102 protein-coding genes and 1 riboswitch (2 of these 103 cut by a window edge) are annotated in these 115,343 nt (G+C 58.3%); of the genes, 52 read left to right on the top strand and 50 right to left on the bottom strand.

Annotation, left to right across the window (positions count from 1 at the left end; genetic code table 11):
* Window positions 1-1,017, top strand: partial view of a gluconate transporter gene (gene gntT / locus GVK32_RS01520; protein WP_123709722.1) — the 3' portion only. It extends 300 nt beyond the left edge of the window; only the last 1,017 of its 1,317 coding nucleotides appear in the window; its start codon lies beyond the left edge, outside the window; it ends in the stop codon at window positions 1,015-1,017.
* Between the two features lie 110 nt (window positions 1,018-1,127).
* Here gntT and malQ read toward each other — a convergent pair whose 3' ends face one another.
* Both malQ and malP read right to left on the bottom strand, forming a co-directional pair.
* Entirely contained in the window at window positions 1,128-3,221 is a 2,094-nt protein-coding gene (gene malQ / locus GVK32_RS01515) for a 4-alpha-glucanotransferase (RefSeq protein ID WP_159864483.1), read from the bottom strand.
* Window positions 3,222-3,231: 10 nt separating this feature from the next.
* The gene (gene malP / locus GVK32_RS01510) at window positions 3,232-5,622 is read right to left on the bottom strand and encodes a maltodextrin phosphorylase (protein ID WP_159864480.1); all 2,391 of its coding nucleotides are present in this window, start codon (window positions 5,620-5,622) and stop codon (window positions 3,232-3,234) included.
* A 621-nt stretch (window positions 5,623-6,243) separates the two neighbouring features.
* Between malP and malT the strand changes: the two genes are divergently transcribed.
* Window positions 6,244-8,949 carry an HTH-type transcriptional regulator MalT gene (malT, locus tag GVK32_RS01505; RefSeq protein WP_159864477.1) on the top strand — a complete coding sequence of 902 codons (2,706 nt, stop codon included), beginning with the start codon at window positions 6,244-6,246 and terminating at the stop codon, window positions 8,947-8,949.
* A 6-nt stretch (window positions 8,950-8,955) separates the two neighbouring features.
* On the opposite strand, the gene GVK32_RS01500 is transcribed toward malT, so the two are convergent.
* The 3 genes from GVK32_RS01500 to glpE all read right to left on the bottom strand — a co-directional run bounded on the left by GVK32_RS01500 (window position 8,956) and on the right by glpE (window position 11,065).
* Window positions 8,956-9,714 (bottom strand): DeoR/GlpR family transcriptional regulator, encoded by a 759-nt coding sequence (locus GVK32_RS01500; protein ID WP_041143027.1) that lies wholly within the window; start codon window positions 9,712-9,714, stop codon window positions 8,956-8,958.
* Window positions 9,715-9,765: 51 nt separating this feature from the next.
* Window positions 9,766-10,596, bottom strand: coding sequence for a rhomboid family intramembrane serine protease GlpG (glpG, locus tag GVK32_RS01495; protein WP_128876996.1), 831 nt, complete (start codon window positions 10,594-10,596; stop codon window positions 9,766-9,768).
* A gap of 139 nt (window positions 10,597-10,735) precedes the next feature.
* Window positions 10,736-11,065: a thiosulfate sulfurtransferase GlpE gene (gene glpE / locus GVK32_RS01490; RefSeq protein WP_159864474.1), complete on the bottom strand. Its 330-nt coding sequence runs from the start codon at window positions 11,063-11,065 to the stop codon at window positions 10,736-10,738.
* Between the two features lie 214 nt (window positions 11,066-11,279).
* On the opposite strand from glpE, the gene glpD reads away from it, so the two are divergent.
* On the top strand, window positions 11,280-12,788 hold the full coding sequence (gene glpD, locus GVK32_RS01485) for a glycerol-3-phosphate dehydrogenase (RefSeq protein ID WP_159864471.1): 1,509 nt from the start codon (window positions 11,280-11,282) through the stop codon (window positions 12,786-12,788).
* A gap of 118 nt (window positions 12,789-12,906) precedes the next feature.
* On the opposite strand, the gene glgP is transcribed toward glpD, so the two are convergent.
* The 11 genes from glgP to GVK32_RS01430 all read right to left on the bottom strand — a co-directional run bounded on the left by glgP (window position 12,907) and on the right by GVK32_RS01430 (window position 29,262).
* Window positions 12,907-15,354, bottom strand: a complete 2,448-nt coding sequence (gene glgP, locus GVK32_RS01480) for a glycogen phosphorylase (RefSeq protein ID WP_159864468.1) — start codon at window positions 15,352-15,354, stop codon at window positions 12,907-12,909.
* Window positions 15,355-15,371: 17 nt separating this feature from the next.
* A complete protein-coding gene (gene glgA, locus GVK32_RS01475) occupies window positions 15,372-16,805 on the bottom strand; it encodes a glycogen synthase GlgA (protein ID WP_159864465.1) in 1,434 nt (477 codons plus the stop codon).
* Window positions 16,805-18,100, bottom strand: coding sequence for a glucose-1-phosphate adenylyltransferase (gene glgC, locus GVK32_RS01470; protein ID WP_159864462.1), 1,296 nt, complete (start codon window positions 18,098-18,100; stop codon window positions 16,805-16,807). Before glgC ends, glgA begins: the two co-directional genes overlap by 1 nt.
* A gap of 80 nt (window positions 18,101-18,180) precedes the next feature.
* Window positions 18,181-20,157: a glycogen debranching protein GlgX gene (gene glgX, locus GVK32_RS01465; protein WP_159864459.1), complete on the bottom strand. Its 1,977-nt coding sequence runs from the start codon at window positions 20,155-20,157 to the stop codon at window positions 18,181-18,183.
* Window positions 20,154-22,340: a 1,4-alpha-glucan branching enzyme gene (glgB, locus tag GVK32_RS01460; protein ID WP_159864456.1), complete on the bottom strand. Its 2,187-nt coding sequence runs from the start codon at window positions 22,338-22,340 to the stop codon at window positions 20,154-20,156. Before glgB ends, glgX begins: the two co-directional genes overlap by 4 nt.
* 242 nt (window positions 22,341-22,582) lie before the next feature.
* Window positions 22,583-23,689 carry an aspartate-semialdehyde dehydrogenase gene (gene asd / locus GVK32_RS01455; RefSeq protein ID WP_041143036.1) on the bottom strand — a complete coding sequence of 369 codons (1,107 nt, stop codon included), beginning with the start codon at window positions 23,687-23,689 and terminating at the stop codon, window positions 22,583-22,585.
* 471 nt (window positions 23,690-24,160) lie between these two features.
* The gene (gene gntU, locus GVK32_RS01450) at window positions 24,161-25,501 is read right to left on the bottom strand and encodes a gluconate transporter (RefSeq protein ID WP_041143037.1); all 1,341 of its coding nucleotides are present in this window, start codon (window positions 25,499-25,501) and stop codon (window positions 24,161-24,163) included.
* Window positions 25,501-26,031, bottom strand: a complete 531-nt coding sequence (gene gntK, locus GVK32_RS01445) for a gluconokinase (RefSeq protein ID WP_004868532.1) — start codon at window positions 26,029-26,031, stop codon at window positions 25,501-25,503. Before gntK ends, gntU begins: the two co-directional genes overlap by 1 nt.
* A 185-nt stretch (window positions 26,032-26,216) precedes the next feature.
* Window positions 26,217-27,212, bottom strand: coding sequence for a gluconate operon transcriptional repressor GntR (gene gntR, locus GVK32_RS01440; protein ID WP_159864453.1), 996 nt, complete (start codon window positions 27,210-27,212; stop codon window positions 26,217-26,219).
* Window positions 27,213-27,407: 195 nt separating this feature from the next.
* Entirely contained in the window at window positions 27,408-28,103 is a 696-nt protein-coding gene (yhhW, locus tag GVK32_RS01435; RefSeq protein WP_041143039.1) for a quercetin 2,3-dioxygenase, read from the bottom strand.
* Between the two features lie 121 nt (window positions 28,104-28,224).
* Window positions 28,225-29,262, bottom strand: coding sequence for an oxidoreductase (locus GVK32_RS01430; RefSeq protein WP_159864450.1), 1,038 nt, complete (start codon window positions 29,260-29,262; stop codon window positions 28,225-28,227).
* Window positions 29,263-29,622: 360 nt separating this feature from the next.
* Here GVK32_RS01430 and yhhY point away from each other — a divergent pair, with 360 nt between their 5' ends.
* Window positions 29,623-30,102, top strand: coding sequence for an N-acetyltransferase (yhhY, locus tag GVK32_RS01425; RefSeq protein ID WP_161795664.1), 480 nt, complete (start codon window positions 29,623-29,625; stop codon window positions 30,100-30,102).
* Window positions 30,103-30,147: 45 nt separating this feature from the next.
* On the opposite strand, the gene ggt is transcribed toward yhhY, so the two are convergent.
* Entirely contained in the window at window positions 30,148-31,890 is a 1,743-nt protein-coding gene (gene ggt, locus GVK32_RS01420; protein WP_159864448.1) for a gamma-glutamyltransferase, read from the bottom strand.
* Between the two features lie 120 nt (window positions 31,891-32,010).
* Between ggt and GVK32_RS01415 the strand changes: the two genes are divergently transcribed.
* Window positions 32,011-32,334: a DUF2756 family protein gene (locus tag GVK32_RS01415; RefSeq protein WP_159864445.1), complete on the top strand. Its 324-nt coding sequence runs from the start codon at window positions 32,011-32,013 to the stop codon at window positions 32,332-32,334.
* Between the two features lie 18 nt (window positions 32,335-32,352).
* On the opposite strand, the gene ugpQ is transcribed toward GVK32_RS01415, so the two are convergent.
* The 5 genes from ugpQ to ugpB all read right to left on the bottom strand — a co-directional run bounded on the left by ugpQ (window position 32,353) and on the right by ugpB (window position 37,612).
* Window positions 32,353-33,090, bottom strand: a complete 738-nt coding sequence (gene ugpQ, locus GVK32_RS01410; RefSeq protein WP_159864442.1) for a glycerophosphodiester phosphodiesterase — start codon at window positions 33,088-33,090, stop codon at window positions 32,353-32,355.
* Window positions 33,087-34,157, bottom strand: coding sequence for a sn-glycerol-3-phosphate import ATP-binding protein UgpC (locus GVK32_RS01405; protein WP_159864439.1), 1,071 nt, complete (start codon window positions 34,155-34,157; stop codon window positions 33,087-33,089). The genes ugpQ and GVK32_RS01405 overlap by 4 nt, the downstream gene beginning before the upstream one ends.
* A 269-nt stretch (window positions 34,158-34,426) precedes the next feature.
* Window positions 34,427-35,272 (bottom strand): sn-glycerol-3-phosphate ABC transporter permease UgpE, encoded by an 846-nt coding sequence (ugpE, locus tag GVK32_RS01400; protein WP_159864436.1) that lies wholly within the window; start codon window positions 35,270-35,272, stop codon window positions 34,427-34,429.
* On the bottom strand, window positions 35,269-36,156 hold the full coding sequence (gene ugpA, locus GVK32_RS01395) for a sn-glycerol-3-phosphate ABC transporter permease UgpA (protein ID WP_159864433.1): 888 nt from the start codon (window positions 36,154-36,156) through the stop codon (window positions 35,269-35,271). Before ugpA ends, ugpE begins: the two co-directional genes overlap by 4 nt.
* A gap of 139 nt (window positions 36,157-36,295) precedes the next feature.
* Window positions 36,296-37,612 carry a sn-glycerol-3-phosphate ABC transporter substrate-binding protein UgpB gene (ugpB, locus tag GVK32_RS01390; RefSeq protein WP_041143047.1) on the bottom strand — a complete coding sequence of 439 codons (1,317 nt, stop codon included), beginning with the start codon at window positions 37,610-37,612 and terminating at the stop codon, window positions 36,296-36,298.
* A gap of 281 nt (window positions 37,613-37,893) precedes the next feature.
* On the opposite strand from ugpB, the gene GVK32_RS01385 reads away from it, so the two are divergent.
* The 4 genes from GVK32_RS01385 to GVK32_RS01370 all read left to right on the top strand — a co-directional run bounded on the left by GVK32_RS01385 (window position 37,894) and on the right by GVK32_RS01370 (window position 42,742).
* Window positions 37,894-38,661 carry an IclR family transcriptional regulator gene (locus tag GVK32_RS01385; protein WP_159864430.1) on the top strand — a complete coding sequence of 256 codons (768 nt, stop codon included), beginning with the start codon at window positions 37,894-37,896 and terminating at the stop codon, window positions 38,659-38,661.
* 222 nt (window positions 38,662-38,883) lie between these two features.
* Window positions 38,884-39,783, top strand: a complete 900-nt coding sequence (locus GVK32_RS01380; protein WP_159864427.1) for a dihydrodipicolinate synthase family protein — start codon at window positions 38,884-38,886, stop codon at window positions 39,781-39,783.
* A gap of 18 nt (window positions 39,784-39,801) precedes the next feature.
* Window positions 39,802-41,112 carry an MFS transporter gene (locus GVK32_RS01375; protein WP_159864424.1) on the top strand — a complete coding sequence of 437 codons (1,311 nt, stop codon included), beginning with the start codon at window positions 39,802-39,804 and terminating at the stop codon, window positions 41,110-41,112.
* Between the two features lie 34 nt (window positions 41,113-41,146).
* Window positions 41,147-42,742: a UxaA family hydrolase gene (locus tag GVK32_RS01370; protein ID WP_159864421.1), complete on the top strand. Its 1,596-nt coding sequence runs from the start codon at window positions 41,147-41,149 to the stop codon at window positions 42,740-42,742.
* A gap of 46 nt (window positions 42,743-42,788) precedes the next feature.
* Here GVK32_RS01370 and livF read toward each other — a convergent pair whose 3' ends face one another.
* The 5 genes from livF to livK form a co-directional block, all read right to left on the bottom strand.
* Window positions 42,789-43,502, bottom strand: a complete 714-nt coding sequence (gene livF / locus GVK32_RS01365; protein WP_004868545.1) for a high-affinity branched-chain amino acid ABC transporter ATP-binding protein LivF — start codon at window positions 43,500-43,502, stop codon at window positions 42,789-42,791.
* Window positions 43,503-43,504: 2 nt separating this feature from the next.
* Window positions 43,505-44,272 carry a high-affinity branched-chain amino acid ABC transporter ATP-binding protein LivG gene (livG, locus tag GVK32_RS01360; RefSeq protein WP_159864418.1) on the bottom strand — a complete coding sequence of 256 codons (768 nt, stop codon included), beginning with the start codon at window positions 44,270-44,272 and terminating at the stop codon, window positions 43,505-43,507.
* Window positions 44,269-45,546 (bottom strand): branched chain amino acid ABC transporter permease LivM, encoded by a 1,278-nt coding sequence (livM, locus tag GVK32_RS01355; RefSeq protein WP_159864415.1) that lies wholly within the window; start codon window positions 45,544-45,546, stop codon window positions 44,269-44,271. Before livM ends, livG begins: the two co-directional genes overlap by 4 nt.
* Complete coding sequence (gene livH, locus GVK32_RS01350; protein WP_159864412.1) at window positions 45,543-46,469, bottom strand: high-affinity branched-chain amino acid ABC transporter permease LivH; 927 nt, start codon at window positions 46,467-46,469, stop codon at window positions 45,543-45,545. Before livH ends, livM begins: the two co-directional genes overlap by 4 nt.
* 153 nt (window positions 46,470-46,622) lie before the next feature.
* Window positions 46,623-47,732, bottom strand: coding sequence for a high-affinity branched-chain amino acid ABC transporter substrate-binding protein LivK (gene livK / locus GVK32_RS01345; protein ID WP_159864409.1), 1,110 nt, complete (start codon window positions 47,730-47,732; stop codon window positions 46,623-46,625).
* A 421-nt stretch (window positions 47,733-48,153) separates the two neighbouring features.
* Here livK and panM point away from each other — a divergent pair, with 421 nt between their 5' ends.
* A complete protein-coding gene (gene panM / locus GVK32_RS01335) occupies window positions 48,154-48,537 on the top strand; it encodes an aspartate 1-decarboxylase autocleavage activator PanM (RefSeq protein WP_159864406.1) in 384 nt (127 codons plus the stop codon).
* 752 nt (window positions 48,538-49,289) lie between these two features.
* Here panM and livJ read toward each other — a convergent pair.
* From livJ to GVK32_RS01320, 3 genes are all read right to left on the bottom strand, one after another.
* Window positions 49,290-50,393, bottom strand: coding sequence for a branched chain amino acid ABC transporter substrate-binding protein LivJ (gene livJ, locus GVK32_RS01330; RefSeq protein ID WP_159864403.1), 1,104 nt, complete (start codon window positions 50,391-50,393; stop codon window positions 49,290-49,292).
* Between the two features lie 257 nt (window positions 50,394-50,650).
* Entirely contained in the window at window positions 50,651-51,895 is a 1,245-nt protein-coding gene (locus GVK32_RS01325; RefSeq protein ID WP_159864400.1) for an aromatic amino acid transport family protein, read from the bottom strand.
* A gap of 269 nt (window positions 51,896-52,164) precedes the next feature.
* Entirely contained in the window at window positions 52,165-53,430 is a 1,266-nt protein-coding gene (locus GVK32_RS01320; protein WP_123757282.1) for a 4-aminobutyrate--2-oxoglutarate transaminase, read from the bottom strand.
* 118 nt (window positions 53,431-53,548) lie between these two features.
* Between GVK32_RS01320 and GVK32_RS01315 the strand changes: the two genes are divergently transcribed.
* Window positions 53,549-55,072 carry a PLP-dependent aminotransferase family protein gene (locus tag GVK32_RS01315; protein WP_159864397.1) on the top strand — a complete coding sequence of 508 codons (1,524 nt, stop codon included), beginning with the start codon at window positions 53,549-53,551 and terminating at the stop codon, window positions 55,070-55,072.
* A gap of 51 nt (window positions 55,073-55,123) precedes the next feature.
* Here the strand turns inward: GVK32_RS01315 and rpoH are convergent, their stop codons facing one another.
* The 4 genes from rpoH to ftsY all read right to left on the bottom strand — a co-directional run bounded on the left by rpoH (window position 55,124) and on the right by ftsY (window position 59,545).
* Entirely contained in the window at window positions 55,124-55,978 is an 855-nt protein-coding gene (rpoH, locus tag GVK32_RS01310) for an RNA polymerase sigma factor RpoH (protein WP_123757280.1), read from the bottom strand.
* 264 nt (window positions 55,979-56,242) lie between these two features.
* On the bottom strand, window positions 56,243-57,295 hold the full coding sequence (gene ftsX, locus GVK32_RS01305; protein WP_045853997.1) for a permease-like cell division protein FtsX: 1,053 nt from the start codon (window positions 57,293-57,295) through the stop codon (window positions 56,243-56,245).
* Window positions 57,288-57,956, bottom strand: a complete 669-nt coding sequence (ftsE, locus tag GVK32_RS01300) for a cell division ATP-binding protein FtsE (RefSeq protein ID WP_004868565.1) — start codon at window positions 57,954-57,956, stop codon at window positions 57,288-57,290. The genes ftsX and ftsE overlap by 8 nt, the downstream gene beginning before the upstream one ends.
* Before the next feature lie 2 nt (window positions 57,957-57,958).
* Window positions 57,959-59,545 (bottom strand): signal recognition particle-docking protein FtsY, encoded by a 1,587-nt coding sequence (gene ftsY / locus GVK32_RS01295; protein ID WP_159864394.1) that lies wholly within the window; start codon window positions 59,543-59,545, stop codon window positions 57,959-57,961.
* A 192-nt stretch (window positions 59,546-59,737) separates the two neighbouring features.
* Between ftsY and rsmD the strand changes: the two genes are divergently transcribed.
* Window positions 59,738-60,334, top strand: a complete 597-nt coding sequence (rsmD, locus tag GVK32_RS01290; RefSeq protein WP_159864391.1) for a 16S rRNA (guanine(966)-N(2))-methyltransferase — start codon at window positions 59,738-59,740, stop codon at window positions 60,332-60,334.
* Window positions 60,324-60,602: a DUF1145 family protein gene (locus tag GVK32_RS01285; RefSeq protein WP_041143060.1), complete on the top strand. Its 279-nt coding sequence runs from the start codon at window positions 60,324-60,326 to the stop codon at window positions 60,600-60,602. The genes rsmD and GVK32_RS01285 overlap by 11 nt, the downstream gene beginning before the upstream one ends.
* Window positions 60,603-60,659: 57 nt before the next feature.
* Here the strand turns inward: GVK32_RS01285 and GVK32_RS01280 are convergent, their stop codons facing one another.
* A complete protein-coding gene (locus GVK32_RS01280) occupies window positions 60,660-61,010 on the bottom strand; it encodes a DUF2500 domain-containing protein (RefSeq protein WP_200842818.1) in 351 nt (116 codons plus the stop codon).
* Window positions 61,011-61,201: 191 nt separating this feature from the next.
* Here GVK32_RS01280 and GVK32_RS01275 point away from each other — a divergent pair, with 191 nt between their 5' ends.
* Window positions 61,202-61,828, top strand: coding sequence for a lysoplasmalogenase (locus GVK32_RS01275; protein ID WP_159864386.1), 627 nt, complete (start codon window positions 61,202-61,204; stop codon window positions 61,826-61,828).
* Window positions 61,829-61,906: 78 nt separating this feature from the next.
* On the top strand, window positions 61,907-64,099 hold the full coding sequence (gene zntA / locus GVK32_RS01270) for a Zn(II)/Cd(II)/Pb(II) translocating P-type ATPase ZntA (RefSeq protein WP_159864383.1): 2,193 nt from the start codon (window positions 61,907-61,909) through the stop codon (window positions 64,097-64,099).
* 39 nt (window positions 64,100-64,138) lie between these two features.
* Here zntA and tusA read toward each other — a convergent pair whose 3' ends face one another.
* Window positions 64,139-64,384 (bottom strand): sulfurtransferase TusA, encoded by a 246-nt coding sequence (gene tusA / locus GVK32_RS01265; RefSeq protein WP_041147480.1) that lies wholly within the window; start codon window positions 64,382-64,384, stop codon window positions 64,139-64,141.
* A gap of 233 nt (window positions 64,385-64,617) precedes the next feature.
* Here tusA and GVK32_RS01260 point away from each other — a divergent pair, with 233 nt between their 5' ends.
* From GVK32_RS01260 to acpT, 20 genes are all read left to right on the top strand, one after another.
* The gene (locus tag GVK32_RS01260) at window positions 64,618-65,283 is read left to right on the top strand and encodes a 7-cyano-7-deazaguanine/7-aminomethyl-7-deazaguanine transporter (protein ID WP_041143064.1); all 666 of its coding nucleotides are present in this window, start codon (window positions 64,618-64,620) and stop codon (window positions 65,281-65,283) included.
* 73 nt (window positions 65,284-65,356) lie between these two features.
* Complete coding sequence (locus tag GVK32_RS01255) at window positions 65,357-65,914, top strand: DcrB family lipoprotein (protein WP_045853989.1); 558 nt, start codon at window positions 65,357-65,359, stop codon at window positions 65,912-65,914.
* Window positions 65,915-66,582: 668 nt separating this feature from the next.
* Window positions 66,583-66,972: a lipoprotein gene (locus tag GVK32_RS01250; protein ID WP_159864380.1), complete on the top strand. Its 390-nt coding sequence runs from the start codon at window positions 66,583-66,585 to the stop codon at window positions 66,970-66,972.
* A gap of 464 nt (window positions 66,973-67,436) precedes the next feature.
* Window positions 67,437-68,159: a beta-ketoacyl synthase chain length factor gene (locus GVK32_RS01245; protein WP_159864377.1), complete on the top strand. Its 723-nt coding sequence runs from the start codon at window positions 67,437-67,439 to the stop codon at window positions 68,157-68,159.
* Window positions 68,156-68,971 (top strand): 1-acyl-sn-glycerol-3-phosphate acyltransferase, encoded by an 816-nt coding sequence (locus GVK32_RS01240; protein WP_123709695.1) that lies wholly within the window; start codon window positions 68,156-68,158, stop codon window positions 68,969-68,971. The genes GVK32_RS01245 and GVK32_RS01240 overlap by 4 nt, the downstream gene beginning before the upstream one ends.
* Window positions 68,952-69,209 (top strand): phosphopantetheine-binding protein, encoded by a 258-nt coding sequence (locus GVK32_RS01235; protein WP_159864374.1) that lies wholly within the window; start codon window positions 68,952-68,954, stop codon window positions 69,207-69,209. Before GVK32_RS01240 ends, GVK32_RS01235 begins: the two co-directional genes overlap by 20 nt.
* Before the next feature lie 10 nt (window positions 69,210-69,219).
* Complete coding sequence (locus GVK32_RS01230; protein ID WP_045853985.1) at window positions 69,220-69,471, top strand: acyl carrier protein; 252 nt, start codon at window positions 69,220-69,222, stop codon at window positions 69,469-69,471.
* Between the two features lie 5 nt (window positions 69,472-69,476).
* A complete protein-coding gene (locus tag GVK32_RS01225) occupies window positions 69,477-70,058 on the top strand; it encodes a hypothetical protein (RefSeq protein WP_159864371.1) in 582 nt (193 codons plus the stop codon).
* Entirely contained in the window at window positions 70,055-71,404 is a 1,350-nt protein-coding gene (locus GVK32_RS01220; RefSeq protein ID WP_159864368.1) for an AMP-binding protein, read from the top strand. Before GVK32_RS01225 ends, GVK32_RS01220 begins: the two co-directional genes overlap by 4 nt.
* Window positions 71,401-71,754 (top strand): 3-hydroxyacyl-ACP dehydratase FabZ family protein, encoded by a 354-nt coding sequence (locus GVK32_RS01215; RefSeq protein WP_159864365.1) that lies wholly within the window; start codon window positions 71,401-71,403, stop codon window positions 71,752-71,754. Before GVK32_RS01220 ends, GVK32_RS01215 begins: the two co-directional genes overlap by 4 nt.
* Window positions 71,745-73,433 (top strand): glycosyltransferase, encoded by a 1,689-nt coding sequence (locus GVK32_RS01210; protein WP_159864362.1) that lies wholly within the window; start codon window positions 71,745-71,747, stop codon window positions 73,431-73,433. The genes GVK32_RS01215 and GVK32_RS01210 overlap by 10 nt, the downstream gene beginning before the upstream one ends.
* A 3-nt stretch (window positions 73,434-73,436) precedes the next feature.
* Window positions 73,437-73,859 carry a thioesterase family protein gene (locus GVK32_RS01205; RefSeq protein ID WP_041143075.1) on the top strand — a complete coding sequence of 141 codons (423 nt, stop codon included), beginning with the start codon at window positions 73,437-73,439 and terminating at the stop codon, window positions 73,857-73,859.
* Window positions 73,856-74,461 (top strand): outer membrane lipoprotein carrier protein LolA, encoded by a 606-nt coding sequence (locus GVK32_RS01200; RefSeq protein ID WP_159864359.1) that lies wholly within the window; start codon window positions 73,856-73,858, stop codon window positions 74,459-74,461. The genes GVK32_RS01205 and GVK32_RS01200 overlap by 4 nt, the downstream gene beginning before the upstream one ends.
* Window positions 74,430-76,754: an MMPL family transporter gene (locus GVK32_RS01195; protein ID WP_159864356.1), complete on the top strand. Its 2,325-nt coding sequence runs from the start codon at window positions 74,430-74,432 to the stop codon at window positions 76,752-76,754. Before GVK32_RS01200 ends, GVK32_RS01195 begins: the two co-directional genes overlap by 32 nt.
* Window positions 76,751-77,335, top strand: a complete 585-nt coding sequence (locus GVK32_RS01190; protein WP_159864353.1) for a DUF3261 domain-containing protein — start codon at window positions 76,751-76,753, stop codon at window positions 77,333-77,335. Before GVK32_RS01195 ends, GVK32_RS01190 begins: the two co-directional genes overlap by 4 nt.
* A gap of 1 nt (window position 77,336) precedes the next feature.
* On the top strand, window positions 77,337-78,506 hold the full coding sequence (locus tag GVK32_RS01185; RefSeq protein ID WP_159864350.1) for a beta-ketoacyl-[acyl-carrier-protein] synthase family protein: 1,170 nt from the start codon (window positions 77,337-77,339) through the stop codon (window positions 78,504-78,506).
* Window positions 78,503-78,979, top strand: a complete 477-nt coding sequence (locus GVK32_RS01180) for a 3-hydroxy-fatty acyl-ACP dehydratase (protein ID WP_159864347.1) — start codon at window positions 78,503-78,505, stop codon at window positions 78,977-78,979. The genes GVK32_RS01185 and GVK32_RS01180 overlap by 4 nt, the downstream gene beginning before the upstream one ends.
* Window positions 78,976-79,707: a 3-ketoacyl-ACP reductase FabG2 gene (locus GVK32_RS01175; protein ID WP_159864344.1), complete on the top strand. Its 732-nt coding sequence runs from the start codon at window positions 78,976-78,978 to the stop codon at window positions 79,705-79,707. The genes GVK32_RS01180 and GVK32_RS01175 overlap by 4 nt, the downstream gene beginning before the upstream one ends.
* Window positions 79,704-80,933 carry a beta-ketoacyl-ACP synthase gene (locus tag GVK32_RS01170; RefSeq protein WP_159864341.1) on the top strand — a complete coding sequence of 410 codons (1,230 nt, stop codon included), beginning with the start codon at window positions 79,704-79,706 and terminating at the stop codon, window positions 80,931-80,933. The genes GVK32_RS01175 and GVK32_RS01170 overlap by 4 nt, the downstream gene beginning before the upstream one ends.
* 1 nt (window position 80,934) lies before the next feature.
* On the top strand, window positions 80,935-81,504 hold the full coding sequence (gene acpT / locus GVK32_RS01165) for a 4'-phosphopantetheinyl transferase AcpT (RefSeq protein WP_159864338.1): 570 nt from the start codon (window positions 80,935-80,937) through the stop codon (window positions 81,502-81,504).
* A gap of 1 nt (window position 81,505) precedes the next feature.
* On the opposite strand, the gene arnF is transcribed toward acpT, so the two are convergent.
* The 8 genes from arnF to GVK32_RS01125 all read right to left on the bottom strand — a co-directional run bounded on the left by arnF (window position 81,506) and on the right by GVK32_RS01125 (window position 89,779).
* Window positions 81,506-81,889, bottom strand: coding sequence for a 4-amino-4-deoxy-L-arabinose-phosphoundecaprenol flippase subunit ArnF (arnF, locus tag GVK32_RS01160; RefSeq protein WP_159864335.1), 384 nt, complete (start codon window positions 81,887-81,889; stop codon window positions 81,506-81,508).
* Window positions 81,889-82,227 (bottom strand): 4-amino-4-deoxy-L-arabinose-phosphoundecaprenol flippase subunit ArnE, encoded by a 339-nt coding sequence (gene arnE / locus GVK32_RS01155; RefSeq protein ID WP_045853970.1) that lies wholly within the window; start codon window positions 82,225-82,227, stop codon window positions 81,889-81,891. The genes arnF and arnE overlap by 1 nt, the downstream gene beginning before the upstream one ends.
* Window positions 82,224-83,879, bottom strand: coding sequence for a lipid IV(A) 4-amino-4-deoxy-L-arabinosyltransferase (gene arnT, locus GVK32_RS01150; protein ID WP_159864332.1), 1,656 nt, complete (start codon window positions 83,877-83,879; stop codon window positions 82,224-82,226). Before arnT ends, arnE begins: the two co-directional genes overlap by 4 nt.
* Complete coding sequence (gene arnD / locus GVK32_RS01145) at window positions 83,876-84,778, bottom strand: 4-deoxy-4-formamido-L-arabinose-phosphoundecaprenol deformylase (RefSeq protein ID WP_159864329.1); 903 nt, start codon at window positions 84,776-84,778, stop codon at window positions 83,876-83,878. Before arnD ends, arnT begins: the two co-directional genes overlap by 4 nt.
* Window positions 84,775-86,760 carry a bifunctional UDP-4-amino-4-deoxy-L-arabinose formyltransferase/UDP-glucuronic acid oxidase ArnA gene (gene arnA / locus GVK32_RS01140; protein ID WP_159864326.1) on the bottom strand — a complete coding sequence of 662 codons (1,986 nt, stop codon included), beginning with the start codon at window positions 86,758-86,760 and terminating at the stop codon, window positions 84,775-84,777. Before arnA ends, arnD begins: the two co-directional genes overlap by 4 nt.
* Window positions 86,757-87,740, bottom strand: coding sequence for an undecaprenyl-phosphate 4-deoxy-4-formamido-L-arabinose transferase (arnC, locus tag GVK32_RS01135; protein WP_076946192.1), 984 nt, complete (start codon window positions 87,738-87,740; stop codon window positions 86,757-86,759). The genes arnA and arnC overlap by 4 nt, the downstream gene beginning before the upstream one ends.
* Window position 87,741: 1 nt before the next feature.
* Window positions 87,742-88,881, bottom strand: a complete 1,140-nt coding sequence (arnB, locus tag GVK32_RS01130) for a UDP-4-amino-4-deoxy-L-arabinose aminotransferase (protein ID WP_159864323.1) — start codon at window positions 88,879-88,881, stop codon at window positions 87,742-87,744.
* A gap of 394 nt (window positions 88,882-89,275) precedes the next feature.
* On the bottom strand, window positions 89,276-89,779 hold the full coding sequence (locus GVK32_RS01125) for a phenolic acid decarboxylase (RefSeq protein ID WP_123709675.1): 504 nt from the start codon (window positions 89,777-89,779) through the stop codon (window positions 89,276-89,278).
* A gap of 99 nt (window positions 89,780-89,878) precedes the next feature.
* Here GVK32_RS01125 and GVK32_RS01120 point away from each other — a divergent pair, with 99 nt between their 5' ends.
* The 8 genes from GVK32_RS01120 to GVK32_RS01085 all read left to right on the top strand — a co-directional run bounded on the left by GVK32_RS01120 (window position 89,879) and on the right by GVK32_RS01085 (window position 97,562).
* Window positions 89,879-90,739 carry a LysR family transcriptional regulator gene (locus GVK32_RS01120; RefSeq protein ID WP_159864320.1) on the top strand — a complete coding sequence of 287 codons (861 nt, stop codon included), beginning with the start codon at window positions 89,879-89,881 and terminating at the stop codon, window positions 90,737-90,739.
* A gap of 124 nt (window positions 90,740-90,863) precedes the next feature.
* Window positions 90,864-92,438: a nickel ABC transporter substrate-binding protein gene (nikA, locus tag GVK32_RS01115; protein ID WP_159864522.1), complete on the top strand. Its 1,575-nt coding sequence runs from the start codon at window positions 90,864-90,866 to the stop codon at window positions 92,436-92,438.
* The gene (nikB, locus tag GVK32_RS01110) at window positions 92,438-93,382 is read left to right on the top strand and encodes a nickel ABC transporter permease subunit NikB (RefSeq protein ID WP_159864317.1); all 945 of its coding nucleotides are present in this window, start codon (window positions 92,438-92,440) and stop codon (window positions 93,380-93,382) included. The genes nikA and nikB overlap by 1 nt, the downstream gene beginning before the upstream one ends.
* Entirely contained in the window at window positions 93,379-94,212 is an 834-nt protein-coding gene (gene nikC / locus GVK32_RS01105) for a nickel ABC transporter permease subunit NikC (RefSeq protein ID WP_159864314.1), read from the top strand. Before nikB ends, nikC begins: the two co-directional genes overlap by 4 nt.
* Window positions 94,212-94,976, top strand: coding sequence for a nickel import ATP-binding protein NikD (nikD, locus tag GVK32_RS01100; RefSeq protein ID WP_159864311.1), 765 nt, complete (start codon window positions 94,212-94,214; stop codon window positions 94,974-94,976). Before nikC ends, nikD begins: the two co-directional genes overlap by 1 nt.
* Window positions 94,973-95,764: a nickel import ATP-binding protein NikE gene (gene nikE, locus GVK32_RS01095; protein WP_159864308.1), complete on the top strand. Its 792-nt coding sequence runs from the start codon at window positions 94,973-94,975 to the stop codon at window positions 95,762-95,764. The genes nikD and nikE overlap by 4 nt, the downstream gene beginning before the upstream one ends.
* A complete protein-coding gene (nikR, locus tag GVK32_RS01090; protein ID WP_128876965.1) occupies window positions 95,752-96,168 on the top strand; it encodes a nickel-responsive transcriptional regulator NikR in 417 nt (138 codons plus the stop codon). Before nikE ends, nikR begins: the two co-directional genes overlap by 13 nt.
* 129 nt (window positions 96,169-96,297) lie before the next feature.
* A riboswitch (M-box (ykoK) riboswitch) is annotated at window positions 96,298-96,481 on the top strand.
* A 67-nt stretch (window positions 96,482-96,548) separates the two neighbouring features.
* Complete coding sequence (locus GVK32_RS01085; RefSeq protein ID WP_159864305.1) at window positions 96,549-97,562, top strand: magnesium transporter; 1,014 nt, start codon at window positions 96,549-96,551, stop codon at window positions 97,560-97,562.
* Here GVK32_RS01085 and GVK32_RS01080 read toward each other — a convergent pair.
* Window positions 97,528-97,860 carry a LysR family transcriptional regulator gene (locus tag GVK32_RS01080; RefSeq protein WP_159864302.1) on the bottom strand — a complete coding sequence of 111 codons (333 nt, stop codon included), beginning with the start codon at window positions 97,858-97,860 and terminating at the stop codon, window positions 97,528-97,530. The two genes, GVK32_RS01085 and GVK32_RS01080, sit on opposite strands and share 35 nt — an antisense overlap.
* 333 nt (window positions 97,861-98,193) lie before the next feature.
* Between GVK32_RS01080 and GVK32_RS01075 the strand changes: the two genes are divergently transcribed.
* The 5 genes from GVK32_RS01075 to GVK32_RS01055 all read left to right on the top strand — a co-directional run bounded on the left by GVK32_RS01075 (window position 98,194) and on the right by GVK32_RS01055 (window position 104,517).
* On the top strand, window positions 98,194-99,147 hold the full coding sequence (locus tag GVK32_RS01075) for a hydroxyacid dehydrogenase (RefSeq protein WP_004106636.1): 954 nt from the start codon (window positions 98,194-98,196) through the stop codon (window positions 99,145-99,147).
* A 10-nt stretch (window positions 99,148-99,157) separates the two neighbouring features.
* Window positions 99,158-99,856 carry an RraA family protein gene (locus tag GVK32_RS01070; RefSeq protein ID WP_159864299.1) on the top strand — a complete coding sequence of 233 codons (699 nt, stop codon included), beginning with the start codon at window positions 99,158-99,160 and terminating at the stop codon, window positions 99,854-99,856.
* A 66-nt stretch (window positions 99,857-99,922) separates the two neighbouring features.
* Entirely contained in the window at window positions 99,923-101,317 is a 1,395-nt protein-coding gene (locus tag GVK32_RS01065) for a DASS family sodium-coupled anion symporter (protein ID WP_159864296.1), read from the top strand.
* 12 nt (window positions 101,318-101,329) lie between these two features.
* Window positions 101,330-102,493 carry a metallo-dependent hydrolase gene (locus tag GVK32_RS01060; protein WP_159864293.1) on the top strand — a complete coding sequence of 388 codons (1,164 nt, stop codon included), beginning with the start codon at window positions 101,330-101,332 and terminating at the stop codon, window positions 102,491-102,493.
* Window positions 102,494-102,633: 140 nt separating this feature from the next.
* Complete coding sequence (locus GVK32_RS01055) at window positions 102,634-104,517, top strand: sigma 54-interacting transcriptional regulator (RefSeq protein WP_159864290.1); 1,884 nt, start codon at window positions 102,634-102,636, stop codon at window positions 104,515-104,517.
* A 34-nt stretch (window positions 104,518-104,551) separates the two neighbouring features.
* Here GVK32_RS01055 and GVK32_RS01050 read toward each other — a convergent pair whose 3' ends face one another.
* Window positions 104,552-105,748, bottom strand: a complete 1,197-nt coding sequence (locus tag GVK32_RS01050; protein ID WP_159864287.1) for an NAD(P)/FAD-dependent oxidoreductase — start codon at window positions 105,746-105,748, stop codon at window positions 104,552-104,554.
* Between the two features lie 230 nt (window positions 105,749-105,978).
* On the opposite strand from GVK32_RS01050, the gene pitA reads away from it, so the two are divergent.
* Entirely contained in the window at window positions 105,979-107,475 is a 1,497-nt protein-coding gene (gene pitA, locus GVK32_RS01045) for an inorganic phosphate transporter PitA (protein WP_076946205.1), read from the top strand.
* A 54-nt stretch (window positions 107,476-107,529) separates the two neighbouring features.
* Here pitA and uspB read toward each other — a convergent pair whose 3' ends face one another.
* Window positions 107,530-107,865 (bottom strand): universal stress protein UspB, encoded by a 336-nt coding sequence (gene uspB, locus GVK32_RS01040; protein ID WP_159864284.1) that lies wholly within the window; start codon window positions 107,863-107,865, stop codon window positions 107,530-107,532.
* A gap of 377 nt (window positions 107,866-108,242) precedes the next feature.
* On the opposite strand from uspB, the gene uspA reads away from it, so the two are divergent.
* Together uspA and dtpB are read left to right on the top strand one after the other, a co-directional pair.
* Window positions 108,243-108,680, top strand: a complete 438-nt coding sequence (uspA, locus tag GVK32_RS01035) for a universal stress protein UspA (RefSeq protein ID WP_041143102.1) — start codon at window positions 108,243-108,245, stop codon at window positions 108,678-108,680.
* Window positions 108,681-109,010: 330 nt separating this feature from the next.
* Complete coding sequence (gene dtpB / locus GVK32_RS01030) at window positions 109,011-110,483, top strand: dipeptide/tripeptide permease DtpB (RefSeq protein WP_159864281.1); 1,473 nt, start codon at window positions 109,011-109,013, stop codon at window positions 110,481-110,483.
* Between the two features lie 38 nt (window positions 110,484-110,521).
* Here dtpB and GVK32_RS01025 read toward each other — a convergent pair whose 3' ends face one another.
* Window positions 110,522-111,025, bottom strand: coding sequence for an Rrf2 family transcriptional regulator (locus tag GVK32_RS01025; protein ID WP_045853952.1), 504 nt, complete (start codon window positions 111,023-111,025; stop codon window positions 110,522-110,524).
* 231 nt (window positions 111,026-111,256) lie between these two features.
* Between GVK32_RS01025 and GVK32_RS01020 the strand changes: the two genes are divergently transcribed.
* Window positions 111,257-112,459: an NAD(P)/FAD-dependent oxidoreductase gene (locus tag GVK32_RS01020; protein WP_159864278.1), complete on the top strand. Its 1,203-nt coding sequence runs from the start codon at window positions 111,257-111,259 to the stop codon at window positions 112,457-112,459.
* Between the two features lie 95 nt (window positions 112,460-112,554).
* Here the strand turns inward: GVK32_RS01020 and rsmJ are convergent, their stop codons facing one another.
* Together rsmJ and prlC are read right to left on the bottom strand one after the other, a co-directional pair.
* Window positions 112,555-113,307 carry a 16S rRNA (guanine(1516)-N(2))-methyltransferase RsmJ gene (gene rsmJ, locus GVK32_RS01015; protein ID WP_159864275.1) on the bottom strand — a complete coding sequence of 251 codons (753 nt, stop codon included), beginning with the start codon at window positions 113,305-113,307 and terminating at the stop codon, window positions 112,555-112,557.
* A 134-nt stretch (window positions 113,308-113,441) separates the two neighbouring features.
* A protein-coding gene (gene prlC / locus GVK32_RS01010) for an oligopeptidase A (protein ID WP_159864272.1) crosses the window boundary here: on the bottom strand, window positions 113,442-115,343 show its 3' portion. It continues 141 nt past the right edge of the window; only the last 1,902 of its 2,043 coding nucleotides appear in the window; its start codon lies beyond the right edge, outside the window — the gene reads right to left on this strand; its stop codon occupies window positions 113,442-113,444.

Raw genomic sequence — 115,343 nt, 5'->3', positions numbered from 1 at the left:
GTCGTTCTGACCGGCTTCACCGTCGGTTTTGCGCTGTTCTATGAAGTGGGCTTCGTCCTTATGCTGCCGCTGGTGTTCACCATCGCCGCATCTGCCCGCATCCCGCTGCTGTACGTTGGCGTGCCGATGGCGGCCGCGCTCTCCGTGACCCACGGCTTCCTGCCACCGCACCCGGGCCCGACGGCGATCGCCACTATCTTCCACGCCGATATGGGTAAAACCCTGCTGTACGGTACGCTGCTGGCAATCCCGACCGTGATCCTTGCCGGCCCGGTCTTCGCCCGCTTCCTGAAAAACATCGATAAGCCGATTCCGGAAGGCCTGCACAACCCGAAGACCTTCACTGAAGAAGAGATGCCGGGCTTTGGCGTCAGCGTCTGGACCTCTCTGGTGCCGGTGGTGCTGATGGCGATGCGTGCTGTTGCCGAAATGCTGCTGCCGAAAGGCCACGCGTTCCTCAGATACGCCGAATTCTTTGGTGACCCGGTGATGGCAACGCTGATCGCCGTTCTGATTGCCCTGTTTACCTTTGGCCTCAACCGCGGCCGCTCGATGGAACAGATCAACGATACGCTGACCTCGTCGATTAAAATCATCGCCATGATGCTGCTGATTATCGGCGGCGGCGGCGCCTTTAAGCAGGTTCTGGTCGATAGCGGCATGGATAAGTACATCGCCTCGATGATGCATGGTTCCAGCATGTCTCCGCTGTTTATGGCGTGGTCAATTGCGGCGGTTCTGCGTATTGCGCTGGGTTCGGCGACCGTTGCGGCAATTACCGCGGGCGGTATTGCGGCTCCGCTGATCGCCACCACCGGCGTCAGCCCGGAGCTGATGGTTATCGCCGTGGGCTCCGGCAGCGTGATTTTCTCTCACGTCAACGACCCGGGATTCTGGCTGTTCAAGGAGTACTTCAATCTGACCATCGGCGAGACCATTAGATCGTGGTCGATGCTGGAAACGATTATCTCAGTCTGCGGCCTGGTAGGCTGTCTGCTGCTGGGAATGGTCGTGTAAGGGTCGATTAAGCATAAAAAAGGCCGGGTATGCGTGATGCTACCCGGCCTTTTTATTTATCGTTTAAGCCGCTTGCCGGCAACGAATGACCGCCGCCGGGAAACGCAGGCTTACGAGGATCTCTTCTTTGCTGCCGCCCTGCGGCGCTTGTCTAAATCCTTGAGCAGCTTGTTGACCTGCGCATCGGCAAACATCTGCTCGAGCGAAGTCGACAGCTTACGCCGCCAGTTCGGATACTCGGTGCTGGTGCCCGGAATGTTAACCGGCGCGGCCATCTCCAGCCAGTCCTCCGGCTGCAGGCCCAGCAGCGCGCTGTTGCTGTCGGCGATGTAGCGCTGCATCCCGCGGTTGAGGGTCGAGGTCATCGTCATCAGCGACGCGTTATGCCCGGCGCGCTTGGGCAGACAGCCGTACTTATGCAGCGCATCCAGCAGCCCCTGCTTCGCCAGTTCCCGGTCCTGATATAGCCCGCGCAGCACCCCTTCATCCGGATAGAGCCCGAGAGATTTGCCGAGCGTTAGGTCTCCGCTTTCCCAGTAACCGCGCAGCGTTGGCAGGTCATGCGTTGTTGCCACAGCCATTGATTGTTCCGGATACGTCTGCGGCGCACGGAACGTCTTCTCATTGTCATTTTCAAAATAGAGCACTTTGTAGGAGTAGACGCCGCTCTTACGCAGCTTGCTGACAATTTCCACCGGCACGGTGCCCAGATCTTCACCGATCACCATGCAGCTATGACGCTTACTCTCCAGCGCCAGAATAGACAGCAGATCGTCTACCGGATACTGGACGTAGGCCCCGTGATCGGCGGTTTCGCCGTACGGGATCCACCACAGGCGCAGCACCGACATCACGTGGTCGATACGCAGCGCGCCGCAGTTTTGCATATTGGCGCGCAGCAGCTCGATAAACGGCTCATAGGCGCGGGCGACGATGATGTGCGGATCCATCGGCGGCAGGCCCCAGTTTTGCCCGAGCGGGCCCAGAATATCCGGCGGAGCCCCTACGGAGGCTTTCAGGCAGTAAAGCTCGCGATCGCACCAGGTCTCGGACCCGCCTTCCGCTACGCCAACCGCCAGATCGCGATAGAGACCAATCGGCATCGCATCGCGCTGGCTGGTGTGCCAGCAGGTGGCAAACTGCGAACAGGCCAGCCACTGCAGCCAGAGGTAAAAATCCACCTCATCAGCGTGTTCAGAACAGAACGCTTTCACCTCCGGGCTGGAGATATCCTGGTACGCTTTTGGCCAGGCCGGCCAGCCCCAGCGCAGCGGATCCTGCTGGACCTGCCGCGCGTGCAGCGCATCAAACGCCGCCTGCCAGTAGAGGCTTTCCCCTTCGCGCTGAACGAACTGACGAAACTCCGTCATCGCCTCATCGCTGCGGGCAGAGAAACCTTTCCAGGCCATGCGCAGCGCGGTCATTTTCAACGCCGTGACGGCGGTGTAGTCAACATCATCCGTCTGCCGCGCCGCCTGCAAAGCCTGCTGGGTCGCCGGCAGCTGCCACCACGCCTGCGCCTCTTTGCTCAAGCGGAAATCTTCGACCGCATTAACGTCGATATAGATAACGTTCAGCCAGCGGCGCGAGGAGGGGCTGTACGGGCTGGCGCTTTCCGGGTTGGCCGGATAGAGCGCATGAATCGGGTTGAGGCCAATAAACGCCCCGCCTCGCTGAGCGATTTCCGGCAGCATCGCGCGCAGGTCGCCGAAGTCGCCAATCCCCCAGTTTTTTTCCGAACGCAGCGTATACAGCTGCACGCAGGCGCCCCACAGCTTCTGCCCCTCTTTCAGGGCCAGCGGCTCGTAGCAGCGCACCGGGGCGACAATCGCCCGACAGTGCCAGCGGTCACCGTCCCGGGTGAGCGTCAGGGTATGATAGCCTTCCGGCAGTTTGGTCGGCAGCGACAGCGTGTCGCCACCTTTTACCTGCCCCTGATACTGCTTCCCTTCTTCGGTGGTAAGGATCCAGTGAAACTCACCGTGCCCGGCCACCGGCAGCGACATTTTTTTGCCGTGGGTGAAAACCTGTACATTCGGCAGCGGATTAACCGCCGCCTTCGCGACGGTGGTCGTACGATGCATCGCATCAAGCAGACGCTGCTTGGTCACCGCGGCAATCGACTGCGGCTTGCCGTGCGCGTTGATGTAGCTCGGGCTGATCCCCGCCGCCAGCGCGGCGTTATCAAGGCGTTTGGTCTCCATAGGCCTGTCCTTAGCGTTTTGCCTGCCAGATACGTTGCTGATAATCGCGAATTGAGCGATCGGAGCTGAACATGCCACAGCGGGCGGTATTCAGGATCGTTGCCCGGGTCCAGGCTTCCTGGTCACGGTACAGCTCATCCACCTGCTTCTGCGCGGCCACATAGGTCGCGAAGTCAGCCAGCACCAGGTACGGGTCGCCGCCTTTGAGCAGGCTATGCAGCATCTGGTCAAACGCGTGCTTATCGCCGTCGCTGTACTTACCGCTTTCCAGCTCTTTCAGCACCGCGTCCAGCAGCTTGTCTTTCTTACGCCATTTCAGCGGATCGTAGCCCTTGGCCTTCAGCGCCTTAACTTCTTCCACGGTATTACCGAAGATAAAGATGTTCTCCTCGCCCACCTGCTCGGCGATTTCAACGTTCGCGCCGTCCAGCGTGCCGACGGTCAGCGCGCCGTTCAGCGCCAGCTTCATGTTGCCGGTACCGGAGGCTTCTTTACCCGCCGTTGAGATCTGTTCAGAGATATCCGCCGCCGGGATCAGCATTTCCGCGGCCGACACGCAGTAGTCCGGCAGGAAGACCACCTTCAGCTTATCGCCAACCAGCGGATCGCTGTTGACGGCCTGCGCCACCTTGTTGATAGCGAAAATGATATTCTTCGCCAGGTAGTAGCCCGGCGCCGCCTTCGCGCCGAACAGGAACACGCGCGGTACGCGGTCGGCCTGCGGGTTTTCGCGAATCTCTTTATACTGCGCCAGGATATTCAGCAGGTTGAGGTGCTGACGTTTGTACTCATGCAGGCGCTTAATCTGGATATCAAAAATCGCCTGCGGGTTAATTTCGATCCCGGTACGCGCCTTCACAAACTCGGCGAGGCGCACCTTGTTGGCCTGCTTAATCTCGCGATAGCTCTGGCGGAACGCCGCATCATCAGCGTACTTTTCGAGATTAATCAGCTGGTCGAGATCGTTCGCCCACTCTTTTTTCAGCGATTTATCGAGCAGCGCGGCCAGAGCCGGGTTGCACTGCTTGATCCAGCGGCGCGGCGTGATGCCGTTGGTCACGTTGTGGAACTTGTTCGGCCACAGCTGGTGATATTCCGGGAACAGATCCTTCACCACCAGCTCGGAGTGCAGCGCGGCTACCCCGTTTACCGCAAAACCGCTGACCACGCACATGTTCGCCATGCGAACCTGCTTGTCATGTACCACCGCCAGCCTGGACCATACCTGCTCGTCGCCGGGCCAGGTTTTCTCCACCAGCGTCTTAAAGCGGGCGTTAATCTCTTTGATAATCTGCATATGGCGCGGCAGCAGCGCTTTGACCAGCTTCTCGTCCCAGCACTCCAGCGCTTCAGGCATCAGCGTGTGGTTGGTGTAGGCGAAGGTTTTACTGGTTATCGCCCACGCGTCGTCCCAGCTCAACTGGTGCTCGTCGATCAGCACCCGCAGCAGTTCAGGGATCGCAATCGTCGGGTGGGTGTCGTTCAGCTGGATCACTTCATAATCCGCCAGCTCGGCCAGCTTACGGCCCGCCAGGTGATGACGACGCAGAATATCCGCAACCGAGCAGGCGCACTGGAAGTACTGCTGCATCAGGCGCAGCTTTTTCCCGGCCTGGTGGTTGTCGTTCGGATAAAGCACCTTGGTCAGCTTTTCCGCGTCGATGCCCTGCTGCTCGGCGCGCAGGAAATCGCCGTCGTTAAATTTGGTCAGGTTGAACGGATGCGCGTGCTTAGCCTGCCACAGGCGCAGCGGCTGCGCGACGTTGTTGCGATAGCCCAGCACCGGCAGATCCCAAGCTTCACCGGTAATCACGAACGCCGGCTCCCAAAGCCCGCTTTTCGAGACCTTGCCGCCTAGCCCAACCTGCACGTCAAGCTGCTCGTTGTGGCGGAACCACGGATAGCTGCTGCGTCCCCAGTCATCCGGCGCTTCCGCCTGCTGGCCGTCTTCGAAAGACTGACGGAACAGGCCGTACTGATAGTTCAGGCCATAGCCGGTTGCCGACTGGCCGACGGTGGCCATCGAATCAAGGAAGCACGCCGCCAGACGACCCAGACCGCCGTTACCCAGGCCCGGATCGATCTCCTCTTCCAGCAGGTCAGTCAGGTGAACGTCATGCGCCTTGAGCTCATCGCTCACCCCTTGATACCAGCCAAGGTTAAGCAGGTTGTTACCGGTCAGACGACCGATTAAAAACTCCATCGAAATGTAGTTAACGTGGCGCTGGCCTTCCGCAGGCCTGGCCGCCGGCTGAGCCGCCAGCAGCTCGGCTAACGCGCCGCTCACGGCACGCCACCACTGACGCTGGGTCATCTCAGAAGCGGACTGTAGGCCAAAATGCTGCCACTGACGCGTCAGTGCAGCCTGAAACCGATCTTTGTTAAAAGAAGTCTGTGACATAAGAAATCCGGGTCCTTTACTAAAACGTTAGCGTTAGTGTGCCGACCTCCCGGGGTAACGTCCTCATCCCGGCAGGGATTAGGCAGGGAGGAGTAGCAGGGATGAGCGAAAAGTGTGATCGCGGCCACTATAACGTTAGCCTCCCGCGAAAAAGATGCTGCAAAATTCACCGCTTCGAAACAATATACCGTTCAATTACCGTGCTAACAGATTTGTTACAGGCCAATACCGCACGGATGAATAAAAAAGGCCCTGGTAATTATCTGTAAATAACAATTAGGCCTACAGCAAAATAAACATGTTTGATGATGTAAATACGTCAAAGAGATTACTTATCAGAATTAACTGACATTAACTTAATAAAAACAAACAACTACAAAAAATGGGAATAAAAGTGATTTCCCGGCAGGCGGAAATGAGGAAAACCGAGACGTCATGCCCACTGGTACCGGTTTTAGGATGATGACGCTCTAATTGAGAATTTGTGACATAGAGCAAATTCAAGAGCATAAAATTCGGACATAACTTGCAATAACTTTCATTATCACCGACCTTATTAGGTATTAATTACGAAGCGCAAAAAAAATCGCACCCCTCTCTTGCACAGCGAAATGTTGAACTATGTTGATTCCGTCTAAATTAAGTCGCCCAGTCCGCCTTGAACACACCGTGGTTCGCGAACGATTGCTGGCGAAACTTTCCGGCGCGAACAATTATCGTCTCGCGCTGGTCACCAGCCCCGCCGGGTACGGCAAGACCACGCTCATTTCTCAGTGGGCCGCAGGAAAAAATGATCTCGGGTGGTTCTCGCTGGATGAAGGCGATAACCAGCAGGAGCGTTTTGCCAGCTATCTGATCGCCTCTATTCAACAGGCGACCGGGGGCCACTGCGTGGCCAGCGAAACGATGGTGCAAAAGCGCCAGTATGCCAGCCTGCCCTCGCTGTTTGCGCAGCTGTTCATCGAGCTTGCCGAGTGGCAGCGTCCGCTATTCCTGGTCATCGACGATTATCATCTGATCAATAACCCGGCGATCCACGACGCCATGCGCTTCTTCCTGCGCCATCAGCCGGAAAACCTGACGCTGGTCGTCCTGTCGCGTAACCTGCCGCAGCTGGGCATTGCCAACCTGCGCGTGCGCGATCAGCTGCTGGAGATTGGCAGCCAGCAGCTGGCCTTTACCCACCAGGAAGCAAAACAATTTTTCGACTGTCGCCTCGCCTCACCGATTGAGGCCGAAGATAGCAGCAGGCTGTGTGACGACGTCGCCGGCTGGGCAACGGCCCTCCAGCTCATCGCCCTCTCCGCGCGCCAGAATAACTCCTCCGCCCAGCACTCCGCCCGCCGCCTCGCCGGCATTAACGCCAGCCACCTTTCCGACTACCTCGTCGATGAGGTGCTGGACAACGTCGACGCGCGCACCCGTAACGTGCTGCTAAAAAGCTCGCTGCTGCGCTCGATGAACGATGCGCTCATCGTTCGCGTTACCGGCGAAGAGAACGGCCAGATGCAGCTGGAAGAGATCGAACGCCAGGGGCTGTTCATGCAGCGCATGGACGATTCCGGCGAGTGGTTCCGCTACCATCCGCTGTTCGGCAACTTCCTGCGCCAGCGCTGTCAGTGGGAGCTGGCGACCGAGCTGCCCGAAATTCACCGCTGTGCGGCAGAAGGTTGGATGGAGCAGGGCTTCCCCAGCGAAGCGATTCACCATGCGCTGGCGGCCGGCGATGCCAAAATGCTGCGCGACATTTTACTGAATCACGCCTGGGGCATGTTCAACCACAGCGAGCTGGGGCTGCTCGAGCAGTCGCTGGCGGCGCTGCCGTGGTCGAACCTGCTGGAAAACCCGCGGCTGATCCTGCTGCAGGCCTGGCTGATGCAGAGCCAGCACCGCTACAGCGAAGTGAACACCCTGCTGGCCCGCGCCGAGCAGGAGATGGACGCGGAGATGGATATCGCCATGCACGGCGACTTTAACGCCCTGCGCGCGCAGGTCGCCATTAACGCCGGCGATCAGGAAGAAGCCGAACGCCTGGCGATGGTGGCCTTAGAAGAGCTGCCGCTGGCAAGCTACTACAGCCGCATCGTCGCCACCTCGGTGCACGGCGAAGTGCTGCACTGCAAGGGCCAGCTGAGCAAATCGCTGGCGGTGATGCAGCAGACCGAGCAGATGGCGCGTCGCCACGATATCTGGCACTACGCCCTGTGGAGCATGATCCAGCAGAGCGAGATTCTCTTTGCCCAGGGCTTCCTGCAGGCGGCGTGGGAAATTCAGGAGAAAGCCTTCCAGCTCATCCGCGACCAGCATCTCGAACAGCTGCCGATGCACGAATTCCTGCTGCGCATTCGCGCGCAGCTGCTGTGGGCCTGGGCGCGGCTGGATGAAGCCGAGGCCTCTGCGCGCAGCGGGATGGACGTCCTTTCAACCTATCAACCGCAGCAGCAGCTGCAGTGCCTGGCGCTAATGGTGCAGTGCTCGCTGGCGCGCGGCGATCTGGACAACGCCCGCAGCCACCTGAACCGGCTGGAAAACCTGCTCGGCAACGGCCACTATCACAGCGACTGGGTGTCAAATGCCGACAAGGTGCGGGTGATCTACTGGCAGATGATCGGCGATAAAGCCGCGGCGGCCAACTGGCTGCGCCAGACGCCGAAGCCCGAGTTCGCTAATAACCACTTTCTGCAGAGCCAGTGGCGCAACATCGCCAGAGCGCAAATCCTGCTCGGTGATTTCGATTCCGCCGAAATGGTGCTGGAAGAGCTCAACGAAAACGCGCGTTCGCTGCGCCTGATGAGCGATATTAACCGCAACCTGCTGCTGCTTAACCAGCTCTACTGGCAGGCGGGACGTAAGAGCGAGGCGCAGAAGGTCCTGCTGGAAGCGCTCACGCTCGCCAACCGTACCGGATTTATCAATCACTTTGTTATTGAAGGCGAGGCCATGGCCCAGCAGCTGCGCCAGCTTATTCAGCTCAATACGCTGCCGGAGCTGGAGCAGCATCGCGCTCAGCGCATTCTGCGCGATATCAACCAGCACCATCGCCACAAGTTTGCCCACTTCGATGAGGGCTTTGTCGAACGGCTGCTCAACCACCCGGAAGTGCCGGAGCTTATCCGAACCAGCCCGCTGACCCAGCGCGAATGGCAGGTGCTCGGCCTGATCTATTCCGGCTACAGCAACGAGCAGATCGCCGGCGAGCTTGACGTGGCGGCAACGACCATTAAAACGCACATTCGCAATCTGTATCAGAAGCTCGGGGTCGCACACCGCCAGGATGCCGTTCAGCACGCCCAGCGGTTGCTTAAAATGATGGGATACGGCGTCTGACGCCGTTTAGCACAGCTCCAGCTGCAGGTTGTTGTCCTTAATGACCTTCAGCACGCCCGCCGGCGGCATCACGTCGGTGTAAACCGCATCAACCATGCTGATGCTGCCCATGTTCACCATCGCGTTACGGCCGAATTTCGAATGATCCACCACCAGCATCACGTGACGCGAGTTTTCAATAATCGCGCGCTTGGTGCGGACCTCATGATAGTCAAACTCCAGCAGAGAGCCGTCGCTATCGACGCCGCTGATGCCGAGAATGCCAAAATCAAGGCGGAACTGGGAGATAAAATCCAGCGTCGCTTCGCCGATAATACCGCCGTCGCGGCTGCGCAGCTCGCCGCCCGCCAGAATGATGCGGAAATCATCCTTCACCATTAGCGTGTTCGCAACGTTGAGATTGTTGGTAACGATGCGCAGATCGTTGTGCTCCAGCAGCGCGTGCGCCACCGCTTCTGGCGTCGTGCCGATATCAATGAATAGCGTCGCCCCATCGGGGATCTGGCTGGCAACCTTGCGGGCAATACGCTCTTTTTCCTGGGTCTGGGTCGCCTTCCTGTCGTGCCAGGAGGTGTTAACCGAGCTGGACGGCAGCGCGGCACCGCCGTGATGGCGCAGGATCATTTTTTGTTCGGCGAGATCGTTCAGGTCACGACGAATGGTCTGCGGGCTGACGGAAAATTGCTCCACCAGCTCCTCCGTACTGACATATCCCTGTTTTTTTACCAGCTCGATAATAGCGTCATGACGTTGTGTTTGTTTCATGCAATATCCCTGGGAAAATTTGACTCGCTTATCATGGATGACGGAGAGTCTCTATGTTCGTTTTCGCACATGCTGAGTATCTACAAACGCCATCGCCAGTCCGGTCACCAGGCCGGCTACGTGCGCGCCGTTCGCAATCGACATGCCAAAAACATCAAACCATCCAGCAATTAACCATACTAAGGAGAAGAGTATCAAGCCGCGCTGTAAATAAACGCCGCTCTGCGGATCGCGCTCTCCGCGCAGCCAGACGTAGCCCATCAGCGCATACACTACGCCGGATAAGCCACCAAACCAGGGGCCGCTAAACTGATGTTGAACAAACCCGCTCAGCAGCGCGCTGATAACGGTGATAACCACCAGCTTGCCGCTGCCAATCCGTTTCTCAACCGCACCGCCGAGGTACCACCACCATAGCAGGTTAAACAGGATGTGCATCAGCGAGAAGTGCATCAACACATGGCTAAAGTAGCGCCAGACCTCAAACTTCAGCGAGGGGTCGTACGGCCAGGCCAGCAGCAGCATAACCGGCTGGTCGCCAAGGACATTTTGCAGCACAAAGACCAGCACGCAGAGCGTCAGAACCGCCCACGTAACCGGCCCGGCGTTGTGGCGCAGGGTGGCGAAGAAGGGGAAGCGCTGGTAGTGCAGCCCGCTGTTAGTTTGCCCCGATTGCCAGCTTGCCGCGAGGTAGCGCGGGTCGGCGGGGTTTTCGAGAAAGCGAGTCAGTTCAGCCTGAACCCGCGCGGCCTGGCTCTCGTCCGCCAGCCAGACGTCGCTCTGGCTGTGCTGCTGAATAGTCAGGATAACGCCCTGGGTCGCCATATAGTCGACAAACGCCTGGGCCACGCGCGGGTTGGCAAAAGAGGTAATCATTAACATGCAGCGGATCGCTTATTCCACACAAAGGGGGACAGTATATACGCAAAATCATTCAAGGTGCGTGGCGACGGCAGCCGCGAACGAGCACAGGCGCCCGGTACGCGGGCCGTTTGAGCCATAGAGCGTATACGGTTACGGGTCAGAGCGTCCCGTGAGCCACTTCCGCCGGGAAGTGACGATGCCAGGCATCAAATCCGCCGTCCACGCTGTAGACCTTGTCATAGCCCTGCTGCAGCAGATACTGCGCGGCGCCCTTACTGCTATTGCCGTGGTAGCACATCACCATCACCGCCGTCTCAAAGTCGTTATCACGCATAAACGCGCCCAGCGTATCGTTGGTCAGATGAAACGCACCCGGAGCGTGGCCCATCGCATAGCTTTGCGGGTCGCGGATGTCCACCAGTACCGCCATGGCCTGCTGCAGCTTCTGATGCGCCTCTTCTACGTTGATACATTCAAAGTGATCCATGTGCTCTTGTCTCTTTATTGCGGGGTGATATAGCGGGCTGATTGCCGGCCATGATTCTACTGCCTAGTTTACCGTCAGACGGGAAATAAACGCCAATATGTTACATGCATCACTCTGAAATGTTTTTTTGATGTTACCAATAGCGCGTTTGTTTGCTATATTGAGCGATATCGAACATTTGTGAGCTTAAACGAAAGTGCAAGAGGTAGCGAACGTGGAAACCAAAGATCTGATTGTGATAGGCGGAGGCATCAACGGTGCCGGTATCGCGGCAGACGCCGCCGGGCGTGGTTTATCCGTACTGATGCTGGAAGCGCGCGATCTCGCCTGCGCCACCTCCAGCGCCAGCTCAAAGCTGATTCACGGCGGGCTGCGCTACCTTGAACACTACGAATTCCGCCTGGTCAGCGAAGCGCTGGCCGAGCGTGAAGTGCTGCTAAAAATGGCGCCGCATCTCGCGTTCCCGATGCGCTTCCGCCTGCCGCACCGCCCACATCTGCGCCCGGCGTGGATGATCCGTATTGGTCTGTTTATGTACGATCACCTGGGAAAACGCACCAGCTTACCCAGCTCAACCGGCTTGCGATTTGGCGCAGAATCGGTACTTAAACCTGAAATCGTGCGCGGTTTCGAATATTCTGACTGCTGGGTAGACGATGCGCGGCTGGTGCTGGCGAACGCGCAGATGGTGGTGCGCAAGGGCGGCGAGGTTCGTACCCGCACCCGGGCCGTCTCCGCCCGGCGTGAAAACGGGTTGTGGATTGTCGAGGCGGAAGATATCGACAGCGGCGAAAAGTATACCTGGCAGGCGCGGGGCCTGGTGAACGCCACCGGCCCGTGGGTCAAACACTTCTTTGATGAAGGGATGCACCTGCGGTCCCCTTACGGCATCCGCCTGATTAAGGGCAGCCACATCGTGGTGCCGCGCGTGCATACCCAGAAACAGGCCTACATTTTGCAAAACGAAGACAAGCGAATTGTGTTCGTGATCCCGTGGATGGACGAGTTCTCGATAATCGGCACCACCGACGTGGAGTACAACGGCGATCCGCAGAAGGTGGCTATCGATGAGAAAGAGATTAGCTACCTGCTCAACGCCTACAACGCGCACTTTAAAAAGACGCTGTCCCACGACGATATCGTCTGGACTTACTCCGGTGTCCGCCCGCTGTGCGACGATGAATCTGATTCACCGCAGGCGATTACCCGCGACTATACGCTCGATATTCATGACGAAAACGGCCAGGCGCCGCTGCTGTCGGTCTTTGGCGGCAAGCTCACGACCTACCGCAAGCTGGCAGAACACGCGCTGGAAAAGCTGACTCCGTACTATAAAGGCATCGGCCCGGCGTGGACCAAAACCGCCGTTCTGCCCGGGGGCGAGATCGACGGCGATCGCGACGATTACGCCGCCAAACTGCGCCGCCGCTTCGCATTTATCAGCGAATCGATGGCGCGCCACTACGCCCGCACTTACGGCAGCAATAGCGAGTGGCTGCTCGGCGAGGCGACATCGCTTGCCGATCTGGGCGAAGATTTTGGCCACGAGTTCTATGAAGCCGAGCTGAAATACCTTGTGGAGCATGAGTGGGTTCACAGCCTCGATGACGCCATCTGGCGTCGTACCAAACAGGGCATGTGGCTCAGCACCGGGCAGCAGGCCCGCATTAGCGAATGGCTGGCGCAGCACGTGGGAAAGTCTGAGCTCTCTCTGGCCTCGTAGGCGCCCCGGCGGGGTTTCTCGCCGGTCGCTAAGCGCATTGCAAGGCGCGGCCTGAGGGGATCAATCAAGACAAAAAAACGGGGCCTGATGGCTCCGTTTTTTTATGGCATCGCGGCGGTTACAGCCGCACCGGATCGATATGCCAGATATGGTCGGCATACTCTTTAATCGTACGGTCGGAAGAGAAGTAGCCCATATTGGCGATGTTGAGCATCGCTTTGTTGGCCCACTCTTCCGGATGACGGTAGAGCTCGTCCACCTTATCCTGACAATCGACGTAGCTGCGATAATCCGCCAGCACCTGATAGTGGTCGCCAAAGTTAATTAGCGAATCCAGCAGGTCGCGATAGCGGCCCGGCTCCGACGGGCTGAACAGGCCGGTACCGATCTGCGTCAGCGTCTGGTGCAGCTCCGAGTCCTGCTCGTAGTAGTCGCGCGGTTTGTAGCCGCTGGCCCGCAGCGCCTCAACCTCCTCCGCGGTATTGCCGAAGATGAAGATATTCTCCTCACCCACATGCTCGAGCATTTCAACGTTAGCCCCGTCGAGGGTACCAATGGTCAGCGCGCCGTTAAGCGCAAACTTCATGTTACTGGTCCCGGAGGCTTCCGTTCCCGCCAGCGAGATCTGCTCGGAGAGATCCGCCGCCGGAATAATCAGCTGGGCCAGGCTGACGCTGTAGTTAGGGATAAACACGATTTTCAGCTTATCGCCGATCTGCGGATCGTTGTTGACCACCGTCGCCACGTCGTTAATGAGATGAATAATGTGCTTGGCCATGTAGTAGGCCGAAGCGGCTTTCCCGGCGAAGATATTGACCCGCGGCACCCACTCGGCGTCAGGATCGGCCTTGATACGGTTATAGCGCGCAATCACGTGCAGCACGTTCATCAGCTGACGCTTGTACTCGTGGATGCGCTTGATCTGTACATCAAACAGCGCCTTCGGATTAACCACCACGTTAAGCTGCTGGCCGATATAGTTTGCCAGCCGCTGCTTGTTCTCCAGCTTCGCCTGGCGCACCGCCTGGTTCACCGTCGGATAATCAATATGCTGCTCCAGCTCCTTGAGCTGGCTGAGATCGGTGCGCCAGGTACGGCCAATATTTTCATCCAGCACCTTCGACAGCGGCGGGTTCGCCAGCGCCAGCCAGCGGCGCGGGGTCACGCCGTTGGTCACGTTGGTGAAGCGCATCGGGAAAATCCGCGCAAACTCGGCGAACAGCGACTCCACCATCAGCCTCGAGTGCAGCTCGGAAACGCCGTTAACCTTATGGCTAATGACCACCGCCAGCCAGGCCATCCGCACCCGGCGGCCGTTGGACTCATCGATAATCGAGGTCCGGCTCAGCAGCGCGGTATCGTTGGGATACTGCTCCTGCAGCGTCTTGAGGAAGTAGTCGTTAATCTCAAAGATAATCTGCAGATGGCGCGGCAGAATTTTACCCAGCATATCAACGGGCCAGGTCTCCAGCGCTTCGCTCATCAGGGTATGGTTGGTATAGGAGAAGACCTGGCAGGTCACCTCGAACGCCTCATCCCAGCTAAACTTATGCTCGTCAATCAGCAGACGCATCAGCTCCGGGATCGACAGCACCGGGTGAGTGTCGTTGAGGTGGATAGCGATTTTGTCGGCCAGGTTGGCGTAGGTTTTATGCAGCTGATAGTGGCGGCTAAGGATATCCTGCACCGTCGCGGAGACGAGGAAATACTCCTGGCGCAGGCGCAGCTCGCGCCCGGAATAGGTGGAGTCATCCGGATAGAGCACGCGGGATACGTTTTCGGAGTGGTTTTTATCTTCTACCGCCGCGAAGTAGTCGCCCTGGTTGAATTTACCGAGGTTGATTTCGCTGCTGGCCTGAGCGCTCCACAGCCGCAGGGTATTGGTGGCATCGGTATCGAAGCCCGGGATAATCTGATCGTAGGCTTCCGCAAGGATCTCTTCGGTTTCCACCCAGCGGGAGTTTTTCCCCTCCTGCTGAATTCGGCCGCCAAAGCGCACTTTGTAGCGCGTGTTATGGCGCTCAAACTCCCACGGGTTGCCGTATTCCAGCCAGTAGTCCGGCGACTCCTTCTGCCGACCGTCGACGATATTCTGCTTAAACATCCCGTAGTCATAGCGGATGCCGTAGCCGCGACCCGGCAGGCCGAGGGCCGCCAGAGAGTCGAGGAAGCAGGCCGCCAGGCGCCCGAGCCCGCCGTTGCCCAGCCCCGGATCATTCTCCTCGTCGATCAGCTCTTCAAGGTTGAGCCCCATCTCCTCCAGCGCGTTGTTCACATCTTCATAGATGCCCAGCGAAAGCAGCGCGTTAGAGAGAGTGCGGCCAATCAAAAACTCCATCGACAGATAGTAGACCTGACGAACTTCCTGCGAAAGCTGGGCGCGGTTAGAGCGCAGCCAGCGCTCCACCATTCGGTCACGCACGGCGAACAGCGTGGCGTTAAGCCATTCATGTTTGTTGGCGATCGCCGGATCTTTGCCGATGATGAACATCAGCTTATAGGCGATAGAGTGCTTCAGTGCCTCAACGCTCAGCGTGGGTGATGCGTAGCTAAAGGGTACATTCATCGCAATGACTCCTGGGGTTACATCAAGCGTTGATAAAGTTCGCGATAAGAGTTCGCCGCAACCTGCCAGCTAAAATCCATACTCATCGCCTGACGCTGCACGTAACGCCAGAGCGAAGGGCGCGACCACAGAACGAATGCGCGCCGAATTGCTCGCAGTAGCGACAAGGCATTGCTGTCTTCAAAGACAAATCCGCTGGCCAGGCCATCGGCCAGGTTTTCCAGGGAGCTGTCGGTGACGGTATCCGCCAGGCCGCCGGTACGCCGTACCAGCGGCAGCGTGCCGTACTTGAGGCCATACAGCTGCGTCAGGCCGCACGGTTCAAAGCGGCTGGGAACCAGGATGACGTCGGCGCCGCCCATAATGCGGTGTGAAAAGGCCTCATGATAGCCAATCTGCACGCCTACTTTGCCCGGATGCTCGGCCGCCGCGGCCAGGAAGCCCTCCTGCAGCACCGGATCGCCGGCGCCCAGCAGCGCCAGCTGCCCGCCCTGCTCCAGCAGGCCCGGCAGCGCTTCAAGGACCAGGTCCAGCCCCTTCTGGCTGGTCAGGCGGCTGACGACGGCAAACAGCGGCGCCTTGTCGTCCACCTTCAGCCCCATCGCAATTTGCAGCTGGCGCTTGTTCTCCGCTTTATCTTCAAGACTATCGCGGTCGTAGCGCGCGGCCAGCAGCAGATCGTTTTGCGGATTCCAGATGTTTGAATCCACGCCGTTAAGGATGCCCGACAGGCGCCCCTCGTGCTGCCGCTGGCGCAGCAGCCCCTCCATGCCGTAAGCAAACTGCGGTTCGGTTATCTCACGGGCGTAGGTTGGGCTGACCGCCGTAATATGGTCGGCATAATAGAGGCCCGCCTTGAGGAACGAAAGCTGGCCGTTGAACTCGAGGCCGTGCATGTTATAGAACGACCACGGCAGCTCGATCTCGTTCATATGCCAGGAGTAGAACATCCCCTGATAGGCCAGGTTGTGCACCGTGAAAACCGATTTCGCCGGGTGGCCGCGCGCCGCCAGATAGGCCGGCGTCAGGCCCGCATGCCAGTCGTGGGCGTGCACAACATCAGGGCGCCAGAAGGGATCCAGCCCACAGGCCATTTCGCTGCCTACCCAGCCAAGCAGCGCAAAGCGCAGCACGTTATCGGTGTAGGCATACTGGTTAGTATCGTGGTAAGGACTCCCCGGGCGATCGTAAAGATGTGGTGCATCAATCAGATAGATGCCCACGCCGTTAAAATGGCCAAACAGCAGCGTGATGCGGCCGGCAAAGGTGTCTCTGCGCGTCACCACCTGCGCATCGGTTATCCCGCGACGAATATCAGGAAACGCGGGCAGCAGCACGCGCGTATCAATACCTTCTGCAATTTGTGCCGCAGGCAGCGCGCCGATGACATCCGCCAGACCGCCGGTTTTTAACAGCGGGAACATCTCTGAACATACGTGTAAGACCTGCATTATCGCTCCTGTGAGTGCCCCAACTTCCGCAGCATATCCCGGGTGACCAGCACAATACCTTCCTCTGAGCGGTAGAACCGACGCGCATCTTCTTCCGCGTGTTCACCAATCACCATGCCTTCCGGAATCACGCATGCGCGGTCGATTACGCAGCGGCGCAGGCGGCACGAGCGTCCGACCCAAACTTCTGGCAATAAGACTGCCGAATCAATGTTACAGAATGAGTTCACCCGCACGCGCGGGAACAGCACCGACTGTACCACCACCGAACCGGAGATAATGCAGCCGCCGGAGACCAGCGAGTTCAGCGTCATGCCGTGGCTACCGGAGCGATCCTGAACGAATTTAGCCGGCGGCAGCGATTCCATGTGGGTGCGAATCGGCCAGTTCTGATCGTACATATCCAGCTCTGGCATCACCGATGCCAGGTCGAGGTTGGCTTTCCAGTAGGCCTCGAGCGTCCCCACGTCGCGCCAGTAGGGTTCGGCCTCGGGATCCGACTGAACGCAGGAGAGTGGGAAAGGATGTGCATAAGCCATGCCAGCTTCGGTTATCTTCGGAATGATATCTTTGCCGAAGTCGTGGCTGGAGTTTTCATCGTTATCATCTTCCGCCAGCAGCTCATAAAGATAATCAGCATCAAAGACATAGATACCCATGCTGGCCAGCGATTTGCTGGCATCGCTCGGCATGGCGGGTGGCACGGCAGGCTTTTCAACAAACTCGATGATCTTGTCGCTCTCATCAACCGCCATCACGCCGAAAGCGGATGCCTCTTCGATGGGCACCGGCATACAGGCCACGGTGCAGCGCGCCCCTTTTTCGACGTGATCGATAAGCATGCGCGAGTAGTCCTGCTTATAGATATGATCGCCGGCGAGGATCACCACGTACTCCGCCTTGTAGCGGCGAATAATATCGAGGTTCTGGGTCACCGCATCCGCGGTACCGCGATACCAGTTTTCACCATGCACGCGCTGCTGCGCCGGAAGCAAATCAACGAACTCGTTCATCTCTTCGCTAAAGAACGACCAGCCGCGCTGGATATGCTGTACCAGCGTGTGCGATTGATACTGGGTGATAACGCCAATGCGGCGAATACCTGAGTTAATGCAGTTAGATAATGCGAAATCGATAATGCGAAACTTACCGCCAAAATGGACGGCCGGTTTTGCGCGCTTAATCGTTAAATCTTTCAGTCGGGTACCGCGACCACCCGCAAGAATCAACGCAACGGTTTTGATGGGCAGCTGACGCGCCAGCATCAACGGATCGTTCTTTTCTAGCCTAACCATGATTAACTCCTTTTTACATCCCAGCCTTCCTGCCCTTCCCGCCGCGTTGCCGCCGCGAAACTTACCGGAAGCCTCAGGGCTTACGACCTTTGAAATACGCACACTCCGTGCGCGGGCCCATGCCAGACATCCATGATGACCGGATTGTTCTCTCCGGCGAACGGAAGAACGGCGTGCCATTCCCCCGCGGGTAATTCCATATTTGTGACTTCTGGGGTGGCGTTCAGCGTTATCAGCCAGCGTTCGGATAGCTGGATCTGCAAACGCATCACGCCGTGCTGCCACTCATCAGCGCTCAGCGGCTGAGCGTGTTGATTTAGCCAGCGAACGCTGCCGTCTCCCTCCTGCCACCAGCGGTTGCCGGTTAAGGCGGGGATACGGCGGCGTAGATGAATAAGCGCCGCGGTGAACGCGGTCAGCCCGCGGTTCGCCTTGTCCCAGTCGAGCCAGGTCAGCGCGTTATCCTGACAGTACGCATTATTGTTGCCATGCTGGCTATGGCCGTGTTCATCACCCGCCAGCAGCATCGGCGTTCCCTGCGACAGCAGGAGCGTCACCAGCAGGGCGTGAACGCTATCCCGTCGCCGTTCAATCACGTCGAGCGTAGCCTCTAAGCCCTCTATACCATGATTGCTGCTGTAGTTATTGTTAGTCCCATCGCGATTCTCTTCACCGTTCGCCTCATTATGTTTCTGATTGAAACAGACGCAGTCGCGCAGGGTGAAGCCATCATGGGCGGTAATCAAATTTACCGCCGCCGCAGGCTGCCGCCCGCTGCGCTGAAAGAGATCGCTGGAAGCGGCAAAGCGCTGGGCGAACTCTCCCAACGAGGCGTTTTGTTGCAGCCAGAAACGGCGCGAAACATCGCGGAAGTGGTCGTTCCACTCGGCAAACAACGGCGGAAAATTGCCCACCTGATAGCCGCCGGCGCCGATATCCCAGGGTTCAGCAATCAGCTTCACCTCCGCCAGCTGCGGATCGCGGCGGATCGCCTCAAACAGCGGCGCATCCTGACGAAACTCCGGCGTCCGCCCCATAACCGAGGCCAGATCGAAGCGGAAGCCATCAACGTGACACTCATCCACCCAGAAACGCAGGCACTGGCGGGCGTACTCCACGACCCCAGGATGGCTGAGATTGATGGTGTTCCCGCAGCCGGTCCAGTTGTGGTAGTCGCCGTCTTCTCTTATCCAATAATAGCTACGGTTATCGATTCCGCGCAGGGAGAAGGTCGGCCCTTCAAGATCGATTTCAGCGCTGTGGTTCAGCACCACGTCGAGGATCACCTCGATACCTGCGGCGTGAAGCGCCTTCACCGCGTCGCGAAATTCGTCGAGCGCGCGCTCGGGCTCGCTGGCATAGCGCGGGTCGAGGGCGAAAATCGCCAGCGGGTTGTAGCCCCAGTAGTTGCTCAAGCCCATCCGCTGCAGGCGCGGTTCGCTGGCAAACTGCGCCACCGGCATCAGCTCCAGCGCGGTAATACCCAGCGTGTTGAAATAGTCGATCATCACCGGATGACCCAGCGCCCGGTAGGTGCCGCGAATCTCCTCCGGCAGCCCGGGATGCAGGTACGTCAGCCCTTTGACGTGGGCTTCATAAATGACCGTCTGACCCCAGGGCGTGCGCGGCGGTTTGTCGCCCAGCCAGTCGTAATGCAGGTCAACGACCCGCGACTTCGGCGCGATTGCCGCGCTATCGCGGTTATCGGGCTGCCGGTCGCCGCCGTGAAGACGCTCATCGTCAGGCAGCGCGCCATCCACCCGGTGGCAGCAGGGATCGAGCAGCAGCTTCGCCGGATTAAAGCGATGCCCCTGCTCGGGCTCCCACGGGCCGTGGACGCGATAGCCGTAGCGCAAACCTGGGCCAACGCCGGCCAGCCAGCCGTGCCAGACGTCGCCGCTGCGCGCGGGAAGATCGAAACGTCGTTCGTTCCCCTGCTCATCGAACAGGCATAGCTCTACCCGCTCGGCATGGGCGGAAAAGAGGGTAAAGTTCACCCCCTTTCCGTCATAGCTGGCGCCCAGCGGATCGGGCTTTCCTGGCGAGAGCGTCGTCATTCCGCCTCCCGCACCAGCCAGACGGTTGCCAGCGGCGGCAGGGTAATCGACAGCGAGTGCTCGCGGCCGTGGCTGGCGATCGCCTCACTTTCCACTACCCCGCCGTTGCCGGTATTGCCGCCGTGGTAGTGCATCGAGTCGGTATTCAGCTCTTCGCGCCAGCGACCCGGCTGGTTAATCCCGAAGCGATAGCCGTGACGCGGCACCGGCGTGAAGTTGCTGGCAACGATGATCTCATTCCCCGCCTTATCGCGACGGACGAAGACAAACACCGAGCGCTCGTGATCGTCCACGACCAGCCATTCGAAGCCGTAGCGGTCGAAATCAAGCTCGTGCAGCGCCTTGTGACGACGATAGGTATGATTCAGGTCGCGAACCAGACGCTGGACGCCGTGGTGCCAGTTGTCGCCGCCTTCCAGCAGATGCCAGTCGAGGCTGGCGTCGTGGTTCCACTCCCGCCCCTGGGCAAACTCGTTGCCCATAAACAGCAGCTTTTTACCGGGGAAGGCAAACAGCCAGCCGTAGTAGGCGCGCAGGTTGGCAAACTTCTGCCACGCATCGCCGGGCATGCGGTCGAGAATCGACTTTTTGCCGTGGACCACTTCGTCGTGGGACAGCGGCAGAACGAAGTTCTCGGTGTAGTTGTAGAGCATGCCGAAGGTCATCTTGTCATGATGATGACGGCGGTGAACCGGATCGAGCTTCATGTAGTCGAGGGTGTCGTGCATCCAGCCGAGGTTCCATTTGAACCAGAAGCCGAGCCCGCCCGTCGAGGAGGGACGCGAAACACCGGCAAAGTCGGTGGACTCTTCGGCCATGGTGACCGCGCCAGGGGTCTGTTCGCCGAGCACGCGGTTGGTATTACGCAGGAACTCAATCGCTTCCAGGTTTTCCCGTCCGCCGAACTCATTCGGCACCCACTCACCCTCTTTACGGCTGTAGTCGCGGTAGATCATCGAGGCCACCGCATCGACGCGCAGGGCGTCAATGCCGAAACGCTCAATCCAGTACAGCGCGTTGCCCACGAGGAAGTTGCTGACCTCGCGGCGGCCATAGTTGTAGATCAGGGTATTCCAGTCCTGGTGATAGCCTTCGCGCGGGTCGCTGTGTTCGTACAGCGAGGTGCCGTCAAACGCCGCGAGGGCAAAATCATCGGAGGGGAAATGCCCCGGCACCCAGTCGAGGATCACGTTGAGGCCCGCGGCGTGGGCGGCGTGAATGAAGTAGCGGAAGTCTTCGCGGGTACCAAAGCGTCGGGTCGGCGCGTACAGCCCGGTGGGCTGATAGCCCCAGCTGCCGTCAAACGGGTGCTCGTTAACCGGCAGCAGCTCCAGATGGGTAAAGCCCATCCATTTGGCATAAGGCACCAGCTGGTCCGCCAGCTCGCGATAGCTTAGCCAGAAGTTGTTATCGGTATGGCGACGCCAGGAGCCCAGGTGAACCTCATAAATCGAAATCGGCGCATCGAACTGGTTCGCCTGCTTGCGCTCCGGCGGCTGGGCAATTTTTTCCGGCAGGCCGCAGATCAGCGAGGCGGTATCCGGGCGCATCTGCGCTTCAAAAGCGTAAGGGTCGGACTTCACCCGCAGGTGGCCGTGCGCGTCGATCATCTCAAATTTATACAGCTGGCCGTTCTGCGCGCCGGGGACAAACAGCTCCCAAATCCCCGACTCTTTACGCAGGCGCATCGGGTGGCGGCGGCCATCCCAGTAGTTGAACTGGCCGACCACGGAAACCCGGCGAGCGTTCGGCGCCCACACCGAGAAGCGCGTGCCGGTAATGCCGTCCATCGTATCGGCATGGGCGCCGAGCGTTTCATACGGCCGCAGATGGGTACCTTCGGAGAGCAGCCAGACGTCCAGGTCCTGCAGCAGCGGGCCAAAGCGGTAAGGGTCATCAATCAGATTGAGCTGACCATGCCAGGTGACGGCCAGCTGATAGCGAAAAGCATGTTTTCGACGCGGCAGAACGCCGCTAAAGAAACCGCGCGAGTCGAGGCACTCAAGCCTGCCGACTTTGCGTCCGGTTTTCGGTTCAATTACCCACACGTCGGTGGCATCGGGTAACAACGCGCGTACTTCCAGCCCGGCATCGGTGGCGTGCATGCCCAGCACGGAAAAAGGGTCCGCAAAATGACCGGCAATGAGTGCGTTAATCACGTCTCTATCAATATGATTGGACATGGTTTCATCCTGTTGTAAGTGCCGCCCTTTCCTGTATCTGGCGACTTTTTTTGACCTGAACGGTGCAGCACACTGTGCATCCTTCTGCTCCGTCCCACCTTCAGGTAAGGAAACGTCGTTCCTTACTAAAGCATAGCCAAGGCTTTCTTACCCCCGTTGAGAAAAATCAAACATCCGCGTTTACTCCTTGTATTACGCAAAAAAAGGGGGTGTCAAACACCCCCTTTTTATTCATCCTGTGATTACGCCAGTTGCCGCAGCATCCGGCGCAGCGGCTCGGCTGCGCCCCATAGCAGCTGGTCGCCGACGGTAAAGGCCGAGAGATACTCCGGCCCCATATTCAGCTTACGCAGGCGACCAACCGGCGTCGTCAGGGTGCCGGTGACGGCAGCCGGAGTCAGCTCGCGCATGGTAATATCACGATCGTTAGGTACCACTTTCGCCCACGGGTTGTGCGCCGCCAGCAGCTCCTCAACGGTCGGGATAGAAACGTCTTTTTTCAACTTGATGGTGAACGCCTGGCTGTGGCAGCGCAGCGCGCCAACGCGCACGCACAGGCCGTCAACCGGAATGGCCGCTGAGGTGGCGAGGATTTTGTTGGTCTCCGCCTGGCCCTTCCACTCTTCACGGCTCTGGCCGTTATCCAGCTGCTTGTCGATCCACGGGATCAGGCTACCGGCCAGCGGTACGCCAAAGTTATCTACCGCCAGATCGCCGCTGCGGGTGAGCGAAGTGACCTTGCGCTCAATCTCCAGAATAGCGGAAGCCGGATTGGCCAGCTCCGTCGCAACGTGGCCGTGCAGCTGGCCCATCTGGGTCAGCAGTTCACGCATGTGGCGCGCGCCGCCGCCGGAGGCCGCCTGGTAAGTCGCGACGCTGACCCACTCGACTAAATCCTGTGCAAACAGGCCGCCGAGGGACATCAGCATCAGGCTGACGGTACAGTTGCCGCCAACGAAGGTCTTGACGCCATTATTCAGACCAGCGGTAATCACGTCCTGGTTAACCGGGTCAAGAATAATGATGGCGTCGTCCTTCATGCGCAGCGAAGACGCGGCGTCAATCCAGTAACCCTGCCAGCCGCTTTCACGCAGCTTCGGATATACGTCGTTGGTATAATCGCCGCCCTGGCATGTCACAATGATATCCAGCGCCTTCAGTGCTTCCAGGTCAAACGCGTCCTGAAGCGTACCGCCGGTGCTGCCACCGAATGATGGAGCAGGTTGCCCCAGCTGGGAGGTGGAGAAAAAAACAGGGCGAATGGCGTCGAAATCGCGCTCTTCAACCATGCGTTGCATGAGTACAGAGCCGACCATTCCGCGCCAGCCGATAAAACCAACATTTTTCATAACGTATTTCCTGGGAGATGTGTGCTGTTTGTGCCAAGCCAGTTTCCTACTGGATCATCCTTCACATTACAAAATGCTGCTAAAGTCGCAAGTGAAATTAATCAATGATTGCCCGGCAATCAGTAAAGCAACTTATCTTATGCCGCATCCGCAGCCATCGACATTCAGGAAAACCTTAAAGATTATCGGGGAAAGCGTGGCGAAAAGGGAATAATTTCCGCCGCGTTTTTATTGATCTGGATTATGGATTTACGCGGAAAATGGGCCGCTAGCCGCAGCGCGGCAAAAGCCGACAAACCCTTGCAGTGCCTGGGCTACTGAGGCATCAGGCTTTTGTCGTAGCGCCCATTACGGCGCGGAGTCAGGCGAAAAAGGGGGCATAGATGCGGGCAGGAAGAGAGGATAAAAACGGCCTCTGCCGTCAGGCGAAAAGAGCCCGGCAGCGCTGCGCCGGACTCTCTTATTTAACGTTTAGCTGAGCAGCGAAAACGCAATCATACCGACGATAGCGCCGGTGGTGCCGAGAATGGTTTCCATCATGGTCCAGGTCTTCAGCGTCTGGGCTTCCGTTGCGCCGGTAAACTTACCGAACAGCCAGAAGCCCGCGTCGTTGACGTGGCTCACGACGATTGAACCGCCGGCGATACAAATCGACAGAGCCGCCATTTGCGCGCCGCTGTAGTTCAGCTGCTCGATAACCGGCATCACCAGACCAACAGCCGTTAAGCAGGCGACCGTCGCAGAGCCCTGGATAATGCGCACCGCGGCCGCCAGCACGAAGCAGGTAATCGCAATCGGCAGACCCATACCGGTCAGCGCTTCACCGAGCGCCGGGCCGACGCCGGAATCTACCAGCACCTGCTTAAAGACGCCGCCGGCACCGATGACCAGCAGGATAATCCCCGCCGGCTGCAGCGCGTGACCGCAGATCTCCATCACCCGATCTTTCGCCATCCCCTGACGTACCGCCAGGCCATAAATCGCCACCAGGCATGCCACCAGAATCGCGGTGAACGGATGGCCGATAAATTCGAACCATTCATAGGTGCTCGAGCCAACCGGGACAAAGCGCGCGGCGACCGTTTTCAGCCCTACCAGCACCAGCGGCAGCAGGATCAGCGACAGGCTAAAGGCGAACGACGGCATCTTGCCTTCACCGAGGCTAGGCTCGCTGATGTCGTCAGGAATATGCAGTTCGACATAGCGGCTGATAAAGTTGCCCCACAGCGGTCCGGCGATGAGCATCCCCGGGATCGCGGCGCAGAGGCCAATCAGGATCATCCAGCCAAAATCGGCGTGCATTTGCGACGCCAGCAGCATAGGTGCGGGCCCCGGCAGCAGAAATGCCGCAGCGGCGGCAACGCCGGCAAACAGCGGAATAACCAGCTTCACCAGGTTGGTGCCGGTATGGCGCGCCATCGAGAAGGCGACGCTAATCAGCAGCACGATTGCCACTTCGAAAAACAGCGGCAGCGCGCAGATAAGACCGGCGAGGCCAATGGCGTAATGCGCCCGGCTGTGGCCGAAAGATTTCAGCATCTTAACGGCTATCTGGTCGACGGCGCCGGTTTCATGAAGGATCTTACCGAACATCGCCCCCAGCGCCACGACGATCGCCAGAAAGCCGAGCGTCCCACCCATCCCTTTTTCCATGGTTGCCGCAATTTTATCCAGCGGCATCCCGGAAAAGAGGCCTGCACCAATAGAAACCACCATCAAGGCCACGAAGGCATGCATGCGCGCCTTCATGACTAAAAACAGCAGCAGCAAAACGGAGCCGACTGCTGTTAAAACAAGCGTTAATGTACTCACTAGTTACTGCCTTTGTTGATCACCTCAATGGTGCTCGCGACCACGCCTTCCAGCGATTGATCAATATCGACGATTAACACATCGCCTTCGTCAGCGCCTGGCTCCTGCAGAGTTTCAAACTGCGTTACCAGCATCTGGGTTTTGAAGAAGTGGCCCTTGCGCGCCTTCAGGCGGCTTTCGATCAGGTCGAAATCACCTTTCAGGTAGACGAAGGAGAGGTTCGGGTTGCCTTTGCGCAGAATGTCGCGATAGCTTTTTTTCAGCGCCGAGCACACGATAAGCGACACTTTATTGGTCCGCTGCATGGCGAAGGCGGCATCGTTCAGCGCCTGCAGCCACGGCGTGCGGTCGTCGTCATTCAGCGGCTCGCCGGAAGCCATCTTGTTGATATTGCTACGCGGATGCAGAAAGTCGCCGTCGAGAAACGCGGCATGCAGCTGATGCGCCACTTCGCTGGCGACGGCGGATTTCCCACTGCCGGAAACGCCCATCAGGACATAGACGTGGTGATCATGGTTAGTCGTGCTCAAAGCTTCCTCCCACTGGACACATACGCGTTATCCTTCAGGTCGTTTGGATTCGACGTGACGGCGCGCGCACAGGTTAATTGTTACGGGTAACTGTTATCGGTAACATTGTCATACCGGACTTAGGGAGAAGCAATCACCATTCGTGCCAGAAGTGAATATGTGTGATCTACTTCAAACTTGTCAGTTTAAATTGATCCACCCGGTGACAATGTGAAACCTAAATCTAACATCTTAGGGGTAACCGTCTCACCACGAATACGCGCCAGCAGGCGTTCGGCGCCGATACGCCCCATCCGCTCACGCGGCGTCAGCACGCTGGCAAGACGCGGCTCCATCACCTGGCCAATATCGTGGCCGTGGAAGCCGGCAATCGCCATATCATCCGGAATGCGTAATCCCAGACGCTGGCACTCAAAGGCCGCGCCGACCGCGAGGTCATCGTTGGTGCAGAAGATCCCGTCAAGCTGCGGATATTCGCGACGCGCCTGGCGCATCAGCTCAATCCCTGACGAGTAGGAAGACGATTGTTCGACCATCACGCTGTACGGCGTCATGCCCGCGTCGTGCATCGCCTGCTCGTACCCCTTCTGCTTGATGATAGTACGTTCATCAAGACGTGCGCCAAGATAGGCGACGTGGCGATGGCCGCGGGCAATAATGGCGGCAGTCATCTGGCGCGCGGCGTCGAAGTTATCAAAACCGACGGCGATATCGAGGCACGGCGAGCGGCTGTCCATCAGCTCGACCACCGGGATGCCGGCGACTTCGATCATTTTAAGCGTCCGCGGCGTGTGGGTACGTTCGGTGAGGATCAGGCCGTCGATGTTCCACGAGAGCATCGATTCCAGGCGTTTTTCTTCCATTTCAGGCTTATAGCCGTAGTGCGCCAGCATGGCCTGATAGCCGAAAGCATCGGTGACGCTTTCAATACCGCGCAGCACTTCAGAAAAGACCTGGTTGGTTAACGACGGCAGGAGCACGCCGATGGCGCGGCTGGTCGCGTTGGAGAGAATATCAGGGGCACGATTGGGGATATAACCCAGTTCATCGAGAGCAACGGCAATCTTGCCACGCAGAGCCTCGGAAACCTGTTCCGGGTTACGTAAAAAGCGACTGACCGTCATTTTGGTCACGCCGACAAGATCGGCTACATCCTGAAGTACGGGTCTTTTCTTTTTCATCGTCCTGACTGTAATAAATGGGAGAGATTCTCTCAGTTTATCACGGACAAAGCGCAACCTTCCCGGAGAAACGCGCGCTAACGACTTTATTTAGCGTTAATGGCCGCAATCATGCGAGCGGCGCTGCGGCCGTTGCGCCAAAAATCCCCGGCCGTGCTGGCCGACCGGGTGTGCGACAAAAAGCAGGCCTGAGTATTAGACCGGAGGCAGATCGAACAGCAGGATTTCGCTGTCGCTATCGGCATGAACCGAGATAGCCTGCTCATCCCAAATCGCCAGGCCATCGCTGGTGGTCGCTTTGGTGCCGTTGATGGTAACTTCACCTTTAACGACCTGAATCCACACGCGACGTTCCGCGGCAATCTGATGGACCGACTGCTCGTCTTTCAGCAGCGCCCAGCGGTACAGCTCCATATCCTGATGTACTTTCAGCGAGCCTTCGCGAGCGTCCGGCGACAGCACCAGCTGTTTGCCCTGCAGCGCATCAAACCGGCGCTGCTCATAGCGCGGAGCGATGCCGTTCTCTTCCGGCATAATCCAGATTTGATACAGGTGCAGACGTTCGGTGCTGCTCGGGTTGTATTCAGAGTGACGAACCCCGGTACCGGCGCTCATGATCTGGAATTCACCCGCGGGAACCTGCTCTTTGTTACCCATGCTGTCCTGGTGTTCAACCACCCCTTCCAGCACGTAGGTCAGAATTTCCATATCTTTATGCGGGTGGGTCCCGAAGCCCTGGCCGGCGTCAATCACGTCATCGTTAATCACGCGCAGAGCGGAAAAGCCCATAAAATTGGCGTCGTAATAGTTGGCGAAAGAGAAAGTATGCCAGGAATCGAGCCAGCCATGATTAGCGTGACCGCGTTCGTTAGCTTTGCGTAAGTAGATCATGTTGCACCCCCGTATGTTTTCGATGGAATAAGTGTGGGCCCATTCCGCTAACGATCATAGAGGGTGAAAATTGACTCCTCTGTTCAAAAAATATGAATAAGAGCAGAGGAGCTCAGGATGCTTATTTATCGAGGGTTATCGTGGCCGGCGATGGCTGCCTGAAGCCGCGTTCGAGGATCTCCATATTGGTGAGAACGTCAGATTCCTTGACGTAATTCCCGGCCCCGTTTACCAGGGTCTCGTAGAGCGAATCATACACCCGCCCGTAGTCGCCGGGCTCCACCCGCAGCTCTTCGCGCACGCTCGCGCCGCTATCATCCACGTACTCCAGCAGGCCGATGCTCTCGTCTGCCGCGAAGCCCGGCTCGCCCGGCATGATATTCGCCTTCAGGCTGGTTTCCTGCTGGTCGATACCGTATTTGATAAACGACCCTTTATGGCCGTGAACGATAAATTTCGGATACGCCAGCTTCACCAGATAACTGGTTTTAACAATCGCCTTCAGGTCGCCGTAGAACAGCTGGGCTTCAAAGGTATCATCCGGGTTGGCCTTATTACGCAGGCTGCGGATGTCGTACGCCACGCGATCCGGGCGGCCGAACAGGGAGATTATCTGATCCAGCGTATGCACGCCAAGGCCATAAAAGGCGCCATCCTGCGCAGCTCCGGGCTGCGTTTCCGCCGTCGGGCGATAGAGGTCGAAGTGGCTTTCAATTTCAACGATCTCACCCAGTTTACCGCTTTCAATCGCCTTCTTAGCGGCCAGGAAGCAGGAGTCAAAGCGGCGGTTCTGGTACGGCGTTACCGTCAGCCCCTTGCTTTTTGCCAGCGCGAACAGCGCTTTTGCTTCCGCCAGGGTCGGGGTGAAGGGTTTTTCCACCAGCACGTTCTTGCCCGCTTCCAGCGCGCGCTTCGCGTAGTCAAAGTGGCTGTCGGCGTGGGTGCAGACAATCACCAGCTTGACCTGAGGATCGTTAAGTACCTCATCGAGATCGCTGGTGAAGTGAATATGCGAGTACTGCGTGGCCTGCTCTTCCGGCTTCGCGCTGCGGCGATAGATATGCGCCACGTGCCAGCGGTCTTTGCGGTGCAGAACGTAAGGAAGATGGTAGCGGGTGGTGCTTTTACCGAATCCAATAAATGCGCAGTGCAGAGTCATAACGCAGTCCTTAGTTGAGGTTTCTGCTGCTAACCATAGCGCACCCCGGCGACGAACTTAACCCTTAAGCCACCGACGATGGTGGAAAATGACCGGCAAAAAAAGGCAAAAAAAAAGCCAGCACCTGGCTGGCTAAAGTAATACTGGAAGCAATGTGAGCAATGTCGTGCTTTCAGGCTTTCCGCAAGGGTCTCCCTGAATGCAGGACAATAATAATCATTCTCATTCGCACTTGTCTACTTCTTTTTTGCAAAAAATAGCCGTTGACGCCTTTTTTAAAGTCAGGGATGTTGAAAGGGACTCAACGAGCAGATAAAGCCTGATATGCAGGCACTAAGGAGAAGAGGAATGAGTGAGATAGTGATACGCCACGCCGAACCGCGCGATGCAGAACCGTTACGTCAACTGACTGCACACCCGGAGGTCTATCACGACACGCTACAGCTTCCTCATCCGGCAATGGAAATGTGGCAGGAGCGGCTACAGCCCCGGCCCAACGGCCACCATCTGGTCGCCAGCATCGATGAGCAGGTCGTCGGCCACCTGATGCTGAGCGTTGAGTCCCGCCCGCGCCGTAGCCACGTCGCGACCTTCGGTATGAGCGTGGCGGCGCCCTTTCACGGACGCGGCGTCGGCAGCGCCCTGATGCGCGAGATGATAAACCTGTGTGATAACTGGCTGCGCGTCGAACGCATCGAATTAACGGTATTCGCTGATAACGCATCCGCCATTTCTGTCTATCGCAAATACGGCTTTAGCGTTGAGGGGACCGGGCGTAAGTTTGCGCTGCGCAACGGTGAATACGTCGATGCCCTCTTTATGGCCCGCCTGAAAGAGTAGCCCTTCCCAACCCTCTCCCGCTCGGGGAGAGGGTTTAGATCGCGCTTAGTATCCGGCGGTTAAATCCCCCGGCGAACGCGGGTCAGACGCGCCGTACAGCGTGCCGTCCGGGCCGACCATAATACTTTGCGTGCTGCCCATCGCCTCTTTCACCGCCACCTTCTGCCCTCTTTCCGTCAGCAGCTTCAGGGTATCCGGGCTAAAGCCCTTCTCCACCCGCAGCTCATCGGGCAGCCACTGATGATGGAAGCGCGGTGCGTTGGTGGCTTCCGCGACGTTCATCCCAAAATCGATGGAGTTCACCACCATTTGCAGCACCGTCGTGATAATCCGGCTGCCGCCCGGACTGCCGGTGACCAGCCAGGTTTTACCGTCCTTCACCACAATCGTCGGCGACATTGACGACAGCGGGCGTTTTTTCGGCCCGACGGAGTTGGCGTCACCGCCCACCAGCCCATAGACGTTAGGCACGCCGGGCTTCGCCGAGAAATCATCCATCTGATTGTTCATTAAGATCCCGGAGTTCCCCGCCACAATGCCGGTACCAAAAACGGTGTTCAGCGTGTAGGTCACCGCCACCGCGTTGCCATCTTTGTCCACCACCGAAAAGTGGGTGGTCTGGTTGCTCTCGTAAGGCGCCAGCTTGCCCGGACGGATCTGGCTGGAGGGTTTCGCCTTATTGATATCGATCTGCTCGGCTATCGATTTGGCGTAGGCCTTGCTGGTGAGCGCCTGCCACGGAACCTTAACGAAATCCGGATCGCCGAGGTACTCAGAGCGATCGGCATAGGCGTGCTTCTCCGCTTCCGCCATCACCTGCATGGCGTCCGCGCTGCCGAAGCCGAACTTATGCATATCGAAGTTTTCGAGGATATTGAGGATCTGCACGATGTGGATCCCCCCGGAGGAAGGCGGCGGCATCGAGAACACCTGGTAGCCGCGATAGTCGCCGCTTATCGGCGTGCGCTCCACCGCCCGGTAGTTCGCCAGGTCCGCTTTGGTGATCAGCCCGCCGTTTTTTTGCATCTCATCGGCAATCTGGTCGGCAATCGCCCCTTTATAAAACGCGTCCGGGCCGTGCTCGGCGATCAGCTCCAGGCTTTTCCCCAGCTGTTTTTGCACCAGCTTGTCGCCCTTTTTCAGCGGCTCACCGTTTTTCCAGAAAATAGCCCGGCTGTTGGCGTGATTCGGGATCACCTCGCTGCCGTAGGTTTTCAGGTCGTCCGCCAGCGCATCATTGACCGTGAAGCCCTCTTCAGCCAGCTTGATGGCCGGACGAATCACCTTGTTCAGCGGCATGGTGCCGTATTTTTCCAGCGCCAGGGAGAAGCCGGCCACGCTGCCCGGCGTACCGGAGGCGAGATGCGAGGTCAGCGACTTTTTACTGTCCGGGTTGCCCTGGTCATCGAGGAACATATCGCGGGTTGCCTGTTCCGGCGCCATTTCGCGAAAATCAATGGCCGTCGTTTTACCATCTTTGGTGCGCAGCATCATAAAGCCGCCGCCGCCAATATTGCCCGCCTGCGGGTGCGTGACCGCCAGCGCATAACCCACCGCCACCGCCGCATCGACGGCGTTTCCACCCTGGCGCAAAATATCCACGCCGACGCGGGTGGCCAGGGCATCAACCGACGCCACCATTCCCTGCTGGGCGCGAACCGGATGAAAGACGTCCTCTTCAACTCCGTAGGATACGGGAGGCGGGGCCGGGCTTGCGGCGACGGTAAAGCTCCCGCCCGCCAACAGCAAGGCGATGACCGCCTGACGCCAGAATAGTGTTGTTATCATTGCCATACTCCTGAATCTGTTTTTGTCCCTGCATAAGCCTGGTTGATAAGTCCTAAAAAATCATTGTTATGCCGGAAAGGAGGTACACTTAAGCGATCCCACGCACGGGAGGAGAGAACAATGAAGGCAATACTATTTCTGGCGGTGCTGATGCCGTTGACCGCCCTGGCACAGCCGCTTAATACCACCAACAATCCCAACCAGCCGGGGTACGTCGTCCCCAGCCAGCAGCGGATGCAAAACCAGATGCAGGTCCAGCAGCAGCAGCATCAGAGCATGCTGAAGCAGGATATGCAGAACCAGACGCGCGCTCAGCAGCAGCATCTTCAAACGCAGCAGAACAACAACCAGCAGCGCGTATTGCAGAGCGGGAAGGTGAATTCGCAGCAGCAGGTTCTGCCGAATAGTAACGGTGGCATGCTGCCGCGACAGACGACCCCGTAAAGGCCGCCTGTCGGCAGATTACTGGAAGTTGGGGCCGATGACGTCTATCGCATCGGTACAGATGCTGTCGACGCCCCAGCGCAGCAGCTCGGCGGCACGCTGGGGTTTATTGACGGTATATACCAGAATATGCAGACCTGCGGCCTTCAGGCTCGCCACCCGCGCCTCATCGAGCAGCTTATGGTTCAGGTGAATCGACACGCAGCCCAGCCGGGCGGTCAGCTCGCGCCAATCCTCGCGCCATTCGTCAAGCAGCAGCCCACGCGGCAGCTCGGGCGCCGCCTGCTGCGCCGCTTCCAGGGCGTCAATTTCAAACGATGACAGCAGCGGCGCGGTCATGCCGTGCCACAGCTCGCGGGCCGCTAAGGCCACCACCTTGCCGGTCAGCAGCCCGGTGCCGGTGGTCGGCTTAATTTCGATATTGGCCATCATGTTCAGCTGACGGCAGCGCTCCGCCACGGCGGAGAGCAGCGGCAGCGGCTCGCCTTTAAATTCGCGGCCGTACCAGCTTCCCGCATCGACGTTCAGCAGCTCATGCCACGCCAGCTCGCCCGCCACGCCCCAGCCGTTGCTGGTGCGCTCGAGATTATCGTCATGCAGCAGAAAGATTTGCCCATCCTTCGACAGTTTGGCGTCGAACTCGATCATGGTATGACCAAAGCGAGCGCCGGTATCAATAGCGGCTAGGGTATTCTCCGGCGCCAACTTTCCGCCGCCGCGATGGGCGACGATATGGGGGTAAGGCCAGTAACTCATGCGCGTTGTCCTGTTTCACCATCAAAGAGGTGCAGATGATCCTGCGGCAGATGCAGCCACAGCGTGCTGCCCACCGCCGGACGCTGCTGATGCGGCAGCCTGACGACCAGCTTCTGCGCGCCCCAGCGCCCGTGGGCGAGGTTATCGGCACCTAAAATTTCCAGCGTATCCATCACCAGCGGTACGCCGCCTTCCGTCTCGGGGCCTGCGGCAAAATGTTCCGGACGGATGCCGAGGGTCATCTTACGCCCGGCGTGCCGACGATGCTCGCTATCGATCGGCAGATGCAGGCCGCCCTCCAGTTCAAAACGGCTGCCGTCGTCGCTGATGCGCCCGTCGAGCAGGTTCATCGCCGGGCTGCCGATAAAGCTCGCCACAAAGCGGCTGGCCGGCTTTTCGTACACCTCCACCGGTGTGCCAATCTGCTCGGCAACGCCTTTATTCATCACCATCACCCGCTGAGCGAGGGTCATCGCCTCAACCTGGTCGTGGGTGACGTACAGCGAGGTGGTTTTCAGCCGACGGTGCAGCTGCTGGAGCTCCAGGCGCATCTGCACGCGCAGCTTGGCATCAAGGTTAGACAGCGGTTCATCAAACAGGAATACCGCCGGATCGCGGACGATGGCGCGGCCCATCGCCACGCGCTGACGCTGGCCGCCGGAGAGTTCCCGCGGGCGACGTTTGAGCAGGCCATCGAGTTCCAGAATGCGCGCCGCTTCCTGCACCCGCTCGTCAATCAGGCTTTTGCCCATCCCGCGAATTTTCAGCCCCCAGGCCATATTCTCCTCCACGCTCATATGCGGGTAGAGGGCGTAGTTCTGGAACACCATCGCAATACCGCGATCCTTCGGCTCCATCTCGGTGACACGCTGGCGGTTAATCCAGATGTCGCCGCTGGTCACGCGCTCAAGCCCGGCCACCATCCGCAGCAGGGTCGATTTTCCGCAGCCGGAAGGCCCGACCATCACGATAAACTCCCCGTCCGCCACGTCGAGCGTCAGCGGCTGAATAATCTGGGTTTTGCCATCCCAGCTTTTGGTTACTGCCTGTAGCTTCAAACCAGCCATAAAAGGTTGTATCCCTTGATTGTTCATGAACGTCGCTGGCGGCTATTTTTGCTCGGGGCAAGGCGCAAGCGTCGCAGTTTGGTGGGCCCAAATAAGACGCGAGTAACGCGGTACCGGGCAAAAATGGCCCCAGCCCTTCGGGACGCGTGCCGAAACCGCGTACTCTGCGTTGTCGGATTTGGACATAGGCCCACTATGTCCATCATCCTCTGCCTTGATTACGCGGTTTCGGCTCAGCGTCGACCCCACGAACAATCAAGGGATACAACCTACTTCTCACTGTCCACTAAACCACGCACAAACGCGCGCTGCATGGCTAAAACGATAACAACCGGGGGAATCAGCGTCAGCAGCATTGCCGCCATCACCTGATTCCACTGCGTGGTGCCCTCGCCGGTGGCGATCATGCCTTTGATACCCGCCACCGCGGTGCCGAGATTGATATCCTGAATAATCAGCAGCGGCCACAGGTACTGGTTCCAGCCGTAGATAAAGGTGATAACGAACAGCGCCGCGAGATTGGTTTTCGACAGCGGCAGCACGATGTCGCGGAAAAAGCGCATCGGCGAGGCGCCGTCGATGCGCGCCGCTTCAATCAGCTCATCCGGCAGGGTCATAAAGAACTGGCGGAACAGGAAGGTGGCGGTTGCCGAGGCCATCAGCGGCAGCGTCAGGCCGGCGTAGCTATCGAGCATCTTCAGGTTGGCAATTACCTCTACCGTCGGGAAAATTCGCACCTCAACCGGCAGCATCAGGGTTATAAAGATCGTCCAGAAGAACAGGTTACGTAGCGGGAAGCGGAACCAGACGATGGCGAACGCCGAGAGCATCGACACCACGATTTTGCCCACCGTGATGCTGAACGCCATGATGAAGCTGTTGAGCATCATCAGCCAGAACGGTGCGCTGTTGGCCCCCACGCCCTGCTGCCAGATGGTAGCCATATTTTCCAAAAGGTGGCCGCCGGGGATCAGCGTCATCGGCGTCTCAAAGACCGCCTTGTTGTCCAGCGTGGCCGCGACAAAGGCGACGTACAGCGGGAACAGAATGACGGCAATTCCCGCAATCAGCATGGTGTGGCTGAAAATCGTCAGCCCGGGACGGTTCTCAATCATTGGTAGCGCACCTTACGTTCAACATAGCGGAACTGAACCACCGTCAGCACAATCACCAGCATCATCAGCACCACCGACTGCGCGGCGGAAGCGGAGAGATCGAGCCCGGCAAAGCCTTCACGATAGATCTTATAGATTAGCGTCGTCGTCGCCTGGACCGGGCCACCGGCGGTAGCGGCATCGATAACCGGGAAGGTATCGAAGAAGGCGTAAACCAGGTTGACGACCAGCAGGAAGAAGCTCACCGGCGCAATCAGCGGCAGCGCCAGCTTGAAGAAGCGGCGGACCGGGCCAGCCCCGTCAATCGCCGCAGCCTCCACCAGCGAGCGCGGGATCGACTGCAGCGCGGCGAAGAAGAACAGGAAGTTGTAGCTAATCTGCTTCCATACCGAAGCAAATACCACGAGGAACATCGCCTGGCCGCTGTTCTGCGCGTGGTTCCAGTCGTAGCCCATCTCGCCGAGGAAATGGGTAATCAGCCCGCGTCCTGGGTTAAAGAGGAAAATCCACAGCACCGCGGCAACCGCGGGCGCAACGGCGTAGGGCAGCAGAATCAGCGTTTGATAGAAGCGGCTGCCGCGCACCACGTAGTCGACCAGCGCGGCGAAAAACAGCGAAACGATCAGGCCGCTGAACGTCACCATCGAGCTGAACTTGATGGTGGTCCAGAATGAGTCCAGATAGTACGGGTCGTGGAACAGGGTAACGAAGTTATCCATGCCGACGAACTGGCTGGAGAGGCCAAACGGGTCGACGCTTTGCAGCGAATACCACAGTGCCTCGCCCGCGGGCCAGATAAAGAAAATAATGGTGATAATCAGCTGTGGCGCAACCAGCAGATAGGGCAGCCAGCGCGAGCGGAATACCGGACGGGTTGATGACATGAGGTTACTCTTTTGCTCGATGATGCCCAGTGATTCGCTGCTATCGGCGATCGCCAAAGGCGGATATCCCCCGGTGAGCGCGGCGCTACCGGGGGACGTCCGTTCGACCTACTGCCCTGAATCAATCGGCATCAATACGTTACGACTTAGTCGACTGCTCGAAACGACGCAGCAGCTGGTTACCGCGCTCAACCGCTGAATCCAGCGCCTGCTGCGGGGTTTTCTTGCCGGTCCAAACGCTTTCCAGCTCCTCATCCACTACGGTGCGAATCTGCGGCATATTGCCCAGGCGCAGGCCTTTGGTGAACGGCAGCGGCGGCTTGTTCAGCATCTGACGAGTGGCGATATCGGCGCCGGGGTTTTTGTCATAGAAGCCCTGCTGACGGGTCAGATCGTAGGCGGCGGTGGTGATCGGCAGATAGCCGGTTTTCTGGTGCCATTCCGCAGCGATTTCCGGTTTTGTGAGGAACTCGAGGAATTTCGCCACCCCGGTGTAGGTCTCTTTATCTTTACCCTGCATCACCCACAGACTCGCTCCGCCGATAATGGCGTTCTGCGGCGCGCCCTTAACGTCGGCATCGTACGGCATCATCCCGACGCCATAGTTGAATTTGGCGTACTGGCGGATATCGGCAAGCGAACCGGAGGAAGCGGTGGTAATCGCGCAGTCACCGTTGTAGAACTTCTCGGTGGACTCATCTTTACGCCCGAAGTAGCTGAAGTCGCCCTTCTTGTTCATCGCTTCCAGCATGGCGATATGCTTCACCTGCTCCGGCTTGTTGAACTCCAGAACCGCATCGGTGCCGTCGAAGCCGTTATTTTTGGTGGCGACCGGCAGGCCGTGCCAGGCGCTGAAGTTCTCAATCTGAATCCAGCCCTGCCAGCCGCTGGCGTAGCCGCACTTCATTCCGGCGGCCTTCAGCTTCGCGGTATAGGCGGCCAGATCCTGCCAGGTTTTCGGCGGCTGCTCCGGATCTAAGCCGGCTTTTTTGAAGGCGTCTTTGTTGTAGTACAGCACCGGGGTGGAGCTGTTAAAAGGCTGGGAGAGGAGGTGGCCGGTTTTAGAGTCGGTGTAGTAGCCGGAAACGGTCGGCACGAACTGCGATTCATCAAACTTAATGCCCGCATCGGTGAAGACCTGATACACCGGCTTGATGGCTTTTGACGCCATCATCGTCGCGGTACCGACTTCATAAACCTGCAGCAGTGCCGGGGCGTTGCCGGTACGAAACGCGGCGATACCGGCGCTCAGGCTCTGCTCGTAGTTACCTTTGTAGACCGGCGTAATTTTGTAATCCGGATTGGCCGCGTTGAAACGTTGCGCCAGAGAATCAACTTCTTTACCCAGTTCCCCTTCCATTGAGTGCCAGAACGGGATGGTAGTTACTGCGAGGGCCTGACCGGCAAATGCCAGGCTAAGCGCCAGTCCTAAAGCCGTATGTCGTAACGATATCATCGGTTATCTCTCTTGTTGTTCCAGATGCGCGATTTCACGCGTTTGATGTTCGCGGGGGTAACATGACATGCTCGAATTACAGAAAAATAACTCTTTTATTACAAAAAAAAGATAGTAAGACGTCAAAGAGATGGCAAGACGATGAAAGATCGGAGACAGGAAAGTGGGAGCTGCGACACGTCATGGGGATAATTCCCGGCCGGGCTACAGATAAGTGACAATCTGTAGTTAAATAGAGTTCGTTTAAGAGCACTCTCCGGCGAACCGTCACAAGGACCAACATGAAGACGCTTCACAAACCCACCGAGCGCGTTTTACTTATCCTCGAAACATTAGCCAATGTTGATGGGATGACGCTGTCTGAGCTGTCGCTCAAAACGGATATTTCTAAAGGAACGATTTTCCCGATTCTTAAGTCGTTACAATACCGGAAATATATCAGTCACGATGAGCGTAACGGCATTTACACGCTCGGGATCTCATGCGCAGTCCTCGCCAGCGCCACCGTTGAAAAAGAGTTCTGGCTAAAAATGATTAATAGCGAGATGCAGGCGGTCGTCAACGAATGCAACGAAGTCTGCCAGCTCGGTATCCTCGACGACGCCTGGGTGCTCTATGTAGATAAAGTGCAGGGCGACCAGACCGTACAACTGGTCTCTAAGGTCGGCACTCGCCTTCCGGCGATCTGCTCCGCGCTGGGCAAAGCGTTGCTGCACAAACACCGTGACGACGAGATTCTGGAACTTTACCCGCAGGGTCTGCCTTGCGTCACCCCACGCAGCATCACCAGCATGGTCGAGCTTCGTCAACAGTTAACCCAGGTCGCCAGCAACGGCTACGCCATGGACGACCGGGAAGTGAATGACGACACGATTTGCTTCGCCGTTCCCCTGCAGCAAAAAGAGACCATTCTGGCGGCCATCAGCGTCTCCTTACCGGCATTCCGGGCCGGCGAAGAGAAAACACAGCAGGTCATCCACGCCTTAAAAAGCGCGAAAACGCGTATCGAAAGCGTGCTGAACAAGCTGCCCGAAATCAAAAACTACTGACCGTCCTCTCCCGGCCACAGGAAGTGTGATTACACACACATTACCGATATTTAATCACCTACTGTGGCACCTGGCTCAGCTGTCTATTTCTCCATCAATTCATTGTATTAATCATTTTTTCGCCACTTTTTCGTCGGTTTGACTTCGTATTCTCATCATGTTTACTTATGTTTGATTGCAAATACAAACACTGTTTGTATATACGAACAAAAGGAACATAACATGCAAAGTCGTTACATCACCCCTGCCGTCACGGTATTTGATAGCCAGGGCAGACTGGATCCGGAAGGTAATTTCCGACTGTATGATTTCATCAAAAATAGCGTCTCCGGATTTGTCGTCATGGGCAGTACCGGCGAGTTTTTCTCTCTGGATATGAAAACGTCCCGTCAGATTATTCATATGGCCGCAGAGTTCCCACGTGATGGAATAAAGGCCTATGCCGGAACCAGCCGCATGGATATTGACGAGTGCGTTGAGCTGGCAAACTATGCTGATGAATGCGGGCTGGATGGCGTGATGATTATCAGCCCCTGGTACTTCCGCCTGACCGATGAGGCAATCTATACCTTTTACAGCCAGATAGCGCATCGGACCGCGGCCAAAATCTTTATCTATAACTTCCCGGAACGTACCGGCTATTCCGTCTCACCCGAGGTCTGCCTGCGGCTCGCCCGCGAGTTCCCTAATATTATCGGCCTGAAAGACACAATTCCGGACACCGGCCATACGGCGCAGATCATTCGCCAGGTCAAATCCGAGCGCCCGGATTTTGAAGTCTACGCCGGTTACGATAACAACTTCGCGCACAACGTTTTATCGGGCGGAAATGGTTGCATCGGCGGTTTATCCAATATTTGTCCCGAAATCTTCCGCGACTGGATACAGGCGTTTAGCGACAACGACCTCAGCAAGGTGTCGTCACTCCAGCAAAAAGTCGATGATTTAATGGATATTTATACGGTTAACGATCCTTTCATCCCGACGTTTAAAAAAGCATTGCAACTGCGCGGCATTATTCAGTCAGACCGCTGCACCGCACCTTTTAACTCGCTGACCATCGGCCAGAGCGAAAGTATTCAACAGATACTTTCCCGCGCTGGTATTGCCATTGATGCCTGACCCCACCGTGGAGGTATGATGAAAACGATCACCGCTTACGACAACCCGGTATTAAATTCCGCGATCGCTAAATCGTGGAAGCGTCTGGTTCCGCTGATGTTTATCCTCTACTTCATCGCCTTTATTGACAGGGTCAATGTCGGCTTCGCCAAAGAGGCGATGCAGGTCGATATTGGGCTCTCCAATTCGGCCTTTGCCCTGGGGGCGGGGATATTTTTCGCCGCCTATGCGCTGTTCGGTATTCCCGCCAACCTGATCCTGAATAAGATTGGCGCGCAAAAATGGTTAAGTATCACCACCGTGTTGTGGGGCGTACTCTCCGCCCTCACCGGCCTGGTGCAGTCGGAAACCCAGTTTATTGTTCTGCGATTCTTATTGGGTTTAGGAGAAGCTGGTTTTTACCCCGGTATTCTGCTGCTGGCCTCAATCTACTTCCCTAACAAAGTTCGGGCCTCCGTGGTGGGAATTTTCGTGCTCGGCGTCCCGCTGGCACTGACCTTAGGCTCGCCGGTCTCAGGTGCGCTGCTGGAAATGCACGGATTTCTGGGTAAACCCGGTTGGTTCTGGATGTTTTTCATCGAAGGGATCCCGGCCATCGTTATGGGGATCTTCGCCTGGTTCTGGCTGGATGATACGCCAGCCAAAGCGCGCTTTCTGACCGACGCCGAGAAAAAAGCGCTCATCAACCAGCTGCAACAGGAGCAGCGCCAGACGGAAACCAGTAGCGTCAGTACCGCGCTAAAAAGCCTTAAAGTCTGGCACCTGGCATTGATCTACGGCACCATCCAAATCAGCGTTTACGGACTGATGTTCTTCCTGCCATCGCAGGTCGCCTCGCTGATGGGCTCCACGCTGGGCTTTAAAGAATCCCTCGTCGCCGCCATCCCCTGGGCCTGCTCCGCGGTCGGGGTCTACTACATTCCGCGACTGGCGGACAAAATGCCGACCCGCCGGGTGCTGATTGCAGTACTGTGCATGCTGGCGGCGGCGCTGGGACTGTTTGTCTCTGCCTGGTCAGGCCCGGTGTTGGCTATTGCCGCGCTTTCGCTGTCAGCTATCGGCTTCCTCTCAGTGCAACCTATTTTCTGGACTTTTCCTGCACAGATCGTCTCCGGCTCGGCGCTGGCGGCCAGTATCGGTTTTTGTACCACCATGGGCGCCTTTTGTAGTTTCCTGGCTCCGCTGATTCGCGTTGAGGTTGATGCCTTCTTCGGTAACGATTCGGCTGGACTGATAGCCCTGTCTCTCATCACCGTGTGCTGCGCCTTACTCATTGCTGCACTCGCCGGCAGAAAAGCGACCACTGGCGTCGCACTTACCCACCACTAAAATCCTGCGGCACTGATAACAAAGGATACCTAACATGCAGACCATCTTAAAAATTGACCCTACAGACAATTTGATCGTTGCACTGCAAGACTTACGCAAAGACCAGCGGGTTAACTGGAACGATGAAGAGTACGTTCTCCATAGCGATGTCAAAGCCAAGCATAAGTTCGCCACGCAGGACATCCATCCCGGCGATATCGTCTCCCTGTACGGCGTGCCGGTTGGTAAAGCGACGCAACCCATCACCCGGGGCGAGGCCGTCACCACCGACAATATCAAACACTATGCGGCCCCGGTGTCGCTGAATGACGAAGCACCTTATCACTGGCAGCAGCCCGATGTCTCTGCCTGGCAACAGCGCACATTTCGCGGCATCGTCCGCGAAGATGGGCGGGTCGCCACCGCGAACTATTGGTTGGTGATTCCACTGGTATTCTGTGAAAACCGTAATGTGCAGCGCGTCACCGATGCGCTAAACGATGCGCTCGGCTATGCCAATAACAGTCTGAAAAATTTCGCCCGTCAGGTCACATCCACCGATGCCCTGAATGATAACCGCCATTTGCCCTTCCCCCATCTTGACGGCATTCGCTGTATTACCGTCACTTCCGGTTGTGGCGGCGCGGCCTCAGACAGCATGACGATGTGCGATGTCCTCGCGGCCTACGCCGATCACCCCAATGTGCTCGGGGTAACGGTCTTTGCCTTAGGCTGCGAAAAGGCGCGGATTGTCGATTTCCAAACCGCCCTCACCACGCGCAATCCGCAGTTTAATAAGCCGGTTATCTACTTCCGGCAGCAGGACTGGAGCAGCGAAGAAAAAATGATGCAGGACGCGTTAAGCGCCACCTATAACGCGATTCGCGAAGCTCCGGTGGCGGAGCGCCAGGAGGTTCCGCTCTCGCGGTTAAAAACGGGCGTGAAATGCGGCGCTTCCGACGGATTTTCGGGGATCAGCGCCAACCCGGCGATGGGTGAAGTGTCCGATCGTCTTGTCGCCCTCGGGGGTGCTTCCGGGCTGGCGGAGTTCCCGGAACTATGCGGCGCGGAAGGAGACATCGTCCACCGCTGTCTCAATCGCGAGCTCAAAGAGAAGTTTCTGGCGCTGATGAAAAACTACGAGTACGTCGCTAACTTTTTTGGCACCACCATCGCCGATAACCCAAGCCCGGGCAATATTGCGGATGGCTTGATTACCGACGCCATCAAATCTGCCGGGGCAGCCAAAAAAGGCGGCAGAGCGCCGGTGAGCGCGGTCTGCGATTACGCGGAGCCGATGGCCGAACGTGGGCTTTCGCTGGTTTGTACTCCGGGTAATGATGTCGATGCGGTGACGGGACTGGTCGCCGCAGGCTGCAATATCGTGATCTTTTCAACGGGACTTGGCACCCCGACGGGAAACCCGATCGTGCCGGTACTCAAGGTCTCGACCAATACCGCGCTAGCCAACAAAATGCCGGATATTATCGATTATGACTGTGGTCCGATTATCGAAGGCACGCCGCTGTCAGATATCGCCGATGGGCTGTTTGAGAAAATCATCGCCACCGCCAGCGGCAGCTGGCGTACCAGGGCAGATACGCTGGAACAGTATGATTTTATGCTGTGGAAACGTTCGCTGGAGCTGTGATCTGAGCAGCAGTACGCCCGGCCTGCGCCGGGCGTACTGCACAGGGTTAACCGCCCAGATAGGCGCTGCGTACCGCCTCGTTGGCCAGCAGTGCGTCGCCGGTATCTTCGAGCACCACGTGTCCGTTCTCGAGCACGTAGCCGCGATCGGCAAGCTTCAGCGCCTGGTTGGCGTTCTGCTCCACAAGGAAAATGGTCATCCCCTGCTCGCGCAGCTGTTCGATGGTGTTGAAAATCTGCTGGATGATAATCGGCGCCAGGCCCAGAGAAGGTTCATCCAGCAGCAGCAGGCGCGGCTGGCTCATTAGCGCACGGCCAATCGCCAACATCTGCTGTTCGCCGCCGGACATGGTGCCCGCGCGCTGAATACGACGCTCAAGCAGACGCGGGAACAGCTCGTATACCCACTTAATGCGGGTCTGGAACTGGTCACGGTCGGCAAAAAAGCCGCCCATCGCGAGGTTCTCTTCGACCGTCATCCGCGAGAAGACGCGACGCCCTTCCGGAACAATCGCCACCGCTTCGCGCATGATTTTCGCGGTCTGCCAGTCGGTAATATCCTTACCGTCAAACACCACCTTTCCGCTGCTGGCGCGCGGGTCGCCGCACAGAGTGCCGAGCAGCGTGGTTTTACCCGCGCCGTTGGCGCCAATCAGGGTCACAATCTCCCCCTGATTGATATGCAGGCTGACGTTATGCAGCGCCTGAATCTTGCCGTAGTGGGCGCTTACGTTGTCAAAAGATAACATCACTTTTTCCATGCTTATGCCTCACCAAGGTATGCGCGGATCACGTCCGGGTTGTTGCGGATCTCTTCCGGCGTTCCGTTGGCCAGCGGCGTGCCCTGGTTTACCACGTAAATGCGATCGGAAATGCCCATCACCAGCTTCATATCGTGTTCAATCAGCAGGATGGTGGTGTTGTGATGGCTGCGCAGCTCGGCGATCAGCTCGTCAAGCTCCTTGGTCTCTTTAGGGTTCAGGCCCGCCGCCGGTTCATCCAGCATCAGGATTTCCGGCTGCGTCACCATGCAGCGAGCGATCTCCAGCCGTCGCTGGTCGCCGTAGGCGAGGTTGCTGGCCTGGCGGTTAGCCTGCTCCAGCAGGCCGATACGCTCGAGCCAGGCCGCTGCGCGATCCAGCGCTTCGCTGTGCGCGCGACGGAAGGTCGGCGTTTTCAGCAGCCCGGAGAAGACGCCGGTTTTCAGCTGCTGATGCTGCGCTACCAGCAGGTTTTCAATCACCGTCATTTCACGGAACAGGCGCACGTGCTGGAAGGTACGCACGACGCCCATGCGGGCAATCTGCTGACCCGGCAGCCCTTCCAGGTGCTGGTCACGCAACATAATCGAACCGCCGGTCGGCTTATAGAAACCGGTGAGGCAGTTAAAGACCGTGGTCTTCCCGGCACCGTTAGGGCCGATCAGCGAAACAATTTCCTGCGGACGCAGCTCCAGCGACACGTTGTTGACCGCCAGCAGGCCGCCAAAGCGCATCATCAGGCCGCTTACGGATAATAATGGCTGACTCATGCCTGCTCTCCTTTAGCCTGACCTTTTTTCAGCTTCAGCTGCGGGCGCGTCATCGGCAGCAGACCCTGCGGACGCCAGATCATCATCAGTACCATCAGGCCACCCAGCATCAGCATGCTGTATTCGTTGAAATCACGCATCAGCTCGCGCGAGACCACCAGCAAAACAGCGGCCAGAATCACCGCAAACTGCGAGCCCATCCCGCCCAGCACGACGATTGCCAGCACGAAGGCCGACTCGGCGAAGGTAAAGGATTCCGGGCTAACGAAGCCCTGGCGTGCGGCGAACAGCGTCCCGGCAAAACCGGCAAACGCGGCGCTGATGGTAAAGGCGGTAAGCTTGATGCGCGTCGGATTGAGGCCCAGAGAACGACAGGCAATCTCATCTTCACGCAGCGCTTCCCACGCGCGGCCCAGCGGCATGCGCAGCAGGCGGTTAATCACGAACAGCGAGAAGACCACCAGCAGCAGCGCCACCAGGTAGAGGAAAATAACCCTATCGCTGGGGTCATACTTGACGCCAAAGAAGTTGCTGAAGGTATCCCATCCGCCTTCGCGCGCGCTGCGGCTAAACTCGAGGCCAAACAGCGTCGGCTTAGGGATCTGGCTGATGCCGTTCGGGCCGCCGGTCACTTCGGTGTTATTGAGCAGTAAAATACGCACAATTTCGCCGAAGCCGAGGGTCACAATCGCCAGATAGTCACCGCGCAGGCGCAGCACCGGGAAGCCCAGCAGGAAGCCCGCAGCGGCCGAAACCAGCCCCGCCAGCGGCAGGCAGGTCCAGAAGCCGAGGCCATAATAGTGGTTCAGCAGCGCGAAAGTGTAGGCGCCGATAGCGTAGAAGCCGCCGTAGCCCAGCACCAGCAGGCCGGACAGCCCCACCACCACGTTCAGCCCCAGGCCGAGAATGATGTAAATCATGGTCAGAGTGGCGATATCCACCGTGCCGCGCGACACCATAAACGGCCACGCGACGGCGATAACCAGCAGCGCCACCAGGAACAGCTTCTGCTTTACCGTCGACCCGTCGATGGCCGGCAGAATAAACTTCGGCCCGGAGACGTTTTTCAGGGTTTTCTGGAACAGCGGGCGCATCAGTTGGAAGAGGAAGACCACCGCGGTGCCGATGAAGATCCACTGCCAGCGGATATCCGCCGCGGTATCCACCACCAGCTTGGTGCCGTCCAGCTCCAGCTGCACGCCCATAAAGACGCCGGCGAGAATAAAGAACATCGCCGCGGACAGCAGCGCCATTGCAATATGCATCGGTTTCATACTTTCTCAACCTCCGGGCGACCGAGGATACCGGTAGGCATCACTAACAGCACCAGAATCAGCAGCGCAAAGGAGACCACGTCTTTATATTCGGTGCTGAGATAGGCGGAGGAGAGTGCTTCGGCGATACCCAAAATCAGACCACCGATCATCGCGCCAGGAATACTGCCGATACCGCCCAGGACCGCTGCGGTAAAGGCTTTCATCCCGGCCATAAAACCAATATAAGGGTTGATAACGCCGTAGAACTGACCGAGCAGTACCCCGGCGACCGCCGCCATTGCGGCGCCGATAACAAAGGTCAGGGCAATAACGCGATCGGTGTTAATTCCCAGCAGGCTGGCCATTTTCAGGTCTTCCGCACAGGCGCGGCAGGCGCGGCCCATGCGCGAATAGCGGATAAACAGCGTCAGTGCCAGCATCGCCACAAAGGTCACGACCCAGATCACCAGCTGCATGGTGGTGATTGTCGCAGAGAAGTTTTCGCTGCTGCCCACCGTCCACTGGCCATTAAACAGGCTCGGCAGCGCCACGTCGCGCGACCCTTCCGTCAGGCTGACGTAGTTTTGCAGGAAGATAGACATCCCGATGGCGGAGATCAGCGCAATCAGGCGCTTGGAGCTACGCACCGGCCGATAGGCCACGCGTTCAATACTCCAGCCATAGGCGCTGGCAATAATGATAGCCCCGACGAATCCGGCGGCGACCAGCAGCCAGCTGGTGTCGATGCCCATCATCATCAGCGCGGCAATGATCATGAAGGAGACGTAGCTCCCAATCATATACACCTCGCCGTGGGCGAAGTTAATCATGCCAATAATGCCGTATACCATCGTGTAACCGATGGCGATCAGCGCATAGGTACTGCCCAGCGTGACGCCGTTAAACATCTGCTGCAGAAAGTAGAGAAACTGCTCGGACATAAGGTAACCTTTCTAAACCCGCAAGGCGGGATGTTGAATCCCACTCTCAACGATTCGAGCGGCGGACGGACGGCAAACTGCCCCCTCCCCGGAAGCTCCGGGGCAGGAACGTCGTTGACGCATCTGCGGCTCACACCATGAAGAGTGGTTGTCTTATTTTGCGGCCGAGGATGATCCATCCGCATGCCACTGGAAGACACCAAACTCAAATCCCTTCAAATCGCCTTTTTCGTCCCAATTCAGCGGCCCAATCACGGTTTTCGCGCCGTGAGCTTTCAAATCTTTGATTAAGTCCAGCGGCTCCTGGCTGCTGCTTCTGTCCATCGCCTGCGCTAAGGACTGCACGGCAGCGTAGGTAATCCAGACGTACGGCCCGCTCGGATCTTTTTTCTCTGCTTTCAGCGCGTCTACGATAGCGCTGTTTGCCGGATCCTGGTCATAGCGTTTCGGCATTGTCACCAGCATGCCTTCTGCCGCAGCGCCTGCAATATTGGACAGCGAAGCATTGCCCACGCCCTCAGGACCCATAAAGATGGTTTTCAGCCCGTTAGCCCGCGCCTGGCGCAGCATCTGGCCCATTTCCGGGTAATAGCCACCGTAGTAAACGAAATCAATATTCTCTTTCTGCAGGCGAGAGAGCAGCGCCGAGAAGTCTTTCTCACCGGCGGTGATCCCGTCGAAGAAGACGATGTTGGCGTTGCCTTTTTTCAGGCTCTCCTGGACCGAACGCGCCAGGCCTTCACCGTACTGCTGCTTGTCATGAATGATAGCAATACGCTGCGGTTTCACCGTTTCCAGAATATATTTTGCGGCGGTCGGGCCCTGCGAGGAGTCGAGGCCGGCGGTACGCATGATGTACTGATAGCCGCGCTGGGTCAGCTCGGGGTTGGTGGCCCCCGGAGAGATCATCAGAATGCCTTCGTCTTCATAGATATCGGAGGCCGGTTGGGTTGAGGAGGAGCAGAGGTGGCCGATAACGTATTTAATCCCTTCGTTAACGATTTTGTTCGCCACCGCGACGGCCTGTTTAGGGTCGCAGGCGTCGTCATACTCCACGCCGACCAGCTTATCGCCCTTAATCCCGCCCTGCGCGTTAATGTCTTTAATTGCCTGACGCGCGCCGTTGAACTCCATGTCGCCCCATTGCGCTACCGGGCCCGACATCGCACCAACGACGGCGACTTTTATCTCTTTGCCGATTACCGCATGCGACATGGTCAGTGCGACTAATCCCGCAATGATTGTTTTCGCGTTCCTTTTCATGCTCCAGAACCCCGTTCGTGATGTGGTGTAAATATTTTGTATTTTTATGGTTAAAAAGCATTCTGTGCTTTTATTAAACAACGCTACTTTTACCATGATCTTTAATGGTTTAGCGCAGTTTTTTGCCGAAAACCAGATTAAAATCTCTATTTTTCAGGCGATTAAGCAAAGATAATATTCTGTATTCACGCGAAGATAAACAAAAAAAGTCCCGTTTTCAGCATAAAATAACGATACTTATGGCGGAATAAAACGCTGCACTTTAGGTTAAAATCCTGCTTATTTTTCGATCCATAACGCATTGCGCTACCCTGCATTCGACAGGAAAACGAATCGCCTGATGAATGCGCAAAAAACAGCGCTCCGCCGGGCAGTCATTTTAGGTACACTGACGCATCCGTTTTGACTGGACTTGCCGCGCATGAAACTGACCATTATTCGTTTAACGCACTTCAGCGATCAGGATCGCATCGATTTAGGGAAAATCTGGCCGTCACGCGATCTGGCCGGGATCCCCGTGGATGAAAGCCACGCTATTTACGCCGCCCGCTTTAACGAGCGCCTGCTGGCCGCCGTGCGTGTGACGTTAAGTGGCGATGCAGGCGAGCTCAGCGCGCTCTGCGTACGCGAAGTCACCCGTCGACGCGGCGTCGGGCAGTATTTAGTGGAAGAGATCCTGCAAGATAACCCGGAGATCGGCCGCTGGCGGGTCAACGCAGCCGGCGTAGAGGACAAGACGGTGATGTCGGCATTTATGCAGGCGCTGGGCTTTAGCGCACAGCAGGACGGCTGGGAAAAACGTTAAAAACATCCCGGATGGCGGCGCATCGCGCCTTATCCGGGCTACCACAAGCAGACACCTGTAGCCCGGTAAGCGCAGCGCCACCGGGGAAAGCGTAAACCAGCCTCCCGGTTATCCCCGAGAGCTTACATCAGTAATGTGACCGGGGTTGAGGAGCGCAGCCAACGCACCTGTCGCGTGAAAGGCGGCCAGCTTATTTAACCGAGAATGTCATTGTAGCCCGGTAAGCGCAGCGCCACCGGGGAAAGCGTAAACCAGCCTCCCGGTTATCCCCGAGAGCTTACATCAGTAATGTGACCGGGGTTGAGGAGCGCAGCCAACGCACCTGTCTCGTGAAAGGTGGCCAGCTTATTTAACCGAGAATGTCATTGTAGCCCGGTAAGCGCAGCGCCACCGGGGAAAGCGTAAACCAGCCTCCCGGTTATCCCCGGGAGCTTACATCAGTAAGTGACCGGGGTTGAGGAGCGCAGCCAACGCACCTGTCGCGTGAAAGGCGGCCAGCTTATTTAACCGAGAATGTCATGCTACAGGCAGGCGGCAAGCTTCGAAATCCCCGGAGCTTACACGAGTAAGTGACCGGGGTTGAGGAGCGCAGCCAACACACCTGTCGCGTGAAAGGCGGCCAGCTTATTTAACCGAGAATGTCATGCTACAGGCAGGCGGCAAGCTTCGAAATCCCCGGAGCTTACACGAGTAAGTGACCGGGGTTGAGGAGCGCAGCCAACACACCTGTAGCGTGAAAGGCGAAGGTTAAATTATTTGGCGTCGGTGGCGGTGCCATCCGCGTGCCAGGTAAACACGCCGAACTCGAAGCCTTTCAGGTCGCCCTTCGCATCCCATGACAGCGGCCCCATCACGGTATCAACAGAGTTTGCCTTCAGGTATTTCGCGATTTCTGCCGGGTCTTCAGACTGATTCAGGCCAGCGTCCAGCGACTGGATTGCCGCATAGGTGGTCCAGACGAACGCGCCGCTCGGATCCTGTTTTTTGGCTTTAATCGCGTCAACAATCGGTTTGTTCGCCGGTACCTGATCGTAGTTCTTCGGCTTCGTTACCAGCATGCCTTCAGCGGACTCACCGGCTATGTTAGACAGAGAAACGTTAGCCACGCCTTCCGGACCCATAAACTGCGTTTTCAGGCCTGCGGCACGTGACTGGCGCAGAATCTGGCCCATTTCCGGGTGGTAGCCACCGTAGTAAACGAAGTCGATATTTTCTTTCTTCAGACGCGCAACCAGCGTGGAGAAGTCTTTCTCACCGGCGGTGATACCGTCGAAGAAGACGATGTTCGCGCCGCCTTTCTTCAGGCCATCCTGTACCGCACGGGCCAGGCCTTCACCATACTGCTGCTTGTCGTGAACGATAGCGATGCGCTGCGGCTTCACTTTCTCGATAATATATTTTGCTGCCGTCGGACCCTGGTCAGAATCCAGGCCGGTGGTACGCAGAATCATTTTATAACCACGCGCGGTCAGCTCCGGAGCCGTCGCCGCTGGCGTAATCATCAGAATGCCTTCGTCTTCATAGATATCGGATGCTGGCTGGGTAGAAGAAGAGCATAAGTGGCCGATAACGTACTTAATGCCATCGTTGACCACTTTGTTGGCAACCGCTACCGCCTGTTTCGGGTCGCAAGCGTCATCATACTTAACAATCTGCAGCTTATTGCCTTTGATCCCGCCTTTGGCGTTGATATCGGCAACCGCCTGCTCGGCACCGGTAAACTCCTGGTCGCCATACTGCGCTACCGGACCAGACATCGCGCCAACCACGGCAATTTTGATGTCTTCTGCCAGCGCGGCATTGCTCATAATCAAGGCGATACATCCTGCCAGTAACGCTTTACCCTTCATGTTCATCCTGAGGCTCCCCATTATTATGGTTTTTGCATTTGTTGTGATGTTGTTTGTTAGCGCATTATTCTGATATTAATCATAAGAAAAGCATATGACGCCTATTTTAAGGTCTGCCGCCTGCGCTTTTGCAGCACACTATGCTAAACATACCGTCATTCAGGAGAATTTGAAATGACAAAATTGTGGGTTATGTAACAGATAAGTGACAAATAAAAAACCGCGCCAGGATCAACCGGACGCGGTGGAGTCAAGACGCCAGATTACCAACCGGCGGGCAGGTAGCCCAAAGCGGAAGCAATTGCGTAAACGGCGCTACAAAGATACAGCAACACAATGAAGGTCTGGATAAGCGGATGGGTTATCGCCGCCGGACACACCCAGCCCGGGGTAATATCCCCACGCTGGCGAGCGCCTTTGAGCATCAGAATCGGCATGATGGATAAAATCACCCCGCTAAACACCCCAGCGAAATAGAGCGCATTCACAAACGACACCATCCCGCTGTAGGCCAGAACAAATGGCGGAACCGCAACAACCACCAGCACCATCAGGCGTTTAAGCGGCTGTTCGTCGTTCCCGAGGCGGAACTGGTCGAAAATATTGGTCAGGAAACTGCCCCCCAGGCCCCAGTAGGAAGTCAGCATGGCGCATAGAGCAAACAGGTTGGCAGAGAAAAAGGCCCACTCACCGAGTGCCCGTCCCCAGGCGATGGTCGCGACATCGGAAATATTATCCAGGCCGTTGAGCACAATCACCGACAGCGGAACCAGCGCCAGCAGAACAAAGGTCAGCCCCATCCCGACCATAATGGCCTTTGGCAGCTTCTCCGGTTTATCGGCGAAGCCACGGGCCATTTCCGGGACAATATATTGCGCCGAGAAACAGAAGGCGACAACGTTGAACACCGGCACCATGTACAGCCAGTTACCGTCGAGCAGATAGCTGACCTGAGCTGTATCCTTGAGCAAGGTAGCGGCAACCAGCACGGCAATCATCACCACCATGCCGATACTAATAAACTTCTCGCCGCGACCAATCGCTTTCAGCCCCAAATAGAGCACGCCTGCCGCCGGGATAAAAAACAGCACGCTGCCGAGCGCCGGGGAGATGCCGAACAGCGAATGCAGCAGCTTGCCGCTGCCGGTCATATAGGCGGTCAACGCGCCGACGCTGTTCACGCACACGGACAGGAACATCATCAACGCCCCGAAGCGCCCGACATAGCGGTGCGACAGTCCGCTAAGCTGCAAATGCTTGCGGGTACGCAGGGTCGATTCGGCGACATAAAGCATGGTAATGGTGGTCAGGCTGCCGACGATGATCAGCCAGAACAACAACGGTAGAAAACCGGCCTTACTGGAGGCATAGGCGATGGACAATACCCCGGCACCGATGTTGGTCCCGACGATCATCGACACCCCTTCAACGAAGCTGAGGGATTTTGCAGGTACAGCAGTACGTTCCCGGTTCGTCAGAACCGAGGAAAAGGTGGAATTTTCAGACATAATATTTTCCGTTTTATTCCGTCGATCTACGCCGCCGGAAAAAAGGTGATATCAGGGTGATAAACCGAAAATTATTCGAGTTGCTTGTAGGCGGCAAGGCCGTAAATCCCCAGTCACTTACTCAAGTAAGTGACTGGGGTGAACGGGTGCAGCCAACACCCAAGCAACTTGAAGTATGACGGGTATAAACCACTCACGCTGAGTACGAAAACCCTATGCGGCATCCTGTTTTATTCGGCTTCCCTGCCGCCGCACAGGCGTGTGGCGTGTTATCCCTTGAGGATGCGCGCCAGAATATCCAGCGCTTTAGTAAACTGCGCATCTGGAATAGTTAACGGGTACAGGAAACGAATCACGTTGCCATAGATGCCGCAGCTCAGCAGCAGCAGACCATTTTCCTGGGCTTTCTGTTGGATCTGGCGGGTAAACTCTGGTGACGGTTCGCCGGTCTGCGGATCGTTAAACTCCACGGCCACCATCGACCCTTGACCACGAATATCAACAATCGCCGGGCAATGCTGACGCGCCTGCTGCAGCACCTCTTTCAGATGGCTGCCGAGTTGCTCCGCGCGCTGGCACAGCTGCTCTTCGTCAATCACATCGAGGACCGCATGGGCCGCCGCCACCGCCAGTGGGTTACCGGCATAGGTGCCGCCAAGTCCACCCGGCGCTGGCGCATCCATTACGTCGGCACGGCCAACGACGCCAGAGAGTGGGAAACCGCCGGCGAGGCTTTTCGCCATCGTCATCAGGTCCGGTTTCACATCGTAATGCTGCATGGCAAACAGCTTGCCGGTGCGCGCAAAGCCCGTTTGCACCTCATCGGCAATCAGCAGAATGCCGTGGGTATCACAGAGCGCACGCAGCGCCTGCATAAACTCTGGCGGTGCAACGTTAAACCCGCCTTCGCCCTGAATCGGCTCAAGGACAATCGCTGCCACCTGGTCCGGGCCAATATCGGCTTTAAAGATGCGCTCCAGGCTCTTCATGGCGTCAGCCGTGGTAATTCCGTGGGCGGCATTCGGGTAGACCCCGTGATACACCGACCCCGGGAACGGCCCGAAACCGATTTTGTACGGTGCGACCTTGCCGGTCAGCGCCATGGTCATAAAGGTACGACCGTGGAAACCGCCACCGAAGGTGATCAGCCCCGGGCGACCAGTGTAGGCGCGGGCAATCTTCACCGCGTTTTCTACGGCTTCGGCGCCGGTGGTGAAGAACGCGGTTTTTGCCGGGCCATCGATCGGTGCCAGCTCGTTAATACGCTCGGCCAGAGAGACGTAGCTTTCGTACGGGACAATCTGATACGCGGTGTGGGTAAAAGCCTGCAGCTGCTGTGCGACGGCCTCAACGATTTTCGGGTGACGATGGCCGGTGTTGAGCACGGCAATACCGGCAGCAAAATCGATCACCTCGTTGCCTTCCACATCCCACAGCGTGGCGTTCTCTGCTTTCTCAACAAAGTAGTTGCACATTACGCCTACGCCGCGCGGCGTCGCCTGCTGGCGACGTTGATTCAGTTCTGAACTTTTCACCCTCGAATCTCCTGTCATGTGTGTCACGTTATCGCAACAATTTCGAAACTATGTCGTTTATTTACACAGGAGTTGGCCCTATAATCGAGTACCAATTTAGATTATCTGAGGGATCCAATTGCGTTCACTCGTCGGCGACCTGGTGCTGGTCAGATTGCAGGAAGAGTCAGACCCACTCCTGCATAAACGCTTATATAACGCGGTCCGCCGCTCGATTATGGACGGATCTTTACCTCCCCACAGCCGCCTGCCGCCCTCGCGAGATCTGGCCGGGGAACTCGGCGTTTCAAGAAACACCATATTAACAACTTATGAACAACTTCTGGCGGAAGGATATGTCATCTCCCGCCGGGGAAGCGGTACATTTGTCGCAAAAATAGGCCATGATGCCTCGCATTCTGCTGATAAAACCGATGTAAACAGCAGCACCCCGGCACCGACTCCCTACCTATCCCGCCGCGGCCAGCGTTTGCTCACGCACGTCAGCGCCAGCCCGCGCCAGTGGGGAGCTTTTATCCCCGGCGTGCCGGACGTCAACGCCTTTCCCCATCCGCTGTTCAGCAAGATTCAGGCCCGCATCAGCCGCCGCCCGAAGCCTGAGCGATTGAGCTACAGCTGCAATGGTGGCACACCGGAATTGCAGCAGGCCCTCGTCGAATACCTCAGAGTATCCCGGGGCGTGCATTGCCAGGCAGATCAAATTCTTATTACCGAAGGGATCCACCAGGCAATTGACCTGGTGACGCGCATGCTTTGTGACAGCGGCGATCTGGCCTGGGTGGAAGAGCCATCCTACTGGGGGATACGCCACGTGCTGGGGATGAATGATGTGCGGATCGAGCCGGTTACCGTTGATGCCAACGGCTTGTGCCCTCCGGAGACGGTTGAGGAGGCGCCGCACCTGATTTTTGTCACCCCGTCGCATCAGTATCCGCTGGGGGCGGTGATGACGCTGGCGCGCCGTCAGCGCTTGCTGGCACTGGCTCGTCAGCACGGCAGTTGGATCGTCGAAGACGATTACGACAGCGAGTTTCGCTTTTCCGGCCAGCCAATCCCGGCGCTGCAGGGACTGGTCGCCGATGCGCCGGTGGTCTACATCGGCACCTTCAGTAAGACCCTCTATCCCGGGCTACGGCTGGGCTATGTGGTGCTGCCGCGGCCGTTGATTGGCGATCTTAAAAACGCCCATGCCGAGCTCTATCGCGGCGGCCATTCGTTAATTCAAATGGCGCTGGCGGAGTTTATTAATGCCGGTCACTACTCCGCCCATATTCGCCGCATGCGCCTGCTTTACAGCCGCCGCCGCGCCTGCCTGACGGAACTCATCCAACGCTACTGCAACCCGCAGGCGCTATCAGATTTCAGCGATAATGCCGGCCTGCATCTGATCCTCAATCTGCCGGACGAGGCAGATGACGTGGCGATCGCCAAAATGGCCAATGCCCGGCATATTCTGGTGCGCCCGCTGTCGCGCTACTACCTGACGGCCCGGCGTAAAAAAGGATTGTTGATGGGGTTTGCCAGCCTGCCAGAGACGCAAATGGAGCCAGCCTTCCAGGTCCTGCTGGAGTGCCTGCAGACGTTATGTCCCGAGGTACTGGCTAACGGAGAAGGCGCAGAAAAACAAAACGCCCCAACGTAATGTGGGGCGTTATCAGGTGCCTGCGAAGAGGCGGGTGTTCACGCGGTCGCGTTATGCTTCGATAGCCATACGCAGTTTCTTCATCGCGTTTTTTTCCAGCTGGCGTACACGCTCAGCCGAAACGCCGTAGCGATCCGCCAGCTCCTGCAGCGTGGACTTGTTGTCTTCGTCCAGCCAGCGGGCGCGGATGATATCCTGGCTACGCTCGTCCAGGCCCTGCATCGCGTCGGTCAGCTTGTTTGCCGCCTGCTCTTCCCAGTTATCATCTTCAATGCCGTCGGCAAAGTTAGACGTTTTATCCTGCAGATAGAGCACCGGAGCCATCGGCTGGCTATCGGACTCGTCGTCCGACGACATGTCGAAGGTCATATCCTGCGCCGCCATACGCGATTCCATCTCACGCACGTCTTTGCTTGATACGCCCAGCTCGCGGGCAACCATTTCGACTTCATCCTGGTTAAACCAACCCAGACGCTGCTTGGTTTTACGCAGGTTAAAGAACAGCTTACGCTGGGCTTTGGTGGTCGCGACCTTCACAATACGCCAGTTACGCAGAACGTATTCGTGAATTTCGGCCTTAATCCAGTGCACGGCAAAGGAGACCAGGCGCACGCCGACTTCGGGATTAAAACGGCGCACGGCTTTCATCAGGCCAATGTTGCCTTCCTGAATCAGGTCCGCCTGCGGCAGGCCATAGCCCGAGTAGTTACGAGCAATATGAACAACAAAGCGCAGGTGAGACAGGATCAGCCTTTTCGCTGCTTCCAGATCGCCCTGGTAATGCAGCTTTTCAGCAAGCTCCCGCTCTTCATCGGCCGATAACATCGGCCATGTGTTCGCAGCCCGGATGTAGGATTCCAGGTTACCAACGGGGGCTAAGGCTAAAGTTTGCATATCTTTGGTCATTCAAATCCTCTCAATCGATATCGTCTGGCGCGACAGTTCCCGCTTAGACTACCGGGCAACAATCATGCCAGCGTTTATGAGCAACGAGAATATCACCCACATTAGTATCAGACAGTGATTTTATCCACAAGTTCCATGCAACGGCGTGAATACATTACGCACAAAATGTGACATGGAGATGAAGCGTAGGGAAGAGACAACAGGGACTCTTTCCCTGCAGAGAGACATTCAGTCAGTGCAGGGAAAGATTATACCAGAAAATTTTTAATCGGGAGTAAAGTGACGTAAATGTTGCACCGTCGCCAGCCAGGCCGCAACCCAGCCGATCATCGAGCAGACGATCAGCATCAGCAGACACTCATCGAAGCCCAGGCCGCTGAGCTCAAACTGGGTACCGAATACCTTCGCCACTTCCGTTACCGCTGATGACAGGCGCATCACCATAATCTCCGACAGGATCAGCGATAAAAATGCGCCGCAGAAGCCCAGCAGCGCGCCGCCGTAGAGGAACGGACGCAGGATAAAACCGTCGGTCGCCCCAATCAGCTTCTGCACGTTGATGGTATCGCGGCGGGCAAAGATGCTCAGGCGCACGCTGTTGCCGATCACCAGGAACACGGCGGCCACCATCAGCACGCCAATCAGCGCCGAGACGCGGCCAACCAGCCCGGTCAGCGAAGAGAGGCGCGCAAACCAGCTGTCATCCATGCGGACTTCATCGATGCCCTGAATATGCTTAATCCGATCGCGCAGGGTGTTGAGCGAGTCGGTCCCCTGGAAATCCAGCTTCGGCACGACAATCGCCACCGCCGGCAGCGGGTTCTCTTCCAGCATATCCAGCGCGCCGCCAAAGCCAGACCAGTTGCGGAACTCGCCTAAGGCTTCATCCCGCGACAGATAGTTGACCTTCTCCACGCCCTGCTCCGCCTGCAGCTGCCCGACCACCCGTGCCGCGGCGTCATCGTCCAGCGTCTTCTCCAGGTAGACGGTGATCTGCGGCGATGGATAGTACTGCGACGCCGCGCTGTTAACGTTTTTGTACACCATGTAGCACACGCTCGGCAGCGTCAGCGAAATGGCGATGACCATGATGGTCAGGAAAGTGGCCAGCGGCGTGCTTTTCAGATCCTGAACCGCACCGTGCCAGGCGTAGCGCACCTGCTCATTGAAAACGTTGCTTTTACGAGAAGCCGGATTCGGCGCCGCTTTTGGCCGCTTCGGCGCATTGCGCCCGCCGCCTGCCCCTGCGGCATTGCGGATGCGGTCAAATCGGCTACCAAACTGGCGAATGTGGTTTATTGCGTCGCGCTTATTCACCCCAGTGGCCTCCGTGCATATGCCCGTCGCTCAGGGTCAGCATGCGATACGAACGACTGGAGATCAGCCCCAGGTCGTGCGTCGCCATAAGAACCGTGACCCCTACGCGATTAAACTCTTCAAACAGTCGTAAAATCCCCTCCGAGAGCGCCTCGTCGAGGTTACCGGTCGGTTCATCCGCCAGCAGCACCGCCGGCTTGTTCACCACCGCACGCGCGATGCCCACGCGCTGCTGCTCACCGCCGGAGAGTTGGATAGGAAGATTTTTCGCTTTGTCCAGCAGCCCGACTTTATCCAGCGCCGCCGACACTCGGCGGCGGATATCATCCCCGCTGGCGCCGGCAATAATCAGCGGGATCGCCACGTTATCAAACACGGTGCGATCCATCAGCAGATGGTGATCCTGGAAAATCATGCCGATCTGGCGGCGCAAAAACGGCACCTCACGGCTCTTCAGGCGGCTAATATCGTGGCCGCCGAACAAAATTTTGCCGGCGCTCGGCCGCTCGATGCCGCAGATAAGCTTGAGCAGGGTACTTTTCCCCGCGCCGGAGTGGCCGGTCAGGAACGCCATCTCGCCCGACTGCAGGTGGAAGTTCACCCCCTGCAGCGCTTGTCTCCCACCGAGATAGGCTTTGCTGACTTGTTCAAAGCGAATCATGATTAATCCTCTCGGGCAAAAAGTGCCTCAATAAAGTCGCCCGCGTTAAACGGACGCAGATCCTCAATACGTTCACCAACGCCAATATAGCGAATCGGAATACTGAACTGGTCAGCAACCGAGAAGATAACCCCACCTTTCGCGGTACCGTCCAGCTTAGTCAGCGTGATGCCGGTCAGGCCAACGGCCTCATGGAACAGTTTGGCCTGGCTAATCGCGTTCTGCCCGGTGCTGGCATCAATTGTCAGCATCACTTCATGCGGGGCATCTTCGTCGAGCTTCTTCATCACGCGGACGATTTTCTTCAGCTCTTCCATCAGGTGCGATTTATTCTGCAGACGGCCCGCGGTATCGGCAATCAGGACGTCAACGTTGCGCGCCTTTGCGGCCTGAATGGCGTCGAAAATAACCGAAGCCGAATCCGCGCCGGTATGCTGCGCAATCACCGGGATATTATTCCGCTGACCCCAAACCTGCAGTTGCTCTACCGCCGCGGCGCGGAAGGTATCCCCCGCGGCCAGCATGACCGACTTGCCCTGCTGCTCAAACTGACGCGCCAGCTTGCCGATGGTCGTGGTTTTACCCACGCCGTTGACGCCAACCATCAGAATAACAAACGGCGTTTTCCCTTCAACGTTCAGCGGCTGGTCAACCTTAGCCAGAATATCGCCCATCTCCTCTTTCAGCAGGCCATACAGCGCTTCGGCATCGCGGAGCTGCTTGCGGCTGGCGACGTCGGTAAGATGGGTAATAATCTTACGCGTCGTTTCCACGCCCACGTCGGCGATCAGCAGCTGCTCTTCCAGCTCTTCGAAGAGATCATCATCTATTTTTTTGCCGCGGAACAGACTGATAAATCCGGAACCGAGGTTTTGTTTCGTTTTAACCAGGCTGCGCTTGAGTCGGGCGAAGAAACCCTCTTTCGTCGGCTTCTCCTGCTCGATCTGAGCGGCTTCCTGCGGCTCGACCTCATCCTCAGCTTCCGCCGCCAGCGCCTGGGCTTCCAACTCATCGTCAGACAGCGCGGGCTCGGCCTCAATCAGCGCATCGTCCACCACGGCGGCCTGCGGCTGGGCGATAATCTCTTCCGGCTCTTGTTCAGCAAGCGCTTCGGCGACCGCCGGCTCGGCAATCACCTCTTCAACCAGCGGCGCTTCCACCGGCGTTTCGTCGATTACGGCTTGTCGCGCTTGCGGCTCAACGACGGCCGGCTCAGCGGCGAGTTCTTCTACTGCGGCGTCTTTCGCTTCGTCAACGGTCGACACAGCGTCTATCGCTACCGCTGGCTGAACCGCCTCTTCCACGGCGGTTTCTGCAACCGGCTGCGGCTGCTCGCTTTCGACAACCTGTTCGGTGACCTCAACGACGTCAGCGGCAAAGGCCTCCGGGTCCGCTTTCTCCTGCGCCGGGGCGCGATCCGCTTCGGCTTCAGGCGCCACGACGATCTCAGCCGGCGCTTGTTCGGCAGGAACCTGCTCCGCAGCTTCCTGCAGCCCTTCTACTTTTTGTTCAACTTCTGTTTCCTGCGCCTGCTCTTTTTGTCCAAAGCCCAGCCAGGAAAAGAAGCCACGTTTTTTCTCTTTCGCCATTTGCGACTACACTCCTCGCTGATTATTCATGGCACAGCTTCGGCATATCTGTCGCGGAAGCTGAAAAATAATGAAATTAGTCGGATAGTCTATCACTTAACTTAACGCGCATCACCGCCCCCGGATTAAGGTTTCGTCATCCGCCTTCGATCGCTAGAATAGCAGGCTGGAAGTTGAGACTTGAGCAAAGAGATGAAGAAACCAAACCACGCAGGCAGCGGCCAGATCCGCATTATCGGCGGACAGTGGCGGGGCCGGAAATTACCGGTGCCGGAGAGCCCGGGCCTGCGCCCGACCACCGACCGGGTCCGTGAAACCCTTTTTAACTGGCTGGCGCCGTCTATGGTCGACGCGCGCTGCCTGGACTGCTTTGCCGGCAGCGGCGCGCTGGGCCTGGAAGCGCTCTCCCGCTACGCGGGCAGCACCACGCTGCTGGAGATGGAGCGCGGCGTTGCCCAGCAGCTGCAGAAAAACCTGGCGACCCTCAAAGCCGGCAACGGCACGGTGGTCAACACCAATACCCTGACCTGGCTTAATCAGCCCGGCACGCCGCACCAGATAGCGTTCGTCGACCCGCCTTTCCGTAAAGGGCTGCTGGAAGAGACGCTGCGGCTGCTGGAGAATAACGGCTGGCTCGCCGACGAGGCGCTGATCTACGTCGAAAGTGAAGTCGAAAATGGGCTACCGCCGGTACCGGCAGGCTGGCACCTGTATCGTGAGAAAGTGGCCGGACAGGTCGCCTACCGCCTCTATCAACGAGAGGCACAAGGAGAAAAGAATGCTGATTAATCTGGGCCGGGTACTGATGCTGTGCGTATGGGCCTTTTTGCTCTTAAACCTGTTTCAGCCTTTCCCTAAGCCGCTGAACATTTTCGTCAACGTTGCGCTTATCTTTATGATCCTGATGCACGGCCTGCAGCTGACGCTGCTGAAGGCCACTCAGCCGAAAGATGCGCCGCCGCTGGGCCGCTTCGAGCAGGTGCGTATTTTTGTCTTCGGCGTATTCGAGCTGGTTGCCTGGCAGAAAAAGCTCAAGGCCACGCTGCGTAAGAAGTGATGGCGCCCGGCTCGCTGCCGCGCCGCACGGCGCGTAGCATAGCCGGACGCAGCAGGCTCAAGGATCTGGCGTAAACGCGACGAACCTTGAGCCTCTGTAGCTCAGCATTCCCCTGTCGCCAACGCTAAGCGCATGATACTGCGCCTCTTCGAGACGAAAGCTGACTTCGAGCCCGCCGCTTTCCGGCCTGAAGCTGACGTCATAGCGCATCTCGCTGCCGGCCGGAGCGACGGTTTGCTGGCGCGAGCGGCGATCGTTAATCACTCTTTCCCGCTTGTTGCTCACCACCACCTGTCTTTGCAGCAGCGGCGCGGCGTCGTTGTCCCTGCCTTCCCGTCGCTGCTGCGCATAGCGAACCGATGCCGCCACCACAATGATGGCCACGACGATAATAAAAAACAGCGGGATCTTACTCATTCATCTTACCCCCAGGAATTCTCAGGAATCAGCATACCGCGCCTTGATTAACGTTGTCATCTGCCCTCCCGAGCCACTACACTGAACATTAGTACCGTCAGTACAACTACTTATACCCTATGCATTTCGGGTTACGGCCTGTAAGGCGGCGGGTATAGCGATAACAGATACAGGGACTCACTATGCTTTGGTCGTTTATTGCTGTCTGTTTTTCCGCATGGCTTTACGTCGATGCGTCCTATCGTGGGCCAACGTGGCAACGTTGGTTGTTTAAACCCGTTACACTCATTCTGCTGCTGCTGCTTGCCTGGCAGGCGCCGATGTTCAACGCCATCAGCTATCTGGTGCTGGCCGGCCTGTGCGCCTCACTGATCGGCGACGCGCTGACGCTGCTGCCGCGCCAGCGGGTGATGTACGCCGTCGGCGCCTTTTTCCTTTCGCACCTGCTCTATACCATCTGGTTTGCCAGCCAGATGACGCTGTCATTTTTCTGGCCGCTGCCGCTGGTGCTGCTGGCCGTTGGCGCGCTGCTGCTGGCGGTTATCTGGACCCGGCTGGAAGAGATGCGCCTGCCGGTATTCACCTTTATCGGCATGACGCTGGTGATGGTCTGGCTGGCGGGCGAGCTGTGGTTCGTGCGCCCGACCGATACCGCCCTCTCCGGCTTTATCGGCGCCGCCTTTTTGCTGCTGGGGAATATTGTCTGGCTGGTCAGCCACTATCGCCGCCGCTTCCGCGCCGATAACGCGATTGCCGCTGCCTTCTACTTCGCCGGACACTTCCTGATCGTGCGCGCGCTGTACCTCTAATTTAGCGCTTGACTCTGGAGTCGACTCCAGAGTGTATCCTCTGGGCAATGAGAAAATTATCATTACCCGGAGGGTCCCATGTCGACTCCAGAAGCTCAGGATAAAAAAGTCCCACAGTTCTCGTCATTCAAATTAAAACCCGCAGCCGCACAGCCTGACAGCTGCTGTACGGACTCCTCCTGCGCGGCGCAAGCCCGCGAAGAAACCCTGGAAACCGCACGCTACAGCTGGTTAATCGATGGCATGGACTGCGCCGCCTGCGCCCGCAAGGTCGAGAACGCCGTACGCCAGGTGCCTGGCGTCAGCCAGGTACAGGTGCTGTTTGCCACGGAAAAGCTGCTGGTTAACGCCGGGAGCGATATCCGCCCGCAGGTGGAAAGCGCGGTGCGCTCGGCGGGCTATACCCTGCGCGATGAAGATACTCCGCAGCAGGAAACCTCCCGGCTACGGGAGAATCTGCCGCTGATAGTCCTGGTGCTGATGATGGCGCTGAGCTGGGGGCTGGAGCAGTTTAACCATCCTTTCGGCGAGCTGGCCTTCGTTGCCACCACCCTCGTAGGCCTGTGGCCGGTCGCGCGCCAGGCGGTGCGTTTGATGAGAAGCGGCAGCTGGTTTGCCATTGAAACGCTAATGAGCGTCGCCGCCATCGGGGCGCTGTTTATCGGCGCCACCGCCGAAGCCGCGATGGTGCTGCTGCTGTTCCTGATCGGCGAACGCCTTGAAGGCTGGGCCGCCAGCCGCGCTCGCCAGGGCGTTAGCGCGCTCATGGCCCTCAAGCCCGATAACGCCACGCGAGTCCGCGACGGCGTGCGGGAAACCGTCGCCCAGCGCGACCTGCGCCCCGGGGATCTGATTGAGGTCGCCGCCGGCGGACGCCTGCCCGCCGATGGTCAGCTGATGACGCCGTTTGCCAGCTTCGATGAGAGCGCGTTAACCGGCGAATCCGTCCCGGTGGAACGCAACGCCGGCCAACGCGTGGCGGCAGGCGCAACCAGCGTCGACCGTCTGGTTCAGCTGACGGTCATCTCCGAACCCGGCGACAGCGCTATCGATCGTATTCTCAAGCTGATTGAGGAGGCCGAAGAGCGCCGGGCGCCCATCGAGCGCTTTATCGATCGCTTTAGCCGCATTTATACCCCGGCCATTATGCTCGTTGCCCTGCTGGTAGCCGTCGTACCGCCGCTGCTTTTTGCCGGCGCCTGGCTGCCGTGGATTTACAAGGGGCTGACGCTGCTGCTGATCGGCTGCCCGTGTGCGCTGGTGATTTCCACCCCGGCGGCGATCACCTCCGGGCTGGCGGTCGCGGCCCGTCGCGGCGCGCTGATTAAAGGCGGCGCCGCGCTTGAACAGCTGGGCCAGGTTCGCCAGGTCGCCTTTGATAAAACCGGCACCCTGACCGTCGGCCAGCCGCGCGTGAGCGCAGCGATCGTCACCGCCGACATCGATGAGAACGACCTGCTGGCGCTGGCCGCTGCGGTGGAGCAAGGCTCCAGCCATCCGCTGGCCCAGGCCATCGTCCGCGAAGCGCAGCAGCGGGGGCTGAATATCCCCGCCGCCAGCGCCCAGCGCGCGCTGGCCGGTTCCGGCATCGAAGCCGACGTTGCCGGCCGCCGGGTGTTAATTTGCGCGGCAGGTAAAGGGGCGGCGGCGGCGTACGAAGAGCAGATCCAGCGGCTGGAGAGCGCCGGCCAAACGGTGGTGCTGGTGCTGCGTGAGGATATCCTGCTTGGCATTCTGGCGCTGCGCGATACCCTGCGCGACGACGCCCGCCAGGCGGTTGAAGATCTGCGTCAGCTCGGCGTGCAGGGGGTGATCCTCACCGGAGATAACCCGCGCGCGGCGGCGGCCATCGCCGACGAGCTGGGGCTGGCATTCCGCGCCGGGCTGCTGCCTGCCGATAAGGTCACGGCGGTGATGGCGCTCAACGCCGAAGCGCCGCTGGCGATGGTCGGCGACGGCATCAACGACGCGCCGGCCATGAAGGCGGCCACCATCGGCATTGCGATGGGCAGCGGCACCGACGTGGCGCTGGAGACCGCCGACGCGGCGTTAACCCATAACCGCTTAACCGGCCTGGCGCAGATGATTTCGCTGGCTCGCGCCACCCATGCCAACATCCGGCAGAACATTGCGATTGCGCTGGGACTGAAGGGGATTTTCCTGATAACCACGCTGCTCGGCCTGACCGGACTTTGGCTGGCGGTGCTGGCGGATACCGGCGCCACGGTGCTGGTCACCGTCAACGCCCTGCGGCTGCTACGCCAGAAGTAGCGGACGCGCTCCCCGTTGGCACAGCGCTTAGCGGGGAGTTCAGTGGTTTTTACGAATCAAATAGCGGTACGGCAGGGCGCTAATCTCCTGCGCCACCAGCTCATGCTCCATAAAGCGACAAAAGCCGGGAATATCGCGGGTTGTCGCCGGATCGTCGGCGATAATCAGCAGCGTCTCGCCCACCGGCATCGTACGCACGGCCTTGCGCACCATCATTACCGGCTCGGGGCAGCGCAGCCCCTGTGCATCCAAAGTGTGGTCAGGACTGGAAAAAAGTTCGCTCATGTTCATCTCACGTCAACAAAACGGCCCTAGTTTACCGCCACCCGCACGCGACGCAAGCCAGGTTAACGTTTGCGCGAAAAACAACCGTTGCATTACGCTCTCAACGCAGTATCATGCAGCCGTTTTTAATTGGGTTCCCTCACCCCAAATTTCAGTCCCTCACTCATTCATGTTGTAGAAAAGCGGCGACGCCTCTGCAGCCTGAAGGATAACGGGCATAAAAAGGTCACAATATGAATCCCTTTACTACCGTACAGCGTAAAAAAGCGCTGGTCTGGCTATCGCTATTCCATTTGCTGGTGATCACCTCCAGTAACTATCTGGTGCAGCTACCGATCTCCATTTTTGGTTTCCATACCACCTGGGGCGCGTTCAGCTTTCCGTTTATCTTCCTCGCCACCGATCTGACGGTACGCATTTTTGGCGCACCGCTGGCGCGACGCATCATCCTCGCGGTGATGGTCCCGGCGCTGCTGATCTCCTATGGTGTCTCCGCGCTGTTTTATATGGGCGAATGGCAGGGCTTTGCCGCACTGACGCACTTCAACCTGTTCGTGGCGCGTATCGCGGCCGCCAGCTTTATGGCCTATGCGCTGGGGCAGATCCTCGACGTCCACGTCTTTAACCGCCTGCGTCAAAACCGCCGCTGGTGGCTGGCGCCCACCGCCTCGACGCTGTTTGGCAACGTCAGCGACACGCTGGCCTTTTTCTTTATCGCCTTCTGGCGCAGCCCGGACCCGTTTATGGCGGCCCACTGGGGAGAAATCGCCATCGTTGACTACTGCTTCAAGGTCCTGATTAGCATCGTATTCTTCCTGCCGATGTATGGCATGTTGTTGAATATGCTGCTGAAAAAAATGGCGGATAAATCTGATTTGTCAGCATTGCAGCCAGGTTAAGAGTACTCGCAGACTGATGTGATAAGATAAGCGAATGAGCCGTTAATGGCCGTTTATCGAAAGGAAGATGTCAATGCGCAATTTGGTTAAATATGTCGGTATTGGCCTGCTGGTTGTGGGCCTTGCGGCCTGTGATAACAGTGATTCAAAAGCGCCAACCGAAGGGGCTGCGGCTGAAAGCAACGCCAGCGGACAAACCGTAAGCCTGCTGGACGGCAAGCTGAGCTTCTCCCTGCCCGCAGGGATGACTGACCAGAGCGGGAAGCTGGGTACTCAGGCCAACAACATGCACGTCTATTCTGATGTCACAGGTCAGAAAGCGGTGATCGTGATTGTGGGCGACAGCACCACTGAAGAGCTGCCTGTACTGGCCCAGCGTCTGGAAGAGCAGCAGCGCAGCCGCGATCCGCAGCTGCAGGTCGTGACCAATAAATCCGTTGAGATCAAAGGCCACACGCTGCAGCAGCTGGACAGCATCATCTCCGCCAAAGGACAGACCGCCTGGTCTTCGGTTCTTCTCGGCAAGGTGGATGATAAGCTGCTGACCCTGCAGATCACTCTACCGGCGGACAACCAGCAGCAGGCGCAGACTGCGGCGGAAAACATCATCAATACCCTGACCATTCAGTAATTCGCGGTCAGAGGTTATGGCCTCCGGTGTCGCCACCGGGGGCTTTTTTTTGGCCACCGCCCGGCGGCAGAGCGATTGTCAGCCGCGGGCAAAATTAAACATCGCTCCAGGCCGACCTGCCGCCTGACGCGAAGTCCGCCAGGCGCCGGTTCCGGCATTCAGGTTCAGCGAATGTACCCCACTCGGTTTTTCCCCATTACCACGTCGTCCGGTGAAAAACAGCTACCAGAACTGAATATTGCTTTACGTCATTCACGGCTTAAATCGGCGAAATAAAACAGAATTCCCGCGGCGCCCGGCAGCCGGGGATATAATATCCCCATTATATAGCCGGGTAATAATTTGCTTATTATTAAATGATGAGAATGATATGACTGAATAAGCCGACTGATTAATTTGATGATGAAGAATAGCGAGGATTGTATAATTTTTGTGAATTTTAGGCTATCAAAGTAAATTTTAAGCGTCTGAAATCCATCATCATTACGCATTGTCGCTGGTGACCTCGCGATCTATGCTTTATGATGAAAACCCTTCTCGCCTGACGTCAAAACGGAAAACGTGCGAGATATTTACCTGAGACATAATTCCGGCCCGGTGAGACTGATATTAATTATTCTTAGCATTGGGCATCTCATCATATACCCATAATTCGACAGGAAGCGTTCATGAAAAAGGTTGTTAAGTGGCTGGCGGCTATTGCCGTTATCGGGACATTGGCAGGCTGCGCCCGTACGGCGCCCATCGAACAAATTCAGACAACGGTCAGCGCCGGCCATACCGATGCGCAGGTAAAAAACGCTATTTTCCGAGCCGGCGTACAGCGCCAGTGGATAATGTCAGAAACGGCGCCGGGTATTATCAAAGCCCGCCAGCAGGCGCGCGATCACGTTGCTGAAGTGCAAATTAACTATTCCGCGACCGGTTATTCTATTCGTTACGTCAGCAGCCTCAACCTGATGGCCTCCGGCGGTGAAATCCATAAAAACTATAACCGCTGGGTACATAATTTAGATAAAGACATCCAGGTTAATTTGTCTGCGGGAAGCGCGCTGTAAGCGTTCGCTCTCCGCGCTCCGGCATGAAGTGATTAGGGGCAGGTCGTTTTCTTACCCCTAAAGAGGAATATAGCGCCCGGCGCTATATCGGCATCATCCCGCTAACGCCAGCCGGCAATCGCCTGAAGGCCCGCGGGATATGCCGAACCGCCGTTTGATTCGGCATTATCCTATGTATTCGCGAACCACCCTGTATGATATGTGGTGGTCGCTGCAGACAATGCGCGTCAGGCCGCGGCCGGAACGATGAAAATATTCGGTTCGTGCTCTTAGATTTGCCACAATAAATTGCACTGATGCACGAAAATATCGAAAATACGCGAAATCGATCGGCAAATAATGCGGGCTGCGGCGCGCCCGATAACCTGGCGTCGGTCATACTGTATTGGCAGGCCAGCAGAAAAATAACAAGGTGGCGTTAAAAAACGCTACCGGAATCACCGATTTACCGCGGACTCGCGTTGATGAAATTTGCACTAAACATAATTGACTGGCAGGGCAGAGCCCCAGGACTAAGCGAAACGACACAGTGGCAGCAGTGGTCACGGCTTTCGCACGCCATCGATCCGACGGCGCCTCAGGCAAAGCTGAGCGAATTACCGATGATGACCGCCAGACGACTCAGCTCCGGCAGCCGGCTTGCCGTTGAGTGCGGGCTGGCGATGCTGCGCCGCCATCGCATCGATGCCGTCCTCTACACCAGCCGCCACGGCGAGCTTGAACGCAACTACCGCATCCTGCACGCGCTGGCAACGGAACAGGCGCTCTCCCCGACCGACTTCGCGCTCTCCGTGCATAATTCAGCGGTCGGTAACCTGACCATTGCCGCCCAAATGCCGATCGTCTCCTCTTCACTCTCCGCCGGGCGGGATACCTTCCAGCAGGGGCTGTGCGAAGCCATGTGCCTGCTGCAGGCGGGCTATCAGCGTGTGCTGATGGTTGATTTCGACGGCCATCTCCCGGAGTTTTATCACCCGTATCTTCCCCCCACAATGCCGACCTGGCCCTACGCGCTCGCGCTGGTTATCGAAGCGGGCGAAGAGTGGCGCTGCTCGACGCAGCGCGCCGCGCCGGGTGAAGAGGCGGAGCTGCCGCAGAGTCTGCAGTTTTTACGCCACTATCTGCAGGAGAGCCCGGCCTTTACCCTCACCGGCGAGCGCCTGCAGTGGCAGTGGAGCCGCTCATGAACGGCCTGCCGTCACGCATAAATCGCGCCTGGCGCGGGCTGATGACCGGCGTCTGCTTCGCGCTTTTCGGCCTTGGCGGGCTGCTGCTGTCCTTAGTCTGGTTTAACCTGCTGCTGGTGGCGGTCAGAGATAAATCTCGCCGCCGTCGTCTGGCGCGACGCAGCATCTCGGCCAGCTTTCGCCTCTTCTTAACGGTGGTCAAAGCCGTCGGGGTGCTGGATTACCGGATCCTGGGCGCCGAGCTCCTGCGCCAGGAGCGCGGATGCCTGGTGGTGGCTAACCATCCCAGCCTTATCGACTACGTGATGCTGGCTTCGATCATGCCCGAGACCGACTGCCTGGTAAAAAGCGCCCTGCTAAAAAACCCGTTCGTCAGCGGCGTGATCCGCGCGGCGGACTATTTAATTAACGATCAGGCCGATGCGCTACTGCCCGCCAGCCGGCAGCGCCTGCAGCAGGGCGATACCATCTTAATTTTCCCGGAGGGAACCCGCACCCTGCCGGGTGAACCCATGGTCCTTCAGCGCGGCGCGGCCAATATTGCCGTGCGCTGCGCCAGCGATTTGCGCGTAGTGGTCATTCGCTGCAGCGAACATATGCTGGGCAAAAACAGTAAATGGTACGATGCGCCGGCAACCCGACCCCTGTTTACCATCGAGGTAGGCGAGCGGGTGCAGATCGCCCAGTTCTACGACGAAAACTCACAAGAACCGTCGCTGGCAGCAAGACAGCTAAATCGGCATATTTTGCTTCAATTACAATCAGGTACTACGCCTACTTCAGGAATTAATGATGCAAGCGCTCTATCTTGAACTGAAAAATCTCATCATCAACACGTTGAATCTGGAAGAGCTGTCGGCTGACGACATCGACGCCGACGCGGCGCTCTTTGGCGACGGTCTCGGCCTCGACTCCATTGACGCCCTGGAACTGGGGCTGGCGGTGAAAAACCGCTACGGCGTGGCGCTTTCCGCCGAAAGTGACGAGATGCGCCAGCACTTCTACTCCGTCGCGACCCTGGCCGCGTTCATCCACGCTCAACGTACCTGAGGCACCCCCCATGACTGAATCACATGATATTTATGCAGAAGTCTCGGCGCTTCTGGTTAAGCTGTTTGAAATCGACCCGCAGGAGATCCGCCCGGAAGCGCGTCTGTACGAAGACCTCGAGCTGGACAGCATTGACGCCGTCGATATGATCGTCCACCTGCAAAAGAAGACCAGCAAGAAAATAAAGCCGGAAGAGTTTAAAGCCGTGCGTACCGTACAGGACGTGGTTGATGCGGTTGAACGCTTGTCCCGAGAAGCCTGACCCGCATGTCGGAAGCCCCTTCATCTAAGGGTATACAGCTGCTAACGAGCCTGCTCCTGCTGGCCTGGCCATTTTTAATCTGGCTGGGCCTCGCGAACAACAGCCTGCCCTGGCTGCTTCCCTTGATGGCGCTGATTCTGCTGTTACGCTTTCGCCAGACCCGGCGACAGGCGGGACCGCTGCACGCCGTCACCCGGCTGGTGGCGCTGGCGGGTATGACACTCTGTACCGCCAGCTACCTGCTGAAAACGCATCAGCTACTGCTGTTTTATCCGCTGGTGGTCAACACCGTCATGCTCGCCGTTTTCGGCGGCTCGCTGTGGTCCGCGATGCCGGTTGTTGAACGGCTGGCGCGCCTGCGCGACCCGCAGCTTTCCGCGGCCGGAGTACGCTACACCCGTCAGGTGACGCAAATCTGGTGCGGCCTCTTTATTCTTAACGGCAGCATGGCGCTCTTTACCGCGCTGTATGGCGATATGGCGCTATGGACGGCGTGGAACGGCATGATTGCCTATCTGCTGATCGGCACGCTGATGGCCGCAGAGTGGCTGGTGCGCCGGCGGATGATAAAGCGAGAATCGTCATGATAGCGCCTCTCTCCCTGGCACGCTGGCTGGACGCTTCGCGCCCGTCGGACACGCCGATCGCCTGGCTGGATGAGCAAACCTGGACCCTCGGCCATTTGCGCTACGACGTGGCGCAGTGGATCGAACGGCTGCAACAGCACGACACCGAACGCTGGGCGCTGTGCTTTGAGGACAGCTATCTGTTTCTCGTCGCGCTGCTGGCGACGCTGCACGCGCATAAAATCCCGGTGATCCCTGGACATAGCCGCAGCTCGCTGCTGAACGAGCAGCGGGCGCTGTTTGACGGCGTCCTCAGCGACAGGCCCCTCGACTGGCACGGCCCCTCGCTGGTCATCGGCAGCGCGCGGCGCGCGATGGCGGAACCCGGTGCGTTTTGCCGCATCGCCGGCGACGCCTGCGTAGAGCTATTTACCTCAGGCTCAACCGGGAAGCCAAAGCGGGTTATCAAACCGATCGCCCATCTTGACCGCGAGGCCGGGCTGCTGGCCTCGCGCTTCGCCACCCGCCTCGAGGGCTGCTGCATCGTCGCCTCGGTGGTGCCTCAGCACCTCTACGGGCTCACCTTTCGCATCTTTCTGCCGATGGCCCTCGGCCTGCCGCTCCACGCGGCGATGCTCTTTTACGCCGAGCAGCTCAGCGCCCTTAGCCAGCAGCACCGCTATGCGTTTATCAGCAGCCCGGCGTTTTTGAAACGCCTCGATCCCCATCTGACGCCGCCGCCGGTAGAGCTCATCCTCTCCGCCGGCGGCCAGCTTCCCGCGGAAGATGTCGCCCGGGCGGCGGCCTGGCTGAAGGTCTGGACGGACGAAATTTACGGCAGCACCGAAACCGGGGTGATCGCCTGGCGTTCGCGGCGCCAGGAAGAAGCGGCCTGGCAGCCCTTTGCCGGCATCAGGCTGCAGCAGCAGGGGGAAACTTTTCGCCTGTTTTCACCGCTTATCGCCGACGAAGACGGGCTGTTAATCGACGATACCCTGGAATTTACCGCTAACGGCCAGTTTCGCCTGACCGGACGGCGTGGGCGGGTGGTCAAAATTGAAGAGAAGCGGATTTCGCTGAGCGAAATAGAGCTCAGGCTCCTGAACCTGCCGGGGATCCGCGAAGCGGTGGCTCTGCCGGTCACCCGCGGCGATCGCCAGGGGATTGGCGCGCTGCTGGTGCTGGATGCGCAGACCCGTCAGCGCTGGCAGCACGAGGGTAAAACTCTTGAGCAGCAGTGGCGCCAGGCGCTGCGCCCGACGCTGGAAGCGGTGGCGATCCCCCGCTACTGGCGCGTGATTGACGATATCCCGGTCAACAGTATGAACAAGCGTGTCTATGCGCAACTACAGGAATTTTTTTCATGATACCCCATGAAATAGAGCGCCATCAGGCACAGCCGCAGCAGGTTGAAATCGTCCTGCACCTCGACCCTAATCTCTTCTGGTTCGGCGGCCATTTTGCCATACAGCCGCTGCTGCCCGGCGTCGCGCAGCTGGACTGGGTGATGCACTACGCCACCACGCTGCTGGCGCCGGGCTGGCGCTTTCACAGCATTCAGAACGTCAAATTCCAGGCGCCGCTGCTGCCGGAGACCACCGTCACGCTGACCCTGAGCTGGCAGGAAGCGCGCCAGATACTGACCTTTAGCTATCAGCGCCACGACGGCGACGTGCGCCATACCGCCAGCAGCGGGAAGATTCGCCTGTGTCGCTAACCTTCCGCCCCTGCGTGGTGATCCCCTGCTACAACCATGGGGCAATGATGGCGCGCGTGCTGGCCCGGCTGCAGCCGTTCGACCTGCCCTGCATTGTGGTAGACGACGGCAGCAGCGAGGAGACGCGCCTACAGCTGAGCGAGCTGGCGGCGCGGGAGCCGAACCTCACGCTGATTCGGCTGGCCGAGAATGCCGGCAAAGGGGTGGCGGTGATCCGCGGGCTGCAGGCCGCCGCCGAAGCCGGCTATAGCCACGCCGTACAGGTCGACGCCGACGGCCAGCACGCCATCGAAGATATTCCGCAGCTGCTCGAGCTGGCCCGCAGCCATCCGGCGGCGCTGGTTTCCGGCCAGCCGATTTACGACGACTCCATTCCCCGCTCGCGCCTGTACGGACGCTGGATAACGCACGTTTGGGTGTGGATCGAAACGCTATCGCTGCAGCTGAAAGACAGCATGTGCGGGTTTCGCATTTACCCGATAGCGCCAACGCTGCGCCTGGCGCAGCGCGTCGCCCTCGGCCAGCGCATGGATTTTGATACCGAAGTAATGGTCCGACTCTACTGGCAGGGCAACCCCAGCTATTTTGTGCCGACGCGCGTCACCTATCCGCCGGACGGGCTCTCTCATTTTGACGCCTTTAAGGACAACTGCCGCATCTCCTGGATGCACACCCGCCTGTTCCTCGGCATGCTGCCGCGCATTCCCTCCCTGCTGCTGCGCCGCTCCCCCGTACACTGGGCGCAGCAGGAGGAGGTCAAAGGACTGTGGGGCATGCGCCTGATGCTGCTGGTGTGGCGTCTGCTGGGGCGCAAAGCGTTTTCGCTGCTGCTCTATCCGGTGGTTGCGGTCTACTGGCTCAGCGCGCACCGTGCCCGCCGGGCCTCCCGGGGCTGGCTCTCCTGCGTGCGGGCGCAGCTTAGCGCCCGGCAGCAGCCGCTGCCTGCGCTGAACAGCTACCGCCACTTTCTGCGCTTTGGCCATGCGATGCTCGATAAAATCGCCGGCTGGCGCGGCGAGCTCCGCTTCGATCGCGATGTGGTTTTTGCGCCCGGCGCTGAGGAAACGCTGCACAGCAGCGCCCCCGGCGGCAAGCTGCTGCTGGCCTCTCATCTTGGCGACGTCGAAGCCTGCCGGGCGCTGGCGCAGCTGCAGGGCAGCAAAACCATCAATGCGCTGGTGTTTAGCGACAACGCCCGCCGCTTTAAGCAAATCATGCAGGAGATGGCGCCGCAGGCCGGGCTGAACCTGATACCGGTCACCGATATCGGTCCGGATACCGCCATCCTGCTGAAAGAGAAGCTGGAGCGCGGAGAATGGATTGCGATCGTCGGCGACCGCATCGCGGTGACGCCCCAGCGCGGCGGCACGTGGCGCGTCTGCTGGAGCCCGTTTATGGGCCAGCCCGCGCCGTTTCCGCAGGGACCCTTTATTCTGGCATCGGTTCTGCGCTGCCCGGTGCAGCTTATCTTCGCCCTCCGCCAGCAGAACAAGCTGCACATTCACTGTGAACCGTTCGCCGACCCGCTGCTCCTGCCACGGGCCGGGCGCGAGGAGGCGATCCAAAACGCGGTCGATCGCTACGCCAGCCGCCTCGAGCACTACGCCCTGCGCTCGCCGCTGGACTGGTTTAATTTTTTCGATTTCTGGCAGTTGCCAGACGCCAAAGAGAAGGAGTAAAGGGTGCTTAACGATCCCCGTTTTACTGCCGAAGTAGAGCTGACCGTCCCGTTTCACGACGTCGATATGATGGGTGTTGTGTGGCACGGCAACTACTTCCGCTACTTCGAGATCGCCCGCGAGGCGCTGCTCAATCAGTTCAACTACGGCTACCGGCAGATGAAGGAGTCCGGCTACCTGTGGCCGGTCGTCGACACCCGCGTTAAGTACCGCGACGTGCTGACCTTTGAACAGCGCTTTCGCGTGCGCGCCCGCCTCGAAGAGTATGAGAACCGGCTGCGCATTGGCTATGAGATAGTCGACGCGGCCAGCGGAAAACGGACCACCACCGGCTACACCATTCAGGTCGCGGTAGAGGAGAAAAGCCGGGAAATGAGCTTCGTCAGCCCGGATATTCTGTTTGAACGCATGGGGGTCACGCCATGAAACTCTGGCCCCTGCTGGCGCTGCTCGTCTGCCCGCTGGTCAGCGCGCTGACGCTCGACGATCTGCAGCAGCGCTTCACCGAGCAGCCGGTTATCCGCGCCCACTTCGATCAAACCCGCACTATCAAGGATCTGCCGCAGCCGCTGCGATCCCAGGGAACGATGCTGATCGCCCGCGATAAGGGCCTGCTATGGGATCAAACCCGGCCGTTCCCGATGCAGCTGCTGCTCGACGACAGGCGAATGGTGCAGGCGATTAACGGCCAGCCGCCGCAGGTCATCACCGCCGACAGCAATCCGCAGATGTTCCAGTTCAACCATCTGCTGCGGGCGCTGTTCCAGGCCGATCGCCGGGTGCTGGAGCAGAACTTCCGCGTTGAATTCAACGATGCGGGCGCAGGCCGCTGGACGCTGCGCCTGACGCCGATAGCCACGCCGCTGGATAAAATCTTCGCCACCATCGATCTCGGCGGACAGGCCTACCTGGAACGCATTCAGCTAAACGATAAGCAGGGCGACCGCACCGATATCACCCTTTCTCAACATCAACTTACGCCAGCGCAACTGACCGATGACGAACGCCAACGATTTGCTGCACAGTAACCGCAGAAGCTTCGCGCTGCTGTGGGGGCTCACCTGCCTGGTGATGCTGGGCGTGCTGCTGACGCTGCTGCCGCAGTCGCGGATGAACAGCAGCGTGCTGGCAATGCTGCCGAAACAGGCGCTTGGCACCGTTCCTCCGAGCCTCAATGAGGGCTTTATGCAGCGCCTTGACCGGCAGCTGGTGTGGCTGGTCAGCCCCGGCAAGCAGGCCGACCCGCAGGTGGCCCACGAGTGGCTCAGGCTGCTGCAGAACGCCCACGCGCTGGCGACGGTGAAGGGCCCGATGGACGCCGCCAGCCAGCAGGCCTGGGGCACTTTTTTCTGGCAGCACCGCAACGGACTGATTGACGATGCCACCCGCGTCCGCCTGCAAAACGGCGGCGAAGCCCAGGCGCAGTGGATCCTCTCTCAGCTCTACTCCGCCTTCTCCGGCGTCAGCGGCAAAGAGCTGCAAAATGACCCTCTGATGCTGATGCGCGGCTCGCAGCTGGCGATGGCGAAAAACGGCCAGCGTATGCAGCTGAAGGATGGCTGGCTGGTGACCGAGGATAAGCAGGGCAACCAGTGGTATCTGCTGCACGGCGAGCTGGCGGGTTCGTCGTTTGATATGCAGCAAACGCATCATCTTGTGACCACCCTCTCCGCCCTGGAAGCCGAGCTCAAGGCCCGCTATCCGCAGGCTCAGCTGCTCTCGCGCGGCACGGTATTTTACAGCGACTACGCCAGCCAGCAGGCAAAACGAGATATCTCAACCCTCGGCGTGGCCACCATCCTCGGCGTTATTCTGCTCATCGTCGCGGTCTTTCGCTCGCTGCGTCCGCTGATCCTGAGCCTGATCTCCATCGGCATCGGCGCGCTGGCGGGCACCGTCGCCACGCTGCTGCTGTTCGGCGAGCTGCACCTGATGACGCTGGTAATGAGCATGAGCATTATCGGTATTTCCGCCGACTACACGCTCTACTACCTGACCGAGCGGATGGTGCACGGCGGCGAGGTCACGCCGTGGCAAAGCCTCGCCAAGGTACGCAACGCGCTGCTGCTGGCGCTGCTGACGGTCGTCGTAGCCTATCTGATCATGATGCTCGCGCCTTTCCCCGGCATTCGCCAGATGTCGGTATTCGCCGCCGCCGGGCTCAGCGCCTCCTGCCTGACGGTCATTTTCTGGCATCCGCTGCTCTCCCGCGGCCTGCCGGTGCGTCCGGTGCCGGCGATGGTCCTAATGCTGCGCTGGCTGGCGGCATGGCGACGCAATAAAAAGCTCGCCATCGGCCTGCCGGTCGCCCTGGCGCTGTTCTCGCTGGCGGGGGTAGCCACCCTGCGCGTCGATGACGATATTTCACAGCTGCAGGCGCTGCCGCAGCCTCTTCTGGCGCAGGAAAAGACGATCGCGGCCTTAACCGGCCAGGGCGTCGATCAGAAGTGGTTCGTGGTCTACGGGCGGACGCCGCAGCAAACGCTGGAGCGGCTAGAAGCCTTTGTGCCCGCGCTGGAACAGGCGAAAAATCAGGGTCAGCTTAACGGCTACCGAACGATCCCGCTGAACTCGCTGGCCCGTCAGAGCCAGGATCTGACGCTGCTGAAAGCGGCCTCCCCGGCGGTGAGCCGCGTGCTGCAAAGCGCCGGGCTGCAGGCCATCAATCCGGATCTCAATCCCATGCCGGTCACCGTGGACGCCTGGCTTGCCAGCCCGGCCAGCGAAGGCTGGCGCCTGCTATGGATAACCCTGCAGAACGGCGAGAGCGGCGTGCTGGTGCCGGTTGACGGCGTGAATGAAAGCCCGGCGCTGAAGGCTCTCGGCGCAAAATATAGCGGCGTGGCGTGGGTCGACAGGAAAAGCACCTTCGACGAGCTCTTCGCCCTCTATCGCCATTTGCTCACCGGACTGCTGGGTATCGCCCTGGCCACCATCGCCTGCGGGGCGGTTCTGCGCCTCGGCTGGCGTAAAGGGCTTATCAGCCTCGTGCCTTCGGTGCTCTCATTAGGCTGCGGCCTCGCGGCGCTCTCCCTCAGCGGCCACTCGCTCAATCTGTTCTCGCTGCTGGCGCTGGTGCTGGTGCTGGGGATTGGCATCAACTACACGCTGTTCTTCAGCAACCCGCGCGGCACGCCGCTGACCTCGCTGCTGGCCGTTACCCTGGCCATGATGACCACGCTGCTGACCCTCGGCATGCTGGTATTTAGCTCAACTCAGGCGATCGCCAGCTTTGGCATCGTGCTGGTCAGCGGGATTTTCACCGCCTTCCTGCTATCGCCCCTGGCGATGCCCGGCAAAAAAGGGAAAAAGAGACGATGATGACGTTTAGATTCGGCCGCGCCCTCGCGCTGATTGCCACCTTAGTCCTTGCCGGCTGCGGCCATTCGCAGAAGGCGCAGCGGGGCCGCCCGCAGGCGTGGCTGGAGCCGGGCACCCGCGTGACGCTCCCGGCGCCGGGCATCTCGCCGACGCTCAGCTCACAACAGCTGCTGACCGGCAGCTTTAACGGCCAGACCCAGTCGCTGCTGGTGATGCTCAACGCCGATGCGCACAGGGTGACGCTGGCCGGGCTCTCATCGGTGGGCATTCGCCTGTTCCTCGTCACCTATGATGAAAAAGGCGTGCATACCGAACAGTCGATCGTGGTGCCGCAGATGCCGCCAGCCAGCCAGGTGCTGGCCGACGTGATGCTCAGCCACTGGCCGATAGCGGCCTGGCAGCCGCAGTTGCCGAAAGGCTGGACGCTGACCGACGCCGGCGACAGGCGCGAGCTGCGCAACGCCCGCGGCAGGCTGGTGACGGAAATCACCTACCTGAACCGCAAAGGCCGCCGCGAGCCCATCAGCATTCAGCAGCGGGCCTTCGGCTACCACATCACCATTCAATATTTGGGTGACTGAGATGATCTACATTTCCGCTGTCGGCATGATCAACGCGCTGGGCAACAGCCTCGACGAGATAGCCTGCAACCTGACGCGCGGCATCGCCCCCGGTATGCGCCCGCGCGCCGGCTGGCTGCAGGGGCAACCGCAGGCGGTGCTCGGCGGCGTTGACGGCGAGCTGCCCGTCATCGGCGACGCGTTTGCCGCCCACCGCTCGCGTAACAATCAGCTGCTGCTGGCGGCGCTGGCGCAGATTCAGCCGCAGGTTGACGACGCTATCGCCCGCTACGGCCGCGATCGCGTGGCGGTGGTGCTCGGTACCAGCACCTCCGGGCTCGATGAGGGCGACAGGCACGTAGACTTCACGCTCAACGCGAAGGCGAGCGCGGACTGGCGCTACCCACAGCAGGAGCTGGGCGACCCGTCGCGCTTTCTCAGCCACTGGCTGGAGCTCGACGGCCCGGCCTTTACCCTCTCCACCGCCTGCTCCTCCAGCGCCCGCGCGATAATCAGCGGACGGCGGCTGATCGAGGCCGGCCTCGCGGACGTGGCGATCGTTGGCGGCGCCGACTCCCTCAGCCGGATGCCGGTGAACGGCTTCCACAGCCTGGAGTCCCTCTCCCCGACGCTGTGCCAGCCCTTCGGCCGCGACCGGAGCGGAATTACGATCGGCGAAGGCGCGGCGCTGATGCTGCTGACCCGCGAGCCGCAGCCCATCGCCCTGCTCGGGGTGGGCGAGTCCAGCGACGCGCACCATATTTCGGCCCCTCATCCGCAGGGCCAAGGGGCCATCCGCGCCATTCGCCAGGCGCTCGACGATGCCGGTCTCTCAGCCGAGGCGGTGGGCTACATCAACCTCCACGGCACCGCGACGCCGCTTAACGACCAGGTTGAGTCGCAGGTGGTGAGCGCGCTGTTTGGCGAGCAGGTGCCGTGCAGCTCCACCAAGCATTTGACCGGCCATACGCTGGGCGCGGCGGGGATCACCGAAGCGGCGATCGCCATGCTGATCCTCCAGCGCAGCCTGCCGCTGCCCGCCCAGGATTTCAGCCTTTCGCCGCGCGACCCGGCGCTGCCCGCCTGCGGCATTATCGATAAAGCGCAGCCGCTCGCCCGGCCGACGATCCTGTCCAACTCGTTCGCCTTCGGCGGCAATAACGCCAGCATTCTGCTCGGGAGAGTTTTATGAACCACTATTTATCGCCCGGCGACTACCTGCCGCACGACGCGCCGATGCTGCTGCTGGAAGAGGTGCTGGAGGTCACTGACGAAACCGCCGCGTGCCGCGTTGCCGTAACCGGCGGCGGCGTGCTGGCGCCGTTTCTTGACGCCGACGATAACCTTCCCGGCTGGTTTGCGCTGGAGCTGATGGCGCAGACCGTCGGCGTCTGGTCAGGCTGGCATCGCCGCCGGCAGGGGCAAAGCACTATTGCGCTCGGCATGGTGCTTGGCGCCAGGGAGCTTATCTGCGCCGCAGGGGTTCTGCCCGCCGGCCGGACGCTGACCATCAGCGTCAGCCTGCTCATGCAGGACGCGCGTTTTGGCAGCTTCGAGTGCGCCATCAGCGCCGGAGATGAGGCGCTGGCAACCGGCCGGGTGAATACCTTCCAGCCCACCGCCGAAGAGTTAACGACGCTTTTTAATCAGGGAGAGAAACCATGAGTCGCTCAGTATTAGTGACCGGTGCCAGCAAGGGTATCGGCCGCGCCGTCGCCTGCCAGCTGGCGGCGGACGGTTTTACCGTCGGCGTTCATTACCATCGCGACGCCGAGGGCGCGCGGAAGACCCTCGAGACCCTGCAGACCGCCGGCGGCGCCGGACGGGTGCTGAGCTTTGACGTTGCCAACCGCGAGCAGTGCCGCGAGGTACTGGAGCAGGAGATCGCCGCCCACGGCCCGTGGTACGGCGTGGTAAGCAACGCCGGGATCGCCCGCGATGGTGCCTTCCCGGCGCTCAGCGACGACGACTGGGATTGCGTCATCCACACCAATCTCGACAGCTTTTACAACGTCATTCAGCCGTGCATTATGCCGATGATCGGCGCCCGTCAGGGCGGGCGGATTATTACCCTGTCGTCCGTTTCCGGGGTGATGGGCAACCGCGGTCAGGTCAACTACAGCGCGGCGAAGGCGGGTATTATCGGCGCCACCAAAGCGCTGGCTATCGAGCTGGCGAAACGCAAAATCACCGTCAACTGCATTGCGCCGGGGCTGATTGATACCGGGATGATCGAGATGGAAGAGGCCGCGCAGAAAGAGGCGATGGCAATGATCCCGATGAAGCGTATGGGCCAGGCAGAAGAAGTGGCCGGGCTGGCCAGCTATTTAATGTCCGACATTGCGGGTTACGTCACCCGCCAGGTTATTTCCATCAATGGAGGTATGCTATGACACGTCGTGTCGTGATCACAGGGATGGGCGGCGTCACCGCCTTTGGGGAAAACTGGCAGGACGTTTCCACCAGGCTGCTCGCTTACGAGAACGCCGTGCGCAAGATGCCGGAATGGCAAATCTACGACGGCCTGCACACCCTGCTTGGCGCGCCGATCGACGATTTCACCCTGCCGGAGCACTATACCCGCAAGCGTATTCGCGCCATGGGCCGGGTATCGCTGATGTCCACCCGCGCCAGCGAGCTGGCGCTGGAGCAGGCCGGCCTGATTGGCGAAGCGGTGCTGACGAACGGCGAAACCGGTATTGCCTACGGCTCTTCGACCGGCAGCACCGGCCCGGTGAGCGAGTTTGCCACCATGCTGACGGAAAAGCATACCAACAACATTACCGGCACCACCTACGTGCAGATGATGCCGCACACCACCGCGGTCAACACCGGGCTCTTCTTCGGCCTGCGCGGGCGGGTTATTCCCACCTCCAGCGCCTGCACCTCCGGCAGCCAGGCCATCGGCTACGCCTGGGAAGCTATTCGCCATGGCTATCAAACGGTGATGGTGGCCGGCGGCGCCGAAGAGCTCTGTCCGTCCGAAGCGGCGATCTTTGATACCCTGTTCGCCACCAGCCAGCGCAACGATGAGCCGAAAACCACCCCGTCGCCGTTCGACGCGCGTCGCGATGGCCTGGTGATTGGCGAAGGCGCCGGTACGCTGATCCTCGAAGAGCTGGAGCACGCCAAAGCGCGCGGCGCGACGATCTACGGCGAAATCGTCGGTTTTGCCACTAACTGCGACGCCGCGCATATCACCCAGCCGCAGCAGGAAACGATGCAAATTTGCATGGCGCAGGCGCTCAGCATGGCCGGTTTACGCGCCGAAGATATCGGCTATATCTCGGCCCACGGTACGGCGACCGATCGCGGCGATATTGCCGAAAGCCGGGCCAGCGCAGCCCTCTTCGGCAACCGCGTGCCGATCTCGTCCTTGAAAAGCTATTTTGGCCATACGCTGGGCGCCTGCGGGGCGCTGGAAGCCTGGATGAGCCTGCAGATGATGCGCGAAGGCTGGTTCGCCCCGACGCTCAACCTGAGTCAGCCGGACCCCCAGTGCGGCGAGCTCGATTACATCATGGGTGAAGCGCGCAGGATTGACTGCGAGTATCTGCAGAGCAATAACTTCGCCTTTGGCGGCATCAATACGTCCATCATCATTAAGCGTTGGTCTTGATATGTATCGGCTTTTGCTGGGGAAAATTTCGACCTTACGCGCGCAGGCGCTGCCGTTGGCGCTCTGCGCCCTTGCGCCGCAGGGCGCGCGCCGCGACGGCTGGTTGGCTGGCCGCGCGCTGCTCTCCCAGGCGGTGACGCCGCTGCCCGAGATTATCTACGCCGAACAGGGCAAGCCGGGATTTGCTGACGGGACGCCGCTGTGGTTTAACCTCAGCCACAGCGGCGACGATATTGCGCTGCTGCTCAGCGACGAGGGCGAAGTGGGCTGCGATATTGAAGTCATTCGCCCGCGTGAAAACTGGCGTCGGATCGCCAATGCGGTATTTAGCTCCGGCGAGCACGCCCAGCTGGAGGCCAAACGGCCGGAAATGCAGCTGGCCGCGTTCTGGCGCATCTGGACGTGCAAAGAGGCGATCGTTAAGCAGCGCGGCGGCAGCGCCTGGCAGATCGCCAGCGTTGACAGCACCCTCCGCTCCCGGCTGTCGGTCAGCCAGCTTCAGCTTGGCGACCTCAGCCTCGCGGTGTGCACGCCGACGCCGTTCGAGCTCAAGGTCGAACGGGCGGGCTAAGTCAGGCTTTGCGCTTCAGCGGCCAGAAGATGGTCAGCACGCCGGCGACGATAATCAGCACCCCCAGCAGCGAGCGCCAGCGGAAAGCCTCGTGCCAGCCGGGCAGCCAGATAGCGGCGGCCCACACCACAATGTAGCTCAGGCTCAGCAGGGCATAGGCTTTGGCGAGCGGCAGGCGGTGCAGCGCAAAGTACCAGCACACCATCGACAGCAGGTAGCCGCCCAGCCCCAGCGCCAGGCCGAAGGTACCGGCCTGGAGATGGACAAGGTGGCCGATAAACGCGACCAGGTCGGTGAGCGGCGGCAGCTCAACCATCGCCCCGCGCAGCAGCAGCTGCGCGGCGCTGACCAGCCCGACGCTAAGCAGCGCCCAGATTAAGCCCATCAGACGCTGCTCCCGAGAATGACGATACCCACGACAATCAAGCCGACGCCCACCCAGTGGCGGCGCGCCACCGGCTCGTGCCAGACGCCCCACGCCGCGAGAGTGACCCAGACGAAGTTGAGGCTCAGCATCGGGTAGGCAATGCTCACCGGGATCGCCTGCAGCACGCTCAGCCACAGCAGCATGCCGCCGCCGAGCGCCAGCAGCGCCAGGCCCAGCCAGCCGAGAATATGCCGCCCGCGCCGACCGGATTTGGAGGGGCGGGTGGCCTGTTTCTGGCACAGCTGCCCGGCGCAGCTCAGCAGGCTGGCGAGCGCCAGGCAGATCCAGATACTCATTGCGGCAGATACTGGATAAACACAACCCGCCCTAACTCATAGGAGCTATCGGGTTTTGGTAGCGGCAGATCGTTCATGCTCTCCCCTTTGTCCATCAGCAGAACCAGCGATACCGGCCCCTGCTGACGATGCGTCGCCAGCCAGCTGACAAAATCACCCTCGCTGACGAAGCGGCCCTGCGCATCCGGCCAGTCGAGACCGTATTTTAGCTCACCCTGCTTATCGAACAGAATGATATCGCTACGCCTGAGCTCCCACGACAGGCCGCCGGCAATACCGACGTTATTGGTCAGCACGTAGCGGCTTGGCGCCAGCGACTCGCCGACGATATCAATCATAAACTGCGGCTGCTTGCTATCGATCACCCGGTCAGGGATGGCGAAACCCACCAACAGCGCCAGCCCCAGCGGACAGCAGGCGGCGAGCGGCCAGCGCCGGGCGCTGTCCTTCATCGTCAGCCAGCCCACCAGCGCCCAGGTCGCAAATATCAAGGCCGCCAGCAGGCACTTATACAGCTCAATCTTCGACCACACCGGATGGTGCATAAAGCTCCACGGCGAGACCGCCAGTACCGCCAGCAGGCCGACCAGGCCGAAGCCGATGTTGATCATCGCGTTGATGCGCAGCACCTTCGCCCCCGCTTTCGCCGCATTCAGCGCATAGCGGGCCATCAGGATCGCCAGCGGCCCAAAGCACGGCAGGATATAGGTCGGCAGCTTGCCCTTGGCGATGCTGAAGAACAGCAGCGGCATCACCACCCAGCCCAGCAGGTACAGCGCGCCGCGGGCGTCGTCGCGTTCGGTCCAGCCGCGCTTCAGCGCCCCGGGCAGCAGCGCCAGCCACGGCAGGCTTCCGGCAATCAGGAATGGAATGTAGTACCAGAACGGCGCCTTATGCTGGGCGTCTTTCTCGGCAAAGCGCTGGATATGCTCTACCCAGAAGAAGTAGCGCCAGAAGTCCGGCTCGCGCTGGGCAATAGCCAGCCCCCACGGCAGCACCACCAGCACGCAGGCGACCACCGACAGCCAGCCCCAGGTCAGCACTTCACGCCAGCGTTTGCGCGCAATGACCCACGGCAGTACGCCCACCACCGGCACCGCCAGCGCGAGGAAGCCTTTGGTCATCACCCCCATCCCGCAGGCCACGCCCAGCAGGAGATAGCCGGCCATTTTTCCCCGCCGGGTCTGCGCCTGAGCGGCGCCCCAGAAGCTGCACATGGCGAGGGCTATCCACATGGTGATCATCGGGTCCAGCACCGCGTAGGTGCCGATACCGTAAACCAGCAGCACGGTGAGGAACATCACGCCGGAGAGGATCGCCACCCGCTTGTCCCGCCAGATCCGCCATGCCAGCCAGGCCACCAGCAGCGCGGTCACGCTGATAGAGAATACCGCGCCAAAGCGAACGCCAAAATTGTTGTGGCCAAACAGCCACTGCCCGATGCTGTTAATCCAGTAGCCGGCAATCGGTTTTTCAAAGTAACGCAGCCCGAGGAAATGCGGCACCACCCAGTCGCCGGAGGACAACATTTCGCGGCTAATCTCCGCGTAGCGCGTCTCGTCAGGCTGCCAGAGCAGGCGAAAATTCAGCGGCAGTATGTAATACAGGGCAAAGAGCGCCAGCAGGGAGATACCATAACGAATGCTTTTCATACGTCCTGACTCAATAATTGTTCACGCCCAAGCCAGCCTTCCCGGCCGGCCAGTTCACCGCGGACCACCTTACCCGCCGGCAGCTCGCTAAAATCAGCGGGCAGCAGCTGGCTCAGCGGGCAAAACTGAATCTCTTCCTGCGCCGCCATGGTCAGCAGCTCATCAAACTGCTGCGCAAACGCAATCCCTTCCACTTCGGCATGAATGGTATAGACCGGGACGCCCGCGTCGCGATGAATGCAGTCCAGCAGATAGCGGTTAAAGCCGCCGGCATCCACCGCGCTGCCGACCACCTCATCCCAGGTGGGAAGCGTTACCGGGATCTGCACGGTACCCAGCGTTTCGTTGCCGAGCTGCGGCCGGAAGGGGCGGCTGCCGCGGCAGTCGCTGTTGTAGAGAAAATCGAAGGACTCTTTGGCTTTGATAACCCGCTGGTCGGCGCGCCAGCCGGCGACGGCGGAGCAGGTCACCGGGCGGCCAATAATCCGCTCCAGCTCCAGCAGCCCGCGCTCAACCTCCAGGGTCAGGCGCTCCTGCGGCCAGACGCCGCTCCATGCCTGCCAGCTGTAGTGATCCCAGGCGTGCAGGCCCACCTCATGGGCCTGTGCCGTCGCGCGCAGCACCTCTTCATTGCCCGCGCCGATGCGCCGTCCGGGCCAGGCGGTACCGGCCAGCAGGATATCCCAGCCGTACAGCGAGGCCGCCTTTGAGCGCAGCATCTTCCACAAAAACTTAGGTTTTATCAGGCGCCATAAATGGCGCCCCATATTGTCCGGCCCAACGCTAAAAAAGAAGCTCGCCTGAATCCCGTGCTGGCCCAGAAGGGTCAGCAGCCGCGGAACCCCGTCCCGCGTGCCGCGAAAGGTATCAACATCTATGCGTAAGCCGACCTGTTTCATGATGTCTTATCATCCGCCAGCTCAACGGTGCGCAGGAAGAAGTCGAGGGTATGCTCGACGGTCTCTTCCATCGGTACCGTCGGCGTCCAGCTCAGGCAGCGCTTCGCGTTGCGGATGCTCGGCTTGCGGTGCTCGACGTCCTGATAACCTTTACCGTAGTAGTCGCTGCTTTCAACATCGCGGAAGCCGGCGAACGGCGGGAAGTTGCCGCGCAGCGGATGGCGCTCGAAGCAATCCAGCAGCATCTCCGCCAGCTCTTTAATACTGGCTTCGTTGTCCGGGTTACCGATGTTGATAATCTGCCCGTCGCAGCGGCCGTCTTTGTTCTCGATAATGCGGAACAGCGCTTCAATACCGTCGCTGATATCGGTGAAGCAGCGCTTCTGCTTGCCGCCTTCGATAAGCTTAATCGGCGAGCCTTCAACCAGGTTGAGGATCAGCTGGGTAATGGCGCGGGAGCTGCCAATACGCGCGGCGTTGAGGTTATCCAGACGCGGTCCCATCCAGTTAAACGGACGGAACAGGGTGAAGCGCAGCGCGGCTTTATCGCCGTAGGCCCAGATAACGCGGTCGAGCAGCTGCTTCGACACGGAATAGATCCAGCGCTGCTTGTTGATTGGCCCCACCACCAGGTTCGAGCTGTCTTCATCGAAGTTTTTATCGGTGCACATGCCGTACACTTCAGAGGTCGACGGGAAGATAATGCGCTTATCGTACTTGACGCAGTCGCGGATAATCTTCAGGTTCTCTTCGAAGTCCAGCTCGAACACGCGCAGCGGGTTACGGGTATATTCGATAGGCGTGGCAATCGCCACCAGCGGCAGAACCACGTCGCATTTCTTAATGTGATACTCAATCCATTCGGAGTGAATGCTGATATCCCCTTCGACGAAGTGGAAGCGCGGATTCTCGAGGAAGCGGCTGATGGCATCAGAACCGATATCCAGACCGTAGATTTCGTAATTATCATCCTGCAGCAGGCGCTCGGTCAGATGGTTGCCGATAAACCCGTTAACGCCGAGGATCAGCACGCGGGTACGGCGCTTAATCGCCACGACCGGCTTGCTGCTCAGCACCGCGCCGGAGACCAGGCCCAGGGCCTGCGCCAGCTGCGTGCCCTGAATATAGACGCCGCGATCGGTCTGGCCGGTGACGATTTCCAGCGCTCCGTCCTGGCAGGCGACCACCAGCGGCGCGGTGGAGATCACCGTCCCCGGCTTCGCTGCCGGCAGATCGTGACGGACGCGAGATGTCCAGACGATAAATTTGTTGGCGCCGGTGTAGCCGAACGCGCCCGGCCACGGATCGGAGACGGCGCGGACCAGGTTATGCAGGGCCTGCGCGGGCAGCTCCCAGTCAAGACGGCCATCTTCCGGCGTGCGGCGGCCAACGTAGGTCGCCTGGCTCTCATCCTGGGCGCGGGCGTCGATTTTGCCTTCACGGATCGCCGGCAGCGCCTGGCCCAGCAGCTCGGACGCCGCCGTGCACAGCCTGCAGTGCAGGGTCAGCGCCACATCATCGGCCCCAATGGCCACCGTCTGCTGGGCGACGATATCGCCGGCATCTGCGCGGCCGATCATGCGGTGCAGGGTGACGCCCGTTTCGCTCTCTCCGTTGACCAGTACCCAGTTCAGCGGCGCGCGGCCGCGATACTTCGGCAGCAGGGAACCGTGCAGGTTAAAGGCGCCCTGCGGCGCAAGATTGAGGATCTCATCGCCCAGCAGATTGCGGTAGTAGAAGGAGAACAGGACGTCCGGCTTCATGTCGCGGATACGTTCAATCCACAGCGGGTGATTGACATCTTCTGGCGCCCACACCGGGATACCTTGTTCCGCAGCGAGACGCGCCACCGAACCAAAGAAATGGTTTTCGCCGGGGTTATCCGGATGGGTGAAAATAGCGGCAATGTCATACCCGGCGTCCAGCAGGGACTGAATACCTGCACAACCCATATCGTGATAAGCGAAGACTACGGCTTTCATGAACGATCTTCCTCTTGAGATGCCGTTTCCGGCTGACGAACAACACGTTGAATAAAGTAGCGGGGACGAGCGCGAACATCGTTATAGATGCGCCCGATATACTCCCCAAGCAGGCCCATGCCGACAAACTGGGCGCCGATAAACATAAACAGCACGGCAAAGAGCACGAACACCCCTTCGGCCGCCCACTGCGGGCCCAGTACCAGGCGCAGGACAATCAGCAGGATCGAGAAGGCGAAGCCCAGCAGGGCGATCACGCTGCCAAAAACGCTGAGCAGGCGCAGCGGCGTGGTGGTCAGGCAGGTCACCAGGTCGTACATCAGGTTAATCAGGCGCATAAAGCTGTATTTGGAGTCGCCGAACTCGCGCTCGGCGTGCATCACCGGGATCTCCACCGCCCGGCGGGCAAAGGTATTCGCGAGGATCGGAATAAACGTACTGCGCTCGTGGCAGTTGAGCATCGCGTCGATGATATGGCGGCGATAGGCCCGCAGCATGCAGCCGTAGTCGCCCATCGCTTTACCGGTGGTGCGCTGGATCAGGCGGTTGATGGTCTTCGACGCGGCTTTGCGGAAGAAGGTGTCCTGGCGGTTCTGACGCACGGTTCCGACCACGTCATAGCCCTCGTCCGCTTTCTCGACCAGCCGCGGGATCTCCTCCGGCGGGTTTTGCAGATCGGCATCAAGGGTAATAATCAGATCGCCGGTGACGTGGCTAAAGCCCGCCATGATCGCCGAGTGCTGGCCGTAGTTACGGTTCAGCAGCACCGCCACGACGTGGCTGCCTTCAGCTTCGGCCGCTGCAGTCAGCATGAGGGCGGAGTCATCGCTGCTGCCGTCGTCGACCAGCAGGATTTCATATTCGCGCCCAAGGGTGGCGCAGGCGGTATCCGTGCGGCGAATGAGCTCTGGCAAACTCTCCTGCTCGTTATACACAGGGATGACCACCGAGACCTTCTTCACGGGAGGATAAGTAAACATATTAACGTCCTGACAGCTGGTGCAGAGCGGAGATAACGCGAGTGACGTCGTCATCGGTCATATCCGGGAACAGCGGAAGTGAACAAATGCGCGCGCTGTTCCATTCCGTGTTCGGCAATGACAGCGTCGGGAAGCGCTCGCGGTAATATTTTTGCGTATGCGCCGCGCGGAAATGCAGGCCGGTGCCGATCCCCATGGCTTTCAGCTGCTCCATTAAGGCATCGCGATTAATGCCGCAGAGGGCCTCATCGACGCGAATGATAAACAGGTGCCAGGCGTGCAGGTGCTCCCAGCTCGGCACCTGCAGCGGCGCGAACGGGGTATCCGCCAGCTCGCTCAGATAGCGGCGGGCAATGTCGGCGCGACGCTGGTTGGCGTGCGCCAGCTTCTCCAGCTGCACCAGCGCCAGCGCGGCGTTGATATCGGCGAGGTTGTACTTGAAGCCCGGGGAGATCACCTCCGCCTGCGGGGCGCGCCCGAGGGTCTGGCGGTCGTAGGCGTCAACGCCAAGGCCGTGGAATTTGAGACTACGGATACGCGCAGCCAGCTGGTCGTCATCGGTGACGACCAGCCCGCCTTCGGCGCAGGTCATATTTTTAATGGCGTGGAAAGAGAAGATTGCGGTACCGCGGCTGCCGACGTGACGGCCCTTGTAGTACGTCCCCGCCGCGTGGGCGGCATCTTCAATCACCGCGATGCCGTGGCGCTCGCCGACGGCGCGAATCGCGTCGATATCCGCCGGCGCGCCGGCGTAATGCACGGGAACGATGGCCCTGGTGCGGGGAGTAATCGCCGCTTCAACCGCGTCAGCGCTAATCATCAGGTTATCGCGATCGACGTCGATCATCACCGGCGTCGCGCCCAGCAGGCAGATCATGTTCAGGGTCGAGACCCAGGTCTGCGAAGGGGTGATCACCTCATCGCCAGCACCGATGCCCAGCGCCATCAGCGTCACGTGCATGCCGCCGGTCGCCGAGCTGACCGCCACCGCGTGACGGTTGCCGGTCAGCGTGCAGAAGGCCTCTTCCAGCGCCTGATTTTTCGGCCCGGTGGTGATCCAACCTGATTGCAAAACTTCACGCAGCGCGGCCAGCTCTGCGTCACCCATTGACGGGCGCGAAAACGGCAAAAATTCGCTCATCATTTTCCTGCTCTGTATATGGCCCGAACAAACTCAGGCCGGTATAAAAAAATATCCTGCGCCAGCGGACTTAAACAAAATGAAAATGAAATTCTTTCAATGCTACATTTTCATTGCAGGGTATTTGACGTTATTTAATTTAGACGGAGTTGCTTAGGATAATATTAAGAAATTAATATAGTTGGCGATCAGAAATTCAAACAGTTGTTTTATAAGTAAGTTTATTAACTATGATGGCTGTTTTAAGGGCGGAATTCGGCTCCTGACTTAGGGCAAGCCAGGAGCATGGGGGGGTAAAGTAAACAAACATTAAACCGTTAAAAAATAAATATAACTTTACTCGACGCTGCTAAAGATAAAATCTAATGTAGATCACAAAATTATTTCCGGAATATTACAAGTTTGCAGGAAAATCAGCCGGTAATTGATTAGCGGGACAATTAATAACAGCGTCATTATCGGCGCCGCAGTCGCGAACGAAGGTAATTGTCGCAAACTCATCAATCACTTCCGTCGGATAGGCCGGGCCGGCAGCGCGGTAAGACTCCATCAGCGGAATATGCTCATTCTGGAAGCAGACGGTTTTTTGCGGATCGTTGATAACCCAGCGCGGAAAGAAGATGGTGCCGTGAAACAGCCGATCGCCGAGATTAACGATCAGGCTGACGTCGGTCCCGGTTGGTTCGGTCCACGAGATTTTATAGATGCTGGCGCCCACCCGTACGATAAAGGCCTGCTGATCTTTCACCCACCGGTTGCCGACGATCCCGCTATGAATACGATAGTCCAGGGTGTGGCCATTTTTGACGTAAATTTCGTAATTCCATCCGTTATCGTAGGTATAAACCAGATGTTTGCCGATAAAACCGCTCAAATCGTGTTTGTCGAAAGCGTTCATTGTGCTTGCTCCTCTGTTGTTAGAGCCCAGCGTACTGCTTTAAAAAATGAATGAATAACGCTATGTTTGGATTGAATCCATCCATTTTTTAGATGAGTTATGCACAAGACAACGCTCGAACAATGGGCTCTGCTGGAGAAGGTTATCGCCCTGGGCAGCTTTGCCAGGGCCGCGGAGGAGACCCATCGTAGCCAGTCGTCGGTCAGCTACAACCTCGCCCTGCTGCAGGAGAGGCTGGGGGTGACGCTGCTGACGCCATCCGGGCGCCGGGCGGTATTAACGCCGGCGGGCGAGCTGCTGCTCGCCCAGGTTAAGCCGCTGCTGCAGGCCTTTTACTACGTTGAAAATCACGCAGCTGCGCTGCGCAACGGTGCCCGCAGCAGGCTCGATCTGGTGGTCGACAGCATTTTTCCTCGCCAGCGGCTGTTTGCTATTCTGCGCCAGTTCCAGCAGCGCTACCCGCAAACCCAGGTCAGGCTGACGGAGGTGCTGGAAAACGTCGGCGACGAGAGCGCGGCGCACGGCGAGGCTGACGTGATGGTACTCACCCGCCGCCAGGATATTACCGGCCGCGGCGAGTGGCTGATGAACATCGATTTTATCGCAGTGGCCCACCGGGACCATCCGCTGGCTGCCCTCGACGGGCCGCTGGACGATAGCGCCCTCGCCCGCTGGCCGCTGGTGCAAATCGCCGATCGCCACAACGAACGCCAGCCGGGCCGCGACGCGTGGACCTTCTCCACCATTGATGCCGCGATTGACGCCGTGCTGTATCAGGTCGGTTTCGGCTGGCTGCCCGAAGAGCGCATTCGCCAACGGCTCGCGCAGGGGGAGCTGAAGCCGCTGCCGCTGAGCCACGGCGCCCGCCGCGCGACACCGCTGCACCTGATCGTTAAGCGCGACGTCGCCCCCATTGATGAACAGCTCGCCGCGCTGCTGGATCTCTTCAGGCGCCCCTGACGACACCGCGTCTATATGATTTTCTTATACTATTGGGCCATTGATTGATCTGAGTTACTCCTAAAGTATGATGAATTATTAAAATCATCATACTTTTCTACTCACTGAGATTAACGCCTTGTCGATCCTCTGCACCCTCTTCCGCCCCCTTCTGACGGCGGTTTGCCTCTGTCTGCCTCTGCTAACCGGCGCCGCCGAGCGTGAACTGGTCACCGCCTGGCCGGTAAACGTCGGCCCCCTGAATCCCCACCTCTATACGCCCAACCAGATGTTCGCCCAAAGCATGGTCTACGAGCCGCTGGTCAAATATCAGCAGGATGGCTCCGTCAAGCCGTGGCTGGCGAGCCGCTGGACCCACTCCGCGGACGGCAAGGTCTGGCTGTTTACCCTGCGCAGTGACGTGCAGTTCTCTAACGGCGAGCCGTTTAACGCCCAGGCGGCGGTAGCCAATTTTCAGGCGGTGCTGGCGAACAGGCAGCGCCACGCCTGGCTCGAGCTGACCAATCAGATTAGCGATGTCAGGGCGCTGAGCGATACCCAGCTGCAAATCACCCTGAAAAGCGCCTACTACCCTTTTCTGCAGGAGCTGGCGCTGCCGCGTCCGTTCCGCTTTCTCGCCCCGTCACAGTTTGTTGACGGCGGCACCGTTCACGGGATTAAGGCCCCCATCGGTACCGGGCCGTGGGTGCTGAAAACCACGAAGCTCAACCAGTTTGACGTGCTGGTGCGTAACCCACGCTATTGGGGCGAAAAACCGGCGATTGATCAGGTGACCGTGAAGGTGATCCCGGACCCGATGACCCGCGCCGTCGCCTTTGAAACCGGCGATATCGATCTGCTCTACGGCAACGAGGGCCTGCTGCCGCTGGATACCTTCGCGCGTTTCAGCCACAATCCGGCCTGGCGCACCCAGCTTTCTCAGCCCGTTGAAACGGTAATGCTGGCGCTTAACTCTGCCAAAGCGCCCACTAATGAGCTGGCGGTGCGGGAAGCGCTCAACTATGCGGTCAACAAAAAGTCGCTGATCGACAACGCGCTGTACGGCACCCAGCAGGTCGCCGATACGCTGTTCGCCCCTTCGGTCCCCTATGCCAATATCGGCCTGACCCCGCGCCGCTACGATCCGCAGCAGGCTAACGCCCTGCTGGATAAAGCCGGCTGGCTGAAGCCCGCGGGCGAGCAGATCCGCCGGAAAAATGGCCAGCCGCTGCGCATCGAGATGTCGTTTATCGGCACCGACGCCCTGAGCAAATCCATGGCCGAAATTATGCAGGCCGATATGCGCCAGGTTGGCGTCGATGTCGTGCTGAACGGCGAAGAAGAGAGCAGCATTTATGCCCGCCAGCGCGACGGGCGCTTCGGCATGATTTTTAACCGCACCTGGGGCGCGCCGTACGATCCGCACGCCTTTATGAGCTCAATGCGCGTCCCCTCTCACGCCGACTTTCAGGCCCAGCAGGGGTTAGCTGATAAGGCGCTTATCGACCAGCAGATTGGCAAGGTGCTGACGACCACCGACGAAACCCAGCGCCAGGCGCTGTATCGCGACATCCTGACCCGCCTGCACAACGATGCGGTCTATCTGCCCATCAGCTACGTCTCGATGATGGTGGTGGCAAAACCCGAGCTCGGTACGATCCCCTACGCTGCCATCGCCGCTGAGATTCCGTTCGAACAGATCCGGCCGGAGCAGCCCTGATGCGGCGCTACGTACTGCGGCGCATCCTGCTGCTGATGCCGATGATTTTCGCCGCCTCGGTCATTATCTTTCTCATGCTGCGTCTCGGCACCGGCGACCCGGTGCTGGACTATCTGCGCTTATCAAATCTTCCGCCGACGCCGGAGATGGTGGCCTCCACGCGCGCGATGCTTGGGCTGGACCAGCCGCTCGTCGCCCAGTACGCCAGCTGGCTATGGAAGGCGCTGCATCTCGATTTTGGCCTCTCCTTCGCCACCCAGCGTCCGGTGCTCGACGACGTGATGCACTTCCTGCCCGCCACGCTGCAGCTGGCAGGCGCGGCGCTGGTCATTATCCTGCTGACCTCCGTGCCGCTGGGGATTTGGGCCGCCCGCCATCGCGACCGCCCGGCGGATTTCATCGTGCGGGCGATCGCCTTTCTCGGCGTCTCGATGCCCAACTTCTGGCTCGCCTTCCTGCTGGTGATGCTTTTTTCGGTCTATTTGCAGTGGCTGCCGGCGCTGGGCTACGGCGGCTGGCGGCACCTGATTCTGCCCGCGGCGTCGATAGCCCTGATGTCGCTGGCCATTAACGCCCGCCTGCTGCGCGCCAGCATGCTGGAGGTTGCCGGCCAGCGCCACGTCACCTGGGCGCGGCTGCGCGGGCTGAGCGACAGGCAAACCGAACGCCGCCATATTCTACGCAACGCCTCACTGCCCGTGGTGACCGCTATCGGGATGCATATTGCCGAGCTGATTGGCGGCACGATGATTATCGAAAACATCTTTGCCTGGCCGGGCATCGGGCGCTACGCGGTGTCGGCCATCTTTAACCGCGACTATCCGGTTATCCAGTGCTTCACGCTGGTGATGGTGGTGGTGTTTGCGCTCTGCAACCTGACGGTTGACCTGCTCAACGCCGCCCTGGACCCGCGTATTCGCCGCCATGAAGGAGCGCGCCTGTGAACCTTTTTCTATCTGCCCGCTGGCCGGTTCGCCTGGCGCTGATCGCCATTATCCTGCTGGTGCTGATCGCCCTCACCGCCCAGTGGTGGCTGCCCTACGACCCGCAGGCCGTTGATTTACCGTCACGCCTGCTCTCGCCGGACGCCCGGCACTGGCTGGGTACCGACCACCTGGGACGCGATATTTTTTCCCGCCTGCTGGCCGCCACGCGGGTTTCTCTCGGCGCGGTGCTGGCCTGCCTGCTGCTGGTGCTAACGCTGGGGCTGGTCATCGGCGGCTGCGCCGGGCTGATGGGCGGCCGGGTCGATCAGCTCACCATGCGGGTTGCCGATATGTTTATGACCTTCCCGACCTCTATCCTGTCGTTTTTCATGGTGGGCGTACTGGGTACCGGGCTGACTAACGTGATTATCGCCATCGCCCTTTCGCACTGGGCATGGTACGCGCGGATGGTGCGCAGCCTGACGATTTCGCTACGCCAGCGCGAGTTTGTGCTCGCCTCCCGGCTTTGCGGGGCGGGGCATATCCGCGTCTTTGTCGATCATCTGGCGGGCGCGGTGGTGCCGTCGCTGCTGGTGCTCGCCACCCTCGATATCGGTCATATGATGCTGCACGTTGCCGGAATGTCGTTCCTTGGCCTCGGCGTCAGCGCGCCAACCGCGGAGTGGGGAGTGATGATTAACGACGCGCGCCAGTATATCTGGACCCAGCCGCTGCAGATGCTGTGGCCGGGCCTGGCGCTGTTTATCAGCGTGATGGCCTTTAACCTGGTGGGCGACGCGCTGCGCGATCGTCTCGATCCTCACCTGATCGCGGAGCATAGCCACTGATGCCACAGAAGATCGAACTCGAGCAGTTCACCCTCCACGCCGAGCGGCCGCTGGTCCACGATCTGTCGCTGACGCTGCGGCGCGGTCGAGTGCTGGCGCTGCTCGGCAGCAGCGGCTGCGGAAAATCGCTGACCTGCGCCGCGGCTCTTGAGGTTCTGCCGCCCGGCGTCAGGCAGAGCGCCGGGCGCATCCTGCTCGACGGGATACCGGTCCACGGCAGGCAGCTGCGCGGCGCCACCGTCGCCACCATCATGCAGAATCCTCGCAGCGCCTTTAACCCGCTGCACACCATGGCGGCTCACGCCCGGGAAACCTGCCGCGCCGTCGGCCGGCCGCCGGATGAGGCCGTATTTATCGCCGCCCTGCAGGCGGTGGGGCTGGAGAACCCCGTCCAGCTGCTCAGGCGCTACCCTTTCGAGATGAGCGGCGGCATGCTGCAGCGCATGATGATTGCCCTGGCCGTGCTGAGCGAGGCGCCGTTTATCTTTGCCGATGAGCCCACCACCGACCTCGATGCCGTCGCCCAGGCGCGCATTCTTGACCTGCTGGAGGAGATCGTCACCAGCCGCGGCCAGGGCCTGCTGCTGATCACCCACGATATGGGCGTGGTGGCACGGCTGGCGCACGAGGTCGCGGTGATGGACGAGGGTCGTATCGTCGAGCGCTGCGACGTGGCAACCCTGTTCAGCGCCCCGCGGCATCCGGTCAGCCGACGGCTGCTGGCGGCGCACCTGGCGCTGTATGGAATGGAGAGCAGAGCGTGAATTTACTTAACGTCGCTGGCGTCAGCCACGATTACCCGCATCACCCGGCGGTGCTGCAGCAGATCAACCTCAGCATTGCGCCAGGGGAGACGGTGGCCCTGCTCGGGCGCAGCGGCTGTGGCAAAAGCACCCTTGCGCGGATGCTGGTGGGGCTGGAATCGCCGGATTGCGGCGTCATCGCCTGGCGCGATACTCCGCTCACGGCCCTGAAGGACGAGGCTCTGCGCACCTTTCGCCGCGATATCCAGCTGGTTTTTCAGGACCCGCTGAGCGCGGTGAATCCGCGTAAAACGGTGCTGGAGATTATCAGCGAACCGCTGCGCCACCTGTTCCTCTACTCCCGCGATGAGCGCACGGCGCAGGTGAAGGCGATGCTGCAGGCGGTCGATCTTTGCGCTGACCTGCTCCACAAGCGCCCACTGCAGCTCAGCGGCGGCCAGCTCCAGCGCGTATGCCTGGCCCGGGCGCTGGTGGTGCGGCCGCAGTTGCTGATCCTTGATGAGGCGGTGTCGAATCTGGATCTTGTGCTGCAGGCGGAGATCGTTGCCCTCCTCAAGCGTCTGCAGGCTCAGTTTTCTACCGCCTGCCTGTTTATCACCCACGACCTGCGGCTGGTCGAACGTTTTTGCCAGCGGGTGATGGTGATGGAGAGCGGGCAAATTGTTGAAACGACGGAGATAAGCTCACCGCTGCGTCTTCAGTCCACCGCGGGTCGGGCGCTACAGCGCGCGGTACTTCCCGCTTTTCCAGCCTCCCTGACCAAAGAGAAACAGCCATGCAGCGCGTAACCCTGACCCTTGATGATGAGCTTCTCGCCACCCTTGATGCACTCAGCGAGCAGCGGGGCTATAACAACCGCTCGGAAGCGGTGCGCGATATTTTGCGCAATACCCTGATGCATGAACACGCGCAAAAGAGCGAACAGCGCGGCTACGCGGTGCTCTCCTACGTGTACGAGCACGAGAAGCGCGAGCTGGCGAGCCGACTGATTGCCACCCAGCACCATCACCACGATCTCTCCGTCGCCACGCTGCATGTGCACATCAGCCACGATGACTGCCTGGAGATTGCGGTACTGAAAGGGGAAATGGGCGAAGTGCAGCACTTCGCCGATGAGGTGATTGCCCAGCGCGGCGTGCGCCACGGGCATTTGCACTGCCTGACCGCGGAAGAGGAGCATGCCCACCCCTAGTCTCGCGCTCCGGCGGGAATGCAACGGCGGATCGGTAAACAAAACCGCCGCCGTTTATCAACAGTTGATAAACCTGTTGAATTATAAGCCTGGTTAACTATCTTTTTTGGTGAATAATGGCGCCTCATTTAACGATCTCGTTATGGCGAGGCTCCTGCACAAATATAAGTTACCGCCCTGCTGGTATCGAGAGAGACCACTCAGGGAAATACAGGCATCCATCGAATCAAGGTGTTGCCAAGGTAACTTCTGACGGCACTTACGCCGAACAGATACGTTGTACAGTGCTAAAACCAGGACGTAGGGATCTGCCCGCAATCTGCCTGTGGTCATCCTGTCTTGTTCGCCCCTATGAGTGATTTTTTATAGGGAATTACACCATGTCATCCATCCAACACTGCGCCACCCATCCGGCTAACGCCGCCTTCGACGGCGATGCCATCGCCCAGTACATGCGTACCGATTTCATTACCCTGCCGGAACATCTCAGCGTTCATGAGGCGCGAGAACTGTTCGTTTCTCAGTTGGCCAGCGATGAGATCCCCGGCCAGGTTTTTGTCGTCGCCGGAAAAAAGCTGCGCGGCAGTTTATCGATTAAAAAGCTGCTGCAGGAGAGCGATACCGCGCAATCCATTCGTTATTTAATGGATAGCTGTCTGTTTCGCGTCAGGCCCGACGATCCGCGCCCGCAGGTGGTCGCCGAACTCGGCGAGCGCGGGCTCGATCTGGTGCCGGTGGTCGAAAAGGGCGAACTGGTGGGCTGCCTGATGGAAAAAGAGATCGCTCATCTGCTGGAAGATGACGTGACCGAGGATGCTCAGCGCCAGGGGGCGACGCTGCCACTGGAAAAGCCCTATCTGGAAACCAGCCCGTGGGCGCTGTGGAAAAAACGTTCGGTATGGCTGCTGCTGCTCTTTGTCGCCGAAGCCTACACCAGCAGCGTGTTACAGCATTTTGAAGAGGCGCTGGAATCGGCTATCGCGCTGGCCTTTTTCATACCACTGCTGATTGGTACCGGCGGCAACAGCGGCACGCAGATCACCTCCACGCTGGTGCGCTCCATGGCGCTAGGCGAAGTGCGGCTGCGCGATATGGGGCGGGTCATCCGCAAAGAGCTCTCGACGTCGCTGCTGATCGCCCTCACGCTCGGGCTGGCGGGATGCCTGCGCGCCTGGATGATGGGCATCGGGATGGAAATCACCCTGATCGTCAGCCTGACGCTGGTGTGTATTACCCTGTGGAGCGCGCTGGTGTCGTCGGTGATCCCGATGGTGCTCAAGCGCGTCGGTATCGACCCGGCGGTGGTCTCCGCACCGTTTATCGCCACGCTGATTGACGGTACCGGGCTGATCATCTACTTCAAAATCGCCCAGTACTTTCTTGGCCTGAATTGATTATTGCGCCCGGCGGGCACGTCTTGCCGGGCTGTTTTATTCCCGCGCGAATATCAGCAATCGCATTAAGCAGTCTCAGTAATTCCGGAGCAAGTCGATAAAAAGCGTGCCCTTTCTCTGTTAAAATAACTTTTCTTATATTCCTGCCACGCGTAATCAGGTTAAAGCCCAGTTCATTTTCAAGCGCACATACGCTGGTTGTTATTAGCGAAGGGGCAATACTCAGCCGCTGCGATGCAAAGTGAATACTCCCCTCCCGAACCATAAGCATGAATATCTCCACCTGTGATCTATTCATTGCCGAAATTTCTCCTGATTAAACCTTTGGCTTATGTTTTAAGTTGTCCAGTGCGCCATGTCAATCGGTACAAACGGCCCCTCCGCCCATACAAATACAATAAAGTGTGAAGCTGACCGCCCGCGCATTTAATTATGCATTTCAGCCATTTCATTATTAAACACCCAGTCTCGCGGCGGCGTCCGCGGATGTGAACGACATCACTAAAAGCCAGTGAACCAAAAAACAAAATAGTTATATTTATCAAATAATTAAATAAAAAACACTTGCTGAATTAATTTATGGCACACGCCATGCAATTACCTCCACGTAATCAACACTGGAGATAGTTAAATGACGTACAAAATTTTACTCCCACAGGAAATCATGGCTGAAGGGAGAGAATATCTGGAAAGCCGCGGTTATCAACTGATTAACGGGTCAGGGATGGAGGAAGAAGATATCATTCGCGACATCGGGGACTGCGACGGTATTATCGTACGCCTTTCAAAAATGTCCGATCGCGTATTTGAGGCGGCTAAAAAGCTGAAAGTCGTTGCACGACACGGTGCCGGCTACGATACGGTCGATCTGGAGTCAGCTAAACGTCACGGCGTAGTAGTATTAAATGCGCCAATTGCTAACAGCATGTCCGTTGCCGAACTGGCCATATTTTATATGCTGCACTGTTCGCGTAATTTCAAGCTGGTACAGGAAAAGATGCTTGAAGATTATTACTGGGCAAAACTGCGCACGCCAAAAGTGGAGCTGGATGGTAAAACGCTAGGCCTGATTGGCGTGGGAAATATCGGTTCACGCGTGGCAATCAAAGCGCTGCATGGCTTTAATATGAAAGTTATCGCCTACGATCCGTATAAAACCCAGCAGCAGATCCCCGAAGGCGTAGAGCTCACCGACGATTTTGACCGTATTTTCAAAGAGAGCGACTTCGTTTCTCTGCACTGCCCGACGACCGCGGAGACCACCGATTTTGTCGGTGAGAAACAGTTTTCCATGATGAAGCCCACCGCCTACTTCATTAATACCGCACGCGGAAAGCTGGTTGATGAAAAAGCGCTGTATCACGCCTTGAGCACCCACGCTATCGCCGGAGCGGGCGTGGACGTCTTAAAGAAAGAGCCGTTTGATGCCAACGATCCGATTTTCTCGCTAAGCAATATCGTGATTGCCCCGCACATTGGCGCCGCCACTATCGAAGCGACCGACAGAGCCTCGCTCCATTCCGCTATTGGCATTGATGAAGTCTTATCCGGTAAGAAACCATCCTGGCCGGTGCCGGGTTTTTAAGGAGAAAAACATGACTATTGGTAATCGTATTTTTTTAAAACGTCCGGCCTGCAGCGTCGATCTTCTGAAAGAATTTGAACAGCTCCCGGCAGCGAATATTGCTGACACCATGAATCGTATTGCCGTACTGGGTAACGGGATTAAACGTATTTCTTCGCCGAAAAAATCGATTATGGCAGGCTTCGCCATCACCGTAAAAGTTCGTGCGGGCGATAACCTGATGCTGCACGCCGCGCTGGATATGGCGGGTGAGAACGATGTGATTGTGGTCTCCAACGAAGGCGACCGTTCGCGAGCGCTGATGGGCGAGATCATGGTGGCCTATGCCCACTGCATGAAGAAAGTCGCCGGTATCGTGCTGGACGGGCCAATCCGTGACATTGATGCGCTGTCGGTTCTCGATTTTCCACTGTTCGCCACCGGCTCCAACCCCGCAGGCCCGTTTAAACAAGGTCCGGGCGAGGTGAACACGCCGATCGCCGTTGGCGGCGTCGCGGTTTGTCCGGGCGATCTGATCGTCGGCGATGCGGATGGCGTAATTGTTATCCCCCTCGGCGACGCAGAAGCCGTACTGAATAAAGCCAAAGATTATGCAAAATTCGATGCAAGCAAAGTAGAGGCCGCGAAAAACGGCACCGCGAATCGCCTTTGGGTCAAAAAATCACTGGATGAGACAGGCGTTGAGTTTATCGACGACATGTATCGTTAATTTGATTAAATAATATCAGGCTGCGGCGCCCTGACGGGCCGTGGCTTTAAAGCAAAGGTAATAAAAATGCTTTATTTAAAACTCTTGCCCATTATCTTTTTTCCCGTTTTATTTTGGATAATACCGCACCCGGAAGGCGTCGCCGCACCGACCTGGCATATAGTTGGCATCTATCTGGCGATGCTGTGCGGACTGGTTTTACGTCCGTTTACCGATGCGGTCATTATGCTGATTATTCTCGGGTTTGCCTCTCTGGTTCTCGACCCTGCTCCTCTGTTTGCAGGTTTTGGTAGCCCTATGGTCTGGTTTATCATCAGCGCCTTTATTATTTGCAAAGCGTTTGTCATTACCGGTCTGGGTAAACGTATCGCCTATCTGCTGTTAAAACGCTACGGTAAAAATACCCTCACCCTGGGTTATCTGATGATGGTGACGGATACCGTACTGGCCCCGGCAACGGGTTCAAATATGTCCCGTTCGGGAGGCATCACCTATCCCATCTTCAGGAACATCGCCGAAGCGCTGGGCTCGAAGCCCGACGACGGTAGCCGGAAAATCGGCGCCTATCTGACCATCCTGATGTACGTCGTCTCAATGGGAACCTCCAGCCTGTTTCTGACGGGAATGGCGACCAACTCAATTACCGTCTCGCTGGCCAACGAGATCATGAAAGTGAATCTCGAATGGATGACCTGGTTTAAAGCCGCCATTGTGCCCTCCGGACTGGTGCTGCTGCTCGCGCCGTGGATACTGTATAAAATCTACGCCCCGGAACTCAAAGTTATTGATAACGTCAACGAAATTGCTGAAAAAGGCCTGCGTGAACTGGGTCCGGTAAAGCGCGAAGAGAAGCTGTTGATCGTATTCTTTATTCTGGGCGTACTCGGCTGGATGACGGGCTCCATTACCGGCATCGCCTTTATTCCCGTCGGCCTGGCTTTCCTCGCCTGCCTGCTGCTTTTCGGCGTCCTGAGCTGGAACGACGTGGTGAGCGAAAAATCGGCCTGGCAGACCTTCGTCTGGTACGGCGCGTTTTATGGGTGCGCGGTTGCTCTATCAAAAGGCGGGTTCTATGTCTTCCTGGTCGACGTCATCAAAAACTATCTCGACCTGTCGCACCTGAATGAAATCAGCGCGATTGCCGTCCTGGTCTTTATCAGCCTTGCTGTCCGCTATTTCTTTGTCTCTAATAGCGCGTTCGTCGTCTCATTCTACCCGGTACTTTTTACCCTGGGAATGACGACTCAGGCGCATCCTATGTACGTGGCGCTTTCTCTGGCCTTCTCCGCAGGCTATGGCGCATTGCTGACGCACTATGGCAACGGCGCTGGCGTATTTACGTTCTCCAGCGGCTACGTCCCGCAAAAAACATTCTGGATGCTGGGCACCATCATGGTGGTGGTCAACGTATTAATCTTCTTCCTGATCGGTATTCCCTACTGGAAGTTTATCGGCATTTAACAGGAGCATAAAATGAAACTGGATATTCTGATTAAAAACGGTCTGGTCGCCGATCTTGATAGCCGCGATTATATTAATCGTAATATTGGCATCATCGGCGATCGTATCGTTGACTTAAATGCCGTTGATGATTTGCAGGCCGAAACGGTTATTGATGCCGCAGGTTGTGTCGTGCTGCCTGGCTTAATCGACTTCCATGGCCATGTTTTTCATGGCGGGACCGCCATCAGCGTTAACCCTGATATCGTATGCTTGCCTAATGGGGTCACCAGTATGGTCGATGCCGGCAGCAGCGGCTGGGTAAATTATCAGCTTTTTCGCAATAGCGTGATTCATCCTGCCATGGTGAAAATCAAAAGCTATCTGAACGTGGTCAACGTCGGACTTTCTACCCTCGGAGGCGGGCCGACCGGTTATCTGGAAAATACCAACCCGGCAAATTACAACGAGGAGAAGATAGAGCAAACGCTGAATGGCAACAGAGACAATATTCTCGGCCTGAAACTACGCTACAGCCAGGATATCGCTAAAGGGAAACAGTACGCCAGCGACCCCCTTCTCTCTACCGTCTCCCTGGCGCGTAAACTGGACACCACTATTTGCGTTCACGTCACGGACTCTCTTCTCTGCGCCGATGAACTGATCCGCTATTTTAATGCCGATGATATTTACGCGCACTGTTTCCACGGCACCGGCCACTCGATTCTCAATGAACAGGGCGAGGTCTATGCGGCGATAAAAGAGGCGCAGTCCCGGGGCGTTATCTTCGACTGTTCAAACGGAGTGGCCCACTTTGATTTTCACGTTGCCAGAACCGCCATGGCGCAGGGATTCTATCCGGATATCATTAGTACCGATCTCACCTTGAGAAATAGCTTACGGACGGATAAGGTCTACAGTCTGCTCCACGTCATGTCGAAATATCTTAACATGGGAATGTCCTTCTTCGATATTGTTCGCGCGGTAACCGCTACGCCGGCCCGCCTGATGAAGATGCAGGGACAAATTGGTACCCTGGCGCCCGGCGCTTTTGCTGATATTTCGATTGTTAAACTGCAAAAAGAGAAGATTGTTTTTGAAGATACTCAGGGTGTTAAAATTGAAGGCGACCGTTACATTGATAACTGCGCTACCCTGTGTAATGGTCAAATTGTCTACCGCCGCCTGCGCTTCTAATCGCTAATTATTAAGCCTTACATCTACATCGGTGTAAGGCTTTTATTCTGAATCACGTATAATATGACTTCCCTCATTGATTCTCCTCGCGCTCATCATATACTAAGGCTTGCCTACCCTGCTGTCTGCGAGAATAATGCATGAATAATAATGAAATTGTTATCTTTTCAGTTTCCAGGACAATAACCCAACGAATTATGAATGTCCTTATTGAAAGGAAGCTCGACATCCCCGTGTATGAATTTCGTTATTCAGAAGTTCTCGATAAAGCCCATGAGATGATTCAATCCGGCACTAAGATAATTATTAGCCGGGGCGGTACCGCTGCACTCCTGCGTAGCAATATTACTATCCCCGTCATTGAAATAGCCCATGATTTTCATGGCGTTTATCGCATATTACAAGAAGCGAATAGCAAATCGCAAAAAATCGCCGCCGTTGGTTTCCCTCAGTTTTGCAGCGCCTTACGCCATTACCAGAACATGACCAACGAAGATTTTAAAATTTGTCAGGTTTATAATCATCACGATATTGAAAATGTTATAAAAAATCTTTCGGAGAATAATTACCATACCGTAATCGGCGGACTGACCGTTGCTGAAATGGCTCAAAAATATCACCTCAATGCTATTATGGGTGATACCGATAACATTTCCATTGAGCAGGCGATCAATGAAGCTCACAGTTTATTGAAATACATTAATCGAGAAAACAGCAAACTAATCATGAGTCACTCAGCATTGAATCAGGCGCGTGAAGGTATTATGTGCATCGATCAGCTTGGTGAAATTATCAATATCAACGCTACCGGCGTGGCACTATTCCAATGTCAAGCTGGAGATAAAATATTAAAAAAAGAAGCTTTTAAAGAGATCTACGCCAGTATTATTAATGAATTAGACATCAAAGAGCAGGCTATAGACATCAACGGCGTAACGATTCATATTTCCGTGCGCCACTTTTCTAACCGAAAAATATCTTATGCCGTTATTACGGGGTTAAGCCAGGAGAACACGCTTTGGCAAAACAGCGTCAACAAAAAAAGTAAGCTTCGCGGTTTTTCCACAACCTGGTCTTTCGAGGATATTATTGGCCAGTCACCGGCCATCCTCGATGTTATAAAAAAAGCCAAACTGTGCGCCCGCCACGAACTGCCTATTCATATTTTAGGTGATACCGGCACGGGCAAAGAACTTTTCGCCCAAAGTATTCACCACTATAGCGCCAGAAGCCATAGTCCTTTTATCGCGATTAACTGCGCGGCCATCCCCGAGAGCCTTCTGGAAAGTGAACTCTTTGGCTATGCCGACGGCGCATTTACCAGCGCGCGGAAGGGCGGCAAACCTGGGGTGTTTGAAATGGCGATGAACGGTACGATGTTTATCGATGAAATCAGCGAAGCGCCGCTATCGGTACAGGTTAAGCTGCTGCGCGTGTTGCAGGAAAAGCAGTTCTCTCGTCTCGGCGGCGATACGCTTATTACCGCCGATTTTCGCCTAATCACCGCCAGCAATAAGGATCTGCGCCAGCTCGTCACCAACGGTGAATTCCGGCAGGATCTGTACTATAGAATCAATATCCTTGAGTTGACTCTACCGGCCTTACGCCAACGACCGGGCGATATTATGCTGTTAATTCAGCACTTGCTTCATCAGCAGGGTAAGCAAATCACCTTTACCCCCGACGCGGTGGATTTTTTACATAGCTATCGCTGGCCCGGCAATATTCGCGAACTCCAGGCGGTGATCTACCGACTCATTGTGCTGCTCGATATAGACAGGGTGAACAAGGAGATTTTACTACAGGTCAGTCAAATTACACCGGATGACCACCAGCAGCTCGCTCACTCCCCGGCTGTGGGCGTCTCATCCGATGAAACCGATCTATTAAAGAAACAAGAGAAACAACTGATTACCAGCGTAATAGAAAAAACCGACGGAGACAGAACCAGAGCATCGGTTATGCTGGGCATTAGCCCCACCACCCTGTGGCGCAAATTAAAGCAGCATAATATCAGCGGATAAGTCGAAGCCTGCTCCGCTGATACAGAGCAGGCGGTTATTTCTGTTCCGCTAAAGCCTGCGCGCAGGCCCAGGCGGAGGCCCACGCCCACTGGAAGTTATAGCCGCCGAGCCAGCCGGTGACGTCCATCACTTCGCCGATAAAATAGAGCCCGGGCACTTTCCGTGCTTCCATCGTGCGGGAGGAGAGTTCGTTGGTATCCACGCCGCCGAGGGTCACCTCCGCCGTCCGATAGCCCTCGGTGCCGTTGGGCTGCACGCGCCAGGCGGTCAGCGTCTCCACCAGCGCCTCCTGCTCGCGGAGGTTGAGCTGCTTCAGCGTGACGTCCGGGATCTGCCCCAGCTGCTGCAGGCACTCGACCAGACGCTTCGGCAGCTGCATGGCGAGGGTATTTTTCAGGCTTTGATTCGGATGCTCTGCCCGCTGCTGGTTGAGGAAGTCGTCGAGGCGGCAGTCCGGCAGCAGGTTGATGCTGACGAATTCTCCCGCCTGCCAGTAGCTGGAAATTTGCAGCACCGCCGGGCCGGAGAGCCCGCGATGGGTAAACAGCAGATTCTCGCGGAAAACCGTGCCGTCCTCGGCGGTAATGGTCGACGGCACCGACACGCCGGAGAGCACCTGCAGCTGCTCGAGCAGCGGTTTATGCAGGGTAAAAGGCACCAGCCCGGCGCGGGTCGGCAGCACCGTCAGGCCAAACTGTTCGGCCAGCTTATAGCCGAACGGCGACGCACCAAGGCCCGGCATCGACAGGCCGCCGGAGGCAACCACCAGCCTGTTCGCCGCCACCGTTTCGCCGTTAAGCTGCAGGGTGAAGCCCGCGTCGTCGCGCTCGACGCTCAGGATCTCCGTGCGCAGGCGGAGCTGCACGCCGCCCTTTTCACATTCGGCCAGCAGCAGGTTGACCACCTGTTCGGCAGAGTCGTCGCAGAACAGCTGGCCGAGCGTCTTCTCATGCCAGGCGATGCCGTGTTTACCCACCAGCTCGATAAAATCCCACTGGGTGTAGCGCGCCAGCGCCGACTTGCAAAAATGCGGGTTCTGGCTGAGATAGGCCGCCGGCTCGATATACATATTGGTAAAATTGCAGCGCCCGCCGCCGGACATCAGGATTTTACGGCCCGGCTTTTTACCATTATCCAGCAGCAGCACGCGCAGCCCCGCCTGGCCCGCCTGTGCTGCACAAAACATTCCCGCCGCTCCGGCGCCGATTACAATGGCATCAAACCTTTCCACACTGCTTTCCTCATGTCCCGATTGTCGGGAATTGTAAATATTTCACGCTGGTCGCACCAGCGCGAAAAATTAAGTATTTATTTACATCATTGAAATATATAGGATTACTCCCAAGCGCGCTGTACCTGAAGAGCAGGGAAATCAAAAAAAGTCTATATTTCACTTTGCCCGCGCCGCTAAAGTCACTGATAATGCGCCGCGTTCATGTCCTCAAAATGGCGTAACGTCCTATGCTACATTTATTTGCCGGTCTGGATTTACATACTGGGCTATTACTATTGCTTGCTTTAGCTTTCGTGCTGTTTTACGAAGCGATTAACGGTTTTCATGATACCGCAAACGCTGTTGCAACTGTGATCTACACACGCGCAATGCGGTCGCAGCTTGCTGTGGCGATGGCGGCTCTCTTCAACTTTTTCGGCGTTCTGTTAGGTGGTCTTAGCGTAGCTTATGCCATTGTGCATATGTTGCCGACCGACCTGCTGCTTAACATGGGTTCTGCACATGGCCTCGCTATGGTGTTCTCCATGCTGCTGGCGGCCATTATCTGGAACCTCGGAACCTGGTACTTTGGTCTTCCGGCCTCCAGTTCGCACACGCTGATCGGCGCCATCATCGGGATTGGTTTAACCAATGCATTGATGACCGGCACCTCGGTGGTTGACGCGCTGAATATCCCGAAAGTCATCGGTATTTTCGCCTCGCTGATCGTCTCGCCTATCGTGGGCCTGGTGGTGGCTGGCGGCCTGATTTTCATTCTGCGCCGCTACTGGAGCAATACCAAGAAACGCGCCCGTATCCACCTGACGCCTGCTGAACGTGAAAAGAAAGACGGGAAGAAGAAACCGCCGTTCTGGACACGCATTGCGCTGATTCTGTCAGCAATAGGCGTGTCATTCTCGCACGGCGCGAACGACGGTCAGAAGGGCATTGGCCTGGTAATGCTGGTGCTTATCGGCGTAGCGCCGGCAGGTTTCGTGGTTAACATGAACGCCTCCGGCTACGAAATCACCCGTACCCGCGATGCGGTCAACAACGTGGAAACCTTCTTCGAACAGCGTCCTGAGCTGCTGAAGAAAGCGACCGGCGTTGACCAGCTGATTCCGTCACCGGAAGCCGGCGCGGTCGCCGCGGGCGAGTTCCACTGCCATCCGGCGAATACCGTCAACGCGCTTAGCCGCGTGAAAACGATGCTCACCGGAATCGAAAGCTACGACGCGCTTACTCTCGATCAGCGCAGCCAGATGCGCCGCATTATGCTGTGTATTTCCGACACCACCGACAAAGTCGCGAAGCTGCCGGAAGTGAATGGCGATGATAAGCGTCTGCTGAAGAAGCTTAAAACCGATATGCTGAGCACCATCGAGTACGCGCCAATCTGGATCATTATGGCGGTTGCTCTGGCGTTAGGTATCGGCACCATGATCGGCTGGCGCCGCGTGGCGACCACTATCGGCGAGAAGATCGGTAAGAAAGGCATGACCTACGCGCAGGGTATGTCGGCCCAGATGACCGCAGCCGTATCGATTGGTCTGGCGAGCTACACCGGGATGCCGGTTTCCACCACCCACGTGCTCTCCTCCTCGGTTGCAGGGACGATGCTCGTTGACGGCGGCGGACTGCAGAGAAAAACCGTCACCAGTATTCTGATGGCGTGGGTTCTCACCCTCCCGGCGGCGATTCTGCTGTCAGGCGGGCTGTACTGGATAGCGCTGAAGCTTATCTAAGAAGCTGAAAGCGACAAAAAAGCGGGTCAGGAAACTGACCCGTTTTTTTTTGCGCTAGTGCCAGATAAGCAGCGCAACCATACTCACCACCACGAGGCCACATAGCGCACTGGTCAAAATAAACTGCCGCCGCACCCGTTCACAGCGGCGAATAAACTCGTCGTCATGATGATCGCGGTAGCGCTGGGCGTAGATATACCAGACCAGCCTCATCTGTTTACCCGGCTGGCCGTGAGAGGTAAAAAAACCTCCGCCATCAACATATTGATACAGCAAGGGATCGCAACCACGTAGCACTACCAATAACGCACGCAATGATGAGAAGTAGCGTGCCATATTCACCACACAAACGATACACAGGGCCCAAAACAGCGCAATCGTGCTGATCATACTTCCTCCCCGGCGACCCGCCCTCGGAGACGTCTCCGGGGCTAGCGCTCCCCAATACCCGACCCATACAATAGAAGAGTGCGATACCAATCACGTTTATTTATTCGATCGGCTCATTAAATAGTGTAGGAGATCAGTTAATTTTTTTACCACAAGGTTAATCGTTATCAATACATAAGACGGATATATTTGTTTAACTATTTGGTGAACCAGGCGCATTGACGGCGCGCGAGGGGCGCTATAAGGTAGAAATATCTTCTACAATTAAGTCCTTAACGGACTGAACCCCCGCGAATTAGCACGCAGGACGCGGGCGAAGCGGCAGCGCTAGCTGTCTGGTCCAACGGTCATCGACAACTTATGGAAGGAGTAACACTATGGCTTACAAACATATTCTTATTGCAGTAGACCTCTCCCCGGAAAGCAAAGTGCTGGTAGAGAAAGCAGTTTCTATGGCACGTCCCTACAATGCCAAGGTTTCCCTGATCCACGTCGATGTGAATTACTCCGACCTCTACACCGGTCTTATCGACGTCAATCTGGGCGACATGCAGAAACGCATTTCTGAAGAGACTCACCACGCGCTGAGCGAACTCTCCGGCAACGCGGGCTATCCGATTACGGAAACCCTGAGCGGCAGCGGCGATCTCGGCCAGGTGCTGGTTGATGCCATTAAAAAATACGATATGGACCTGGTCGTCTGCGGCCACCATCAGGACTTCTGGAGCAAGCTGATGTCCTCCGCACGCCAGCTGATCAACACCGTACATGTCGATATGCTGATTGTCCCGCTGCGCGACGAAGAAGACGAATAACGCTTTCGCCTTTCCCAGTATCAGCCTGTCTGCGCCCGCTTATGCGGGCGTTTCTTTACCCGTCCGCGCCGCCATCTCCCGCCCGCTATTATCCCGACTATCCTGACTATCCCGAACGAACCGTTATCGCCCGTCGAGAGACACAAACAGGATATCAATCCGCATATTTAATACCAGTTAGTGTGATCAACCAATTATAAGAAAAAATATCCATATAATAAGCTAATCATTAAGCCAATGGCCGCAGTATAGCGCGCCATCATACTTTTTCAGCACGATCTGGCATACGCGTTCATACTTTTTTGGGATAGCACTAAAAGGCGAAGGAATATGAAAACAACTGCACCTACGGGCCTGCTGCAGCAACCGCGGCCGTTCTTCATGATCTTTTTTGTAGAGTTATGGGAGCGATTTGGCTATTACGGCGTCCAGGGCATCCTGGCGGTTTTCTTTGTTAAACAGCTCGGCTTCTCTCAGGAACAGGCGTTTATTACCTTCGGCGCATTTGCGGCGCTGGTCTACGGCCTGATCTCCATCGGCGGCTACGTCGGCGACCACCTGCTGGGCACCAAACGAACGCTGGTGCTGGGGGCAATTGTGCTGGCGCTCGGTTATTTCATGACCGGGCTATCGCTCCTGAAACCCGATCTCATTTTTATCGCTCTGGGCACTATCGCCGTCGGGAACGGACTGTTTAAGGCCAACCCCGCCAGCCTGCTGTCAAAGTGCTATCCCCAGGAGGACGCCCGCCTCGACGGGGCGTTCACCCTGTTTTACATGTCGATTAACATCGGCTCCCTGCTGTCGCTATCGCTGGCGCCAGTGATTGCCGAGAAGTTCGGCTATGCCGTCACCTACAACTTGTGCGGAGCGGGGCTGATTATCGCTCTGCTGGTCTACTTCGCCTGCCGTGGGATGGTCAAAGATATCGGATCGGAGCCTGACCATCGGCCGCTGGTGCTGCGCAACCTGCTGTACGTGCTGGTCGGCACGGTAGCGATGATTTTCCTCTGCGCCTGGCTCATGCATAACGTGAAAATCGCCAACCTGGTACTGATCGTCCTCTCTATCGTGGTGATTATTTTCTTCTTTCGCGAGGCCTTTAAGCTCGATAAAACCGGCCGCAACAAAATGTTTGTCGCCTTTATCCTGATGCTGGAAGCGGTGCTGTTCTACATCCTGTATGCGCAAATGCCCACCTCGCTCAACTTTTTTGCCATCAACAACGTGCACCACCAGATCCTTGGCATCACCATTAATCCGGTCAGCTTCCAGGCGCTGAATCCGTTCTGGGTAGTGGTCGCCAGCCCGGTACTGGCGGCAATCTACACCCGCCTCGGCAACAAAGGTCGGGACCTGACCATGCCGATGAAGTTTACCCTCGGGATGTTTTTATGTTCGCTGGGCTTCCTGACCGCCGCCGCCGCCGGCATCTGGTTTGCCGACGCCCAGGGACTCACCTCGCCGTGGTTTATCGTGCTGGTCTATCTGTTCCAGAGCCTCGGCGAGCTGCTGATTAGCGCGCTCGGCCTGGCGATGGTCGCCGCGCTGGTTCCCCAGCAGCTGATGGGCTTTATCCTCGGGATGTGGTTCCTGACGCAGGCGGCAGCCTTCCTGATGGGGGGATACGTGGCGACCTTCACCGCGGTACCGGAAAATATCACCGACCCGCTGCAGACCCTGCCGATCTACACCGACGTGTTCGGCAAGATTGGCCTGGTGACCCTGGCGGTGGCGATCGTGATGGCAATTCTGGTGCCGTGGCTCAACCGTATGATTAATACCCCTGCCGACGGTAAATAGCGTCGGCTCAGGCCTCGGCCAGCGGCAGCTGGCCGAGGTTAACCCTTACGAGCGTCAATCCACTCCTGCACTTCAATCACAAACTCATCCGGCGCTTTGCGGTACATCTTACGGGCGAGATCCAAAATCGTATGCTGCCCGAGCGCCTCTTCCATGCGCTGCTGGGCCATGTCCATTACCGAGCGCACGCCACAAATGCCTTCACAGGCCCACTCCGGCGGCTGCTCGTCAAATACCGCCAGCCGCTGGCGAATTTCACGACACTCGAAAATACGCTTATCGCCATCAATGGCATTGACCACATCCAGCACCGTGATGTGTTCAGCGGGCTTCGCCAGCTGGAAGCCGCCGCCCTTGCCTTCCATGCTGCGCACCAGCCCTGCCCGGGAGAGGCGGGTAAATATTTTGGCCAGATAGTCGTAGGGCACGCTTTGCAGCTCGGCGATTTCCCGCACGCTCATGTCGCGCGCGTCGCCTTTGCTGTCCACCATGCACATCAGACTATGGATGCCGTACTCAACGCCAGAACTGTAGAACGCCATTCTCTTATCTCAGCCAAAACAAATCTGAGTTATTGTAGCTTTTTCATCTCATCCATACCAGATAGATGCCATACCAAGCGGCAGGATAAATAATTATTTCAATATTTATCATGCTGATACCATCAAAACCCCGCTTTGCACCCTGACAACAGCACAAATCACATTGCACTTTATAACTACGACAAATAAAATCCGAGTAATACATCGTAGCAAACAGTGAGTGAAAGCATAATGGCTAAAAAAATCCTGATCGTCGGCGCGGGCTTTTCCGGAATGTGGGCGGCGCTCAGCGCCGCACGCCTGGCGGATAAACACCGCGACGAGACCGTGGAAATCACGGTAATTGCCCCGCAGCCAGAGCTGCGGGTGCGTCCACGTTTCTATGAGGACGATGTGCCGACGCTGGTCGCCCCGCTACAGCCATTATTTGACGCCACCGGTGTCAGCTTCCTGCGCGGGAGCGTTGAGCGCATCGTTCCCGCCACCAAAGAAGTGGCGTGGGTCGATGCCTCCGGTAACACGCAGCGCGCGGGCTACGACCGGCTGATTCTCGCCAGCGGCAGCCGCGTTAACCGTACCCTGGTCGCCGGCGCCGAGGCTCACGCCTTCGACCTCGACCAGCTGGAAAGCGCAAGCGTTCTGGAAAAGCATCTGAAATCCCTGGCCCACGCCGCGGATAGCGTGGCGCGCAATACGGTCGTCGTCTGCGGCGGAGGCTTTACCGGCATCGAGATGGCGATGGAGCTTCCGGGCAAGCTGCGGGCTATCCTGGGCTCAAATTCTAAGACCAGAGTAGTCGTAGTTGAACGCGGCCCGCAGCCGGGCTCGCGCTACAGCGACGCGCTGCGCGAGGTTATCGTTCAGGCCTCCGCGGAGCTCGGCGTTGAGTGGCTGGTGAACGCGGAGGTTGAAAGCATTGACGCATCCGGCGTCACGCTGAAAGACGGGCAGACCATTGCGTCGCAGACCGTCATCTGGACCGTCGGCGTACAGGCCAACGACCTGACGGCGCAGATTGACGCCCCGCGCGATCGCCAGGGCCGCCTGCACGTCAACGGCGATCTTCAGGTGGTGGGTCATGATGAGATCTACGCCACCGGGGACGTGGCCTACGCCGCCACCGATGATAAGGGCAACCACGCGCTGATGACCTGCCAGCACGCGATTCTGCTGGGCAAATTTGCCGGCAACAACGCGGCGGCCAGCCTGCTGGAAGTGGCACCGCTGCCCTATCGTCAGGAAAACTACGTCACCTGTCTGGATCTCGGCGCCTGGGGCGCGGTCTATACCGAAGGCTGGGACCAGCAGGTGAAGCTGACGCGGGAAGAGGCGAAAAAGGTGAAGATCGCGATAACCAGCGAGCTTATCTATCCTCCGAAGGCCGACAGAGCCATCGCCTTTGAGATTGCCGATCCGCTGGCGCCGTTTGTCTAACCGCGCCCCGGCCGCGCGATGCTTATCCGGGATACGGGCGGCGTAGCCCGGATAAGGCGCGTTGCGCTACCCTGCGGGATATTCGCGAGAAGGGGTTATTCCGCCGTGCCGGCGTAAATATCAAACCGATGGCCCTTGGTGACCACCGCGTTCGGCGTGGCGACATCCGCCAGCGGCGGCGCGTAGTCAGGCCGTTTGACCACCACCCGTTTAGTGGCCAGCAGGCGCGCCGGCTCGAGCAGGCCGTCGGCGTCTAAATCCGGCCCCACCAGCGACTGAAAGACGCGCATCTCTTTTTTCACCAGCGCGCTTTTCTGCTTGTGCGGGAACATCGGGTCGAGATAGACCACCTGCGGTCGCGGGGTAATATCGCTCAGCGCCGTCAGGCTTGAGGCGTGAATAAGCTGCAGACGCTGCTGCAGCCACGGGCCAATTTCCGGGTCGGCATAGCCGCGGGCAAGGCCATCATCAAGCAGCGCCGCCACCACCGGGTTACGCTCCAGCATCCGCACGCGGCAGCCTACGCTGGCGAGCACAAACGCGTCGCGCCCCAGCCCCGCCGTGGCGTCCACCACGTCCGGCAGATAGTCGCCCTTGACGCCCACCGCTTTGGCCACCGCCTCGCCGCGTCCGCCGCCGAACTTACGCCGATGGGCCATCGCCCCGCCGACAAAATCAACGAAGATGCCGCCAAGCTTCGGCTCGTCGCGTTTACGCAATTCCAGATGCTCCGGCGTCATCGCCAGCGCCATCAGGTTGTCTTCGTCATGCTCCAGCCCCCAACGGGCGGCAAGAACAGATAAGGCGCCGTCTCCGGCGCCCGTTTCATCTACTAAGCAGATTTTCACTTCCGCTTTACCCTAAATAATTCGCGTTGCCTCAGGACAACAAGGGAACAAATCCCCGGCAACGAACGCAGCGTACGTTTCCGGGGTGAGTGAGTGCAGTTGCCGCAGAGGCAGCCTGAAGTATGGCGGGTAAATTAGCCCTTAATCCCGTAGTGATCCAGCATCGCGTCCAGCTGCGGCTCACGACCGCGGAAGCGTTTAAAGAGGATCATCGGCTCTTCAGAACCGCCGCGACTCAGGATGTTATCGAGGAACGACTGGCCGGTTTCGCGGTTGAAAATCCCCTCTTCCTCAAAGCGGGAGAAGGCATCCGCCGCCAGCACGTCGGCCCACAGGTAGCTGTAGTAGCCCGCCGCGTAGCCGCCGGCAAAGATGTGACTGAAGGCGTGCGGGAAGCGGCCCCACGACGGACCAGGGACCACGGCGACCTGCTTTTTGATCTCCGCCAGCGTCTCGAGGATTTTCGCCCCTTGCTCCGGCTGATACTCCGCATGCAGGCGGAAGTCGAACAGGCCGAACTCCAGCTGGCGCAGAATAAACAGCGCGGCCTGATAATTCTTCGCGGCGAGCATTTTTTCCAGCAGCGCCTGCGGCAGCGGTTCGCCGGTCTCGTAGTGGCCGGAGATAAACGCCAGCGCCTCCGGCTCCCAGCACCAGTTCTCCATGAACTGGCTCGGCAGCTCAACCGCATCCCACGGCACGCCGCTGATGCCGGACACGCCCGCGGTATCAATGCGGGTCAGCATGTGGTGCAGACCGTGGCCGAATTCGTGGAACAGAGTAATCACTTCATCATGGGTGAACAGCGCCGGCTTGCCGCTAACCGGACGGTTAAAGTTGCAGGTCAGGTAGGCCACCGGCTTTTGCAGCGAGCCGTCCAGCTTGCGCATCTGGCCGACGCAGTCGTCCATCCACGCGCCGCCGCGCTTGTGCTCGCGCGCGTAGAGATCGAGATAGAAGCTGCCGCGCAGCTCGCCGTTTTCATCATACAGCTCGAAGAAGCGCACTTCCGGATGCCAGACGTCAACGTCGGTGCGCTCTTTAGCGCTGATGCCGTAAATACGCTTAACCACTTCGAACAGGCCGTTAACGGCTCTGTTTTCCGGGAAATAGGGGCGCAGCTGCTCATCGCTGATGCTGTAGAGATGCTGCTTCTGTTTTTCGCTGTAGTAAGCGATATCCCACGGCTGCAGCTCCTCAACGCCGAACTCCGCTTTGGCGAAGGCGCGCAGCTGGGCCAGCTCTTTCTCCCCCTGCGGACGAGCGCGTTTCGCCAGGTCAGTCAGGAAGTCGAGCACCTGCTGCGGGTTTTCCGCCATTTTGGTCGACAGCGATTTTGAGGCGTAGCTGTCAAAGCCCAACAGCTGCGCCAGCTCGTGGCGCAGGGCGAGGATCTCGGCCATCACCGGGCTGTTGTCCCATTTGCCGGCGTTCGGCCCCTGGTCAGAAGCGCGGGTGGAGTAGGCGCGATAGAGCTCTTCGCGCAGCGCCTGGTTGTCGCAGTAGGTCATCACCGGCAGGTAGCTCGGGATATCGAGAGTCAGCAGAAAGCCTTCCTGCTCTTTAGCCTGCGCCTGGGCCTGAGCCGCGGCCAGCGCGCTCTCCGGCATCCCGGAGAGCTCGGCTTCGTCGGTGATCAGCTTGCTCCAGCCCATGGTGGCGTCGAGCACGTTGTTGCTGTACTGGTTGCCCAGCTCGGAGAGACGCGCGGCAATTTCGCCGTAGCGCTTCTGCTGCTCTTTTGCCAGGCCAATACCGGAGAGTTCAAAATCACGCAGCGCGTTATCCACCGCTTTTTTCTGGGCGGTGTTCAGAGTGGCGTAATGGTCGCCGTCGCGCAGGTCGCGATACGCCTGGTACAGGCCTTCGTTCTGGCCCACCCAGGTGCTGTATTCCGACAGCAGCGGCAGGGTTTGTTCGTAGGCTTCACGCAGCTCCGGGCTATTTTTTACCGAGTTCAGATGGCTGACGGGAGAAAAAATACGCCCCAGCACGTCGTCAACTTCCGCCAGCGGCTGGCACAGCGTCTCCCAGCT

This window comes from Klebsiella sp. 18074, from assembly GCF_902705905.1.
GTDB lineage: Bacteria > Pseudomonadota > Gammaproteobacteria > Enterobacterales > Enterobacteriaceae > Klebsiella > Klebsiella terrigena.
This window is presented reverse-complemented; position numbering and strand designations above follow the sequence as displayed.

Bases quoted from the DNA above. Each gene is read 5' to 3' on its own strand.
- malQ (WP_159864483.1), bottom strand. From the start codon at position 3,221: ATGGAGACCAAACGCCTTGATAACGCCGCGCTGGCGGCGGGGATCAGC.
- malP (WP_159864480.1), bottom strand. From the start codon at position 5,622: ATGTCACAGACTTCTTTTAACAAAGATCGGTTTCAGGCTGCACTGACG.
- malT (WP_159864477.1), top strand. From the start codon at position 6,244: ATGTTGATTCCGTCTAAATTAAGTCGCCCAGTCCGCCTTGAACACACC.
- GVK32_RS01500 (WP_041143027.1), bottom strand. From the start codon at position 9,714: ATGAAACAAACACAACGTCATGACGCTATTATCGAGCTGGTAAAAAAA.
- glpG (WP_128876996.1), bottom strand. From the start codon at position 10,596: ATGTTAATGATTACCTCTTTTGCCAACCCGCGCGTGGCCCAGGCGTTT.
- glpE (WP_159864474.1), bottom strand. From the start codon at position 11,065: ATGGATCACTTTGAATGTATCAACGTAGAAGAGGCGCATCAGAAGCTG.
- glgP (WP_159864468.1), bottom strand. From the start codon at position 15,354: ATGAATGTACCCTTTAGCTACGCATCACCCACGCTGAGCGTTGAGGCA.
- glgA (WP_159864465.1), bottom strand. From the start codon at position 16,805: ATGCAGGTCTTACACGTATGTTCAGAGATGTTCCCGCTGTTAAAAACC.
- glgC (WP_159864462.1), bottom strand. From the start codon at position 18,100: ATGGTTAGGCTAGAAAAGAACGATCCGTTGATGCTGGCGCGTCAGCTG.
- glgX (WP_159864459.1), bottom strand. From the start codon at position 20,157: ATGACGACGCTCTCGCCAGGAAAGCCCGATCCGCTGGGCGCCAGCTAT.
- glgB (WP_159864456.1), bottom strand. From the start codon at position 22,340: ATGTCCAATCATATTGATAGAGACGTGATTAACGCACTCATTGCCGGT.
- asd (WP_041143036.1), bottom strand. From the start codon at position 23,689: ATGAAAAATGTTGGTTTTATCGGCTGGCGCGGAATGGTCGGCTCTGTA.
- gntR (WP_159864453.1), bottom strand. From the start codon at position 27,212: ATGAAAAAGAAAAGACCCGTACTTCAGGATGTAGCCGATCTTGTCGGC.
- yhhW (WP_041143039.1), bottom strand. From the start codon at position 28,103: ATGATCTACTTACGCAAAGCTAACGAACGCGGTCACGCTAATCATGGC.
- GVK32_RS01430 (WP_159864450.1), bottom strand. From the start codon at position 29,262: ATGACTCTGCACTGCGCATTTATTGGATTCGGTAAAAGCACCACCCGC.
- ggt (WP_159864448.1), bottom strand. From the start codon at position 31,890: ATGATAACAACACTATTCTGGCGTCAGGCGGTCATCGCCTTGCTGTTG.
- GVK32_RS01415 (WP_159864445.1), top strand. From the start codon at position 32,011: ATGAAGGCAATACTATTTCTGGCGGTGCTGATGCCGTTGACCGCCCTG.
- ugpQ (WP_159864442.1), bottom strand. From the start codon at position 33,090: ATGAGTTACTGGCCTTACCCCCATATCGTCGCCCATCGCGGCGGCGGA.
- GVK32_RS01405 (WP_159864439.1), bottom strand. From the start codon at position 34,157: ATGGCTGGTTTGAAGCTACAGGCAGTAACCAAAAGCTGGGATGGCAAA.
- ugpE (WP_159864436.1), bottom strand. From the start codon at position 35,272: ATGATTGAGAACCGTCCCGGGCTGACGATTTTCAGCCACACCATGCTG.
- ugpA (WP_159864433.1), bottom strand. From the start codon at position 36,156: ATGTCATCAACCCGTCCGGTATTCCGCTCGCGCTGGCTGCCCTATCTG.
- ugpB (WP_041143047.1), bottom strand. From the start codon at position 37,612: ATGATATCGTTACGACATACGGCTTTAGGACTGGCGCTTAGCCTGGCA.
- GVK32_RS01385 (WP_159864430.1), top strand. From the start codon at position 37,894: ATGAAGACGCTTCACAAACCCACCGAGCGCGTTTTACTTATCCTCGAA.
- GVK32_RS01380 (WP_159864427.1), top strand. From the start codon at position 38,884: ATGCAAAGTCGTTACATCACCCCTGCCGTCACGGTATTTGATAGCCAG.
- GVK32_RS01375 (WP_159864424.1), top strand. From the start codon at position 39,802: ATGAAAACGATCACCGCTTACGACAACCCGGTATTAAATTCCGCGATC.
- GVK32_RS01370 (WP_159864421.1), top strand. From the start codon at position 41,147: ATGCAGACCATCTTAAAAATTGACCCTACAGACAATTTGATCGTTGCA.
- livF (WP_004868545.1), bottom strand. From the start codon at position 43,502: ATGGAAAAAGTGATGTTATCTTTTGACAACGTAAGCGCCCACTACGGC.
- livG (WP_159864418.1), bottom strand. From the start codon at position 44,272: ATGAGTCAGCCATTATTATCCGTAAGCGGCCTGATGATGCGCTTTGGC.
- livM (WP_159864415.1), bottom strand. From the start codon at position 45,546: ATGAAACCGATGCATATTGCAATGGCGCTGCTGTCCGCGGCGATGTTC.
- livH (WP_159864412.1), bottom strand. From the start codon at position 46,469: ATGTCCGAGCAGTTTCTCTACTTTCTGCAGCAGATGTTTAACGGCGTC.
- livK (WP_159864409.1), bottom strand. From the start codon at position 47,732: ATGAAAAGGAACGCGAAAACAATCATTGCGGGATTAGTCGCACTGACC.
- panM (WP_159864406.1), top strand. From the start codon at position 48,154: ATGAAACTGACCATTATTCGTTTAACGCACTTCAGCGATCAGGATCGC.
- livJ (WP_159864403.1), bottom strand. From the start codon at position 50,393: ATGAACATGAAGGGTAAAGCGTTACTGGCAGGATGTATCGCCTTGATT.
- GVK32_RS01325 (WP_159864400.1), bottom strand. From the start codon at position 51,895: ATGTCTGAAAATTCCACCTTTTCCTCGGTTCTGACGAACCGGGAACGT.
- rpoH (WP_123757280.1), bottom strand. From the start codon at position 55,978: ATGACCAAAGATATGCAAACTTTAGCCTTAGCCCCCGTTGGTAACCTG.
- ftsE (WP_004868565.1), bottom strand. From the start codon at position 57,956: ATGATTCGCTTTGAACAAGTCAGCAAAGCCTATCTCGGTGGGAGACAA.
- ftsY (WP_159864394.1), bottom strand. From the start codon at position 59,545: ATGGCGAAAGAGAAAAAACGTGGCTTCTTTTCCTGGCTGGGCTTTGGA.
- rsmD (WP_159864391.1), top strand. From the start codon at position 59,738: ATGAAGAAACCAAACCACGCAGGCAGCGGCCAGATCCGCATTATCGGC.
- GVK32_RS01285 (WP_041143060.1), top strand. From the start codon at position 60,324: ATGCTGATTAATCTGGGCCGGGTACTGATGCTGTGCGTATGGGCCTTT.
- GVK32_RS01275 (WP_159864386.1), top strand. From the start codon at position 61,202: ATGCTTTGGTCGTTTATTGCTGTCTGTTTTTCCGCATGGCTTTACGTC.
- zntA (WP_159864383.1), top strand. From the start codon at position 61,907: ATGTCGACTCCAGAAGCTCAGGATAAAAAAGTCCCACAGTTCTCGTCA.
- tusA (WP_041147480.1), bottom strand. From the start codon at position 64,384: ATGAGCGAACTTTTTTCCAGTCCTGACCACACTTTGGATGCACAGGGG.
- GVK32_RS01260 (WP_041143064.1), top strand. From the start codon at position 64,618: ATGAATCCCTTTACTACCGTACAGCGTAAAAAAGCGCTGGTCTGGCTA.
- GVK32_RS01255 (WP_045853989.1), top strand. From the start codon at position 65,357: ATGCGCAATTTGGTTAAATATGTCGGTATTGGCCTGCTGGTTGTGGGC.
- GVK32_RS01250 (WP_159864380.1), top strand. From the start codon at position 66,583: ATGAAAAAGGTTGTTAAGTGGCTGGCGGCTATTGCCGTTATCGGGACA.
- GVK32_RS01245 (WP_159864377.1), top strand. From the start codon at position 67,437: ATGAAATTTGCACTAAACATAATTGACTGGCAGGGCAGAGCCCCAGGA.
- GVK32_RS01240 (WP_123709695.1), top strand. From the start codon at position 68,156: ATGAACGGCCTGCCGTCACGCATAAATCGCGCCTGGCGCGGGCTGATG.
- GVK32_RS01235 (WP_159864374.1), top strand. From the start codon at position 68,952: ATGCAAGCGCTCTATCTTGAACTGAAAAATCTCATCATCAACACGTTG.
- GVK32_RS01230 (WP_045853985.1), top strand. From the start codon at position 69,220: ATGACTGAATCACATGATATTTATGCAGAAGTCTCGGCGCTTCTGGTT.
- GVK32_RS01225 (WP_159864371.1), top strand. From the start codon at position 69,477: ATGTCGGAAGCCCCTTCATCTAAGGGTATACAGCTGCTAACGAGCCTG.
- GVK32_RS01220 (WP_159864368.1), top strand. From the start codon at position 70,055: ATGATAGCGCCTCTCTCCCTGGCACGCTGGCTGGACGCTTCGCGCCCG.
- GVK32_RS01215 (WP_159864365.1), top strand. From the start codon at position 71,401: ATGATACCCCATGAAATAGAGCGCCATCAGGCACAGCCGCAGCAGGTT.
- GVK32_RS01200 (WP_159864359.1), top strand. From the start codon at position 73,856: ATGAAACTCTGGCCCCTGCTGGCGCTGCTCGTCTGCCCGCTGGTCAGC.
- GVK32_RS01195 (WP_159864356.1), top strand. From the start codon at position 74,430: ATGACGAACGCCAACGATTTGCTGCACAGTAACCGCAGAAGCTTCGCG.
- GVK32_RS01190 (WP_159864353.1), top strand. From the start codon at position 76,751: ATGATGACGTTTAGATTCGGCCGCGCCCTCGCGCTGATTGCCACCTTA.
- GVK32_RS01185 (WP_159864350.1), top strand. From the start codon at position 77,337: ATGATCTACATTTCCGCTGTCGGCATGATCAACGCGCTGGGCAACAGC.
- GVK32_RS01180 (WP_159864347.1), top strand. From the start codon at position 78,503: ATGAACCACTATTTATCGCCCGGCGACTACCTGCCGCACGACGCGCCG.
- GVK32_RS01175 (WP_159864344.1), top strand. From the start codon at position 78,976: ATGAGTCGCTCAGTATTAGTGACCGGTGCCAGCAAGGGTATCGGCCGC.
- GVK32_RS01170 (WP_159864341.1), top strand. From the start codon at position 79,704: ATGACACGTCGTGTCGTGATCACAGGGATGGGCGGCGTCACCGCCTTT.
- acpT (WP_159864338.1), top strand. From the start codon at position 80,935: ATGTATCGGCTTTTGCTGGGGAAAATTTCGACCTTACGCGCGCAGGCG.
- arnF (WP_159864335.1), bottom strand. From the start codon at position 81,889: ATGGGCTTAATCTGGGCGCTGCTTAGCGTCGGGCTGGTCAGCGCCGCG.
- arnE (WP_045853970.1), bottom strand. From the start codon at position 82,227: ATGAGTATCTGGATCTGCCTGGCGCTCGCCAGCCTGCTGAGCTGCGCC.
- arnT (WP_159864332.1), bottom strand. From the start codon at position 83,879: ATGAAAAGCATTCGTTATGGTATCTCCCTGCTGGCGCTCTTTGCCCTG.
- arnD (WP_159864329.1), bottom strand. From the start codon at position 84,778: ATGAAACAGGTCGGCTTACGCATAGATGTTGATACCTTTCGCGGCACG.
- arnA (WP_159864326.1), bottom strand. From the start codon at position 86,760: ATGAAAGCCGTAGTCTTCGCTTATCACGATATGGGTTGTGCAGGTATT.
- arnC (WP_076946192.1), bottom strand. From the start codon at position 87,740: ATGTTTACTTATCCTCCCGTGAAGAAGGTCTCGGTGGTCATCCCTGTG.
- arnB (WP_159864323.1), bottom strand. From the start codon at position 88,881: ATGAGCGAATTTTTGCCGTTTTCGCGCCCGTCAATGGGTGACGCAGAG.
- GVK32_RS01125 (WP_123709675.1), bottom strand. From the start codon at position 89,779: ATGAACGCTTTCGACAAACACGATTTGAGCGGTTTTATCGGCAAACAT.
- GVK32_RS01120 (WP_159864320.1), top strand. From the start codon at position 89,879: ATGCACAAGACAACGCTCGAACAATGGGCTCTGCTGGAGAAGGTTATC.
- nikB (WP_159864317.1), top strand. From the start codon at position 92,438: ATGCGGCGCTACGTACTGCGGCGCATCCTGCTGCTGATGCCGATGATT.
- nikD (WP_159864311.1), top strand. From the start codon at position 94,212: ATGCCACAGAAGATCGAACTCGAGCAGTTCACCCTCCACGCCGAGCGG.
- nikR (WP_128876965.1), top strand. From the start codon at position 95,752: ATGCAGCGCGTAACCCTGACCCTTGATGATGAGCTTCTCGCCACCCTT.
- GVK32_RS01085 (WP_159864305.1), top strand. From the start codon at position 96,549: ATGTCATCCATCCAACACTGCGCCACCCATCCGGCTAACGCCGCCTTC.
- GVK32_RS01080 (WP_159864302.1), bottom strand. From the start codon at position 97,860: ATGAATAGATCACAGGTGGAGATATTCATGCTTATGGTTCGGGAGGGG.
- GVK32_RS01075 (WP_004106636.1), top strand. From the start codon at position 98,194: ATGACGTACAAAATTTTACTCCCACAGGAAATCATGGCTGAAGGGAGA.
- GVK32_RS01070 (WP_159864299.1), top strand. From the start codon at position 99,158: ATGACTATTGGTAATCGTATTTTTTTAAAACGTCCGGCCTGCAGCGTC.
- GVK32_RS01065 (WP_159864296.1), top strand. From the start codon at position 99,923: ATGCTTTATTTAAAACTCTTGCCCATTATCTTTTTTCCCGTTTTATTT.
- GVK32_RS01060 (WP_159864293.1), top strand. From the start codon at position 101,330: ATGAAACTGGATATTCTGATTAAAAACGGTCTGGTCGCCGATCTTGAT.
- GVK32_RS01055 (WP_159864290.1), top strand. From the start codon at position 102,634: ATGAATAATAATGAAATTGTTATCTTTTCAGTTTCCAGGACAATAACC.
- pitA (WP_076946205.1), top strand. From the start codon at position 105,979: ATGCTACATTTATTTGCCGGTCTGGATTTACATACTGGGCTATTACTA.
- uspB (WP_159864284.1), bottom strand. From the start codon at position 107,865: ATGATCAGCACGATTGCGCTGTTTTGGGCCCTGTGTATCGTTTGTGTG.
- uspA (WP_041143102.1), top strand. From the start codon at position 108,243: ATGGCTTACAAACATATTCTTATTGCAGTAGACCTCTCCCCGGAAAGC.
- dtpB (WP_159864281.1), top strand. From the start codon at position 109,011: ATGAAAACAACTGCACCTACGGGCCTGCTGCAGCAACCGCGGCCGTTC.
- GVK32_RS01025 (WP_045853952.1), bottom strand. From the start codon at position 111,025: ATGGCGTTCTACAGTTCTGGCGTTGAGTACGGCATCCATAGTCTGATG.
- GVK32_RS01020 (WP_159864278.1), top strand. From the start codon at position 111,257: ATGGCTAAAAAAATCCTGATCGTCGGCGCGGGCTTTTCCGGAATGTGG.